The sequence below is a fragment of the Aerosakkonema sp. BLCC-F183 genome, from assembly GCF_041929145.1.
GTDB lineage: Bacteria > Cyanobacteriota > Cyanobacteriia > Cyanobacteriales > Aerosakkonemataceae > Aerosakkonema.
The window spans coordinates 57,672-173,014 of the sequence record NZ_JBHFNU010000048.1; the positions used below are offsets into that span (position 1 = coordinate 57,672).

Genomic DNA, 115,343 nt, shown 5'->3' on the forward strand with positions numbered 1-115,343 from the left:
GTGGCAGGGGTTAGCGCGGATTGACCCCAATACGGGTCGCATTTTGACGCGGGTCAACTTACCCGATGTTTTTATCGGTGCTTTAGCTGAAGATAAAGTAGGCAGAATTTGGGTGGGAACTTACCAGGGATTGCAGCGAGTAGACCCCCGCACCAACGAAATTACGGCGCAGAATTTTTTTATGCCTTCCAATCGAGTATTGTCTCTTTTAATTGACAAACGAGGCTATTTGTGGGTAGGAGGCGATCGCGGTTTATCTCTTATTAGTCCCGATCGAGGATTATTGATGACGACGCTGCGAAACTTACCCGGTGTCAGCGCCAACGCCCTCAGCTTAGATACAGAAGGTCAGCTGTGGGTAGGAACTCTCGACGGTTTGGTAAGAGTCGATACCGCCAGTGCTTATCCAATCGGACGAATTACCGACTTACCCGGCACCACTGTCCAAGCTTTAGCCTTAGATTCTAAAGGTAGTCTGTGGGTGGGAACGCCCAGCAATTTGATCGAACTCGATCCCCTCACCGGTAAAATCGTGCGAACTGTTGCCGAACTGGCAGAACGCAATATCACAACATTGCATTTTGACCAATTAGGTAGCCTTTGGGTCGGCACAGATGCTGGTGTTTTTCGTTACAATCCTTACACCGGAACTCTGGCGGGTCAAGTTTCCGGTCTGCCTGCGGCTAAAGTGCTTTCCCTTTCTCCGGATACCGGCAATAAGTTGTGGGTGGGCACTCGTGAGGGGTTAGCTTGGGTAAATTTGGATACAGGTGCTGCCATAACCCATCGCGCTTTCAGTCGCGCCACTCCTCAGTATTGAAGAGGGGCTAGGGAAAGAAAGAAGTAGTAGTAGGGTGGGCAATGCCCACCATCTGCGATCGATCGATATATACCCTACGTTTAATTATGCCTACCTACTCAGATAAAAGGAAAATACCGAAACTGAAAATATTTGCCAGCATAATTGCAGAAGTAGCGATCGCCTTTGCTGCTCCCTATACTATTAGCAAAAGCGTTTTTGCCCAAACTTCAGCTAATTCCGATGTGCGGATAAATTCTATTAAACTGGAAGAAACCCTCGTTGCAGAGGTAATGAATGGTTATCTCGAAGTACCCGATCGCAACACTAACGTTTCTGCTTACGGCGGTCGTATGCGTTTATACGATGTCCACATTGCCCGCGCGATCGCATTGAGCCATCATTTTTACTGCAATCCACCCTACATTGGCGGAATTGAAAAACTTGTACAGTGGGAATATCGGGCAAATAACGGCAGAATAAATATGGGAACTTTTAATCTGCGCTGCACCAGTGTCGAACAGGCAATAAAAACCTACGGTCTGGGTAAGTCAGTACCGATGGAAGTTCAGCTAACAGACAGAGCCAAAAAAATTGTCAACGTTCGCGTTCTCGATATCCAAGGAGATGTCGAAACTAACAACTTTCTAAATTTTGTCCAAACAATTAGACCGCAGCGATGAAATAATTGAGTGCGAACATAAAAAACTACAAGCAAAATTGATTAAATGGCAGTAACAACCCAACAATTAATCCAATGGAAACGGCAAGGTCGTTTAATTGTGACCCTAACAGCTTGGGATTATGCGATCGCACAGCTGTTGGATGCTGCTGGCGTTGATGTTATCCTGGTTGGCGATTCTTTGGCAATGGTGGCATTGGGTTACGAAACTACTCTGCCGCTGACGCTCGATGAAACAATCCATCACGCCAAAGCGGTGCGTCGAGGCGTACACAAAGCTTTAGTAGTTTGCGATCTGCCGTTTTTGAGTTATCAAGAAAGTCCTCAGCAAGCAATGCACTCGGCTGGTAGGATACTGAAAGAATCGGGCGCTCAAGCGGTAAAATTGGAGGGCGGATATCCCACGATCGCCCAAACAGTTTCTTTTTTGGTACAAGCGGGAATTCCGGTACTCGGTCATGTGGGTTTAACGCCGCAATCGGTGCATAAGTTGGGTTATCGTCAGCAAGGGAAGACACCGGAAGCTGGAGAGAGAATTTTACAAGAAGCGATCGCACTTGAAGAAGCAGGTGCATTTGCGGTAGTCTTGGAGCATATTCCAGCTGAGTTGGCATTGCAAATTACTCAAAAACTGACAATTCCTACAATTGGAATTGGCGCTGGCCCTCACTGTGACGGTCAGGTTTTAGTTACTGCCGATTTGTTAGGACTTTCCCAAAAACAGCCGCCTTTTGCTAAATCTTATGTTAATTTGCGGGAAACTATTACGCAAGCGGTGCAAAATTTCGGTACGGAAGTGAAAGAGGGGAAATTTCCTGATTTAACTAACTAAACGGAAAAAACATCACAAATATGTTTAGAAATAAAAATCTATTTCTTCTATGTTGGCGCTCATTTCTCGGTGAATTTCCTGTAACTGCATAAAGCAAAAAAACGCTTCTTCGTCGTTTTGCAACCAAACGTTACACAGCCATAGCTTTTGCAGGCAGAAGGCTATACCGGGACGATCGCCCATTTCGCGTTTAATTTCCAGTACCTGTCGATAGCACTCGATCGCTTGTTCGTATTTTCCCAAGCGACGGTAAGTATCACCTTGTTTGTCTAAAGCATTAGCTTGTTCTTGGCAAGCAGCCATTTCCTTAAATTTCCTGCGCCCTGAGATCGCACTTTGCTAAGTTGCTCGTTCTTTCCTTTTTGGCTAAAAAGTAGCAAAGGAAATGAGTGACCCGGAAAAACCGGAGCAGCAATCGTGCGATCGCTTTTCTTGGGGTTATAATAACCTAACCTGACTTGCCGGATAACCGAAAAAAACGTTTACGGGCGCAAATCGATAAAATTAAGAAAAATTACCGGATATGCAAACAGCATGATACCTACAGTTATTGAACAGTCTGGGCGCGGCGAACGCGCTTTTGATATCTACTCCCGACTTCTGCGGGAGCGGATTATCTTCTTAGGCAGACAAATTGACTCAGATCTGGCCAATCTGATCGTTGCTCAGCTGCTCTTTTTAGACTCGGAAGACCCGGAAAAAGATATCTATATATATATCAACTCACCGGGCGGTTCGGTAACGGCAGGTATGGGCATTTATGACACGATCAAACAAGTTCGCCCCGATGTCTGCACCATTTGTACCGGACTGGCAGCTAGTATGGGCGCATTTCTCCTCAGCGCCGGTACGAAAGGCAAACGGATGAGTCTACCCCATTCTCGGATTATGATTCACCAGCCACTGGGTGGCGCTCAGGGGCAAGCAACGGATATCGAAATTCAGGCGAAGGAAATTTTATACCACAAGCGACGCCTGAATGAAATGCTGGCAGAACACACAGGTCAACCCCTCAGTCGAATTGAGGAAGATACCGAGCGGGATTTCTTTATGTCAGCTAAAGAAGCGATGGAATACGGCTTGATAGACCAAGTGATCGATCGCACCGCAGCAGGTAGCAAACCTGTAGCTGTCGCCTAATTAGGGGCTGGGGGTTAGGGCGTCGGGGTTAGGGGAAGAGGGAGAGGGAAAAGGGAAGAAAATTTCACATTTTAGATTTAAAAGGGAAAATTTTGATAAATCTGAAATCTGAAATTTGAAATTTGAAATCCCCCGCTCCCCCACTCCCCCACTCCCCCGCCCCCCCTACCTACGAGGTCGCGTTGGGCAGAGATTTGAGATGGTTGTAGAATTGCATTACCTGTTCGGGGCTGAGTTGGGAACGCGATCGCTTTTTGAAAGTTCGCCACAAATAGTCGCGTCCCTCCTCGGTAGTCCAACCTGCACGGCTCATTTCAATAGGAATGCGAGCGATCGCTTCAGATAGATCGATCGGGTCTTCCAAATCCGTCTTTTCAGCAGCAAGATCGATCGGTTCGGAATCTACTCGATCGGATTGAACAGCACTTATTTCCCGATCTTGAAAGCGCGATCCGATCGGCGTCACTTTACTATAATTAACAGTCGGTTCAACCTCATTTATAGATGAAGTAATTTCGGGACTCTCAACATAACTATCTCGTTTCCAATCTAAATTGCTCGTAATTGGCGCATTTGAGCCTGTGGGAGCAGCACCGATCTTAGATGTTGCTGTGGGAGTTGTCCTCTGTGGAAAAGTTGGCTGTACTGTCTCGCTCAGCCAACTTGTATCAGTAGAAATACTGTCTGTATTGGCTTTTTCCGATCGCTCTTGTGAAAATACAGGATGCTTGGGAAATTCAGCAGTAACAGGTTGAGTACTCGTCGTAGCAGATGACTGTATGCCGATGATTTCCAGCGCCCTAATTCTAGCTTGATCTTCCGCCACCTCAATTGTGTCAGCAACTGCCATACCAGTAGCTCGGATAACGCCGTCGATCTGAACCGAGACCCTAACCACATATTTACCGTGGTAAATGGTCAATAATTCAGAAATTAGACAGCCAGTGGGATAGCGAGCTTGAAATTGTGCAAACATAACATTAATACCCAAGAGAGATCTTCAACCATAGCGGTTTTCTTGAAGACCGCTATAAACCTACAATAAGATTGGGAGACAGCTGTCAGCAGACAAAAGTCAGCAGCAGGGGAGACAGGAAAACTTTTTTGTTCTTCATTGGAACTTGTTACTGGATTTTAAATCCCAGAGTTGCCTGACTTTTTCATTATGGCTTCTGACTCCTGACTGCTGTTGCACGATCTTCGATCCGCATCGCAAAAAGGCGCAAGGCTTGAGTGTCCTACACCCCACCGCAACTAGCTCGCTGTTCAAAGGCGGTTTATCACCATAAAACATCCAGCGTGTAAAAGCGTGAGAGTGTCCCAAAGCAAAAGCCGTTCAGGCACGAGCGACCCTTGGTATGATTTCGCCTATGTTGGGCGGAACATCTCCCAAACATAGGCGATATAGCACGATTCTTGCTTTTGTCCTGTGGTGACATTGCTAATAAAACATCCGTAGGCCAAAAGTGGAAGTAGCCTCTGTGGTGTTTTCTGACATGGGATATAGTGGCAGCAATCGTTTGTTTCGTCTAAGTTTGGGCAAACAAAAGGCTCTCCTCAGTCAGCGTGTTCGGTCAGAGTGTGCTGAATCAACCCCTTCCGGATGTCCGGCAAGAAGATGGCCTAAGTTTAGCGCGATTAGCTTCTCAAGGACAAAAGTTGCCTGTAGCTGTTGGGGGAATCTACATACCTTAACTGTTGAGAGCCTAAAAGTGGGTGTGTAGCCCGTGCGCGATGCTGTTCGATCGGGTAGTACCTGTATTTGGCGAAACTTACGCCCAATATAGGCGAAAAGGATCTGGTTTCACCAGATCGCAGCAGTAAAAAGAATGCAATTGAGACGCTAAGGACTGATTCGCTACATGGAATTTTCAATCGCTACACTGCTTTCTAATTTTCCAGATGATAAATTGGTCGCTGTCAAAGCCTTAGAAAAAAAACTGGGTTGCCAGGATGAACCTTGTCTGCACCAATTAGAAATAGCTTTAGATGCTCTGGAAAAAATTGGCATTTTGGTAAAGGAGCGGGGCAAATATCGTCGGATATTTGAGCCTGGAGTTGTGGAAGCCAAACTGCGCTGTTCCAGTAAAGGATTTTGTTTTGCAATTCAAAATGTAGAAGGAGCAGCAGATATTTACGTGCGGGAAAGCCATCTGAGTACAGCTTGGAATGGCGATCGCGTTCTTGTCAAAATTACCAAAGAAGGGAATCGACGGCGCTCTCCGGAAGGAGAAGTACGCTTGATTTTAGAACGCGCCAACCCCAGCGTGCTAGCGCGAATCAAACAAAGCTTAGACCGAGCGGGACGTACAATATACAGGGCAGTTCCTTTAGACGATCGGCTATTATTTGAACTCGACCTGCTTGCTAATGGCAAAAATTTAGCCCAAGCAATCGATCACCTCGTCCACGTCGAAATCCTCCGCTATCCTTTGGCGACAAGTCCCCCCGTCGGTCGCGTAGCCCAAATCTTGGGCAGCGATGCGGAAGCTGCTGCCGATATCGATATAGTTTGTTGTAAGCACGATTTACCGCGCAGCTTTCCCGATGCTGTGCTGAAAGCTGTTGAAAAATTACCAAATGCACCAACTAGAACAGACCTGAAAAATAGATTCGATCTGCGACATTTGGTAACCATTGCCATTACTCCCGACGCAACGAATGAAAACGATGAAAGTACATCGGTGGTAGAACAGGCTTTTACCCTAGAGAAAATTGATGCCGAAAACTGGCGTGTGGGAGTACATATTGCCGATGTAGCCTACTATGTCCCGATCGACTCGCCGATCGATCGGGAAGCGCAGCGGCGAGGTAGGTGCGTGCATCTAGGCGAAACGATACTGCCACTGTTGCCAGAAGCGCTCTTAGAGCGTTGTTCTCTGATTGTGGGAGAAGACAAGCTCGCTATTTCGGTGCTGCTGACGCTCAACGGCGCTGGGGAATTGGTGGAATTTGAAATTCAACCCAGCGTCATTCAGGTAGACTATCAGCTCTCCCAGTCGCAAGCACGAGCAATTCTGTTGCGTCACGAGGTTCCTCTCAGTCGAGCGATGATGCACGATGTGGCACCGGTGATTCCTACCCTCGATCAACTGGTGGTGCTGAGTCAGGGGGTAAGGCAACAACGACGAAAGCGAGGTGGATTTGAAATTAAGAAATCGGAAAGCGAGAACCAATTTAACAGCCAGTTTAACGATGAAGGATCGAGTAATGTACTGGTGAGCTTGCCAGGACACCCAGACCGATCGACGATCGCAGAATGGATGATCTTAGTAAATCAGGTGGTGGGCAACCACATGAACGCTCTAGGAGTACCGACGATGTACCGAGTTCAGCCGGCACCCGATCCGGATGATGTCCAAGAATCGATCAAGTTAGCTGGCAATCTGGGAATAGATTTGCAACTAGAACAGGAAGATGCGGTTATTCCTTCTGATTTCCAAAGTTTTATCCAGCAATTTGCTGCTTCTAAGTCAGAAAAAGTCCTCAGTTCTTTGTTGCAAGCTACTTTAAAACCAGCCGTTTACAGCACAGCACCCGCTTCTCACTTTAGTTTGGCTTTGGAATCGGGTTATGTCCATTGCATCTCGCCAGCACAGCGCTACTCGGATTTATTGGTACAACGGTTGCTGCAAGCTGTGTTCGAGCAAGGGCGCGATCGTCGTACCACTCGCGCTAAAGAACAAGTCAATCTGCGTCACAGTTCCTGTCACGGCAATATCAATTGGAACGTTCTCCCACCTGCGTTACAGGAAGAACTGGAAGCGCATCTGACTGCTGTAGTTGTACCGCTTAACGAACGACAAAAAGAAGCGGAAGATGCAGAGGCAGATTTGGCAGGACTTAAAAAAGCCGAGTTGATGAAAGAACGCACCGGTGAAGTTTTTCCTGGTGTGATTACTGGCGTTCAATCCTACGGTTTCTTTGTCGAAATGGAAGTACCTCTGCCAGATGGAAAGTTCTTTTACCCAGAAGGATTGGTACACGTATCCTCGCTCAAAGATGATTGGTACGAATATCGCTCTCGACAAGAGGCGCTTGTAGGGCGCAAGAACCGCAAGCAATATCGCTTGGGCGATCGCGTCGAAGTTCAAGTTAAAAGCGTTGATTACTACCGTCAGCAAATAGATTTGGTGACCGTAGGTAGCGACGGCGAAACTTTGGACGATGACTTAGAAGATGACCCGTTTATCAATATGGATGATGATTAAATATGATTCATCGTTCGTGGCTCATGCCAAACATATAGGGAATTTCAGATTTGAGATTGCCGATTTGAAATTGAATTTAAATCTGCCATCTCAAATTTGCAATCTGAAATTACCCATTACTAATGACCGATAACTAATGACCAAAAAAAAGGGGTTCAAATCTTCCTATTTCAAAGGGAATCATCGACAAATTTTGCCGAGTATTGTAGAGACGTTTCATGAAACGTCTCTACAATATTCAAGGCCCAGCCAATCCAAAATCCTCTCATCCAAAATCTAAAATCGTGTGACCAAACCTTTGATTCTTGGGGTCTCAGGGGCATCGGGCCTCATCTACGCCGTTCGGGCATTAAAATTTCTGCTGGAGGCGGATATGACGATCGAGCTTGTGGCGTCAAAATCCACTTATATGGTCTGGCAGGCAGAACAAAATATTTCTATGCCTGCCAACCCTATCCAGCAAGAACAATTCTGGCGCGAACAAGCTGGGGTGGCAACACAAGGTAAACTGCGCTGTCACCCTTGGGGTGATGTAGGCGCTAACATTGCAAGTGGTTCCTTCCGCACTTTGGGGATGCTCGTGATGCCGTGCAGTATGAGTACGGTCGCTAAGCTGGCAGTAGGTCTGAGTTCCGACCTTTTGGAACGCGCTGCTGATGTGCAGCTTAAGGAAGGACGCCAACTCGTTATCGTACCCCGCGAGACGCCTTTGAGTTTGATTCATCTGCGAAATTTAACTACTTTGGCAGAAGCAGGTGTTGCAATTGTGCCAGCTATCCCAGCGTGGTATCACAATCCTCAGACTATTCAAGATCTGGTGGATTTTGTGGTTGCTCGCGCTTTAGATCGGCTGGATATTGACTGCGTTCCTATCCAGCGTTGGCAAGGACACCAGGAGGAATTTTAGATTTTGGATTTGGGATTTTAGATTGAAGTTAAATCTAAGATCGGCCATCTGAAATTTGAGATTACCAATTACCAATTACTAACTATGTCTCGGATTGTATTGCTGCTTGTAGTTCTCTTAGGGCTAATTCTATTTGCCCTGCAAAATTTATCGCCTGTTGTGCTAGCCTTTTTGGGGATGAAATCGCTGGGTTGGCCACTCGGAGTCTGGATTTTGGGTGCGATCGCAGCTGGTTTCTGCTCTTCCTTGCTGATTGGTGCTTTGTTCCAAGTGTCGAACTATTTATCTGAGGAACAGTTGCGATCGCGCATCCGCACGCTCGAAGCTGAAGTATCCCGTTCTCAAGGGCAATCTCCCCGCCAGAGTCCTTATGCTAACCAAACGGCCTCTTACTCTACTTCTACTCAAACTGCTCCTAACTGGCAGAAAAGTTCATCTAATGATGACTATTTAGAAGATGATGAAGATGATGAAGATGAGGCAATTTACGAAACTCCCAGTTATGGAGATAATGCCGGAAACCGCGCCAATTATGAAGTTAAGCAAGAACCGACGAGTGGCTATAAATCTGGTTCTGTCTATTCTTACAGTTATAAAGAGCCTCGAAATACAGGCGTCGGAAAAACCGAATCTGTTTACGATGCCGAGTACCGAGTCATTACACCGCCTTATCGTCAACCAGAACCTCAGCCAGAAGAAAGCTGGCAATCTGACAAAAAATCTGGCAGTGATGATGACTGGGGATTTGAGGATGATGATGATTTTGATGATGAAGACGATCGCTCCCGTTCTCGCTCCTAAAAATTTCAAATCAATATACGCGACAAAAACGGTTTCAAGCCAACCATTTAAAGGAGAATCATCAAAAGTTTTTGATGAATTTCAAGGCTTAAATAATCCAAAATTCTCTCATCCAAACTGGAAAATAGTATGACAACTCCCACAGCAACTCTGTTAGTTTCTTGCCCAGATAGTCGCGGATTGGTGGCAAAAATCGCTAACTTTATTTATGCGAATGGCGGTAATATTATTCATGCCGATCATCATACCGACTTCGCTGCCGGATTGTTTCTTACTCGCATTGAATGGCAGTTGGATGGGTTTAATTTGCCCCGCGATTTAATTGGCCCCGCTTTCAATGCGATCGCGCAACCTTTACAAGCTAATTGGCAATTGCACTTTTCCGATACTATACCGCGTATTTCCATCTGGGTAAGCCGTCAAGATCATTGTCTTTTTGACCTGATTTGGCGTCACAAAGCTAAAGAATTTTCTGCTGTAGTTCCATTGATTATCAGCAACCATCCCGATTTAAAAGATTTGGCTACTCAATTCGGGGCTGAATTTTACCATATCCCTATTACTAAAGAGAATAAACGAGAGCAGGAAGCGAAACAATTAGAACTGCTGCGTCAGTACAAAATAGACTTAGTTGTATTGGCGAAATATATGCAAATTCTGAGCCCGGAATTGATTGGCGAATTTTCTAAAAATATTATTAATATTCATCATTCTTTTTTACCTGCTTTCGTAGGAGCTAGTCCTTACCAGCAAGCCTACGAACGAGGCGTAAAAATTATCGGTGCAACCGCCCATTACGTAACATCTGAATTAGATGCAGGGCCGATTATTGAGCAAGATGTAGTGCGAGTCAGTCACCGAGATGATGTTGCCGATTTGATTCGGAAAGGCAAAGACTTGGAGCGAATGGTGTTAGCAAGAGCGGTGCGATCGCACTTACAAAACCGAGTATTAGTTTACGGGAATCGAACTGTTGTTTTTGAATAGTATTTTGAGTTTAGTGTAATGTAAAACTTAGAAAATAATAGGTTTTGTCATTGTTTTAATTTATAATTATCTATTATGTCGCTAGGTTTGGTTGGAACATTTAGCGATATTTATTCGATAAATTGAATTTTAAAATAAAATTATCTCCCCATCCTCAACTCCGACAGGATAGAAAGTCAGAAAAAAGTCATACTAAAGTCACGTATTAGATTTATCAAGCTCTGCCATTTGCTTTGAGCCCTTTAAACCCATGACCGTTGAGGAAGCGCTGGCGATTGTAGAGACCCTTAGAAGTCCCAGAGCTTATGAAGGCATGAAAATTTCTGGCGTCGCAGGTTTAACCGAGGCGACTGTGGCGACGCTCAAGATGTTGGTTGCCCAAGACTAGGACTCAGACTCTTGCTGCACTCAAGCAGCTTCAACTTCCCAGACAGGATGGTAGAGATTGTTACAGGAAAAATAGTTATTTTTGATTAACTCGCGAGATTCTTGTGTAATCCTACCGGCTACAGCGGCTTGCTGCAACATCATGAAAGCATCTAAATCTTCGATATCGTATCTTTTCTGCAAAAGCTGCCGCAGCTGTTCTTCTGCTGCAAGGGTCAGATAGCCAGTCGTTAGAGCCTGTTGGACAACTTCGCGGATTAAATACATCTTCATCACCTACAAAAACAGCGATATTGAAAGGACGAACCAGTAAAAACACTGAACTAAAGTCACGTCAGGCTCAGTAGCACCCTCATCAACCAGCTAGTAGGACGCCTTAAAAATATTGCTGCCCCAGAGCTAACTTTAATAGTAGTGTCTACAGAACCGGTAAACACAAGTAAAACACGATATGAATCAGAGCCATCAATGGCTTACCTTTATTTTTCGGCATTCTTCATAAGATCTTTATAAAGATTCTATAAAGAATCCATGAAGATTATGTTAGCTAATTTATTAGCTTTCCGTCACTTTACGGATGTTATTAATTATGTTAATATTTTATATTTATGTTAGTCAAATGCTAACGTATATTAAATTATAGTTAAAATCACGTTAGTGAATTTGTGACATGGCATCTACATTAAGTAAAGTGCAAGAGGAATTTACAGAAGCTGCTAATTACTGGAATCTGGAGAAATTATATATAGATCTTGCCTCCGCCAAAGGTAAAGGTCTTACACCTGTGGAAAAAAAAATTCTGAGAGGATTGCTTTGCGGCTATAGTCCGGCTGAAATAGCTAATGCCATGTATAAAACTCGCAGTAGCAGTTCCGTTAGGGTATATCTATCTAATGGGTTGTACAAGTACATTGAATCATTGTTGATTTATCAAACTGGAGCAACGATAAAAATTACTCACTGGAGTCGCGTCACTATTTTACTTGAAGAAGCCGGATACAAAATCGCTTCATTTAATCAATCAGATCTGAATAATTTATTACCAGAAGCACTTGCCAAACCGCTTTATTTAATTTCATCAAACGAACGGCACTGCGATTGGGGAGAAGCAATTGATGTTAGTATATTTTACGGACGAGAACAAGAATTAGCTCAATTAGAAGAGTGGATACTTACCGATCGCTGTCGCTTGGTGACCCTGCTGGGTATGGGTGGGATTGGTAAAACCTCTCTGTCAATACGCCTTGCACAGCTAATTCAGGATAAATTTGAGTATGCTATATGGCGATCGCTTCGCCACGCTCCACCCATCCAAGTTTTTCTAACTAACTTAATTCAATTTTTATCTAATGGTAGTATAAATATTTCTGAATCAGTAAGCTTACCTGACAAGATATCACAACTCATTGACTGCTTAAGAGCTTCTCGATGTCTGTTAATATTGGATAACGTAGATTTTCTTCTCCAAGTGAATACTTATACAGGTGATTTTCGAGAAGGATATGAAATTTACGGGGAATTATTCAAACGTATCGGAGAAGTATTGCATCAAAGTTGCTTGATCCTCACCAGTCGGGAAAAAATAAAAGTTATAGGCTCAAATGAAGGAGCTATATTACCAGTTCGCTCTTTACATATCAAAGGTTTACCAGAAATAGAATGTGAAAAAATTATTAAAGCCAAAGGATTAATTTTGAGCGACGCAGAAGCTAAATTAATCATTAGTAGATATGCGGGCAATCCTTTAGCTTTAAAAAATATTTTAACAACTATAAAAGATTTATTTGATGGCGATATTTCAGCATTTTTGCAAGAGAATGTTTTGGCTTGTGGAGAATTACGGGAATTGTTAGACGAGCAGTTAAATAGATTGTCAAATGCAGAAAAGCAAATCGTAAAATGGTTGGCAATTCAGCAAGAGTTAGTTTTAACACCAGAATTGCCTGGAAATAGGATACCATCTCTATCCAGGCGAGAACTAATAGAGGCGCTGGAATCTTTAGCGAGGCGATCGCTAATTTATAGAAACGCAGCCAGTTTTAGACTCCAGCCTATATTTCTGGAGTATTTGAAAGAGCAACAGCGCGACTGTCAGTGCCAAGAAATACATTCTCAAGCAGTTAAGCAAGAATAGCTTGGAAATTGCGAAATAACAGGTAAACTAAATACCAGTTCCGATGAAAAAGATACACAGAGCTTGACTGGTGAACAATATTTTAAGAGGAATCAATCTCTACCTGATTGGGATGATGGGAGCCGGTAAGACGACCGTTGGGCGGTTATTGGCACAGCAACTAGGCTACCGTTTTTTTGACACCGATGCTCTCATCGAGCAAGCAGCAGGCGGTCAATCTATTAACGAAATATTTGCAACCGCTGGTGAAGAAGCTTTTCGGGAGATCGAAAGTCAGGTGCTGGCCGAGCTGTCGGCATACACAAAACTAGCGATTTCCACTGGTGGCGGCATAGTGCTGCGACGAAAAAACTGGAGTTACCTGCACCACGGTTTGATCGTCTGGCTGGACGTACCCGTAGAATTACTGATGTCCCGCTTGGCAGAGGATAGTACGCGCCCTCTCTTAAAAGATGCCGAGCCTCAGAAAAAGCTGGAAATGCTTCTAGAACAAAGACGCAAGCTTTATGCTCAAGCAGACATTCGCATTACCGCAGACGCAAGCTTAACACCCGAACAAGTAGCAGCACGAATAATGGCGGAAATTCCCAAAGTTATCAAACCAGAAGTTACTGCTCCCGATAATTAATGATAAGGGCAGGGTCGCGGGGGAGCGGGGGGCAGGGGGGCTTTCGGAACGGAAGAATTAATATTTTCCCTTTTCCCTCTTCCCTCTCCCTCTTCCCTCTTCCCTCTTCCCTAGTCCCTAGCCCCTAGCCCCTAGCCCCTAGTCCCTAATCCCGACGTCCTATTCCCAAACTGTTGCCCTTGAGATAATTAACAATGGCAACTTCTTTTAAACTGCATCTAAACCTTATTGCATCCAAAAGCCGATCATGGTTAACGAAACCGATTACATTCAAAAAGCTGAGGCTACACGGGTACGAGTACTCAGCGAAGCGCTGCCCTACATCCAACAATTTGCCGGTCGCACCGTTGTTGTTAAGTACGGCGGCGCAGCGATGAAAGACAGCTCTCTCAAAGACAAAGTTATACGCGATATAGTTTTTTTATCCTGTGTAGGCTTGCGTCCGATCGTCGTACACGGCGGTGGCCCTGAAATTAACTCCTGGTTAGATAAACTGGGAATTGAGCCACAATTCAAAAATGGTCTGCGCGTGACCGACGCCGCCACGATGGATGTCGTGGAAATGGTTTTAGTAGGACGGGTAAATAAAGAAATTGTCGCGCTGATTAACCAAGCGGGCGGTTTAGCCGTGGGACTTTGCGGTAAAGATGGCAACTTGATCAAAGCGCGTCCGGAAGGTCAGGAAGGCATTGGTTTTGTTGGCGAAGTTAACGCTGTCAATACCAAACTTGTGGAGTCCCTAGTCAAGAGTGGATATATCCCGGTAATCTCCAGTGTGGCGGCGGACGAGACGGGACAAGCTTATAATATCAACGCCGATACTATCGCTGGAGAACTGGCAGCGGCTTTAGGTGCAGAAAAATTGATATTGCTTACCGATACGGCGGGTATTTTGACAAATTACAAAGACCCGTCTACCTTAATCGCTAAGCTGGATATTCAAGAAGCACGCAATCTGATTGCATCTGGTGTTGTGAGCGGCGGGATGATTCCCAAGGTCAGCTGTTGCGTTCGCAGTCTGGCTCAAGGTGTCCGCGCTACTCACATTATTGACGGTCGAATTCCTCACGCGCTGCTGTTGGAAATTTTTACTGACGCCGGTATTGGTTCGATGATTGTAGCTTCTGAGTTTATGAGTTCGTGAAAACGAAGGGTTAGGGGTTAGGGGTTAGGGGTTAGGGGCTAGGGGAAGAGGGAAGAGGGAAGAGGGAAGAGGAGGAATTTTTACTTTTGACTCCCCCGCTTCCCCACTCAACTTCTTTCAAAGATTAGCGCTAGCCTAGAATTTATGGGATATCTGCAAGACAATTTACTCGAAATCTCTCGTGAGTCCAGAAACTTTAGAAATTATCAAAACTGAGTACCAAGCTGGCAAGGCTGATTTTGAACGCGGACAGTATCGCCAGTCTGTGCAGCATTTGGAAAAGGCTTGTGCTTTGGTCGATCGCAATTCTCCTCTCGGTGGCGAGATCCAAATTTGGTTGGTGACTGCTTACGAAGCTGCCGATCGCAGAAAGGAGGGTATCGCTCTCTGCAAGCAGCTCGATCGCCATCCCCATCTCGATATCCGCAAACAAAGCCGTCGCTTGCTCTACATTTTAGAAGCTCCTCAACTCAATCGCCGTCCTGAATGGCTGACTCAAATTCCCGATCTCGCTGCGATCGGCGACAATCAAACTCAATCTCGTTTGGGTAATGCTGCTTCCACTGTTAAAAGTTCTCCTCGTCCTCGTCCTCAACCCGAACCTGTCGATCTCACTCAGGTCAATACTAAGGATAATCTGTTTATCTGGGTTGCTCTTGTCGCCGTTATTCTCACTCTCGGCGGTTTGCTTTGCTTCGGGTTTTGAAGCGTTAAAGAGTAGGAAAGGGGATTGCTTTTTCTGGGGAAAGCATGATATGCTTTCTTCATAATGGGATGTTTGCAAAAATAATATTTTTAGACATATTCCCATTATAAAATAAGCATACCAGCATATTTAGGAAAAGTAAACCCCTACAGCCTACTTTTATATCCAAAAAAATGTACAGAAACCAGGTTTCTTCAAGAAACCCGGTTTCATGGTGTGTAGGGCGCAATTGCGAAGTCTGGGAGTAAGATGGGGAGGGAAGAAGGAAGAAAAGAAGCTGATATCGTGAGCGATTCCACACTAGAGCAAATACTGAAGCTAGCATCCGGACGATCGGATGCAGCGGAAGTGTACTACCTATCGAGTCAAGACACACCGATCGAATTTGAAAACAATCGTTTAAAATCCCTCCAGACAAAAGCGCTTCAGGGAGTAGCGCTGCGAGTAGTTTGTCAGGGTAAACTGGGATTTGCCAGTTCCACAGACTTAACGCGGTTGGAAGACTTGGTAGATGCAGCAGTCCAAACATCGGAAATTGGCGATCGAGCAGAATTTGAGTTTGCCAGCAGTGTAAAATTCCAGCCAGCAGAAAACAGCTACACACCACCGCCAACACAAGAATTAGTGACAATAGGCGATCGACTCATATCGGAAGTTCGCGCATACAACTCAGATATCCTAGTCAACGTAGACTTTCACGTCCGCGCTAGAAAAATTAAAATTGCCACAAGCGGTGATGTTTACGGCGAACGCAGCAGTCAGACAGTCAGCGCCAGTTTATCGGGAAACTTGGTCAGAGGCGAAGATTTCCTCCAAGTTTACAGCTTCGATGTAGCCAGAGAAGGTGTTCCCGATTGCGATCGCATCTTAGAAAACCTCCTGCAAAAATATCGTTGGGCAGAACAACAAGCTAAAATTAGCAGCGGTTCCTACCCAGTGCTATTTACCCCCAGAGCAGCAGCTGGCACCTTGGGCAGATTATTCGATACAGTACTATCCGGGCAAGCAGTCGTCCAGAAAGCATCGCCCCTAGCGGACAAAGTGGGCCAAAACCTATTCGACGAACGCCTGACTTTGTTGGAAGACCCCAGCATCGGGCCATCCGCTTGTGCCTTCGACGATGAAGGAACGCCCACGAGTCAGAAAGTTTTGATTGACCGAGGCACCGTAATGGGATTTTATTGGGATAGGAGATGGGCATCCCGTGCAGGTCGCGAATCAACCGGCAACGGATTTCGCGGTGGGCTATCTCGACCTGGCCCAGATATGGTCAACCTGTGCTTTTCTCCCGGTAGCACAGCAGTGGAAGACTTGATTGCGGGAATCGACGAAGGATTGATTGTCGATCAAGTTTTAGGTGCGGGACAATCCAACCAGTTAGCCGGGGAATTTTCCGTCAACCTGGATTTAGGCTACAAAGTAGAAAAAGGCCAAATCGTGGGCAGGGTGAAAAATACGATGGTGGCTGGTAATATTTTTGAAGCGTTTCAGAATTTGGTAGATTTGAGCGATCGTCCCGAATGGGTAGGCGGCGGTGCTTATCTGCCCAGCATTTTGTTTGAGAAGTTAGGTGTAGCGGCGCGGCAAACTTAAATAGAAAAAAGGCAAAAGTGATATGGAAAAGGAAAAAATGACACCGGAAACAGCCAAAAGGAAAAAGCATTTTCTCTTTCTTTTGCCTTTTGCATTTTGCCTATTAACTTTTCTCACCGGTTGCGTGCAGTACGATTTGGGGTTGACATTTAAAAATACCAACAGCGGCGAACTGGTGCAGCATATCAACCTGAAAGAAAAGTTTGCTGAGTTTAGCAAAGCAACTGTTGACCAATGGTTGAACAGCATCGAGAGTCGCGCTACCCAGCTACGGGGGAAAACTGAACGGATTTCTGACAACGAATTGGTTGTGACTATTCCTTTCAACAATGGCGAGGAATTGGCGGAAAAGTTCAATCAATTTTTCAACCCGATCGACGAGAAAAAAGCTGAAGCTGTCAACAGCAATTATCCCGACTTACCAAAAATTAATTCCCATCTGACATTAAATCAAGGCAATTACTTATTGGTGGTGCGGAATAAGTTGAGTTACGATTTGGATTTGCGATCGCTTGCGGTTATTTCTCCTCAAGGTAATGTTGTTATCAATGCCGATTCCCTGTTTCAGTTAGATTTTCGCCTCAACACGCCTTGGGGTGTTAGTACTGCTGCGAATGGGGAGAATGCGATCGAACCTGCAAATTTGGCCAACGGACATCCACTCGTTTGGACGCTTAAACCAGGTGAAATCAACCATCTCGAAGCGGTGTTCTGGTTACCCAGTCCCTTGGGAATTGGCGCAGTTGCGATCGCTTTGTTTGTTGGCGCTGGCATATTAATAAAGTATGGAGTGGCAAAACCAAAAGTCAAAGCGGCTAGGGGTTAGGTAAAGTTCCTTAACATTTTGAGCCATGTCTGCTTCAAGCGTGGTGCGTATTTTGCCAAAGTGGATGCCAATGGAACCAGTCAAACCTGTCCAAGGTGTCAAACGCATACAGGCAAGAAACTCCTATCTGAGCGTGTCCACAAATGTCCTGAATGTGGCTATGAAACGAATCGAGATGTAGCAGCAGCGCAAGTCGTATTGCAACGTGGCTATACAGCGGTGGGGCACATCGCGGTGAATTTTGGGGAGAGCAAGTAGCATAAGCTATCTCGATGAACCAAGAATCCCCTCGCCTTCAGGCAGGGGAGTTGTCAAAAAACATTTCCGCCCAGAAACCAGAACCAAGCTTACCGACATTGGGATCGTACCAGTAAAGAGTTTCCCGCTTCTCATCCGGAAAACCTTTCCAGTGCGGTATCCCAGGTTCAAAAGCGTGAGTGAGATCGACAAATTGTTTGCTTTTGATTGTCTGGTAAGCTTCTGCAAGAGTAGGTTGTTTGAGTTGTTTGGGACTTACCGCCAAAACTATGCCAGCGCCCAAACCTGCCATCACCAGTCCACCGGCAACTAATGCGATCGTTCTCATCTACTTCTCCCCCAACCTTAAGAGCGATTGCAAAAAATCATAAGGCACTGGCTAGCTCGATCGAATCAATAAGCTCAGCAGCAAAGCGTAATAATTGTTACAAAAATCTGCGAATTTACCGCAATTATAAAAGATGACGCCAGATATGGTAGTCTCTAACGGTAGCTTGGAGAGAAAAGGAGCAATCACTAGATACGAGACACCCCAATTAATTCGGCTGTAGATCTCAAGTGCGATCGGATAAAGCCAATACCACAAATAGCAAGTGGAAGACTTAAAATACAGAATTATTTTCCAGAAACAAATAGAACTTAGCTGAGGAGTCAAGAAATTGAAAAAAGTTGAAGCAATTATTCGGCCCTTCAAACTCGATGAAGTTAAAATTGCCTTAGTCAATGCCGGCATAGTAGGGATGACGGTTTCCGAAGTCCGAGGTTTTGGACGCCAAAAAGGTCAAACCGAACGCTATCGCGGTTCCGAATATACAGTCGAGTTCCTGCAAAAACTCAAGGTTGAGGTTGTGGTTGAAGACGATCAAGTCGATCGCGTGGTTGATAAAATTATCGCCGCAGCTAGGACGGGAGAAATCGGTGATGGTAAGATTTTCGTCACCCCCGTCGATCAAGTAGTACGGATCAGAACCGGGGAAAAGAATACCGAAGCGATTTAAGCAGAGCGGGGGAGCGGGGGAGGTAAAAGTCAAAAGTCAAAAGTCAAAAGTCAAAATTCCTCTTCCCTCTCCCTATTACCTATCCCCTAACCCCCAGTCCCTTCAATAGTGCTTGGAAAGCTTTGCCCCGATGACTGATCGATCGCTTTAACTCCGGTGTCATCTCCGCAAAGGTTTGCTGTGCTTCGGGAACGTAAAAAATGGGGTCGTAGCCGAAACCGCCCTTACCGCGAGGCTGATGGAGAATTTCCCCTCGGCAAATTCCTTCTGTTTGCAGGAAAATAGAACCATCAGAGCTAGCGATCGCTACAGCACAGACAAATTGAGCTTGTCGGTTCGTTTCGCTACCCAATTCCCGCAGCAGCCGTTCGATACGTTCCGCGTCGGTTTTGCCGTAACGAGCAGAATATATACCCGGTGCGCCATTCAAAGCATCGACAGACAAACCGGAATCATCTGCGATCGCCCATTCACCAGTTGCCTTTGCTACCTCAGATGCTTTCAGACAAGCATTTGCCATAAAAGTATCGCCGATTTCTTCAATTTCCAACTCGTCTGGCTTCAGGCGCAATTCTAAGTTTAAATCTTGCAAATAAGCTTGCATTTCCTTCAACTTGCCTGGGTTTCCTGTAGCGACTACTAATAATTTCATCTTTCTTCCTTGTGCCGATATTTTATTTTATTGCGGTAAAAATTCATCATTCGTGACTTGTGTTACCTCATAAGGACATTGTGTGGGGAATATCTCCAATGGCAAATTAGTTTCAGCTTTTGCTTGTTTAACTGCTTGAGCGTAACACTCAGTTAAAATAGCTTCAAGATAAGGCTGAAGACTGGGAGATTCGCTCACAGCTTCCCTCACCCGTCTGCGGTGTTCGATAATGCTACCTTCCCAGCTACCACTCCTACGTTCTGGCTGAAATTGCCACTTAAGCAAATGAACTAAAACGACAATAAGATTACTCTTGAGGCTTTTGCGTTCGCTCCTCCCCATGTCCTCAATTTCCTCTATTAAGTTTTCCCAGTCCACGTTTGCATAATCCTGGCTTCGCAATTTTTCCAGAGTTTTTTCAATCCATTGCAGATAGTCAGTTTCGTACAGAGAAAGCTTTCGATCGTCTAACGCTTTCATAAATTCATACCCAATTTTATCACTATCGTATCAAAACGAGCTAGCCCAATCTTTCGCCCAATTTAATCTTTCATACACCGCTTCTAAATCACGCGCTTCGCAATACAACCTTAAAACTGGTTCCGTACCGCTGAAACGAATCATCAACCAACTATCATCAGCCAAACGAAATTTATAGCCATCAATTTTATTGCAATCGACGACATCCTGACCGACAATTTTTGTCAGCGGTTGGTTTTGCAATTGTTCTAACAGACGCGATCGCACATCCATACTAGCCAAGGGTAAATCGATGCGATCGTATGCCGAGAAAAAATTTGTTTGCGACTGCAAACCACGATAAATATCGCTCAAATCCATCCCAGATTGAACAACAGCTTCCAACAAATATAAAGCCGATAACAAAGCGTCTCTTTCTGGAATGTGTGTGCCGTAACCAATACCACCAGACTCTTCGCCACCGATCGAAACATGACTTTCCAACATTCGATCGGCAATATATTTGTAACCGACTGGTGTTTCAAATACAGGTAAATTATACAGCGATGCCACACGGGGAATTAAATCGGAAGCGCTGACAGTTTTGACAACTTCGCCAGTCAAACCGCGTCGCGTTGCTAGATGTTCGATCAAGATGGGAATCAATATTTGCGAACTGAGGAAATTACCTTCTCCATCCACAGCCGCGATGCGATCGCTATCTCCATCAAACACAAATCCGATCGACAAATTTGTGCTATCCTTACGACCGTGAGTTCGCATAACTCGAAACAATTGGGAAAGGTAACGCGGCAGAGGTTCTGGCGCACCGCCATCAAAGAGAGGATTGCGATCGCCGTTAATTTCGCGGATCGGCATTCCCAACAATTGCGTCAGTCCACCCGCCGCAGCACCGTGCATTACGTCAGCAAACACAGTAATTTTATTTTGGGCGATCGCATTTTTAATTCGATCGATATCCACCTTAGCTCTCAACCCTTCACAGTAACTCGGCCAAGGATTAAATATTTCTAAACTTCCCGGACTTTCCTGCCTTGATAATTCACCATCTAATAAACCTTCAATCTGTCGCGTTACTTCCGGAGGCACCGACCCACCAAAAGCACCCTTGACTTTTAACCCCAAATATGGAGCGGGATTGTGGCTGGCAGTAATCACTATAGCACCCAAAGCGTTAAGCTTTTTAGCAGCCCAGCTAAATGCGGGAGTAGGAGCGTAGCTTTCCGATAGCAGCACATCAAAACCAGCCGCTTGTATAGCGTCTGCCGCTTTGCGGGCAAAAGTTTCCGCTAAAAAGCGGCGATCGTAACCGACAATAATTTTACGATTTCCCGTCGTCTCGCCATAGACATTTGCCAACACTTGAGCGGCAATAGGTGCTACCATAGCCACGCGATCGAAAGTAAAATCTGCGGCAATAATGCCCCGCCAGCCATCAGTACCGAACTTGATAGGATTAACTGCAATTGGCAATGAAGTTGGGAGAACCATAAAAGTTGCCTCGTTAGTGACTGATAAAGGAACTGTTCGAGTGTAACTGAGTAAGGAACTATTATAGATAGGTTAAGCTATGGCTATTTTGTGCAGCTTCAGTAAAAAATAGTATTTTTAGTTCTTAGCGTTAATTTAGGATAGTTTGGGAGCCAAAGAAATTTTCATATGCCTCAAGAACGTCTGTTAACAGGGATATCTGGTCTAGATGAGCTGCTTGATGGCGGTTTCATTCCCGGTCGCGCTTATTTAGTACGGGGTGGCCCTGGTGCTGGCAAGACTACCTTGGGATTGCACTTTCTGGCCACAGGTGTTGCCAATGGAGAAAAGACGCTTTATATCACTTTAGGGGAACCGGCAGAGCAAATCCGCACCAACGCTAAAGCTCTCGGTTTTGATGAAAAAAATATTGAATTTTTAGACCTCAGCCCTACATCGGAATTTTTTACCGAGATTCAAACTTACGACATTTTCTCACCAGCTGAGGTGGAAAGAGAACCAACCACCCAAAAAATTATTGATGAGGTAACGACGCTCAAACCGCAGCGAGTATTTCTGGACGCCATGACCCAGTTTCGTTACCTATCGGCAGATGCTTTCCAGTTCCGCAAACAGGTGCTTTCTTTCGTGCGCTTTCTGGTAGAACAGAAAACCACCGTACTCTTCACATCGGAAGGAAGTGAAGCTGCTCCTGATGACGATCTCCAATTTATGAGTGATGGTATCCTTAACCTCAGTTACTCAGACCAAAAACGAACCATCTGCATCACCAAGTTTCGCGGCTCTGGTTTCCGGTCTGGGTATCACTCAATCAGATTGACAAGTGCGGGAATCGAGGTTTTCCCGCGTTTGCAGCCGGACGCATACAAACAGGTGTTTGTACCCGAACCGGTCTCGTCCGGCATCCCGGAACTAGACCAGCTGCTTCACGGGGGGATTGAGCGGGGTACGATTACGATTATGAGCGGCCCTAGCGGTGTGGGCAAAACGACGATCGGCCTCCAGTTTATGAAAGAAGCAGCCGGGAGAGGAGAGCGATCGGTAGTTTTTTCCTTTGAAGAAGATGTAGAACTGCTCGTGCGTCGCTGTCATAACATCAATATTCCTGCCCAAACGATGATCGAGCGCGGTACCCTGTCGTTGCTGAAAGTGGAACCGCTGAAATTTACACCCGATGAATTCGCCTACTTGGTGCGTCAGCAAGTCGAGCAGCAACAAACAAGCATCGTGATGATTGACAGTGTATCTGGTTATCGCCTTGCCGTGCGGGGTGAAGATTTAGTGAGTCATTTGCACACGGTATGCAAATATCTGGCAAATATGGGCGTGACCGTGATTTTAGTCAATCAGACAAAAGCTTTTGCCGGCGAATACCAAGGGACTGAATACGGCATCAGTTACCTGGCGGACAATGTAATTTTTCTACGCTATTTCGAGCGCTATGTCAACTCAAAACTAGAACTTCGTAAAGTGATTGGGGTGCTGAAAAAAAGATTGAGTGACTTTGAAAAAAGCTTGCGAGAGATTCAAATCACTCGCTACGGCATCAAAATCAGCGAAGCAACGCCGGAAATCAGGGGTATCTTGAGCGACCTCCCACAAGGAGGCAAGGCACCGGAGAGGGATAAACTATGAACGATAAGCCATTGATTCTGGCAGTAGACCGCAATCGGCGCAACTTGGAACTGCTGGCACAATTCTTGGATAAAGAAGGTTACCAAACTATTTGTGCTGCCAGCATAGAAGAGTTCGAGCAAGCGTTGAGCGGGGAAACTGAAATTGGGTTGGTTTTGGTAGATCTCTCTGGTTTCGATCGTCAAATTTGGGAGTGGTGCGAGCGAGTGCGAGAGAAACAAATTCCTTTTTTTGTGATTTCACCGAAACAAAGTGCCGCCATTCAACAAGAAAGCCTTGCTCACGGCGCACGCAATATGCTAGTAAAACCACTTGTGATTAGAGAGTTACTGGGCATTGTTCGAGGCTTGATGGGTACACCAACATGAGCCGTATCTTACTGGTTTTAGACCACAAAAATAACCGTCGCCTACTCTGGGATTGGTTGAGCAAGTATTACGAAGTTATTCTGCCAGATGAAAACAATCCCGAATGGCTATTCTTGAGCTCTGAGTCTGATGTTTGTGCGATCGCTAATTCAGCAGCAATCTCAAACATCCATTTTGACTTGTGTATTTTAGACGGTCTGGCTCTAGACCGGGTATGGCAATGGGTGCAAGCAACAAGAGAAGCACATCAGCCAGTTTTTCTACCCTTTCTCCTGCTCACTTCCCGCCAGGAGGTAAGGGTAGCTACCCGACACTTGTGGCAGAGGGTTGATGAGTTAATTATCAGTCCGATTGAGAAGGTGGAATTGCAGGCGCGAGTAGAAATTTTATTGCGAGCGCGAAACCTATCTTTGCACCTTCAAACTGCCAATAACGAGTTGCAAAAAAATAGCGAACTCAAAAGTCATTTGGTATCAATGGTTTCTCATGAGATTCGCAATCCTCTCTCCCTAATTTTAGGTTTTAGCAAAATACTTGAAGGCCACATATTTGAATTATCTACTGCGAAAATAGAAGAATATTTAAAGCAAATTATTCTAGCTGTAGAAAGAATGAACGAATTAGCAGAAGATTTATTGGTAGTAGGTCGGTTAGACCTCGGAAAACTAGAGTTCAATCCTGGGCCAATATATGTAGAAAATTTTTGCCGAGTTTTAGTGGAAGAGTTTGCATTTATCGACCATAATAAGCATAATATTATTTTTCAGTCTCTCTACACAACTGGCTCCGAACAAACTCCGAGTTTGGCGTTTAACAATTTAACAAAAGCTTGGATGGATGAAGAACTTCTACGGCATATTTTGTGCAATTTATTATCAAATGCGATTAAATATTCACCGCCAGGAAGTACTGTACATTTTGACTTTATCTGTTATGAAAATAGAGTAGTTTTCCAAATAAAGGATGAGGGTATTGGCATTCCCAAAGAAGAACAACACCGACTATTTGAGGCATTTCATCGAGCTTCTAATGTAGGCAAGATAGCCGGTAATGGTTTGGGGTTATGTATCGTCAAACAATGCGTAGACTTACACGACGGAAAGATAGAAGTTACCAGTGAAGTTGCAAAGGGTACAAAATTTACGGTGACACTGCCATTATTACAGTAGGGCGTCAGGGAAAGTCAAAAGTCAAAAGTCAAAAAGAAAAAGTCAAAAAGAAAAAGTCACAAGTCAAAAAGAAAAAGTCAAAAGTCAAAAAGAAAAAGTCAAAAGTCAAAAAGAAAAAGTCAAAAATAAAAAAGAAAAAGGAAAATATTAATTCTTTCGCTCCCCCACTCCCCCACTCCCCCACTCCCCTAGCCCTAGCTATCATAAAAAAAACCCCCATAGGGGGTTTGCTGAAAGTTATCGAGGAAACTTTAATAAGCATCCTGCAATTCGTAAAAATCAGGCGAAATATAATCTTTCCGCAGAGGCCAGCCGACCCAATCTTCCGGCATTAAAATTCGTTTCAGGTTGGGGTGTCCTTCATAGATAATGCCGTACATATCGTAGCTTTCCCGCTCTTGCCAGTCGGCGGTTTTCCAAATCCAGTAGACAGAAGGAACTCTGGGGTTATCGCGTGGCAGAAATACCTTAACGCGCACTTCCTCTGGGCGATCGGCATTATCGCTCACTTTGATCAAATGGTAAAAGCTAACTAATTCCTGTCCCGGCCCCAAATCGTAACCACCTTGACACTGGAGGTAGTTAAATCCGTAGGCATAAAGAGCTGTACAGATGGGGATAAGGAAATCTGGCTCAACTTTGATGATTTCTACACCTTCATGGTCAGCTTCCAAAGCTTGATGGTCAAAACCGTTTTCTGCCAACCACTGAGAAGCTTTACCAGCTTGGACTATTTGAGATTCTTCAGCCACGTTGAACCTCCTGCTTTTGAGATGCGATCAGAGCGGGGGGTACGGGGGTGCCGATCGCTTCGATCAATTCTTTGGGCGGTTCTTGACGAGTTGGTGACTGTAGATATTTTCCAGTCAAAATTTCGGGTACAGCTTTCATTTTGTGGGTGGTGCTGTAATAGCGATGAGTTTGCCGAGATTTTGCCCGATCTTGAATCGAATCGTTACCGATTTTCTTCCTCAACTTGACGATCGCATCCATAATTGCTTCTGGGCGAGGCGGACAACCGGGTAAATAGACATCTACCGGAATCAGTTTATCCACACCGCGAACTGCGGTTGGGGAATCAACACTAAACATCCCGCCGGTGATTGTGCAGGCTCCCATCGCAATCACATACTTAGGCTCTGGCATTTGTTCGTAGAGACGAACTAGAGCCGGTGCCATTTTCATTGTGATCGTGCCTGCGGTGATGATTAAATCTGCTTGTCTGGGACTGGAACGAGGAACCAAACCGAAGCGATCGAAGTCAAACCGGGAGCCGATCATTGCCGCTACTTCAATAAAGCAGCAAGCAGTCCCGAACAGCAGAGGCCATAAGCTAGAAAGACGCGCCCAGTCGTAGAGGTCATCAACTGTGGTGAGGATGACATTTTCCGATAAGTCTTGGGAGACAGAAGGGCGCTCAATGGGATTGAGGATGATATTTTTGTAATCATCCATTGCTTGGGTATTGGTTATCGAGTTTATGACCATTCCAGGGCTCCTTTGCGCCATGCGTAAACGAGAGCAACGACAAGAATCGCGATAAAGATGAGTGCTTCAATAAAGGCCAGGAGTCCCAGCCGATGGAAGGCGACAGCCCAGGGATAGAGGAAAACCGTCTCAACGTCAAAAACGACGAAGACCAGGGCAAACATATAGTAGCGAATGTTGAACTGAATCCAAGCTCCCCCAATGGGTTCCATACCCGATTCATAGGTAGTGCGCCGCTCTGGGCCGCGACGAGAAGGGCGAAGTAGCTTAGATGCTGTAAGAGCGAGGGCAGGAACTAGGCTGCAAACAATCAGGAAGCCTAGCAAATACTCATAGCCACTGAGGACAAACACAATTAATAGCTACCGCTTTGGCGAAAGGACATTTGTTACTTACTCTTTACATTTTGCCATTGTGCCGCTCTGTATGGTAGTTCTCTTGCTAAGGCTGGGGATGGGAAAACTATGACTGAGGAGAAATCGATCGCAGTATGTCATAATTTGTAACAGAGTTTTTAAGCTTTAACCGCAAACTCGATACCAAGCCGGAGCTATGAGCAATCAAGCTGTTGATGTCAAAGCGCTAGATCGCTATGAATGTAGCGCTTGTGGCTATGTTTACGAACCTGCAAAGGGTGACGATAAAAAAGAAATTCCCCCAGGAACTAGCTTTGAAGAGTTACCCGTTGATTGGCGCTGTCCCGTTTGTGGTGTGCGGAAGTCAGTCTTTCGCAATATTGGCCCCATAGGAGCCCCGTCGGGATTCAAGGAGAATCTCGGCTATGGTTTGGGGGTGAATAAGTTGACGCCAATGCAGAAGAATATACTGATTTTTGGCGGTTTGGCACTAGGGTTTTTATTCTTCCTCAGTCTTTACGGTTTGCAATGAGAGGTTTTACAGAAATTTCCAAAACAATGCGATCGCTCTTTAAATCTTGGCAACGAGTAGCAGCTTTATTGGCTGTTGTTTTCCTTTGTCTGGCTTGCAGTAAAGTTGCCACGCTCAGTCAAAACCCCTGGCACGTCGTTTCTACATCCACAGATGCTAACTTGATGGATATCGCTTTTACCGACAACCCGATGCACGGCTGGTTAGTCGGTAGCCGAGCTACTATGTTGGAAACAACAGACGGCGGCGAAACTTGGCAAGCGAGAGAACTGGATTTGGGTGACAAAAAATACCGCCTCAACTCGGTGAGTTTCAGTGGTGAGGAAGGGTGGATTGTGGGCGAACCTGCCCTGTTGCTGCATACCGACGATGAAGGAAAAACTTGGTCTCGCATCCCTCTGTCAGAAAAGCTTCCGGGCAATCCCAATAGTATAGTGGCACTAGGCCCTCAGTCGGCAGAGATGACGACTGATGTGGGAGCCATTTATAAAACGACGGATGGTGGCCAAAACTGGAAAGCGCTTGTGCAGCAAGCTTTTGGGGTACTTCGCAATATTTCTCGCTCTCCGGATGGGAAATATGTGGCAGTTTCCTCTAACGGCAGTTTCTACTCTACGTGGGAACCAGGACAGGATGCCTGGGTGCCATACAATCGCAACAGCTCCCGCCGCGTCCAAAATATGGGCTTTACTAAGGATGGTGGGCTGTGGATGCTAGCTCGTGGCGGTCAGGTTCAATTTACCGACCCTCAAGACCCCAAAAACTGGCTGGAAGCGGAATATCCAGAGATGTCTACTAGCTGGGGATTGCTGGATTTAGCTTATCGCACGCCGGAAGAAATTTGGGTGGCTGGTGGCAGCGGTAATTTGCTGTGCAGCTTTGATGGCGGCAAAACTTGGCAAAAAGACCGCGATGTTGAAGATGTGCCTTCTAATTTGTACAAGGTTGTCTTTTTATCGCCGGAAAAGGGCTTTATTATCGGTCAAAGAGGCACTTTGCTCAAATACCAAGGTGCAGTTGACGCTGCTTGAAACTTGCACGGAGCGATGCGATCGCCGATCGCAAAGAAAAGTTTCCCATTTACCTGGGTAGCTTGCTTGTGAGAGTTTGTAATGTTTCGTATCATATTCATTAAGCTTTGATCTTGTTGTCGGAGGAGAACAATGGCAGGCACTACAGGAGAGCGTCCGTTTTCGGACATTGTTACAAGCATCAGATATTGGGTGATTCACAGCATCACCATTCCCATGTTGTTTATTGCTGGCTGGCTGTTTGTGCAAACAGGTCTGGCCTATGATGCTTTTGGTACGCCTCGGCCTGATGAGTATTACACTCAAACTAGGCAAGAGGTGCCTATCCTGAGCGATCGCTATAACGCAGTAGACCAAATCGAGCAGTTTGTCGAAAAGTAGTTTCAATCCTTGGTTTTGAATTATGACTAGCCGTACCCCTGGTAATGAGCCCGTTACGTACCCGATTTTTACTGTGAGATGGCTCGCAGTTCATACGCTAGCTGTTCCTACCGTCTTCTTTTTAGGGGCGATCGCTGCAATGCAGTTTATTCACCGATAGGAGTAACAAATGCCAACTAGATCTCCGAATCCCAATAACCAGCCTGTTGAACTAAACCGGACTTCTCTTTTTTTGGGCTTACTCCTGATTTTTGTGCTCGGTATTCTATTCTCCAGTTATTTCTTTAACTAACTGAAGAGAATCGCATATCAATGTGAGAAAATTTAACGGCTATTCTGTTGCTTGAGGAGGTTTAAGCTATGTCTGGAAGTGGAAGAATTCCTTTGTGGATCGTGGCGACGATCGCCGGAATTGGTGTACTGACAGTTGTGGGACTTTTCTTTTACGGGGCTTATGCAGGTATAGGGTCTTCGATCTAAAGATTCCTCTAACTTGATATAAGCTAGCCTCTTTAAGTAGGCTAAATGTTCTCAAATTCGTTTATGATAAAAACCGCCTATCTAAATTAGAAAGGCGGTCTTTTAATTTTCGTCGATAGTCAGGCGCAAGTTTTGATTTGCATTTGTAGGATATGTGCGACCGGAAAAATTAAGTATTGGGGATCGGGGATTAAATTTTTACCGGAAATATAGATAAAAAAGCGATTTTTTGCCAGTTTCGATCAAATATCTAAATCATTTGTCGGGAAGGTGGGTAAATTGGGAGGAATGACTGTACGATCAACAGTCGCTTTGTGGCTTTGGCGTTCCGTATGAACTTCAACGCAGATCGCTTCGATCCGAACTTGCAAAACTCCCAAGGGAACTGTGATTTGAGCGATCGTTTCCAAGTTTCCCCACGGATCGGGATAAAAATCGCCTACCCAGCGCGGACTTTCCACGATCGATCGCGTCTGGAGGTCGGAAACCCAAAGTTTAACACCGAGTCGCGGTTGTCGCATCGGCATTTTGATGCGGAAACGAACAGGTTGTCCGGCGATCAATTCGCCTTCCGGTACTGTTAATTCCGGCATTGGGATGGGTTCGTCTTGGGAAGTGGCAGAGGTATCCCATAATACTTCTTCTGGAGTGGCGATCGCATCCGACTTCTTAAGGGCAGGGCTTTTTTGACGAGGAGGTTCTGGTATTTCATCGTCTACAACAATCTCGTAGGCTGTCAAATCCACCTCTGTGGGAGTGGATTTGTCAGTTAAAATTTTCGGTACTTCTGCTGGAGTCGTGTTTGGATCGAAAATGTCGTCGAGATTTAACTCAGCGGACAAGTCAGCGTCAGTAGCGATCGCATTTAACCGCGACCAAAAACGCTGTTGCAGATTGAGGGATTGGAAAGCTGTATCTTCAACAGAAGGCGAAATTTCTGTTTCAGCAACTGTTTGAGTATCTGTTTGAGTAACTTCAGTTTGCGCTTCCGTATCGCTGCTGAGTGCTTCTGCGATCGCTTCTGGACTGGAATCCTGTGCGATCGGGGATGGAGAGACTTCCTCGGTCGATTGTATTTCCGTTTCCGTGGATAACTCTTCCGATGTTGCGGCGATCGGATCTGCGGGTGCAGACTCAGCCTGAATTTCAGGATTTGTGGAAGCTGCAAATGCTGAAACTTGATGAAATTTAGGCAGTTTAATTCGTTTAGATGCTGCTTTTGGGGAATTCGATTTATGTAGCAGAGGCGGTAAAGGCCCAGCCGTAGATGGTTGTAAGGGTCGGAAAACGACAGATTTAGGAGTTTCTTCCTCGTCGAGGTCAGATGAATCTGAATCTGGTGTGGGTGTTTTTGCTGGTGTTTTTGCTGGTGTTTTTGCTGCTTGTACTGGCGGATCGACGACTTCTGCTTCGCTGAAGTTATCGGCGATCGCACTCAGCAAATCATCTAAATCGCTGGTGACAGTAAAAGATTTGCTTACCAGAACTAGCGGATCGTCTTCTGGCGTTTCTGTAGCGTTGTAGAGAGTGATTTCTCCTAAAATCAGACGAGTTTTGCTGTGAGGCGGAATTTGAATGTCGCAGGAAAAAGTGAAGGGTATTGCTTGTCCCGACAATTGCTGCTGGCGATCCCCCAAAATCTTGGCATTTTGCGGATCGCGCAAGCTAATTCGCAATTTACCGTTAAAAATGGGTTGTCTACCGGAAGCTCGATCGCGATCGGTTTCTGGAAGGGAAATTTCCCCTGATAGTGCAAAAGATTGGCCTTGACGAGCAACGTAGATTTCTTTACTTAGCGTTAGCCGCAGCGGATAAGAGTCAGTATTCTCAGCTTTTGGCGTAAAAACTGGTGCCCAAGGGTTAGATGGTTCGGATTCTGTATTTTTTGGTGGAGTATCTGCTTGTTTTTGGGCTGCTGTTGGTTGTACTGGTATAGCATTCTGTGACAGATCTTGGGATGCTACCGACAAGTTCTCGCCAGAATAGTTTGTCGCTTCGGGATTCGGGTCTGGGGATTCCGTCATCGCACCTAAATCTGCCAGGGAAACACCTGCGCTATCCTCAAGCTTCTGTTGGGAAGCCGTATTTGGAGGTTTTGGCAAGACTTGCAGACGGAGGGTATGTTTCCAAGAATTGCCCATCAAATCCGTAATTAAATCCGGACGACAGCGCATTTCCCAGATACCCGGTTTGAGATCGGTAAAGGGAATCACCACCATCAATCCTTCCAGACTGGTGCGGCGCGATCGCTTCTGCATCCGACGCTTTGGCGGGTCTTCGTCAGCGGAGTCGTGAGTAATCCGCACGTCCACTTCCGTATCTGCACGGCTAGAACGGGCAACGATGCGATATCGTCCTTCCTGGAGTTGGACATCTGGCGATTCTAGGGGTTGCCAGGAGCGATCGCCTTCTTTCTGGATCAGAAATTCCCAATATTCCATCTTGATATGAAGATAGCGCCGTTCGCACTTAATTCTAGACTAGGGACAAGGATTGAGCAATTGGTGGAGCCAAGTGACTGGGGATGTCAGATCGAATCTGTCGATCGTTCTTTCTTACCGCCAGCCTGAAAGTAGCTATTAAAACCTACATACAAACATACAAAGAAAACATAAGTAATCAGAGGGACTTTTTGTACGAGCGATGATGTTAAGGTAATTCGGGATAATTTTTGATTGCGGACAAAATCCAGCAGACAGCGATTAAGATCCAAATCAGATCTTTAAAGAGAACTAATGCCACTAAACAGGCGGTAAATTTTTTAGCTTTGATATCGATTCCGAAGGCAATCCTACCCGCTTGCTACAAATAGGCAATGCTTACGACCCGCGAGTGCGACCTTGGTATAAAAAAGCAGTCCAAAAAGGTAAAGAAACCTGGAGCGAAATTTACATTGATTTCAAAGAACCTCGTTTGAAAGTTACTCTTGCCGAACCTATTTATGGAAAAACAGGTGAATTACGGGGAGTTGTCGGTGTTGATTTTATACTTTCCCATATGCAAGAGTACAAGGCGAAATGAAAACCTATTGGCTCAAAGGCTGAGCGAGTTCACACTATCCCGCTCCCCCACTCCCCCACTCCCCCACTCCCTCTTGTTTTAACTCATCAGCACAAAAGCGCTCTAGGTGTGGCCATGAAGTAATAAGATAGAAAATAGCCTCGGTTACCGACTTTCACTATATATCTGGTATTTGACGCGGCCATAAATATTGCCGCGTCAAACGTCTCAGTATACAAGAGGCAAAGCTTTTGTAACAAGTTGTACAGAATTGGAACATGGAAAGTCTGTATCCAATTAGAGTTTTGCGTCTTATTCACTTGTCAAGATGAGTTTATGAGTTCTCCCATTCGCTTCCTCATGTGCCCGCCCGACCACTACGATGTGGATTATGTAATTAACCCGTGGATGGAAGGCAACGTTCACAAATCGTCACGCGATCGCGCCGTGGATCAGTGGCAGGGACTTTACCACATCCTCAAAGACCACGCGATCGTAGATTTGGTCACACCCCAAAAAGGTTGGCCGGACATGGTATTTACCGCTAACGCCGGTTTGGTCTTGGGTGAAAACGTAGTTCTCAGTCGTTTTTACCACAAAGAGCGACAAGGGGAAGAACCTCACTTCCAAGAGTGGTTCGAGTCCCAAGGCTACACGGTACATGAATTGCCCAAAGACCTACCTTTTGAAGGTGCTGGCGATGCTTTGCTCGATCGGGAAGGACGCTGGCTGTGGGCTGGATACGGTTTCCGCTCGGAACTCGACTCCCACCCCTATCTTGCCAAATGGCTGGATATCGAAGTGCTATCGTTGCGGCTGACAGATGAGCGATTCTACCATCTGGATACCTGCTTCTGTCCTCTCAGCGGTGGCTACTTACTCTACTATCCAGCCGCGTTTGATTCTTACTCGAATCGCTTAATTGAAATGCGGGTCGCACCAGAAAAGCGAATTGCCATTGAGGAAGCGGATGCGGTCAACTTCGCTTGCAATGCGGTCAACGTAGATAGCGTTGTCATCATGAACAAGGCGAGCGATAGCCTGAAACAGCGCTTGCATCATGTTGGATTTAGCGTGGTGGAAACGCCACTGACGGAATTTCTCAAAGCTGGTGGAGCTGCTAAGTGCTTGACTCTTAGGGTAACCGAGCCGGTGCAGACAGAAATACACGCAAATGTGTCGGTGGAAAGTCGCACGATTCGGATGGAAGGTCACTTGCTGGATGCCGGTCTGATCAGTCGCGCTTTAGACTTGGTTGTAGACACTGGCGGTAGTTTCCAAGTACTGAATTTCAATTTGGGAGAGCAACGCCAAAGTACTTCTTCGGCGGAAGTGAAGGTGTCGGCTCCTTCTCACGACATCATGGAAGAGATCATGACCCAGCTGATCGATCTGGGTGCTTTGCCTCGTCCGCAAGAAGTTTGCGATGTCAATACTGCATCTGTGACGCAAGCGGGTGTCGCTCCCGATGATTTTTACGTGACAACTATTTATCCGACGGAAGTGCGGGTGAATTGCCAGTGGGTGAGGGTACAAAATCAGCGTATGGATGGCGCGATCGCAGTTAACCACACTCCCGATGGCCCAGTGGCTCGCTGCAAGTTGCTGCGGGATCTGGAAGTGGGAGATTTGGTAATTGTGGGTGTGGAAGGTATCCGCACGATCCGCAAGACTGAATCCCGCGAACAGCGGAATACCCAGGAATTCAGCTTTATGGGTGCGGGTGTTTCTAGCGAACGCCGTGTGGAATTAGTTGTGGAACAAATTGCTTGGGAACTGCGCCAAATTCGCGATCGCGCTGGCAAGGTGGTAGTAACGGCTGGGCCTGTAGTAATTCATACTGGTGGCGGCGAACATCTGTCGCGTTTGATTCGGGATGGCTACGTGCAGGCTTTGTTGGGTGGAAATGCGATCGCTGTCCACGATATCGAGCAAGCAATGATGGGCACCTCGTTGGGTGTGGATATGAAACGCGGTGTCGCCGTGCGTGGCGGACACCGACATCATTTGAAGGTAATTAATACTGTTCGTCGTTGCGGTAGTATTGCCAATGCGGTGGAAATGGGAATTATCCGCAGTGGTGTGATGTACGAGTGCGTTCGCAGCAATGTGCCGTTCTGTTTGGCAGGTTCGATTCGGGATGATGGCCCCTTGCCGGATACGCAAATGGATTTGATTAAGGCGCAAGAAGAATATGCCCGCTTGTTGCAAGGTGCGGACATGATTTTGATGCTGTCTTCGATGTTGCACTCGATCGGTGTGGGCAATATGACGCCTGCTGGGGTGAAGATGGTGTGTGTGGATATCAACCCGGCGGTGGTAACGAAATTGAGCGATCGCGGTTCGATCGAATCAGTTGGTGTCGTTACCGATGTGGGATTATTCCTCAGTTTGCTGGTGCAACAGTTGGATAAGTTGACCAGTCCTTATAGCATCTCTCAGAAAGTCTAAGCAAGTGGGGGAGCGGGGGAGCGGGGGAGTGGGGGAGTCAAAATTCCTCTTTTTTCCTCTTCCCGACGCCCTAGCCCCTAGCCCCGACGCCCTAATCCCGACGCCCTAATCCCTAGCCCCTAGCCCCTAGCCCCGACGCCCTAATCCCGACGCCCTAATCCCGACGCCCTACTAAATTTTAATTTTGCAGGGCAGTTTAATGGTAAAAGTCGTGCCAATTCCCACTTCACTTTCGACAGAGATCGTGCCACCGTGTAATTCAACAGCTTTTTTGACAACTGTCAATCCCAAACCATTCCCTGCGATCGCACCCACATTACTGCACCGATGAAACGCTTCAAACAATTTTCCTAAATCTGTTTGTGGAATACCGATGCCTTCGTCTCGCACGCGGAAGATTACCACTTTTTTAGTTGTCAATATTCCTTGTTCATTTGTGATTCCTTCCCGATCGCTGACTCCCGATTCCTCACAAATGAGTTCTAAGTAGACCGTGCCTCCATTGGGAGAATATTTGATAGCGTTAGATAGTAAATTAGACAAAATATGCTGTAGTAGGCGTTGATCTATTATGGCAACGATAACACCATCAGAAACAAATTTCAGTCTGTGCTTACCCTCAGCACTTAATTGTATTCTTTCCACGAAATGATAGCAAAATTCTGATAAATTAAGTGGTGCTGGATTAAACTGTAATTGGTCAGTTTCTGCTCGACCGACCATGAGTATATCCTCGATCATTTGGTTCATATTTTGGATAGCTGAATGAATTAAACGCAGACATTTAGTTTTGCTTTCCTCATCCCAGTGCGTGCGGTTAAACTCCAGTAATTTGGTAGAAGCTACTAAGGCAGTTAATGGATTGCGTAACTCGTGAGCGGCTATTGCGACATATTTGCTTTGGCGAAGCACTTGTTGTTGCGCGATTTGCCGGAGTTCTTCTGAATTTTCCAAAGCTTGACGCATTTTTGTTTCCAATTCATGTCGGTGCAGAGCTATTTCTATAGTTGCGTGCATATCTTTCTGTTGGAAAGGTTTCAGAATATACCCAAACGGGTCTGTTAATTTAGCTCTGTTTAATGTTTCTTCATCAGCATAAGCTGTCAAGAATACTATCGGAATATGGCAGTTATTCCTAATCTTTTCAGCAGCAGTTATACCGTCCATATTTCCTTCTAACACAATGTCCATTAAAACTAGATCGGGTTGTGTTTCCTCTGCTTTTAGAATGGCTTCTTCGCCAGTGGTAGCAATTGCCGTTACTGTGTAACCGAGCTTTCTCAATCTTCCTGCTACATCTTCTGCTACAATAATTTCATCTTCTACTACCATAATTTTTTGATTAGCCATTTTCTTAAAACCTCCGGCGGTAATTTAATTTAGAAAAAGTAATTGTAAATTGTGTACCGTTATGGCGATCTACTTCCAGAATACCCTTAAGCTGACGGGTCAGTATACGGACTAATCGCAAACCCAGTGTTTCTGCGTTTTCTATATCGAAATCAGGTGGTAAACCAACGCCGTTATCGCCAATTTTTAAGTTAAATTGCTGAGAATTAGCTTGGCCAAATATAATACTAATTTGACCTTTATTCCCTTTGGGAAAAGCATATTTGAGTGAATTAGAAACGAGTTCATTTATAATTAAACCACAGGGTATGGCTGTTTCTATATTGAGAAAAATTTTGCTGACTTGAAGGTTGAGATGGATGCTATTACGGGTGCAACCGAAAGACTGAAACAAATTAGCAGCTAGATTTTCAATATATTCCGCGAAGTTAATGATATCTAAATGCTCGGATTGATATAATTGCTCGTGAATAAGTGCCATTGAATGGATGCGGTGCTGGCTTTCGCGAAATAGAGCGATCGTCTGGTCGTCATTGACAGATTGGGATTGCAGTTCTAGCAAACTGGAAATTACCTGCATATTGTTCTTGACGCGATGGTGAATTTCTTTGAGCAGAGTTTCTTTTTCCTGCAAAGAAGCTTTGATTTGGGCTTCTACTTGCTTGCGATCGCTGATATCTTCCACAACCAGAATAAAATACTTCGGCTCACCCGTATTACCGCGTAAAAGCGATACGGTCATATTTACCCAAACCGCTAAACCATCTTTACGAATGTAGCGTTTCTCCATCGAGTAATTGTGAATTTCACCTGTCGATATCTGGCGGTAGTATGCTAAGTTTGTTGTTAAGTCATCGGGGTGGGTTATCTGTGGGAAAGTCTTTTGTTGCAGCTCTGCTACTGTGTAATCTACGATATCGACAAACTTTTGATTGGCTAGAAAAAACTGACCGGATAGCAACACCTGTGCGATACCGACCGCCGCTCGATCGAAAATGCTCCGAAAGCGCTCCTCGCTCTCTCGTAAAGCCGCTTCTACCCGCAAACGCTCTGCAATTTCCTGGCGCAGTAGTACGTTGGCAATCTTTAATTCAGATGTGCGTTCCTCAACTCTAATTTCTAGCTCTTGTTTAGCTTGTTGCAGTACAGAAATAGCTTGTTTGCGTTCGGTGATATTTTGCGAAACAACCATGCCAGCGAAAATTTCTCCCTTTTCATTTCTAACTGGCAAAGCCGTCATCGAGTAGATTTGGTCAGCGTATGATAATTCAAAAGTGTTTTGCTCTCCAGCCAGCGCTGCCCGATATTTTGGCTCCAATATTTCCCGGTTTTTTGGCGAAACTACTTCCCATAAAGTCTTGCCTTCTAAATTTTCTTTAGACAAACCGGCAGCTAGCAATTCTTGACCGTCAGCAATGGTGTAGCGAAAATCGCGATCGAATAAAATTACGGCTCCGTTAGGGAAATTTTCCACTAAAGTGCGGTAAAGTTTTTCACTTCTTTTAAGCGCGTCTTCTGCCTGCTTGTTCTCCGTGATGTTGCGAACAATACTAATAACTTCTTGTTCTAAAAACGGTAACAGCCTAGTTTCATACCATTGTTCTCCATTTGCTACCAATAAAGAAAATTCTAAAATGACTAACTCGCCAGTTTGAAGAACTTGGTGAATGGCAGAGCAAATTCGAGCGCTGATATTTGCTGGCAGCACTTCTGATACTTTTTTGCCAAGGAATTGTGTCGGCGGAACATATAAATCTTGCTTTTGTCCCGCATGGTAATCGAGATAAGTTCCATCAGCGTCTACACGAAAGTACAAATCCGGTAAAACCTGAAAAATAGCTTCCATCTCGGAAGTTTTGCGTCGCAATTTCTCTTCTGCCAGTTTTTGTTCAGTAATATTGTGACTGACCGTAGCTAAGCCGATCGTTTCTTTTGTATGCGGATCTTCGATCGCAAATCCATGCACCCGCATCGGAATCAACTCGCCGGTTTGAAAATGCCCAAATCCCAATTCCCCTTCCCATCGACCTGCCTGCTGTATACTGGGCAACACTTCCTGCAACCAAAACTCTCGGTCTTGCGGATGAACAAAGTCCAGCAGGGATTTGCTGGAAACTGCATCTACCGCAGCGAGTCCGATCGGCTGACAACCGGCCTGATTTACGTAAAGCAATTGGCCATTTAGCGCTGCGATCGCAATAAAGTCGTAGCTCTTTTCTACCAAGGCGGCTAACTTTTCCCGTTCTTGGGCTGCTTGCTTGCGAGCGGTAATATCGATGCCAACAGCTATTATATATTCAACTTCTTTGCCCTTATTTAAAATCGGCGTATTCGACCAGGCAATCAGTCGGCGAGAACCATCTTTTGCCACCCAGTAATTCTCGCAATAATTCGGAGAACCATCAGCAGTAATTCTGCCACAGACAGCTTTAACTCGCTCTCTTTCTTCTGGTAGTAAGAACAGATTGTGAACTTGTTTACCTCGGACTTCCCGAAACGAGTAACCCGTAGTTCTCTCACAAGCGCGGTTAAAGCGGACAATGCGCTTGTGGCGATCGAGTACTACAATCAAAGCGGCAGAAGTCTTCAGCAAAGCCGACATGAATTTGCGCTCTTGTCTGAGCTCTGCTACAACCCGTTTTTGGCCATCGAGTTGCCTTTGCAAAGCTGCATTCGCTCTCCTTAGATCGAGTGTTTTTTCTGCTACTCGTCTTTCTAATTCTTCAGTCAGATGTCGCTGTTGAGCCTCTGCTTGGCGAGCAAGTTCTGTCTGCACCTGTAATTGCTCTTTTAGTTGTTGTAATTCAGATGTTTGCTCAACATCTGCTGCTGGCAATTTTTCCATAATTATTATTTTTTGTCGCTATAAATAGGTTGGGTTCATTACCGCGATCCTCAATTAAATAAATCATAGCTAACCGAGCGCAGTATTTGCGATCTCCATAGGGCTAGCCCACTCAAAACTATTGACATAAAAAGCAAAATATGTATTGGCTAGGAGTATTCGATCGGCGTGTCGTATATTTCGCAGCAACAATTAATTTTCCTGCCCGCACGCTTCGCTCTAGCGGGGCCGCTACAAGTATTCGCATTTAATTTATTTTACTAAAAACTTGTACGGGACTGGTGCTGTAATAAATTCTAACTAATTTCCCTTTTTTCTCTAAGCTTAGCAATATCAAACTTACCCTTCAGCCCGCAGGTGACCCAAAAAACGTAACCCCATAAAAAGGGCGGTAATTGTACCAGTAACATTTATTTCTCCCCTATAAACTTTTTTCATAACTTCAGAAATAGGAACCAATTCAACTTCAATATCTTCTGTAATATCCAGATTACGCTTACCAGAGTAAGTAACATCTTCAGTCAGAAACAGATGAATTTTATTCGTATCCTTAATCGGATTATCGTATAGCGTCGCCAGCTTAATCATTCGATCGGCAATATAACCCGTCTCTTCTTGGAGTTCGCGACGTGCGGCAGTTTCCGCGCTTTCTGTTTCCGGATCGAACCCCCCAGCGGGAAGTTCTAACATAATTTCATTAGTCGCGTGTCTGTATTGACGAACAAAAACAACTTCTCGGTTTGGGGTGACAGGAAATACTAAGGCTATATCCGGTCTAACGATGATAAAAAAATCATCAATAACTTTACCGTTAGGCAATTGTATTTCATCTTGCCTGATTGTTACCCATTCGTTGTTAAAAACAAATTGGGAATTAAGGGTTTTCCATTTTTCAATCATTGGTAATATGTCTTGTTGGTTGGAAATTGTCAGCAGTCATAATGACAAAAAATTAATCAATAGTTCATCAACGATAACTAATGACTGATAATTAATGACTAATACGTAACCATTCAGTAATACCATCAGCGATCGCATCTGCCATTTTCTGTTGTTCCTGCGGATTCATCACCGATTCAAATTCATCTGGATTGCTCATAAAACCCAGTTCTAACAATATTGAAGGTGCCGTTGTCGGACGAGTTAAGGCTAAATTATCCCAATACACACCGTAGTTAGGACGCCCCAACTTTTGCACTACATAATTTTGCATAAACATCGCCAAACTATGAGCTTGCGGATGATACCAAAAAGCAGCAAATCCCTTAGTATTTTCGGCATCGCCATTATCCGGTAAAGAATTGTGGTGAATCGAAATAGCGATCGCAGGTTGCAACTTATCGATAATCGCCACCCGGTCTTGCAGCGATAATTCGCGATCGTCCTCCCGCGTCATATACACCGTAGCACCCTGCGCCACCAGTCGGTCTTTTATCAGCTTTGAGATCGTGAGATTGACATTTTTTTCCAGATAACCGTCTGGCCCCGCTGCGCCAGATTCAGCACCGCCGTGTCCCGGATCGAGGACAATTTTAATCCCGGATAAACTCTTTTGAGATTCTTCTTTCGTCTCCCTCGTGGACGGGGGGGAAACAGGGGAGGTAGGCGAATGTCGCAAAGTTAGCACCAAGTTGCTACCTTCGTATCTCATCTGATAACCCCATTGCTGCTGGGATTTCAGATTAAAAGTATATTGCACTTGCGAAGGTGCTATTTGTTGCCAATCTAAGCGGGCCACAATTGGGTCATCATCAAAGCGAATAATATCGGTTTGAGCGGTAGTATTGTAGAGAGTGACGGTGAGAGTGCGATCGCCCTGCTGTACGCTAATCGGCACCGGCACTTGTAGGGGAAAGATAATTTCTGTCGCACCGACAACCTGACGGGTGCGAAGAGTGCGAATAATCGAAGTAGGCGGTGCAGCAGCTGGGATAATCCTAACTTCCTTATCTTCTATCCAACCACCATAATCCAGTCGCAACCATTTTCCTTCGCGACCGGTTACCGTTGCTTGCGTTCCTTTCGGCAAAGGCGTCAGACGAGAATAGTCAGTCCCTGCGCCAGTGCGAGTAATCGCAGAATCTACAATTACTTCTGCAATCTCTAACTGCGTTGGCGATAAAATTTCAATATTTCCCTGCGCCATCTGAGTGGTACTTTTGCCATTGATTGAAAGTTGAAATTGCGGACGCCCCAATTTTCCAGCCGCGTTAGCTTTAGCGCAACCTTGGTATTGACCGTTAAAAGAGCGAGAATTAGTTTGATATCTTCCGGTCAACGCCGCATAATTGGATGGCACCTCTGCCACTGGTGACTGAGGTAGGAGAGGAATGGTTTGATTTCCCAATTTTACAGAGACGGTGGCATTTGCAGGTGCGATCGCGCTCAAACAAATCAGTTCACCAGGCAATTTGGCAACATCCACCCCCGGCTTGAGGGAATCTTTCCCAAACGCCAGACCCACCGGACGACTCGGTTGACTTGACACTCGCGTTACCCTAATCTGGCGGACCTGACCTCCATAGCGTAATGTAAAAATATTATTTCCCAGTCGCAGCGGCAAACTGGGCGCAAAATGTCCCGCCGGACTTCTTTGAATTACTTTGCCATTCACCAGCACACTTCCACCTGCTGGTGCTGTTCCTAGAAAAAATATCCGGTCGGATGCAGTTTGGTAATTGGCCGGTGGAAAAGCCACATAAAGAGATTTTGCTGCCAAAGCTGGATACGATACCACAGTTGCTAATGCCACTAATCCTAATACGTTTCTCATTTTTTGTCAGTTGTCTGTTTTCAGCGGAGGAGTTTTTCTTTTGACTTTTGACTTTTGACTTTTGACTTTTGACTTTTGACTTTTGACTTTTGACTTTCTATCCCCCATATCAATCTCCAAAAATCTTTGTCGGGAGTCCGTCAATACTTTTTTGGTTTTTTTCTCGCCAATATTCAACAATGCCTTCTTTCCCCTTTTTTTGAGCCCAGTCTACAAGAGTTTTCCTTTCTGCTTTTAATTCGTAAATAGGTACGCCAAATCCGCAAGATGTTTGTACCGATTCAATATCCAGCAGGATAATTTGTCTTTCTCCCGGTGTCGGCTCAAATAGAGAGTAAAATTTATCCCATTCTCGATGTCTGGGGCTAATGACACGCCCGCGTCCGTAAAGACGCAAAATTAAAGGCTTATCGTCAAAGCTGCAAAACATAATTGTCATGCGGGCATTGTCCTCATTGCCAGAATCGGTATGGGAATTTAAATGTGCTGCCGTCTCGTTACCGCTGCCAGTTAAATCGAGATAAGCTGCTGTTTGATTATCTACACAGCGAAACGTATCCCTCCCCTTTGGGGATAGATTAATTCTGCCCGATTTTGGTGCAGTTGCCGTAAAGAATATTTTTTGTTGTTCAATAAATCTGCGTAACTCTTCATTCAACTCTGAGTAGAACTTAGCCATTTACAAAATCCTCATAATCGCTGTCGTTGCTGCTAGCATCTGGGTGAAGTTTGCTAGGCTATGGTACAATTTTGATTGTTGGTACTTCATACTGCCCAGCCACCGATCGCATTTTCAGCAATTGCCAATACTTAATCTTCTTAGCAAACAAAAAAACAGTCAAACTAATTAGCGCTTCATCCCGATTGAAAAATTCAGCAATCAACCCCGTCAAGCCGATAAAATTTGGCTAACATGGAATGCAAGTCGCTAAGAGTGTGGCACAATTAACGGGGTTGGTTGCGAGAACGCACTAATTTTAAACATATATGACTAAGTTTGTCTTTGTGACCGGCGGGGTCGTCTCCAGTATTGGCAAGGGAATTGTCGCCGCCAGCTTGGGGCGGTTATTGAAATCGCGGGATTATTCTGTCTCGATTCTGAAACTTGACCCCTATATCAACGTCGATCCCGGAACGATGAGTCCTTACCAACACGGAGAAGTATTTGTCACCGAAGATGGTGCCGAAACAGACCTGGACTTGGGACACTACGAGCGCTTCACGGATACGTCCATGTCTCGCCTCAACAGCGTCACGACGGGCTCGATTTACCAGGCAGTAATTAACAAAGAGCGCCGGGGCGATTATATGGGGGGTACAGTGCAGGTAATTCCCCACATCACCAACGAGATTAAAGAGCGGATACAAAGAGTAGCAAAAAATACAAATCCAGATGTAGTAATTACGGAAATAGGCGGCACGGTAGGGGATATTGAATCCTTACCTTTCATGGAAGCGATTCGGCAGCTGCGTAAGGATGTGGGGCGGCAGAACGTGCTATACGTACACGTAACGCTGGTACCTTGGATCGCTTCGGCAGGGGAGATGAAAACGAAGCCGACGCAGCATTCAGTGAAAGAATTGCGATCGATAGGCATTCAACCAGATATTTTAGTTTGTCGGTGCGATCGACCCCTGCCATCGGGAATCAAAGACAAACTCTCGGAATTCTGCGACGTGCCTGTGGAATGCGTTATCGCCGCTCAAGATGCCAACAGCATCTACGAAGTGCCCTTGATGATGGAACGGGAAGGACTGGCGCAGCAGGCACTAGAAATACTGCAACTGGAGCAACGCCAACCGGATCTCAGCCAGTGGCAAACCTTGGTAGAGCGCCTTTACAGCCCCACCAACCGCATCGAAATTGCGATCGTCGGTAAATACGTCAGATTGAGCGATGCTTACCTATCGATGATAGAAGCACTCCGCCACGGAGCGATCGCCCTGTCTCTCGACCTTAACCTCCGCTGGGTAAGCGCAGAAGACATCGAAGCCAACGGCGCAGAAAACTATTTAGAAGGCGTCAACGGTGTAGTCGTACCGGGAGGTTTTGGGAGTCGCGGCGTGGACGGTAAGATTGCCGCAGTCAAATACGCCCGCGAAAACCACATACCCTTCTTGGGCTTGTGCTTGGGGATGCAGTGTTCCGTCGTGGAATGGGCGCGTCACATTGCCGGTTTACAAGATGCCAACAGCGCCGAGTTTGCCCCCAATACTGCAAATCCAGTCATTAACCTGCTACCGGAACAGCAAGATGTAGTAGACTTAGGCGGCACCATGAGGCTCGGTTTGTATGCTTGCCGTTTGACACCCAATACCTTAGCTTATCGCCTTTATCAGCAGGAAGTAATTTACGAACGCCACCGTCACCGCTACGAATTTAACAATGCCTATCGCAATCTGTTTCTGGAAAGCGGCTATGCCATCAGCGGGACTTCCCCCGATGGGCGCTTAGTGGAAATTATCGAACTTCCCAACCATCCCTTCTTCATTGCCACCCAATTTCACCCAGAGTTTCAATCTCGGCCCAGTACGTCGCATCCCCTGTTTAAAGGATTTATCCAGGCGGCATTAGCCAACCTTTGGGATGGCAAAGAACCACCCTTAGCTGTAGCTTCTGCGCTAAAAGAGCAGGTTATCGCCAACCAAGAAGAGCCCACCCCATCTCTGAATGCTTCCGTAATATCCTAGTCTGAGGCGGCAATTGCTTCCCTGAAGTATCTGCACGCTCAGGATCGGCGTGCAGCTCCCTCCCTGTCTTATCGTGGGGGCTTCAGGGAAGCGGTATGACGCCCGGTATAGCGTCTGCTGCGATCGAAACTGCGGTGTAAGGAGAGCCTGTGGCCTATTGGATCAAAATTAGCTACGAGAGGAAAGAATATGTAATCGATCTGGATCGAGTTTGTGCTTTTTCATACGAGCCCAACAGTAGGATTACCTTTTGGTTACCAGAAAGCGCTTTTCCGATCGTCATCAATCCCCAGGGACACCCAGAAGCTCATCAAAAAGTCCTGAGCTACATTCAAGCAACTACAGGTCAGAGTTTTGAGTCTTATTGGGTCAAAATTCATTACGAGCGGAACGATTATTTAATCAACCTTAAGTGCATCAGTGCTTTTCAATGCGAACCGAACGGCAGAATAACTTTTTGGTTGCCAGATAATGCTATGCCAATAGTAATCCTCCCGCAAACTAATCGGGAAGCCTATCAAAAAATTTTGAATTATATCAAACAGGTAACGGGATATTTATTACCCTAAAGCGATTTTGGATTTGAGATTTTGGATTAAATCTCAAATCTATGGATCTGCCATTTTTGTGGCGATCGTCAAAAGACACGATATCAATCCAAAATCCAAAATCTAAAATCCAAAATGGAATTGCCAAGCCAATTTAGCTGCACCCACCATTCCCGCTTGGTTACCCAACTCTGCTGGTAAAAGCTGCAAACCGCTACGGGAAGTGGGGAGAACGCGGCGCTCAATTTCTGCCATAGCTGCTGGGAAGAAAAATTCCGCACTCGCGCTTATTCCCCCACCAATAACGATCGCTTCTGGCGTCAAAATGTAGATTAGACTGGACAAACCAATACCGAGATCTCGTCCGTAACTTTCCCAGAATTCTAAAGCAATGCGATCGCCTGCTTTGGCCCGCTGACCCAGTTCCTCCGGTTCCAATCCCGTCCGGCGTCGAATCGCTTGTATAGATACATATTGTTCCAAGGAACCGCGATTGCCGCTATTGCATTCTGGGCCATCCGGGTACAACGCGATCAACCCCAGTTCCCCAGCCGCACCTTGATGTCCGGTAAATAACTTGCCATCCAGGATAATCGCACCACCCACGCCAGTTCCCAAAGTGAGCAAAATCAGATTGGGAAAGCGACGACCCGCACCTAACCAAGCTTCCCCCAATCCCGCGCAATTGGCATCGTTGGCGATGATTGTCGGTAAACCGGTTTTTGCTTCTAACCAATCAGCTAGGGGTACATCCTTCCACCCAGCCAAATTAATTGCTACTTTGGCAATCCGACCGGCGGCATCTGCTGGGCCAGGAGTGCCCAAGCCGATCGCTTTTGCTTGACTGCCACCGCAGGCAAGTATAGCATCTGCGATCGCCTCCACAACCGCTTCTGGTGTTGCCGGCTGCGGTGTTGGTACGGTAATTGACTGCAAACAAGTTCCATCTTCTAGGAATCGTCCCAGCTTAATCGCTGTTCCGCCTAAATCGATTCCCATTACTTGAGGCATTGTTTCGATTTCCATTATCAAAGGAAGAGAGAGTATAGGGATTAGGGAATAGGGGAAGAGATTTAAAACATAGCATACTCAGCGGTGAATTAAAATAAGTCAATTGCGAGTAAATTTTCCGCATAGGCGAGCCAACCATGCTCGATCGCTAGTGTCGAATCCTCAGCAGTGAATAATTATAATTTCTCCCACTCTTCTCCTCTTCCCTAACCGATAGTTCTTCTCTCCTGAGTATTCTAGAAAAGAATCATTCTGCTAATTCTGCATTTTCTACGGCTTCACCAGAAGCTTTAAATATTGCCAATCTATAGTTTAGTTCGGTCTGACTTTAGCCAAAGCAAAAAAGCTGAGATTGCATTAGTTCGCTACAATCTAAGCTTACAAACGGTAATTTAGTAATCTTCTAGCCCACCCAGTTGCTTTTCCCGCACCACGCGCTGATAAAATGCCTCCAATGCTACTACGGAAGTTTTATCTTCAAAGACGCGAGAATTATTATCGATTACCTTTTGGACGATACTTTTTCTCCACTCCGGATCTAAACCCAAGCGGACTGCTATTTCAATATATTCATCTTCATTGCGAGCAATTGTTTCCGTCACTCCCAGCATTTTCAAGATGCCGTAGGAATGACGACCGCGCATAAATTCGCCAGGACAGGTAACGATGGGTAAATGACAGGCGATCGCTTGTAGCGTTGTGTTCCCCCCAGACCAACTAAAAGTATCTAGATAAACATCTGAAACTAAGTTTAAACTCATATAATCCTTGCCACTAAGTCTCGGCAATATAGCGCAATAATCTTCGCTATTCAAGCCCATGCTGGCAAAAGCTTTTTGAAGTCTTTGTCGAAACTTTTCTGTTATCCATTTACCTTTCTGAGAACTTATAAAGGCAAATTGAGCTTGGGGAACCCGCTTTGCAATGGCTGGAAATATATAGTCATACTGCGGCAAGTATTTGTACAGAGACTGACTAGATAAATAAACGATCGCAGTCTCTCTTATTCCTAATTCGGCGCGGGTTTTTCTTTTTTCTGGTAACAGAGGTTTTGAGTAGCAGAAGCCTATATTGGGCAGAGAAATTAAATTTTCCGAATAATGTTCTGTCGCATTTTCCGGTTCCATCAATTCGCAGGATAAAAAGTAGTCGATCGTCGGTATGCCCGAAGTAATTGGATGCGCCCAAGTGGTACACTGTATTGGTGCAAGTCGAAGTCCTGCCATCTGTGTAATCTGTGCCTGCATACCGATATCTAGAAATACCAGTACGTGCAAATTATCGGCAATAATTTGTTCGCAGATTGCTTGTGGAGCGTCTGGAAGCTGGTGAAAAACTTGGCTGTAAAGCCGGAATTGCTCGTTTATTGGGTCCCATTGCCGATTATTGTAATAAGAGTAAACTTCTATTTTGTTAGGATCGTGATTTTTCAGCCAGCCTAAAGCTAATAAACCCACTGAATGGCTGTAGAGATGAGGAGAAATATATCCCACCCGAATTTTGCCATCTTCACTCAGGGGTGGCATGGGCAGAGGTTTTACCCATTCAGGATATTTAGCGCCCATGACTTTATGTACGAATTCTCCATACTTGATTTGTAGTTCTAAATCATTTTTTCCTTGGTACTGTAAGTAAAAATTTGTCCGACATCCTATCCCTACTACTGCTTTGTTTATCGCTTCTTGAGTATCTAAATTGGTTTGCAGAACTAATTCTTCTAGGTGGTGGATAAACCGAGAACGGTAATAATCAATTTCTGCGGTTGTATCGTAAACAATCGGCAGCAAACGTTGCTTTTCAAGCTTCAAACTCAAATCGTTCGGCAACATTTGCGAAGCTTGGGTTGCCAGTTCGATCGCTTCCTCAAGCATCCCAAAATCTTGCATGGAAATTACCAGCAGAAAGTAAAGATAAGCTGAATTGGGATGTTGTTTGATGCCTTCTTGGTAAGTTTTTATAGTTTCTTCTGCTTGATTCAATTTTTTGTAACACTCAGCCAAAGCGTTATAAAAGTATATATCGCCCGTTCGGTAGGTCAATAATTTTTTATAATACTCGATCGCTTCTTCATATTTTCCCTCTCTATAAGCAGCATAACCGAAGTATTCGGCTGCTTCTGCTGGAGCTTGTTTAGCTTCAAAAGCCAACCCTAAGTTATAGAGGATAAACGGTTCTGCATTCTTTAATTGCAAAGCTTTTTCATAATATTCGATCGCTCGATCGAGTTGGTTTTTCGTTCTCAAAACATTTCCCAAATTAAGGTAGCTGCCATAAAGATCGGGATTGGCGGCGATCGCTTGGCGGTAAATTGACTCAGCCCGATCCAAGTCGCCCTCTGCTAACCATATATTTCCAATGTTATTATAAGCATCAATCATTTCGGGATTAAGCGCGATCGCTTGTTCGTAAGCCCTAATCGCTTCCGGCGCGTTATCCATTTTTTCCATTATCAAACCAAAACTATAATGGTATAGAGCTACTGAACTATCCATCTGCAAAGCTTTTATTAACATAAGTAGTGCATCTTGGTATTCCTCCTTCATGTAATAAAGCATCGCCAAATTATGCCACGCATTTGCTTGCTTTCCATCCCATGATATAATTTCTCTGTATTTTTTTTCTGCTTCGCTAAACTGATTAAAATGTTGCAGCGCTAATGCTTCTTTATAGAGATTCTTGATTGCTTGTTCTTTTTCTTTCTCAAATTGTAAATTTAATTTAGCAATTGCTTTTATTGCTTTCTCATTACGACATTCTTCCGCAAAAGTAGGCCAATTATATACGTTTTCTTGATTTATATACCAGCTTAAAATTTGAATCCCATTACCAAACTTAGCTAAATCTAACAGCAATTGACACTGAGGGTGAGCAGCTAAAAAGTCCCAATTTGCCTGTTGTGCTGCACTGCAATTACTGTGATTTAGAATTATTAAAGCTCGCTCTGCCAGGAAAGGCTTTACTAGAAGCAGTGCTACTAACTGAGATCTGTAGTCGTGTGGGCCATCATAAAAATACACGCCAATTTTTGCTTCTGGCATAATTTCTCTTAGATCGAAGAAAAATTCTTCAAACTCTTGTTCGCAGAAAAATACTTGTCTATCTAGAGCCAAACTCGATAATTTTTCAATAAGTTGCTCTTGGATATTATCCGCATCATCAATTTCGGAGAATTTGTCCACGGCATAAGCCATTTTTTCTGGGTTATCTAGCAGTGCGCCGAGCAAATTCTCTACGGGCAAGCAACCTATTTGGCAGTAAACTTCATCTGCTGCCATGCACTCCACGGCAAAATTTAGCAGCTGCATCACGTTAGCTGCGGACTTTGTTTGAGTTCGAGCGAGGATAGCTTGAAATCGATCTGATTTGGGAATTACCGATTTGTATCCCCAATTTTCATATAATGCTGGTAGTTCTTGGATAAATCTTCGCTCGTCCATTTTCAAATTCCTCGTTATTATCAAATTATATCATCGCTCTTAATAAGTAGTCATTGAGCTAACGTTTCTGCTTCAAATCCAAAATTTTCGTGAGCATTTAGCGATCGGCAGTCAGCCCAGCCATCAGCTAATGCTCCAGATAGCGTTTAAGTAGAAGCGGGGTTACCCCACTCCTACTGCTGACGGTGAATTCTTCCCAAAGCTCTAGGCTGATACCTGACGGCTGAATGCTTACAAATTTTCAGCCCAAATACTTTGTCTGTCAATCTACAATCCTAAAAGAATTCAAGAAATTTTGAAATTCCCGTTCCGCTTGCTGGTAAGCCGCCCTTTTTTGGTTTAATGCTGTTTGAGAAATTTGTTTGTCTTCAAATTGCTTTTTAGCCAACTCAAACTCCAGCTTTTTGATTTGATAATTTTGTTGCCTGACCGTACCTTCAACTGCTCCCACCCAATTGCTAAAACCGACATTTTGAGTATCCGGATCGGTGTTTCCCACGCTAGCGATCGCTGTTTGTCCCAGTTTCGGTTTACTTCTTTGTGTCAGCGTCCGAAAACTGGTCAGCGCTCCTTGAATCTGCTTGATTCTCGTCAGCGAATTTGCCAAAGAAAACCTTTCATTCAAAGTAACGTTATTCGGTTCGTCTTGATTTGTGCGCTGGGCAATAGCAGTCGATCCGGAAATAAATTGTTGTGCCTTTACAGACGAATCCGCAACACTCCCAAATAATCCTACGCCAATGGGAATCGTCAAACAACCAACTGCGGCAATTAAGAAAACTTTCATCTTCATTCCAGCATCCCCTGGAAAAAACTCACCAATTATTTGACTGATGAGAATATTTCTAGTTCCTCTTTTTTGTTCGAGTATAAAGATATACTGAAAAATAAATAAAAAGTAACTTTTACTTATTTTGACGTGTAAAGAGAGGATAGGAGATCGGAAAGAGGAAAAATTTTGACTTTTGACTTTTTTTACTTCTATAGGACTGACGCAGAACATCTAAATGTAGTGTCAATTTATGAATTGACACTACTAAATATAGTGTTTTTTCCAACTGGCTGCGTAAGTCCCGTCCTATTTTCTTTCCCGCAAACCAGGATTGACAAACTCGCTCAATCCTTCACCCAACAACGATAGCCCCACAACCATCAGAGTTAGAGCAAAACCTGGAAAAAAGGTTGTCCACCAAATACCTCTGGATAATGCGCTCAAAGCCATTTTGATATCTTGACCCCATTCTGGCACTTCCGTGGGGAGTCCCAAACCCAGAAAGCCCAAACCTCCGAGTGTCAGAATCGCGTCAGCAGCATTGAGGGTGAACAGCACCGGTACGCTCTGAATTACATTCAGAAATAGGTAGCGCGACAAAACAGTCCAGGTGTCAGCGCCCATTGCTTGCGCCGCTTCGATAAACAGTTCGGTTTTAACGCTAACGGTGTGGTTGCGAACCACGCGATAGTATTGAGGAATGTAGGAGATGCTGATGGCGATCGCTGCATTCAAAACTCCCCGCCCCACCACAAAAGCCAGCGTCATCGACAGCAGCAGCCCCGGTAGGGTATAAATTGTATCCATCACAAACAGCAATACGCGATCGAGTCTGCCTCCCAAATAACCGCTTACCAAGCCCAGCGGCACGCCGATTACCAAACTGAATGCTGTTGCTAAAATCACCACTTGCAGCGCTGCTTGACTGCCAAACAGAGTCCGCGAAAAAACATCGTACCCCTCACTACTCGTACCGAACCAATGATTCCACGAGGGCGCTTCCCCTTGCGGATTGGTTAGAGATACTGTTGGGTTTTGCAGCCATCCCCACCCCTGAAATGTGGGAGCCAAAACAGCTATTAACACGAAAAAGAGTGTTATCAGCAGTCCTACTGCCATTAGCTGCATCGAAAGGCTGGGACGATCGGCAAAACGCCAAAATTTCGGTAACTGTCGTTTAGAGATGGTCATCTATATAAAATGAAATTTATCATTTAAACGCTAAAATAAGTTTAATCTAAACTTTGGCTGTTTTGGCGGTACTCAAATCAAAAATAGCAGTTTTTTTTAAAGGAAAACTATAGTTATGACTGGCTTACGGCTTAATCTAGGTTGTGGTGAAAGACATTTTGATGGCTATATAAATGTGGATAAATACGGCAATCCCGATGTCAAACAAGACCTGGAAATTTTTCCTTGGCCTTGGGAGAATAATTCAGTCAGCGAAATTTTGCTCATACACGTTCTCGAACATTTAGGCCAAAATACTAACACCTACCTGAATATCTTCAAAGAAATGTATCGCATCTGCGAACGCGGGGCGAAAATCCAGATTATCGTTCCTCATCACCGCCACGATTTCTTTTTTGACGACCCCACTCATGTACGAGTCGTAACTCCGATGGGTTTGTCGCTTTTTTCCCAAAGGTTAAATCGCAAATGGATAGAAGAAAAAGCAGCTAATTCACCGCTAGGGTTATATTTAGGCGTTAACTTTGAGTTAATTGAAACTTACTACAAACCGAGTTCGCATTGGTTCGATCTCCACCCAGAACCAGAAGTAGATGTGCAATTTTTGCTCTCGGAAAGCACTTATTATAATAATTTAATCGAACAAATAGAAATGGTATTAGAAGTGGTGAAAGAAGATATTAATTAAGTATCCAAACTCCTGTTTATAATTGAATAGCTCGCTAGCCAAATCTTCTCAGTTAAAAGCTAACAGATTTTTGGCGGCGGCGGTATTAATTACTAAACACTCTTCTGCTTCTATTATCGCTCGTAAATAAATGCGAGGCAAAATAATTTGCCATTGTACCTTATTAACTTACTTAGTAAATTCTGTTAGAGTTTGCGCTACTCTTTCCAAAACCTCTTGCCAATCTCCAGAACGATTTTGCCGGAACAAACGCACGCTGGGATACCAAGGAGTATCTTCGCGATCGCTCATCCATCGCCAGTCGGGATTATAGCATAAAAGCACCCATACTGGCTTACCCATTGCTCCAGCTAAATGGGCAACAGCAGTATCGACAGTTATTACTAAATCGAGTTGGGCTATCACCGCAGCGGTATCGGCAAAATCATGAATTTTACTGTTTAAGTCTACTAGGTTTATTGGTAAGGATATTTCGCTTATTTCTGCCGCTTTTGGCCCTTTTTGCAAGCTGTAGAAAGTAATATGGGAAATGTTGAAAATAGGCAAAAACTGCTGGAGAGAAGTGGATCTTTTGCGATCGTCTAAATGTTTGGGATTACCCGCCCATACTATACCTACTTTTAAGTAAGATCCGTCAGAGACATCCAGTGGAAATCTAACCTCTTTTAGCGGTGCTATATAGGGAATTTTGGCTGGTATAGTTTCCAGAGTTGTTCCCAAAAGACGGGGTACGCTGAGGAGGGGGATGTAAACATCAAATTCAGGTAAAGTTTGGCCTATAGCTACTACCTTATCAATTCCTTCAACATTTCTCAGCAATCTCACCAACAGTTGGTGACATTCAACTATTACGCGAGCGCCAAGCTTTACCAATAAAGGGACGTAGCGGATAAATTGAATTATATCGCCGATCCCTTGTTCGGCTTGTAGTAGAATAGTTTTACCTTCAATATTTGAACCATCCCAAACAAGTTTAGGTAGAAATCGGGGTAGATTTTCTTTTCGTTGCCAGCGCCATTCGTATTCGATTAAGCCGCGTTCGTAGTCTCCTAATCTAAGTAAAATTAGCGCTCGATTCCAGTGAGCATCTGCATAATTTGGCTCGATTTCAATGGCTCGATCGCAACATTCTAATGCTTTTTCGTATTGTCTATGCTTTTGATAAAATACAGCTAAATTATTGTAAGATTCAACATTGTTTGGCTCTAAATTCAAACCTTGCTGGAAACAAGCAAGCGCTTCTTCCATTTTGCCTTGGCTGTTAAAAATACTGCCCAAGTTATTATATGTTAAAGCATTATAGGAATCTAGTTTTATGGAGCGTTGGTAGCAAGCGATCGCTTCTTCAAATTTACCCTGTCTCTGCAATGAATTACCCAAATTATTCAGAACTATAGGAGAGCTTGGAGAGATAGCAAGCGATTGTTGGTAATGGGCGATCGCTTCTTCCAGCCTATTCAATTGATGAAAAGCATTCCCCAAATGATAATAAGTTATGGCGTCGTTTGGCTCCAATTCAATACCTTGTTGGTAATAGGCGATCGCCTCTTCTAATTTACCTTGACTATAGAGAACGTTACCTAAATTTTTATACGCAATGGGGTTTGTCGGCTCTTGTTCTACCAACTGAAAATAAATTTTTTCTGCTTGTGCGTACTTCCCTGTTTCTAAGTATTTTAGTCCTTCTATTTGTAAGATGTCGAGTAATTCCTTAGTTAAACGTTCAATTTGTTGCGGTTCTCCTTCAAAAATTGCAGAAAACCAGCAAGCCTGTGCTTCTTCTTCTCGTCCTGCTAAAAGCAGAGCAAATCCTAATTGCCAATAATTAGATTTTATATTGGGCTCTTCCTCAATACATTGCTCGTAGAGAGCGATCGCCTCATTGTACTTGTCTTGGGTTAAATATTCTTCCGCTTGTTTTAGCAAATCAGTTATGTTCATAAATTGATTTTCTACAAAACTTAGATATTTGAATGTAAAATTACTTAAATTAAATATACAACAGAAACCCGGTTTCTTCAATAAACCCAGAAACCGGGTTTCTTCAATAAACCCAGAAACCCGGTTTCTTCAATAAACCGGGTTTCTCTGTACGCATCACTACAAGTAACTTGCAATTAACTGGCGATATTGACTCTTAGGTTTAATGCCTTTCAATTCAGTTAACAAATCTTTGTCTTTGAAAAACTGAATTGTTGGCGTGCCAGTAACACCAGCGTTTTCGGCAATTTCTGGGTCTTGTTCGATGTCAATTTCCACAAAATGAATTTTGCCGTCAAATTCATCCACCACTTTATTTAAAATGGGCTTGAGAGTATGGCAAGGGCCGCAGTGAGGTGACACATACTTAACTACCAGCAGACGATCGCTCTCGTGGAAAAGCTTCCGTAACGCATAACCACCATACTGGCGAGTCGCGCCTAAATCAAACTCCGATGCTTGCTCAATTTCCGTTTTCTTCGCTGTTGCAGGACTATCTGGCTTCTCCGAACTAGGCCCTTGATGAAATTCTTGAATCAAACCATGAGCCGAAAGCCACCTTTCTGCTAGCATTGCCGCCATACAGCCACTACCAGCAGCAGTAATACCTTGGCGAAACTCATGGTCTTGCACGTCTCCAGCCGCAAACACGCCTTCTACGCTGGTTTCCACAGAACCGGGCTTGGTGACAATGTAACCTACTTCATCGAGTTCTAACTTTCCTTTAAACAAAGAAGTATTGGGAGTATGACCGATCGCGTAGAATAAGCCCTTCACCGTCAGCACGCTTTCTTCACCAGTCTTAGTATTGCGGATTTTGATGCCATTCATGCGATCGCCTTCCCCAACTACATCCACCGCCTGCGTATTCCAGTGAACCGCGATTTTGGGATTATTCAACACCCGATCCTGCATCGCTTTGGAAGCACGCATCCGATCGCTTCTTACCAACAAATGCACGCGAGAACCATACTTAGTCAGGTAAATCGACTCTTCCGCCGCCGAATCACCTGCGCCTACTACCGCCAGTTCAGCGCCGTGGAAAATCGGGGTAGCGCCATCGCAAATCGCACAAGCTGAAATCCCCCGACTCCAAAATTGATGTTCGCTAGGCAAACCCAACCGTTTTGCCGTCGCACCCGTAGCAATAACAATGCTGTTAGTTTTAATTTCCCGTTCTTCCGATCGCACTATAAAAGGACGCTGGCTAAGATCCACAAATGTAACATCCTCTGTCACCAACTCCGCGCCCCATCTTTCTGCTTGGGCCTTCATCCGATCCATTAATTCCGGCCCCATTATTCCTTCCGGAAAGCCGGGAAAATTCTCGACTTCCGTGGTCGTCATCAGCTGTCCACCCGGCAACCCCCCAGCTTGAAAGCCCTCAAATACAAACGGTTTCAGGTTAGCCCGCCCTGCGTAGATCGCCGCCGTATAACCTGCTGGCCCAGAGCCAATAATCACCAGATTTTCTACTGTCGGATTTGCCATAGCCATAAAGTAAACTCATAACGACTATGGATAATATAGCATAAAGTTTTGTAACTGTCCGCATAGATGGCAAGAAGCTCAGCTGTTAAGTCAGACCGTCTGGAGAAGGCAGGGAAAAGCTGAACGAAGATGGAAATTTTGAGCTAAAAAAGGGAATAATTAAGAGATAGCGCTGATTAACCTTATATTTTAGATCGAAACTAAGACATAAAATATAAGATTAAAAGTTAATAGTTGTTAGTTAAAGTTTTTGCTTAACTAATAACTAATGGCAAACAAATAATGGCAATAAATCGATCAAAGCAATGGAAAATAAAATTTCCGACCTAGAAAAAATTCGGCAACAATTTGATTCTGCGCCCTATCCAAGGATTCCACTAGATCATTATCCAGCCAAGATAAAATTTATTTTTCTCTATAACATGGTAACGGCTTATTACCTGAGATACCAAAAAGTTGTAGAGACTGAGGGCAAACTAATTCTGGATGCTGGGTGCGGCAGTGGATTTAAATCGCTAGCATTAGCAATAGCAAATCCAGGGGCTAGAATCGTGGGCGTTGACCTATCAGAAGAATCTACTAACCTGGCAAGAGAACGTTTAAAATATCACCATTTTACCAATGTAGAATTTCATGCGATTTCCATCTACGATTTACCAAAGCTGGAATTAGAATTTGACTATATTGACTGCGACGAGACTTTGTACGTGCTGCCAGATATAGTGGCCGGACTGAAAGCAATGAAAGCAGTCCTAAAACCAGAGGGAATTATCCGCACTAATTTACATAACTCGTCACAGCGCCGCAACTACTTCACCGCCCAGAAATTGTTTAAAATGCTGGGATTTATGGATGAGAATCCAGGGCAATTAGAAATAGAACAAGCTAAAGAAATTATGAATGCCTTAAAAAATCAGGTGTTGCTCAAGGCCAGTACAACGGTAGTGGATGATGAAATGGATGATGAATGGTATTTGATGAATTATTTATTTCAGGGAGATAAAGGCTACACGATCCCTGAAACTTTTGAAGCATTGAGAGCTGCTGACTTAGAGTTTATCAGCATGGTGAATTGGCCAGCCTGGAACGTACTGGATTTGTTCCAAGATGCAGGTAACTTGCCTGCTGCTCTGGGAATGACCTTACCAGAACTTTCAGTGGAAGAACAACTACATCTATATGAAATGTTGCATCCCATCCACAGACTAATCGATTTTTGGTGCGGTCATCCCAACGCCGCCGCTCCCAAAGTGCCTGTGGTAGAGTGGACTGATTCGGAGTGGCAGGGAGCCACAGTCCATTTACACCCAAGCCTGAGAGTACCAGAAGTCAAACAAGAAATGCTGTCCGCCGTTACCAACATTAAAATGTTGGAAATCGCCAAATATCTGCCGTTTGTGAAAGAAACCAGCCTTTTAATGGATAGCATGGTAGTTGGCTGCCTGATACCGCTGTTAGAGAAGCCGATGTCTATGCGATCGCTAGTAGAACGCTGGCGTTATATTAGACCCGTAAATCCGGTAAACTTAGAGCCGATCGCGACAGAAACAGCTTTCGATCTGGTCAAAAAGATATTAACCACTCTAGAGCCGATCGGTTTTGTACTTTTGGAACGCCCACCTGCAAAGGCTTGAGCCTGTTTTCAGCAGTAGTTAAGCGCCCGCAAATTCCCACATCCACCTTGCGAAAATATAACTGTCCTGTACTCTTTCCCAGGTTCAACCAGTAAATAAAAATCTAGAGGCTCAGATCCGATTACTAGGAGCGATACCAACCTGTAATTCAAAGTAAATTATTCACTCTTAAACATCAAAATGGATAGCCAATCATCTGAAATATTAGAAAAAATTCGTCAGCAATTTGAAACTGCTCCTTATCCCAGAACACCCTTAGAAAAATCTCCCTTGGGAGATGCTAAATTTCTCAACATCCATAACATAGTCAATCCTTACTATTTAAGGAATCAAAAAGTTATCGGCACGCAAGGGAAAGTGATTTTAGATGCGGGTTGTGGCAGCGGATACAAAGCTTTGGCATTAGCAGCAGCCAACCCAGGCGCAAAAATTATCGGGATCGATATATCAGAAGAATCTGTTAAATTAGCCCACCATCGCTTGCAATATCACGGATTTGAGAATGCCGAGTTCTATACTTTAACCATTGAAAACTTGCCCAGTTTAGGGATACAGTTTGACTACATCAACAATGACGAAGTATTGTACCTTCTGCCAGACCCAGTGGCCGGATTGCAGGCGATGAAATCCGCTCTCAAACCAGATGGAATTATCCGTACCAATCTCCATAGTGCATTGCAGCGATCTAATTACTACAGAGCGCAGAAATTTTTTCAAATTATGGGGTTTATGGATGATAATCCCCAGCAATTAGAAATCGAATTAGTTCGAGAAACCATGCACTCCTTAAAAGATAGCACTCATCTCAAAGTACAAGCTTGGCATCCAGAATTTGAACGAAACGATGAGCGACTTTTAGCCAACCTTCTACTTCAAGGCGATAAAGGATACACCATACCGGAAGTATTCTCAGCCTTGAGAGCGGCTGATTTAGAGTTCATCAGCATGGTGAACTGGCGATACTGGGACTTGATGGATTTATTTAAAGAGCCAGATAATCTGCCTGCTTTTTTAGCAATCAGCTTGCCAGGACTTTCCGTGGAAGAACAGCTCCATCTGTTTGAACTATTGCACCCCGTCCACAGACTGATCGACTTTTGGTGCGGTCATCCCAACTCAGCCGACCCTTTTGTGCCAGTTAACCAGTGGACGCTGGCAGATTGGCAAACAGCTAAGGTTTCCTTGCATCCCCAGCTAAGAACGCCAAGATTTACAGAGGATATGCTTTTCAGCATCATCAACCAAAGACCCTTAGAAATCAGCCAGCATCTACCCATAACTAAAGATCCCATTTTTTTAATCGACAGCGCGATCGCAACGTCCCTTCTCCCGCTTTTAGATGGCCCACAAATGATGATGTCGCTGGTAGAGCGCTGCAAACAACTTCGGCCCATACATCCTGTTACCCTAAACCCAGTAGATGAAGCAACAGCCTGGTCAACACTGATCGAACCGCTCACCAGCTTGGAGGAAATCGGCTATATACTCCTAGAACGCAGTCCGGACAAGGCTTGAACCGCCAGTAAAAAAATTTTTTGAGACAGATGATATGAAATTGAAGTGATGTGGGTAAGTTCTATATATAAGGGAGAAGACACCCACCTAGAGCTGAAGGAGAAAATTCTCATGAATACTACTTTTAAAACCAAACTCCTGCTTCACATAAACCAAAAGAAACAAGAAAGCGGAGAACAAGGTTTTACTCTAATTGAACTGTTGGTAGTTATCATCATCATTGGTATTCTGGCTGCTATTGCTCTACCTTCCTTCCTCAACCAAGCTAACAAAGGTAAGCAAGCAGAAGGCAAGCAGTATATCTCTGCAATTAACAAGTCTCAGCAAGCTTGGTATACCGAAAACGGCAACTTTATCACGGGCACCACAGCTAACGATTGGTCTAGCTTAGGCGTTGGTATTAAGACTCAAACTGCTAACTACACATATGCATTGGGCGGCGATACTAACGTAGCAACCGCTAAAGCGAAGCCTATCTCCGCAGCTTTGAAAGGATATTCGGGCGGTGTAGGTCTAGTAGGCGCTCAAGGTGCTGACAGAACTTCCCAAGCGGTAGTATGTGAAGTTACTACTGCTGGAACAGCAGATCCACCAGCAGTTACTGTTGCGGCGGGCGCGACCGAAGTTGCTTGCCCGAGCGGTACAACAGCAATCAAGTAGGATAAGCATCCTAATTAGTTTAAAATAAATATAAAAGTGGGGAGTTAAATTTTACGCTACCCACTTTATTTTTTTGTTCATTTTTTTCAATTTCAGAATGCTTATGGCCTCCACTGACGCGGTAAATTGGCAGCAGCAAGCGCATCAATTCTTGCTGGTAGGGGACTATAGTCAGGCTGCAAATCTTTACGAACAAGGAATCGCATCTGAACCAAACAACCAATCTCACTATTGGCATTTGGGATTGATGTTGCTTTTGCAAGAAAAAGAAGCAGAAGCTCAAATGACTTGGTTCTCTGCAATAGCGGCAGCAGATGCTAACCAAATTGACCTGTGGACAGAGGAATTGATCCAAGTTCTACAAACAGAAGCCGAACGGCGAGAAACTATCTCAGACTACTCAGTTGCTTGGATAATCCGACAGCATATTCGAGAAATTAAGCCAACAGATATTAATAATTTGTTTCGCTTAATTCAGCTTGGTATTCAATTGGAAAGTTTTACAGGTGATGAATTAAACTCTTTTGACGTAATCGAGATTCTCCAATCTGGAGAAGCAGAAAATTTGGATTCCCAGTTATTAATGGAAGTATTACAGAGCGTTTTGGATACACAGCCTTTGCATCCATCATCTCTGGAATTGGCAGAAGCCTGTATACCATACATCCAAGAACCTTATAATTTTATAGATATCTTAATTTTAAATTCAGTTAAAATAGCATATTCCGCACATAAACCAGGCTTAGCAGCACGCCTTTTAGAACTGGCTTTACGTCTGGAGGCAATAAATCCAGAAGTTTTAATTCAGTTAACAAGCTTCTATCAAGATGCAGGAGAATATTCTCAAGGTATAGAAACAGCAAAGTTATGCTATTCAATATTACCGGGATTGGCAGAAAAAGTTTTCGCCAACCATCTGATTATTCGAGGTCTGATGGTGGCAGCTGGTGAATATTGGTCTGGAGTTGGCGAACTGTTCGAGAGACACGAATTGCTTTTAAATTCGCTATTTGAAGGAGAGAATACAAACCTCGACCCAACTACGGTTGTCAGGTTGTTTTCTTCAACTTACTTTTTACCATACTTTCAGGATGAGATCGGAAAAAACAGAAAACTCCAAAATCAAGTAGCTCAAATTTGTCAAGCAAATATTCAAAAGTATGCTAGCGATCGCTCATTTAAATACAGTTCGAGGAGAAATAAGGAAAATAAACGTTTAAAGATTGGGTATTTATCTCATTGCTTGAGAAGACATTCGGTAGGATGGCTAGCCAGATGGCTATTTAAGTATCACGAGCGCGATCGCTTTCAAATTCACGCTTATTTAATTAATGCCCAAAAAAGAAACGATCCGTTGCAGGAATGGTATGTGAGTCAGGTAGATAAAGCTTATAAATCTGGATTAGAAGCTGCCGAAATTACAGAACAAATTTATCGAGATGAAATAGATATTTTGATAGATCTCGATAGCATCACTTTAGATATTATCTGCGAAATTACATCCTTAAAACCAGCCCCAATTCAAATTACCTGGTTGGGATGGGATGCTTCGGGGATACCCAATGTAGACTACTTTATCGCTGACCCTTATGTTTTATCAGAATCGGCGCAAAATTACTACAGCGAAACTATTTGGCGGCTACCGCAAACTTATGTAGCTGTAGATGGTTTTGAAGTTGGCGTACCAACTTTACGGCGCGAACAGTTAAATATCGGCAACGATGCGGTGATATATTTCAGTTCGCAAATGGGATTCAAGCGAAATCCAGATATAGTTCGACTGCAAATGAAAATAATTAAGGAGGTAGAAAACAGCTACTTTTTAATTAAAGGAACGGCGGATGAAGAAGCGATCGAAAGTTTCTTTATTCAAATCGCCGAATCAGAGGGAGTTAGTGCAGAACGCCTGCGATTTCTACCAGATGTTGCTTTTGAGGAAATTCACCGAGCTAATCTATGTATTGCTGATGTTGTATTAGATACCTATCCTTATAATGGAGCTACAACTACTTTAGAAACCCTTTGGATGGGTATCCCTTTAGTGACGCGAGTGGGCGAACAATTTGCCAGCCGCAATAGCTACGCCATGATGATGAATGTGGGAGTAACTGAAGGCATTGCTTGGACAGATGAAGAATATGTAGAGTGGGGTATACGTTTAGGTAAAGATAGCGCTTTGCGGCAACAAATCGCTTGGAAGCTGCGAACATCCAGACAAACTTCTCCATTATGGAATGGTAAGCAATTTACCTGGGAAATGGAGAAAGCTTACGAACAAATGTGGCTGAGATATTTAAAATAATTGGGTGGAATGGGAGACAATTACTCGGCGAGGACAACAAAAAGCGATGTCTCAATTCAGTCAAGTGAAAACGGTAGAACAACTTGAATCTGTTTTTTGGCAAATGTTATCCGATCGCTAATTAATCCGAAGCAAGTTAGTTACCTGCTGCCATTTGCTGTATACTCGCGACGATCTCCCTAACATTTTCCACATCAGGAGATTTAAACTGCTGCAATATTTCTAGGGATTGCTGCAAGTAATCCAGCGCAGTAGCGAATTCTTCTTGCCCATCTGCTAACACCTGTCCCAGCATCGCTTCTGATGCCAATAGTTGTCCTAGTATGGATAATGTTGTGGCTTTACCGAGAACATCGCCGATGCGTTCTTTAAGTTCTAAGGACTTTTGAAAAAAAGCGATCGCTTTCTCCATCTCTCCTTGTTCGGCATAAGTACAAGCCATATCGTGGAAAACACCTGCTCTAATTTTGGCGTCTCGACAATCCCGCCATGAAGTAGCTGATAAATCTACAAAGTTCATTTCGCTGCCACAGCCAGCAAAGTGCAAAAAAAAGCTATTAATAAAAGCAGTCGTGGCACATATTTTCTTCTGGATCTGATTGGATAACAAACCTAAATCTATCTCGATTTTAGGTTGTGCTAGTAAACTATAATCTGCTGGGAAATCATCTAGTAAAAACGGGTAATGCAGTATGACGTAGGGATAAAAACACAAATTAAAGCGGTGATCGATCCAGTGAACGCAGTCTGCTTTTAGCAGTTCATAAGATAACGGTCGCATTTCGTAATGCCATTCCGATCGACCTTTTTCTTCATATCCAAAATAGGCTGTTTCTAGTATTTTACGATGGTAATGAGGGGATAATACCATAACTCCCGTTTGCACGATTTTGTCAAAGTGGGAGGGAAGGCCATAATTAATATAGTAATCTTTGGCGGTATAATCTTTGGTGAATGGTATTCCCAGCGATTCCCAGTAATTGTATTCTCTTTTTAACGTTTGAGCTAACAATTCTGGTGTAGGAGAAGACCAATAATCGACAGATCCAACTTTTTCAAGAGGAACGCCTTCTACAATACAGGGAGCGTTCGATGTATTAATCAGAATATCTGAGTCAATCCACACAATTCGCTCATAGTGTTGGGAAAATTCCTGGCTGAGGATGAGACATTTTTGCCATGCGGGAGATCTCGCCTGCGCCCTTTCTGAAGTATCCAGGGGCGTATCAATACAAATTAAATCGTATCCATACTTATCTGCATATTTTTGCCAATTGTCTTGAGCAAAACTTTGCCAAAGTTGCAAATATTTTTCGCCGATCGCTAATGTGACAATGGCTTTAGATTGTTTCATTTTACACCCTTCGTGTTGCCATGTTGTGAAACTCGGAGCCAGGTTGTTTAAGTTTACGAAAGAAACCGCGTATCCGCAAGGCTATCTAGCTCAATTAACGATATATTATCTACGCTTGCTTGTGCGATCGCTTCTTCATTTTCATTTTTCAATCTAATCCGAGAGTGAATGCGAGGTAGCAAAAATTCCCATTGCAATAAATCTAGTTTGCCAATAGGTGCAATTTCTAATCCATCAGTAACATCTATATCTTCTTCCATCAGAAGATTCATCACCACACTAGATAAAAATAAATTTACATCTATTTGTGAATCTTCAGACATACTGCTAGTATCTATAAGTAAAGTTATCTGATTTCTATCTGGATGAGTTCCCAATACCCTAATTACTGCGGCTAATTCGCTATATAAAGATTCTTCTGGTTGTAACCAATCTGGTAAAATGATAATATTAATTTCTCTTAAGTTTAGCCATCCAAGAATAGTCTGGAGCAAAACAGAACGGACTTTACTCGCCATATTTCTCCAGGAAAACTTTTTCGCTTGTGCAAAACCAGCCGTAATTAATAAATCGCGAACAGCAGGCTTTTGCACATCGCAAAGGGCATTTATCATTCCGTCAACATCTGTATATTCTACATATATTGCGGCTTCTCCTGCTACTTCTGGGAGCGAGGCATTGGGGGAAGTAATCACAGGACATCCGCAAGCCAACGCTTCCAAAACAGGTAATCCAAATCCTTCATATACTGATGGGAAAACTAAAGCTATAGCACCTGAATAAGCTGCTTTCAATTCTTCATCATTCAGGGTCAGCGTATATACTGTGCTGCCTGAAGTATAAGTTCTAAACTCATCTTCAAACTCTAAATCGAAACCAGTGCAAACAATATCAAAAGCTTGCTTGCTATATAGCTTGCCAAATGCCTGGAAAAATAAAGTACCATTTTTATATCCGCTGCGGGAACCAACTAAAATAAAGTAGGGTTTGGCAATTCCGTACTTTTTCTTAAAGTTATCAATTTCTGCTTGCGTGGCTGGCGATAAAATGCTATTAACACCGCAATGAGCTACGGTAACGCGATCGGCAGAAACATCCGGAAAAAACTTCACCAAATCTCGCGCTGTATTTTCTGATATTGTGATATAAGTAGAAGCGTGGCGAATAGCAAAATGCTTTTCCCGCCACATCGGTTCGTTAAGATTTCCTTGTAAAACTTCTGGAATCATATCGTATCCCATAAATACAGAAGGTGTAGATATAGGTGTCGTATAGTAAGTAGAAATAAATAGATCCCCATTTTCTTCATCGCATATTTGTTGCAACAATTCTCGCTCTAGCGATGTCCTACTATAACTGTAAGGTTGAATCAGTCGATACTTAATCCCAGTAACCTTTGGCGCAGTTCCGCCTCTATCAAGGACGAGAATATGTTCTGCAAATCCATCTTTTGACCATTCTTCCAGCAAAGATTGCCAAACTCGTGCAATCCCCGTTTTGTAAAGCTGGAAAAATACCCCATCAATGATTATTTTTACTCCTATTTTATCCTGTTTCGATGGTTTAATATCTATGATGTTATTCTCATCATTCTCATAACCTAATGCTTGAAAATAATCTGTTTGAGTTAAGGATTTCCTTGTTAATTGGGGGGGGTCGCAAAAAGCTAAATTTTCAAATAAAATGGGGGGGATGTTTTTCTTCGTTAACAAGTGTATGGATGCGCCATTGGAGTAAATTTGAAGACCTAGCTTTGCTGCTACTATCGATAATGCTTGATGTGTGTAAATTGAAATATGTTGCCCTTCTAGCAAGGAATAGTATAACCACTCTTGCGGTTTTGGATTGTTAGCTGGTAGTAATTCTGTACTGAACAAAATGTTTGTTGAATATTTGAGGAGTTGTTCAATTTCTTCGACGGGATTTACCAAATGCTCAAATAATTCAAAAGCTGTTAATAATTCATAAATAGTATCATTTTTTTTTATTTCAAAACCTTGAGCAAAAATATTTGGACAAAATTTGTCTTCCCAGTAGAAATCAAACCCTAAATCTCTCATCAGCCTCACAAATAAGCCATAGCCACCACCATAATCTAAAAATTTACCTTCATCGTTAAATATGGTATTAATTATATTTGTGGAGATTTTTGAAAGCATGATATTTCTAGATACCAAGCCCACATCACTCTTAGCAATAGGATTAGAGTATGCCTCTGACAACCAATATGGTTCTTCAGTTTGAACAAATCTACAATTCGGACATTGCAAATAATCAACATCGTATTTATTTAATAGTTTCGCCTTGGCAAAAAAGACTGATTCAGATTGACAAATTTTGCATTTCATAGTTGCTTAAAATTTTTAACTCGCTTGGGAGTGATTTTGTGAGCAAAACTGCCTGAAACTATTGTTAGCGGAGAGGGTACAATTTCTAAAATACCCAATTTTTACAAAATATTGCTCATTCGTAACAAAAATATATTAGTATAAATGTACTATATTAGGGATTCATATGGCCATATAGAGGGTTGAACTATGCCATATTATAAAGGTAGTGCGTAAAGTTAGTAAGCTGATATCCATGTTTTTACCATCTTGGCGAAAACTAAATTCATCGCTGGTTCTCTCCGGAGTTACCTTGTTGTGCTTGTTGGCGATCTCTCTTTTGCAAGTGCCCCATTTAAACCAACTCCTGTCTAAATCAAAAAATGCCTCAGACGCAGATTTAAAAAAGGAAATGGAGGCAGAAAGAGTCCGTTTGAATTTAATTAAAAATATTCCTTCCTTGGGCTTTAATAATTTAATTGCCGATTGGGTAATGCTTAATTTCTTACAGTACTTTGGTGACGATCCTGCACGCGATCGAACGGGATACGAACTCAGCCCAGAATACTTTGATATTATAGTGCAGCGAGATCCAAAGTTTTTAGACTCATATATTTTTATATCTAGCAGCGTTACGATGTATGCCGGTAAACCAGAAAAATCTGTGGCTTTAATGGAAAAAGGATTAAAGTCACTCTCTCCCCAACTGCCAGGAAGATATTATTATGTTTGGCGCTATAAAGGAATAGATGAATTACTCTTTTTAGGGAAACCAAAAGCAGCCCAACGCTCCTTTGAAATGGCGGCGCAGTGGGCTCGCCTTCGTTCCGATCCGGAAAGCCAAAATGTAGCCACCCTTTCTGAAAGAACGGCTACTTTCCTATCTAAAAACCCCAATAGCAAGTTAGCGCAAGCTGGTGCGTGGTCTATGGTATTGGGGAATGCTGTAGACGATCGCGTCCGCAAGCTTGCCATTACCCGTATTGAAGCGCTAGGTGGTAAGGTAAATATCACGCCTGAAGGAAGATTTGAAGTTACCCTGCCAAAAAAAGACTAATCTCGTTCCTGATTAATTGTTTGCGATCGATTACTAACACAATAACTAATCACTAACAACTAATCACTACTCCCGCACTTTCATTACCCATCCTGTCCACCGCGCACAAAGCATAAGTTCCCGGTTCAACAGCAGCAATATTTGTCGCCGCCGAAAAAACTTTCAGCAGCGTCCACGTACTGCCATTTTGCTTATAAAGAGTCCAAGAACGAATATCTGCATTGTTGGTAGCATTCCAATTTAGCTTACCATCTTTAACGATCGCTCCCGTTGGTACAGTCGGCGGTACAGCATCTATCCACTGCATTATCGGTACTAATGCAGGTTGGCCATAAGTCGAGTTTTTGAGAGCATCAGCAATGCCCAAACGATTTTGTAATAAATCCTTCATACTATAAAAAACATTACCCAAAGAAAGACGATCGCTCAAACTGCGACTAATCTCAACTTGTCTGGTAATTTCCGCAACCGTCCAGCTTTTTCCATCCAGCAGTCCCAGCTTATTACCAGTATAAATATGTTTGCCCTTGGGGTTATTTTCAGTCCACCATTTCAGCAAAACAGGATAACTTTGTGCTGGCGGATCGATCCGCCAGTAAAGTTGTGGCGATAAATAATCAACCCAACCTTGTTCCAACCATTTCTTCGAGTCTGAATAAAGCTCGTTATAAGCATCCAATCCGCGAATTTGAGCAGGTTGTCCCGGACGGTAAATTCCAAATGGCGCAATCCCAAACTTAACATAACGCTTTTCGGCGTGAATTCCATCAGCTAGACGACGCACCATTTGATTAGTATTTTCTCGTCGCCAGTCACCTAAAGAAAGTTGCCCTCCGGTTTTTTGATAAGCAGCGTAAGAGTTGCCATCCGGGAAACTTTGACCCGCAATCGGATAGGGATACCAATAGTCATCGATTTGAATGCCATCTACATCATAGCGACGCACAACATCGAGAATTACGTTGTAAGTCCAGTCCCGCACAATTGCAATTCCTGGGTCTACCCAAAGTTCGTTGCCATATTTGCAAACAACTTCAGGATGAGTAACTGTAATGTGAGGGGCGACATTCGGTGATGGTGATGTGGATGTTCTGACGCGGTAGGGGTTGAACCAAGCATGAAGTTCGATATTGCGCTTGTGGCTTTCTGCGATCGCAAACTCTAGAGGGTCATAAAATGGTTCTGGAGCTTTGCCTTGAGTTCCTGTTAGCCCAGCACTCCAAGGTTCCAATTTAGAGTAATAAAAAGCATCCCCTTCTACGCGCACTTGTAAAATTAAAGCGTTGAAGTTTAGCGCTTGTATAAGATCGAGTATCGCGATCAGTTCGGCTTTCTGTTGGGCAACTGAAAGAGTCTGTTTTGAAGGCCAATCAATGTTCCAAGCCGTTGTCACCCATACACCCCGAAATTCGCGTTTGTGGCTAACGCTGACTGTTTTTTGCAGCGTAACTATATATTCTGATGGAATGGGAGTTACCTGTTTGAGATAAACTAAAGCTTGATAAATAAAAGTCGCCACCTCGCCACGGCTGGCAAACTCAAGCGGTCTGAGCATTTGCAAATTGGGATAGTTAACCACCATTTCTGCGCTGGTAGCGATCGCGATCTTATCCCTGGCATAACTGGGAATAAAATTGGCATCTTGATAAATTTTTGGCAGTTCTGCATTGAGATTAACGGTAGTGCTAATTCCCAAACCGCTAACCAACGAAATGAGAGCTTGTACCCTAGTAATCTTGTCTTCCGGACGGAAGCGCCCATCCGGATAACCTGATAAAAACTCAGTTTCGTAAGCTTTTTTTATAGCAGCCGCAGCCCAGTAATTAGAACCGACATCCACAAAAGGTACATACTTTCGCTGCCCGGGTCTCGGAAAAGCTTTTACTACAATTGCCGCAAACTCAGCGCGGGTCATAGCTTGGTTGGGTCGAAAAGTTTTGTCGGGAAAACCGCTCACAATACCGCGCTGCGTTAAGCCTTCTATAAATAAACGTGCCCAATGATTTTGAACATCAGAGAAACCAGTCAGGGAAGTTACCATATGCAGCTAAATTTAGAGTCGTGCATCTGCTCGATCGATCGCAGGATACGTAATGTATACCGACTCTAAATACAGGTAACCGGATATTTGCCAATTAAAGATGAGAATTCGGCATAGGGCATTGACGATCGAAAATTATGAATTTTCAGCAACGAGTTTTTTATGCAAAATTTTAGTACTAACGCATAATAGATAAATGTAGGGTTAATTCATGAATTGACCCTACATTTTATACTCTGCTGAGAACCTATCGAATCGGTTCGCCCTGACGGAACTGTCCTGAAAATTGCTCACCGTTGGGATATTTAATTGTGCCTCTGCCATGAGGTCGCCCACCGCGAATTTCTCCCCGGTAGTTGCCACCCTTTGGGTCTGTGCAACTTCCTCTACCATCGAGATCGTTATTGAAGAACTCTCCTTGACAGCGCGTACCATCTTTAGATACGTACAATCCCAGTCCATTAGGTTGGCCTAAAATGAACTGTCCCTGATAGCGATCGCCACTCGTATATGTGATTGTCCCTCTACCGTGAAACTGACCGTCGCGAAACTGTCCATCGTAGCGAGTGCCATCAGAGAATACAAATGCCCCACTGCCATTAGGCTTTCCGTTGCGGAACTGTCCCTGGTAGCGGTTATCGTTACTGTAGATGAATTCTCCTCTTCCATTCGGCTGGCCGTTGAGGAACTGTCCCTGGTAGCGGTCTCCATTACCGAAAACAAACACCCCTATGCCATTCGGCATACCATTGCGAAACTCTCCTCTGTAGGTATCTTTGTCACTTCCAGTCCCACCGTATACGCATACGCCTCTACCGTTGAGAGTCAGAGAATTAGGTTGAAACGAGCCTTGACAGTAGGTGCCATCTGCAAATGTTACTACCTGTCCCTGTGATGGGAGCGGATGAATAATGTTAGCGCCGATTTCCAAACAAGATGCGGTTAATACTATAATTCCTACTTTCTGAATTGAGCCAAACATGGGTCAACTGTCTCCTATTTATGCCTGCATCTCACTGTTTGAACAGGCCACTTACTCATTTGCTTATGTCTCAATTATTAGCTAAAAGTTTTTTCTTACCCTTACTTAGCATAAAAAATCTTTTTTGGAGCTTTGGCCCAAAAATAAGAGCCACTCAGTCAAACTTAACAAAAATAAATTTATCTTAAAATAAATTAATTCAAACAGAGTTTCCTTAAGCTCAAGACTTATGCAGCAAGCATCTTAGGTCGATCGCCAAACACAGTCTGAGGCTGCAAGCTTTGTCAGGAGCCCTCTCCGAGCCGCCCAGAGCGTTACATCTGCGTTCCCAGAGGAAATGCCTAAGTCCTCAAGCCGTAGGATGAAGCGCATTTTTCTGTAAAATGCTCTATGAGATTTAGCCGAGCCAATATAAAGATCTATGAATTCAGCCTAAACTAGGCAGCAGTTCAACAGGTTGATATTTACGAATCGTGCTTCTCCCCACTCGCGGTATTGAAGCCACCGCTTTGCAAGACCGGAGTCAATGCGCCCGATTCTTTATGGCAGTGGCAGTGATTTTGGCATTCGAGATTAAGTAGAGACTGAGGTTAGGTATTGAGGTTGACCATGAGATTTCGCGGTTTAATCGTTGCATTCCTGGCATTGTGCTTGTGCGTGCTAACTGCTTGCAGTGAAGGTTCGGCAACTGCTACCAGCACCGAGCAATTGACTTACGACGATATCAGGGGTACAGGTCTGGCAAATAACTGTCCGCAGTTACAAGAAACGACTCGCGGTGCCATTCCCCTTAATGCCGGTGAGTCTTATGTAATTAAAAATCTGTGCTTACAACCGACAACTTTCTTCGTGAAGGAAGAGCCCGCCAACAAACGGCAAGAAGCTGAATTTGTTCCTGGCAAGTTGTTGACGCGGTACACATCCAGCATTGACCAAGTACAGGGGCCACTGAAAGTAAATGAGGATGGTAGCCTGACTTTTTATGAAAAGGACGGTTTAGACTTCCAAGCCATCACGGTGCAACTGCCAGGAGGCGAAAGAGTACCTTTCCTGTTTACGATCAAAAGCTTAGTAGCCACAACCCAGCCGGGTGCGGAAAGTATTAATACCTCCACGGATTTTGAAGGTGAATTTAGAGTTCCCTCCTATCGCGGTGCGACCTTCCTAGACCCGAAAGGTCGCGGCACGGCGACTGGGTATGACAACGCAGTCGCTCTCCCAGCTTCAAGCGATGCTGAAGAGCTGACTCGTACCAACGTTAAGCGTACTGAAGTCAAAAAGGGTAGAATTTCGCTGCAAGTGGCGAAGGTAGATAGCACTACGGGTGAAATTGCTGGCACTTTTGAGAGCGAACAGCCCTCGGACACCGATCTGGGAGCCGCCGAAGCCAAGGAAGTGAAAATTCGCGGTCTGTTTTACGCTCGTCTGGAACAGTCGCAGGCGTAAATTGGCGCATCAAGCCCCAATATTTTAAAGGGTCTTGACGATCCGATCGCAAAAAAAGGGCGCATTGCGCCCTTTTTTTCTCTACTCCAGTTTGTTGTCAGTCAACACAGCCAAAAATTTCAGTAGAAATGAGGTTGTATGCTTGGTTAAATATCATTAATCTGTAAAGAGTGACTTCAGCATCGCGGCAAAACAGGTAGTCGCTTAAAGCTATCAGTAACTCCAAAACAAAATATATTTGGGGCTTTATTTGGTTAAGCTTTATGTTCGGGTTGCCTGTGGCTAGTTCTAGGCCATGCAAGAGGCGATCTCACCGCTTAGCCGATCGCAGATCACAGCTTCTTAACTGCCAAGTAAGTAAGACTGAGTTGGGCGTATCCTGGCTTCTTGTATCTACCCCACGAACTCCACCATGTCTACGACTCTATCTCATAGTTTGAAAAATGATAGCTTGCAGCTGTTGCGAGAGTACCAAAAATCGCGATCGGCTGCTGTCCGCAACGAGTTGGTCAAACTCAATTTCGGATTGGTCAGAAAAGAAGCGCATTACTGGAGCAATCAATGCTCGGAAAACTACGAAGACTTACTCCAAGTGGGCTGCTTGGGTTTAATCCGAGCTATTGAACGGTTTGAAATCTGTAAAGGTCATGCCTTTAGCTCTTTCGCCCTTCCCTATATTCGAGGTGAGATTCAACACTATTTACGCGATAGAGGCTCGTCTGTTCGCATTCCGCGACGCTGGCTGACGCTGCAACGGCAGGCTCAAACAGTAACGCGGGAACTGCAAGAGGATCTCCATCGGCAGCCAACCGATGCCGAAGTGGCAGCAGCACTGGGAATTTCGGCACCAGAATGGCAGGAAATTAAATTGGCTTGTCAAAATCGTGCGCCTCTGAGTCTGGATACACCGATAGGAGATGAGGAAGAGGGTTCCACTTGTCTGGGAGAACTCGTTCCCGATCCTCGCTATCGCAGTTTTCAGTTAGCGCAAGAAGACCAGATTCGCCTGCAACAAGCTCTGGTTCAACTGGAAAAACGCACGCGAGAAATATTAGAATTTGTTTTTCTACAGGATTTAACTCAAAAAGAAGTTGCAGAACGCTTGGATATCAGCGTGGTAACAGTGTCCCGTCGTGTCAAAAAGGGGTTGGACTCCCTCAAGCAGTTGATGGGAGGAAGCAACGACTGAAGTCAGGCTCTTTCTATCGAGTCGATCGCACTTACTTCATGCCAGCGACATTTTCTAGGAGTCAAAGTTAAGAGCAGTAGGTATTTTCCCATAACGGAAATAACCTACCAGTCGGCAACACTTGCAAGTTTTTGATAACAAAACTCTTAACTCCAGCTGTACTTTTGAGATATAAATGTACCAAGCACGCGCTTTGTGTCCGGCAATCGGATGAGCCGGCCTTTGTGGCAGATGCAGGTAAAGCTTTTGGGAGACTGGCAATGCGTCAAGTTTCGTTCCTTACCTTTGTAGCGACGCTGGCTCTTTTTACGGGCGGATGTAATTTTTTTGGTGGAGGTGGTGGTGAAAGTAGTACTTCTCCTACGCCTACTACTAGCTCACCAGCCGCTCAGTCACCGACTCCGGAGTCTTTTCAAAGTCCGTTGGTAGAGCAGCAAAATAAACGAACGCCAGCTGCGGTACAACAATCCACTATTGCAGCAGCAACTACTCCAGAATTGATTCCACCCACCGACCCGGATAAGCGCAGGGCAGAGGTGGAAAAGGAAAAGGCTCAAGCAGCAAAAGACCCGTTTGGTTTGCTTCCCATTCCGCCATCTCCCACTCCAGAGGTAGGTACAAACGCTCCCAGCGCTCGCACAACACCGCCTCAAGCAAGTGTGCCTCAAGTACCGCAAGTGCCAATCGCACAAGCGCCGAAGTTGAACGTAAGTGACCAGGCTACCAGCAGAGGAGTTCCTCAACTACCCGATGTGTCAGTAGCACAACCGCCTGCACTGACTGTTCCTCCCACGGTTAACACAAATGTCAATCGTAATGTTAATGGTGTATCTGGAGTATCAGGTGGCGGAGCGCCAACAAAACGAACTACGCTACAACCACAACGCCGCAAGCCAGAGTATACAGACGGACTGGGCAAACTGCCGAAACCCCCTGCATCCACGGTCAGCACGATCGCAAGACAAGGGCAACGCACTCCAGTAACGGCGACCGGAGTCGCTAAAGCCCCAAAACCCACTCAACAGGTGGCAAGAGCAGTAGCGCAACAACCGCAGCGACAACCACCTAAAGAGATCGCCAAAGTACCACAACCTCGTCCCGCTGCTAGCAATGCGATCGCCAGAGCGCCAGAGCGCCCGCAACAAGGAAGCAGAACGCTAGCGAAAGCGCCACAACGTCGTCCCGCTGCTAGCACTGCGATCGCCAGAGCGCCAGAGCGCCCGCAACAAGCAAGCAGAACGCTAGCGAAAGCGCCACAACGTCGTCCCGCTGCTAGCAATGCGATCGCCAGAGCGCCAGAGCGCCCGCAACAAGCAAGCAGAACGCTAGCGAAAGCGCCACAACGTCGTCCCGCTGCTAGCAATGCGATCGCCAGAGCGCCAGAGCGCCCGCAACAAGGAAGCAGAACGCTAGCGAAAGCGCCACAACGTCGTCCCGCTGCTAGCAATGCGATCGCCAGAGCGCCAGAGCGCCCGCAACAGCGACCAAACGCAGTAGCGCGACAACCGCAACGCAGGGCACAAGCAACCAGAACGCTCGCCAAAGCACCGCAACGTAGCCAACAGCCAACCATCAGAGTGGCGCAGCAACCGCAACGCACGCAACAAGGAAGCAGAACGCTAGCGAAAGCGCCACAACGTCGGCCCGCTGCCAGCAATGCGATCGCCAGAGTGCCACAGCGCCCGCAACAGCGACCAAACACAGTAGCGCGACAACCGCAACGCAGTCCGCAACTAGCTAGCAGTGTAGTAGCAGCAGCACCCGCAACAGGGAATCGACAAAATACAGCTCAGGCTACTCCATCTCCGGTTGTTCCCAATACTCCTAATGCCACGCCTAGTACTCCGGCGATAATTGCGCCGCCTCAACCCCCCGAAATTCCCGTACTGCCGACTCCTCCAGACCCAGTTCTGGCCAAAGGAGTTGAAGTTTCGGGAGTGATAGTCATCGGTAATGAGCCGACAGCGATCGTGAAAGCACCGAATGAAGCGACAAGCCGATACGTCAAGGCTGGGCAGCGGTTATCAAACGGGCAGGTGTTGGTCAAACGAATTGACATGGGAGAAGGATCTGAGCCGATCGTGATTCTGGAGCAAAATGGAGTGGAAATCTCCAAAGCTGTTGGGGAAAGACCGCCGACTGCTGCACCATCGGGGGGACAACCGGGGGCACAACCGGCTGCTCCGGCTTCACAACCGCAGGCTACCCCTCCAGGGACTACGGTCTAAGTACTGCTAGAGTGCGATCGACATCAAAAAAACCTCACCCCTTTCGCCCTCTTCCCTCGTGGGGAAGGGGGTGCTATTTATCACCTCTGCGTTTCTCTTAGGGATGTTTTGCTGCAATATATATTAGGAGAACAAAGGATGAAAATGGCTGGAGAAAATCAGAGATATCAAGTTGAATTTCCTAGAATGCCGCTAGCGGTGTATCGGGAACTAGCAACTCATCTGCGTCAAGTGGAAGGGGTGCAAACAAGTCTGATACCGCAGCAGTCTCAGGAATTCGATTACGATCGCTCTCAGGTAGGGAGTCTGTGGATTGAGTATTCAGAAACTGTTGACGATCTATCTCGCCAACGGGTAGAGCAGATTTTACAGTATTATCGGGAACGGTACGGCACAAGGTAAGGAAGAATTTTGGATTTTAGATTTGAATTCAATTTGAAATCTAAAATTTGAAATTTCTCAATTACCGATTACCAATTACTAATTACTAATTACTAAATCATGGGTACAATTCAAGCTTTACGGGGAACGCGGGATATTTTGCCAGAAGAGATCGTTTACTGGCAATGGGTAGAATCTGTGGCGCGGGATATCCTGGGTAAAGCAAGTTATCAAGAAATTCGCACGCCGATTTTTGAGGCAACTTCTCTGTTTGAACGCGGTATCGGGGAAGCTACCGATATCGTTGGTAAAGAAATGTACACCTTTATGAGTCGGGGCGATGAAAAGTATTCGATGACTTTGCGCCCGGAAGGTACGGCTGGTGCTGTGCGATCGTACATTCAAAATAATCTCTACGCTCAGGGTGGGGTGCAACGTCTTTGGTATACTGGGCCGATGTTTCGCTACGAACGCCCGCAAGCTGGGCGTCAGCGCCAGTTTCACCAGATTGGGGTGGAGGTTTTGGGGAGTTCGGATGCGCGAGCGGATGCAGAGGTAATTGCGATCGCTACCGATATCTTACAAACTCTCGGACTGCAAAACCTGCGCCTTGATATTAATTCAGTGGGTAATCCTACTGATAGACAGCAGTATAGACAAGCACTCGTTGATTTCTTCACTCCTTACAGTTCCGAGTTAGATGCAGATTCGCAAACTCGCCTAACCCGCAATCCTCTAAGGATTTTGGATAGTAAGGATAAGCGAACTCAGGAAATCGCCCAGAATGCTCCTAGTATATTAGATTACTTGGGTGTAGATTCCAAACGGCATTTCGATCGAGTATTGCAGCTATTAACAGATTTGGGTATTTCCTATCAGTTGAATCCTCGATTGGTGCGAGGATTGGATTACTATACTCACACCGCTTTTGAGATAATTTCTGATGATTTGGGAGCGCAAGCAACGGTTTGCGGCGGTGGTAGATATGATGGTTTGGTAGCAGAATTGGGTGGGCCAGATACGCCTGCGGTTGGTTGGGCGATCGGTTTGGAAAGATTGACTATTCTGTTACAAAAAATGCGAGAAGCACCGCAACAAGTGCTGGATTTTTATGTAGTTTCTAGAGGAGAAAAAGCAGAGTCACAAGCCTTGATTTTGGCACAAAAATTGCGACAATTTGGGTTTAGTTTGGAGTTAGATTTAAGCGGAAGTGCGTTTAAGAAACAATTTGCTCGCGCTGATAAAAGTGGCGCGGTTGCTTGTTTGATTTTGGGAGATGCAGAAGCAGAAAATCAAACCGTAAAATTGAAGTGGATGACGACTAAGGAACAGCAGGAAATTTCGCAGTTTGATTTGTTCGAGAAGGTGGAGGAATTGCGAAAGGAGATTGATAAAATTAAGGAAAAGCAGTAATTTTCTATGAAACTTCCCAATCCTGAGCGTGCTATTATTGATATAAATAAACTCTCAGGATACAGTCTGAATCCACAACATCCAGATGGGCAACACAAAGCCCGTGTTTTTGAAGCTGCTTTAGGGCTAACTGTAAATGATCTTGAAGAGTTAAGGTTAGCCTTGCTACAAGCTATCCAAGTTTATGAAGCAATTCCCGATCGAAGTAATCCATACGGTCAAAAATATATCGTGGATTTTCATCTGCGTAGACTGGGAAAAGAAGCAATCATTCATAGTGTATGGATAGTTAGAAATAATGAAGATTTTGCTCGGTTGGTAACTTGCTATGTTCTTTGAAAGGAATCACGTTTTATGATAAATGAAAATATTAAATTACTGGATGTAGTTGCCTTACTGGAAGATATGCCAGAATTAAACTTATACCGGGGTCAGGTTGGAACTGTAGTTGAAGAGTACGAACCGGGAGTATTTGAGGTAGAATTTAGCGATTTTAATGGTCGTGCTTATGCTTTGGAAACATTACAAGCTAAGTATTTGATGATTTTACATCATTCTCCCCTTAAAGATGAAATGTTAGTAAACAATTAAAAGGCGATAAGATAGCGGCAAAAAGGGAAATATTAACTCAAGTTGGTAGTTATAAATATTGATGTTTAGATCCCCCTAAATCCCCCTTAATAAGGGGGACTTTGAAGGCAGTTCCCCCCTTATTAAGGGGGGTTAGGGGGGATCAAAAGGGCTTAAAGTCATAACTAGCAACTTGCGTTATTAAGCAATTTTGCAGATTCCTAGCCGCGTAGCCTCCAAAACGCATATTTCCTCAGAAGTAGATACAATATTTAGATATCCGCTTCTGGTATAATCTTTTTCACCGTGACTCCACCTACCAAAGTTACCCCAGGGCAGCCTCTCACTTCTTTACAAAAATCAGGTCTGGAATGGGTCGTTCGCCTGCATGGGGGGAGAGATGTTGTATTAGCGATCGATCTAACGGAAAGTGTAGGCTTAAATGACGAAGGACGCAATCGCCTGCGTCAGATTGTCCAAGATAGCCTGCACCCCGGCGATTCCGTTTACGTCGTTCCTTTCGCCACTACCACAAATCCCCTACCGCCACCTATTCAATTTGGTGGGAAAAAAGAAGATATTGATAAAATTTTGCAAGTTGTACCGCTCGAACGCGATCCCAATGTTCGCAATACAGATATTCAACAAGCTGAATTAACTATATATCAAAATTTTGCTCAAGTCAATCAAAATCGACTGCAAGAAAATCAACCAATTAAACCGCAATCAGTTGTTTGGATTACAGATGCACCGCTTTTCACTTATTCAGGAAATGAGTGGATTGAAACACCTGCTGAAAGTCCTTTTCGGCAAGAAAATTCTCCAGAAAGTCAACAACGGCGCGAGTGGATTAAAGCTTTGCCAATGCACGGTCGCAAATTGGCAATTAGCACTAATGATAATAAAGAATACAACCTGACAGTTGTCGATATTCCTCCCACCGTTCAGGAGTTATGTACTCCCGCGCCGGGAGGGAAAGAAACTTGTTTAGTTACGCCTTATTTGATTAAGCAATTGTGGCTACCTGCGTTAATTTCAGCCATAGTATTTGTTGCTTTAGTGATGGCGGGAATCAAATTTTATCGCTTGCAACGGAAGTGGGAATTAGTTGTAGATTTTACGGCTACGGAAAAAGAAGAAGACCAAAAGTGTTATTTAGCGCACAACAAACGAATTGCTATTGGTGAGTATGATTCTACTTGTGTTGATTCGATTGACACTCCAGGGCCAGAAGTGAGAGGATATTTAGAACGGAAAGGTGAAAAACTTTATTTAGTGCCAACTGGTGACGCACCAATTTATTATAACGGTCGGGAAATTACAGTGCGAACTCTGATTACTGGATATCGGATGAGGTTGAATTGTCCAGATCCTAGAAAGCGTCGCGATTACGAGGTAGTTATTAAAGTGATAAAATAGGAGGAAAATGAATGAGATGAACACACCGATAGCGGATTATGATAATAGTTGGAAACAAGCGAGCGCCAAAACGAAAGAAACCGGGTTTCTGTCTGCTACTAAATTGTCAGTTCCAAGTATTTATGCTAAAGAAACCCGGTTTCTGTGTAAAATAGATTGGGGTCGCGGTTTCCAAGTTTTGGAACAAGAATTGCAACAAATAGTAGGGGAAACTGAATCAGGAAAACGAGTAGCAGATAAACTGTTTCAAGTTTGGCTTTTGGATGGATCGGAAACTTGGGTTTTGATTCATATCGAAATTCAAAGTCAAACGGAATCGGACTTTGCCAAACGGATGTATCAATATAATTATCGAGCTTTTGAAAAGTACGATCGACCTGTGATTAGTTTAGCAATTTTAGGGGATGAAACAAATTCTTGGCGACCATCTGTTTATGAGTATAGTTTGGATGGTTTCCAGTTGCGAATGCAGTTCCCGATCGTAAAAGTGTTGGATTACGAAAGTCAATGGGAGGTTTTGTCACAAAGCGATAATCCTTTTGCGATTATGATTATGGCGCATTTAAAGACAAAAGCGACGATTGGAAATCTCGAAAACCGAAAGCTTTGGAAATGGACTTTGGTACGAGGACTTTTTGAGAAAGGTTACAATAGAAACGATATCGTACAGCTATTCCGGGTGATCGATCGAATGATGGCTTTATCGACGGAACTTCAACAACAATTTAAACAAGAAGTAAATCGCTATCAGGAGGAAAGAAGAATGCCTTTTTTAAGCAGGATTGAAGAAGAAGCAATGGAAGCGGGAATTCAGCAGGAACGCCAACAGACTTTGCAAGTTGTTCGAGAAAATGTAATTGAAATTTTGCAGATGCGCTTTCAAGAAGTACCGCATGAATTTAGTGATGTGCTGAATAAAATCAATGATGTCCCGATTTTGAAACAGCTACATCGACAGGCGCTTACTGTTAGTTCAATTTCGGAATTTCAGCAACTAATTTTTTGAGGTATAAAGAAACCCGGTTTCTCTAAGAAACCGGGTTTCTGAGAAAATAATAATCAGAAAAAGGAGATAAAAAATGACTCAATCAAATGAACGGAATTTTCGAGGAATCAACCGCACAATTTGTATCGGATTAGGCGGTACTGGTAGAGATGTTTTGATGCGAATTCGACGGTTAATTGTCGATCGATATGGCGATTTAAGCAAATTGCCAATTGTGAGTTTTGTACATATTGATACAGACAAAGCGGCGACACAAGTATCTGGTTTGCGATCGGGAAGTACCTATCACGGTGTTGATTTAAGTTTCCGAGAATCAGAGAAAGTTAGCGCCACCATGACATCGGCGGAAGTGACTAATTTCGTGCAAGGAATGGAACGGCGATCGAATTACGATCGCCAAGGGCCATACGATCATATTGCCAGATGGTTTCCGCCGCAATTATTGCGAAATATCAAAGCAGTAGAAGAAGGCGCAAAAGGAATTCGACCTGTAGGGAGATTGGCATTTTTTCACAATTATCGCCGCATTCAAAGCGCCATTCAAACCGCAGAAAATCGCACGCGGGGACACGAAGCAACTTTACTGAAATTGGGGTTAACAGTTGAAGAGGGATTGAATATTTTTGTGGTTGGTTCCCTCTGCGGTGGTACGGGTAGTGGGATGTTTTTGGATATCGCTTATAGCTTGAGGCGTGCTTATAAGGATAGCGAAGCAAAAATAGTTGGTTATTTGATAATTAGTCCTGAGTTGTATGGCAATACTCCTAACATGATTGCCAACACTTATGCTGCTCTCAAAGAACTCAATCATTATACCACACCCAGCAGCAACTTTGAAGCTTGTTATGATATGCAAACTCTAGATATTGTGCGGGAAACAAGACCGCCTTTTGACTACGCTTATTTAGTTTCCAATCAAACCAGCAGCGATTATAAAATTCTCAAACAAGCGAAATTATGCAACGTAATCGCACATAAAATTGCCTTGGATTTTTCTGGTGAGTTAGCACCCGTTGTTAAAGGAATGCGGGATAATTTCACATCACACATGATTCAGTGGGACGATCATCCCCGTCCAAATGTGCAGCGATATTTAACATTTGGATTGGCAGCAATTTATTTTCCTCGCGATATCATCGTACAAATCGCTTTAACTAAAATTAGCGTGAAATTAGTGACATTCTGGTTAAATGGATCGGGACAAAGCCCCGATCCACAAAAGTTATTTGAACAATTTATAGTTCAATATAATTGGCATAGCGATTTGGCGCAAAGGGATGGTTTTACGAGCAAATTAGCAGAAGCAGTGCAAGAAGGAAATAAAACTTTTGTTAATGTGCTTAACGCTTGGAGAAATACTAAGTTAGAGAAGGCAATTAATGAGTGCAAAAATAGGGACGATCGCCAAGGTTTAAGACAGACATTACCTCGTGAATTTCGAGAACAATTTAGAAAAAGCCAACCTGGTGAAAATGAAAGCGTAAGAGGAATTTGGCTGACGAGATTGCTACAGGTAAGCCCAGATATTTTCAAGCAACTTAAGGAAAATATCGATGAATTTTTGGCTAATTTAATGACACCGGGAACTGCGAATTTCTCGATCAAGAGCGGTCGGGATTGGCTAGATGCTTTGCAAAGAGATTTGGAGACTTATCAGCGACAGCTAGAGGAAGAAATTGCTAATTTTGGTGGTATACGCAAATTGGAAGATTTAGAGAAGAAATGGCGGGATGCAGAACAGATAATTGAAGATATCGAGCAAAAATTTGATTTACCTTTGGTAGGTGGAAAAAATCGAGAAGTGCAAGCAGAAGCCAAAAGGGTAGTGAGGGAAGTTTGCGATTTAATCAAACACAATTTTGATTTGGCAGTTACTCAAGAAGCATTGCAAATTATCAATAATTTGCAAAAGCACATTCGAGAGAGATCGACTCAATTAGCTGCTTTCAGCCGATTAGTCGATAACTTGAAAACCGATTACGAAAAAGAGGAAAGCGATCTCAAACAGATGAATTTTGATGAAATGAGCGGCGAGGCAATTTTTGAGGATGAAGATATTGAAAGTTGCGATAAAACTTTGTTACCCAGCAATGATTTTCGCTCCCAGTTAGTGCTACTTAGTAAACAAGTAACAGAAGCAGCGGGAGTCGAAGAATCGATCGCGTATTTAATGGAGCGCACCAATCAAGAGCAACTGCAAAAACAAATTGACCTGAAAGTAGACAGTATGTTTGGCTCTCGCAGCAATCAAATTGTCAAATCAGTCATTAAGCGTTTTATCCAAAAATACACAGGTTCCACACCGCGTACTCGTTTAGCACAAGTTAAAAAGGAAGCCGAACCTTTGCTGCGTTTAAATTTGAGCGATCCTTACTTCCATCAAACACCAGCAAAAAGAAGTGATTTAGTCGGATTTAAAGATACTGACGACTCAGAAGTTCAGCAGTTTAAAACCATTCTAACCAGCGATTCAGGTATTTCGGAAAATGCGCTCAAACCAACTCAAGCGGAAGATGAAATCTTAATCGTAACTGAATATGCTGGGTTTCCGCTGCGATTGATTAGCGGTTTAGAAGGGATGCGAAATCCTTATATGCGCGAGCAAAATTTGGGTGGTTTTCTGCACAACGATAGTCGGATTTTGTTTACTGATATTATTCCTCCAGATGACAGAATCATGGAAGAATTGGAAGATATTTTCTATCCTTGTTTGGCGTTTGAGTTAATGAAAGAGAACGGAGAGAATCAGCAATTAGAGTTTCAATATTATGATGAATTGCGCGATCATTATAATCAAGCTTCTCTCAGTCAAGTTTGGAGTCAAGCTTTGGAGGAATTGGCGAATCGACGCGATATGACTGAAGCTTTGAAGAGTTTGCTTGATAATGCGATCGCTAATATAGAAAGACAGCCAAACCTATGGGAAAAACACTACTTACCCAAACTGCGGCAATTTGTCGATCGCATTGATGAATTACCAGAAGATGACCCCAATTATCCCTACCGAGCAACCGTTGTCGGAGTTCCCGGAACTACTGATACTCCACCTAAAGAGGGAATTATCAATCGCTTCCGCAAAAAAATGGATGCGCGATTTAAATCTTCACAACAAAATTCTCAACAACGCACCAACACGAGCAATCGAGAAATAGTTCCTGTCGATGTAGTTTTTGAGTCAGCCGAAGATTCTCAAGATCCCAGACTACAAAGGGAACTCGAACTCTTAGAACAAGAGTTGAGAGATGATTTGATTACCCGAAAAGGTTACGAAATCAAACGTCAACAAATTCTGAAAAAATACTCTCAATAATTTCGGTATAAGTTGGGTTTTGTTACCTCAACCCAACCTACCAACTTACCACCAAAACTCAGGGATGTATGTACGACAATGTTTGCAAATTTATAACTGAAGAATTCACTGCCGATATTGCCACTTGGCTGTTAGGTTCACCAGTCCAATTAACGGAACTGAGTCTTTCTGAATTATCCTTAGAACCAATTAGAGCAGATTCTCTAATTCTTCAAGATGTTGATAGTAATTTGGTACTCCATTTAGAATTCCAAACCGATCCCGATCCTGATATACCTTTTCGGATGGCTGACTATCGCCTGCGAGTATATCGCCGTTTCCCCGAAAAACGGATGCGCCAAATAGTCATATATTTGAGGAAGACAGGTTCCCAATTAGTACACCAAACTTCTTTCGTTTTAGAAAGAACAACTCACTCATTCGATGTGATTCGTATCTGGGAAAGACAGCCAATAGAATTTCTCAATCCTAATTGTGTGGGATTATTACCATTTGCGGTGTTAAGCAATACGGAAAATCCTCAAGAAATCCTCAATCAAGCTGCACAATTGATTGAGGAAATACCAGAAAGAAAGGTGCAACTTAACTTAGTGGGTACTACCGCAATCTTAGCTGGGTTAGTATTGAAGGAAGAGGTCATTAAAACAATCCTACGGGAGGACGTTATGAGGGAATCAGTGATTTATCAAGAAATTTTGCAAACTGGATTACAACGGGGTATTCAGCAAGGTATTCAGCAAGGTATTCAGCAAGGTATTCAGCAAGGTATTCAGCAAGCTACAGAACAATTTGCGCGTACTTTGTTGCAAAGAAATATGCCTGTAGAGGAAGTAGCTAGTTTGACGGGACTAACAATTGAACAGGTACAAAGTCTACAGGATGCTGTGGATAATCAATAAATTATAACGTGACCGGGTTTAACCCGGTCACACCAAATAACCAACTAACTAAAACTATATCCTACGGGAGGACGTTATGAAGGAATCAGTGATTTATCAAGAAATTTTGCAAACTGGTTTACAACGGGGTATTCAGCAAGGTATTCAGCAAGGTATTCAGCAAGCTACAGAGCAATTTGCGCGTAATTTGCTACAAATAAATATGCCTGTAAAGGAAGTAGCTAGTTTGACGGGAATGACAATTGAACAGGTGCAAAGTCTACAGGATGCTGTGGATAATAACTGAATTGTCAGGCGCATCTCAATCCTCGCTCCCAAGCTCCCGCTGGGAGCGAGAAAAAGAAAACAGTTTATTCTCGGAATCTTAAGGTTTTCTTATGCCACCAATACCGCCTTATTTAGTTTTTCTGACTGTCGTCCTCGTTGTTTTGCCATCAGTAATTGCTATTTTATTGCGTTTAGCGTTGCATCAACATTTGGTGCAGCAAGTGGCTAAGGTGAAAATGCTCGTCAACGGTAACACGAGTATCAAAGAACCTCGGATTGTGGAAAACCTTAAATCGAGATTTAAAGAAGCGAGTAGTAATTTAGAACAAGTCAATACAGCAGCATTAATAGATCAAGTTTACAGCCAAGAGAAAGTGGCGGGGATTTCCAGCGAACAAATCGACTACTTTTGCCGTATTCTCCCAAATTTATTGCTAGCATTTGGATTGCTGGGGACTTTTCTAGGCATTACAATTAATTTAACTGCATTGAGTCAGACGATCGCACAACCTGACGCCAGTAATGTTAGCACTTTAGTGCAGAAATTGCAAGAACCTTTACAAGGTATGGGAATTGCCTTCACCACTAGCTTAACTGGAATATTTTTTAGCGCTTTATTAACAGTAATTAACTTCCTCTTCAATACTAATTTAGCCAAGTATCAGCTTATTACTTCTCTAGAAGATTATCTCGATAACGTTTATCATCCCACACTACAGGGTCAAACTCGCCTAGATAAAATAGTAAAAGGTATGGCAGATTCGTTTGACCACTTCTTAACTAGATTTGGACAAACTGTGCGAGAAGCAGTCGAAAGTTCTCTCAAAGCTAAACTGCAAGAAATTTTTGATGCTAATATTGAAGCTACCAAGTTAGCCAAAGAAGTATACACCAGATTAGCCGAATCTTCTGGTACGATATCCAGCGGTGCAAATCAATTTAAAATATCGGCTAATGAGTTGGGGAATGCTGTGGCGGCGATGATGACAACAGCCGATCGATTTAACCAGGTAGCCGAAACCTTTGAGCATAGTCAATTTCCGCACAGATTAGCAGACGCGACAGCAGATTTGGCTAGCACGCAAGCCGACTTTTCCCAGTCTGCTTCTATTTTAGCAGAATCGGTTCAGTCAATTAAAAAAGCGCTGAAGGATCTGCGACTTTCCAGTCAGCAGTTATTGAATTTGCAAGAAGAAGTCAGCAATATTAATCAAAATTCCGGGCAATTTTTAGAGTTGCATCAAAACCATCAAAAAGCTCTCGATGAGATTGTTGTGCAACTCCAGCAACGATTACCGAATTTTCAGTCTGTTGCTGAACTACAGCAGCAAATTATCTCTAAATCAGATAATTTGGATAAAGTACAAGTTGAATTGACAAACTTAGTGGTGACGCTGAGGGAATATACAGATGGTGTTACTTTGGGAATTCAATCGGTGAGCGATCGCATTTCCGAAAGCATCAATAACCAATCCGAAAATACCAATTCCCAAATTAAAATTGTCATCGAAAATATTCAGCAAGGTATCAGCCATCTCAACGACACCAAATACGAACTTTACAGATTGAGACAAACCTTGGAAAAGCGCTCGCCTAAAGATATAGATGAAGCTAAATTAGATGAAATAGTTGATAAATTAAACAAGATATAAAATTTTTGATTGGGAGTTGCGATCGTGCGTCGTCGGTCACGCCATCTTGATGATAACGAAGACCTCAACATCTGGCCAGCTTTCACAGATTTGATGTCTAACGCCTTTATGATTTTGAGTTTATTTTTGTTACTAGCAATAGTAAAAGCATCCATATTACAGTCTACCTCAGAAGAGATAATTGACAAGCTGCGTCAAAGTGAAGATAGAGTGGGAGACTTAGAAAAACAGCTAGCTAATTTGCAGCAGCAATTGCAGCAAAAAAAGAATCAAGTTACTAACCTTGAAGGACAAGTTGAAAGACTGAAATCGCCGCCTATTATCGTGATTAAAGATTCCGGAGAATATAAATTTGAAGTGGGTAAAGCCGACTTACCAACAGGACTGCGTAGCAAAATAGAAAATGATTTCGTCAATCAAATCGAACGCTACGCAACAGAATACCAAGGCTATATCGTAGAAGTAATCGGTCATACAGACGGGCAAAAAAATAGTAATAGATATAGCAGTTTAGATGATAAAATAGAAGGAATAGCCAACGGCGAAAATGCCAGTGCAATTCAACTAGGATCGAACGCAGATTTGGGTTTGATGCGAGCATTAGCAGTCGTTCAGGTACTGCGGGATATGCAAAAAAAAGGTCGCTTAAAAGGATTAGAGTTTCGCGCCTACTCCGCCGCACAATTGGTTTTGCCAAAAGGTTACATTCCTCAAAACGATGGCAATACTGATGAACCTGCGCGGCGGCGAATTGAAATTCGTTTTACTCCTCCTGGTGTGGAGAGATAAAACAGGTATTTCAAGGTACGTTGTTGCGCTGAGAGCGCCAGAAATAATCCCTGAACGGTTACACAAACTCATCCCACAAATGGTAATATTAGCGGAGTATTGGTTGGCAACAAATATGGATAACGATTTACTGGCTTTTCTGGCAGGTGTTGGCTTTCTAATTGTCTATCTCATCTTCTCAGCCATGACTGAAATGGGCACGAAATTGCCTTGGAAGAAATAGAAGCTTATCCGGACAGTACGAGCGGGAGATTTTCTTACCGCAGATGAACGCAGATGAACGCAGATGTATTTGCGAAAATTATCGCTTTGTCATGGCTTTTCGGATAGTTTGTTAGGGATGGAAATTAGTTTAAAATTTCATAATGATATCTAAATAGAGATGTGAATAAACAGAATATGGAAAAAAACCAAAACCTCGTTCTTCCCATTATGGGCTGCGGTACTTGGGCATGGGGAAACCGCCTGCTTTGGGGATATGACGAAAGTATGGATGACCAACTGCAAACCGTCTTCAATCTTTGTGTGAGCAACGGTGTCACCTTATTTGATACGGGCGATTCTTATGGAACTGGCAAATTAAATGGGCGAAGCGAACAACTTTTAGGACGCTTCTCTAGGGAATATCAAGGTGCTGGCAAAGAAGATATTTGTATTGCTACAAAGCTGGCTGTTTATCCGTGGAGATTTACCCGCAAATCAATTATATCGGCTTGTCAGGCGTCTGCCAAACGGCTGGGAAAAAATGTAGATTTGGTGCAAATGCACTGGTCTACAGCTAACTACGCTCCTTGGCAGGAATGGCGGCTTTTGGATGGTCTTGCCGACCTTTACGAGCAAGGACTGGTAAAGGGAGTGGGGTTATCAAATTACGGATCGAAACGGCTCAAACAAGTGCATCAAAAATTTGTCGATCGAGGCGTTCCCATTGCTACTCTGCAAGTTCAATATTCACTCTTATCTACCTATCCCGTCACCGTATTGGCAATAAAAGAAGTATGCGATGAATTGGGAATAAAACTGATTGCTTACAGTCCTCTAGCACTGGGTCTGCTAACAGGCAAATACTCGGAAAAAGGGCCGTTCCCTAAAGGCATCCGAGGTCTGCTGTTTCGGCAATTATTGCCAGGAATTCGATCGCTTTCCAGCTGTTTGGCAGAGGTAGCGCGATCGAGAAACAAAACAATGTCCCAGGTGGCAATCAACTGGTGTATCTGTAAAGGAACTATTCCCATCCCAGGCGCGAAGACTGTGGAACAGGCGAAGGAGAATATTGGCGCTTTGGGTTGGCAACTAGACTCTGGGGAGATTGCAGAACTGGATAAAGCTGCTGCAAATACAGATAAAAAAATGGTGCAAAACATTTTTCAAACTAAGTAAATGCTGTGGTTAGTGGCGTAATCTAGTTAAAAGCGCTATTCCTGATTGGACTAGCTTTTCCGATCGAAAAATTGCCAATCCTTATAACATAATGACTCTCACACTTTCAATTAACAACGATCGACGGCTGCAACTCGCTCCCTTAGAGATACCTACTCGCCTGTTGCTAGGCCCTGGCCCCTCTAATGCCCATCCCGCCGTCCTCCAAGCGATGAATACGCCGCCTGTAGGACACCTCGACCCAGCATTTCTGGCGTTGATGGATGAAATACAAACCTTGCTGCGCTATGTTTGGCAAACGGAAAATTCCCAGACCATCGCTGTCAGCGGTACGGGGACGGCGGCGATGGAAGCAACGATCGCCAATTCTGTCGAACCCGGCGATGTAGTTCTAGTTGGTGTAATGGGCTACTTCGGTAATCGCTTGGTTGACATGGCCGGACGCTACGGTGCGGACGTGCGAACCATTAGCAAACCTTGGGGAGAAGTGTTTTCCCTCGAAGAACTCCGCACTGCGATGGCAACCCACCGTCCGACAATCCTCGCTTTAGTCCATGCCGAAACATCCACAGGAGCGCGTCAACCTTTGGAAGGTGTCGGCGACTTATGTCGCGAATTTAACTGTCTGCTACTCGTAGATACCGTAACCAGTCTGGGTGGCGTTCCCATATTTTTGGATGAGTGGGGAGTTGACTTAGCTTATAGTTGCAGTCAGAAAGGGTTGGGTTGTTCTCCCGGCGCTTCCCCGTTTACCATGAGTCCGCGTGCAGTAGAAAAATTGCAGCAACGTCGCCAAAAAGTAGCTAATTGGTATTTGGATATGACGTTGTTAAGCAAGTATTGGGGAAGCGATCGCATCTATCACCATACAGCCCCCATAAACTTGTATTATGCTCTGAGGGAAGCACTGCGTTTAATAGCAGAAGAAGGATTGGAAAACTGTTGGCAACGCCATCAAAAAAATGCCGAATACCTTTGGCAGGGACTAGAAGATTTGGGATTAACTCTCCACGTTCCGCGAGAATTTCGTTTGCCAACGCTGACAACAGTTCGCATTCCCGAAGGTGTGGATGGCAAAGCAGTATCGCGCCAATTACTCACCGAATACAACATTGAAATTGGCGGCGGACTTGGCGAACTGGCGGGTAAAGTTTGGCGTGTTGGTCTAATGGGTTTCAACAGTCGTCCCGAAAGTGTCGATCGACTCTTAGAAGTATTGCGTCAGGTATTACCCAAGTAGTGGGGGAGTGGGGAAGTCAAAAGTCAAAAGTCAAAAGTCAAAAGTCAAAAGTCAAAAGTCAAAAGTCTAGGACTTACGCATCAAGTATGAAATGTAGGGGCAATTCATGAATTTCCCCTACGGTAAATCAAGGGTTTCAGGTCATTTTTGCCTAAGTCCTGAAGTCAAAATTCCTCCCTCTTCCCTCTTCCCTAACCCCGACGCCCTTTTTTGACTTTTGAATGAGTGACTTTTGACTTTCCCGACGCCCTCATTTGTGTCGGATATAATCGTAAATTCCAACATACTGAGCGCCGGGATGGTTCCAGGAGTAGTCGTATTCCATACCCTGAATCACCAGTTTGCGGAATTCTTTAGGTTTTTTGTACCACAAATTAATTGCACGATCGAGCGCCGATTCTAAAGCTTGATTATCTGTTTGGTAGAACACATAACCATTGCGTTTCTCTAGCGGTTTGTTTTGGTCGTAGTCGCGATCAAACACGGTATTGACAAGACCGCCAACTCCGCGCACGATCGGCACAGTACCGTATTTCAACCCAATCATCTGCGTTAATCCGCAGGGTTCGTAATTGCTGGGGACGACAATCATATCCGCACCTGCATAGATTAAGTGGGCTAACTCTTCGTTGAAGCCAATTTCTATGTGACAATCTGGGCTATTATTCAGGTGCTGTTTTTCATGCCAGAAATGGTCGTTAATCCCAGGTTCTGTAGCGGAACCCAACAACACAAATTGCGCCCCTCGATTTTGAGCGTAATAAATGGCGTGATGCACGAGATGAACGCCTTTTTGATCGTCTAAACGACCGATGTAGCAAACGATCGGCTTCTGGGAATGACCCAGCCAAAGTCGCTCTCGTAGGGCTTTTTTGTTCTTGAGTTTTTCTTCCAGATTATTTTGAGAGTAGTGATAGGGAATATAGCCATCGACTTCCGGATTCCAAACATTATAGTCAATCCCATTGAGAATCCCGCCAAATTTGTGCTGGTGTTTGTGCAAGGTGTGACCCAACCCACAACCAACTTCCGTGAAACGCGCTTCCCAGGCATGATGGGGCGAAACCGTGTTGATATAGTTGGAGTAGACTATACCCCCTTTCATCAAGTTGATCGCCGTTGCATTTTCGTCATCCCCCAGGCGATCGATATCGTAGTAGTATTCTTGTCGATACAGACCAGTCACCTCAAGTAAGTTAGCACCCGCAATCCCTTGGTGTTTGAAGTTGTGAATTGTGTAGCATACCCGCTGATTCTCCAGTCCGTGATATTGATATATCTCGTACAGCATGACAGGAACTAAGCCTGTTTGCCAGTCATGGCAATGGATGATATCGGGACGCTTATCAGTTTTCAGTAGAAACTCTAAAGCTGCTTTGCTGAAGAACGCAAAGCGCATATGATCGTCCAGACAACCGTAGTAACAGCCCCGATTAAAAAAGTCATCGCTGGAGTGGGGTTCAATAAAGAAACACAGCTGTCCGTGTACCCAGCCGCAATCCACAGAACAGTTAATCGCACCGCCATCCCAGGGCACTTCCAAGTCGCTATATGCGTTGTGCATTCCCCAAATATGGTCATAGCGCATACAATCGTACTTTGGCAGAATAATTTCTACCCCATGACCCCGAATTCCTAACTCTCTGCTAAGCCCGTAAACAACATCGCCCAAACCTCCGGCTTTGATGACGGGAGCGCATTCAGAGGCAATTTGTACGATGTACATCTTTCGTCCTCACCTATACGAATCTTCACCTTTACAAAAGATAATATTTTCTGGCAAGCAAGTAACCTAGCCAGAGATACCAAATTTACTGCCTAAACTATCTTGACAAAATGACCTTTATAGACTCTCGTTCGGGGCTTAAATTGCAAATTTTAAATTTTCGAGATGGAATTAGCACTGTAGTGAACGATCGCTTTAGCAATCTTGTCTTGAGAATCCAACACCATCACTTCTGCTGCGAGCATTTCTTTAACGCTGCGATAGTAAATAGTTAAGCTTTCCACACCCGTCAATATTTGCAATAACTCAAACTTAAGCTCTGGATAAGTATCAAGCCCTTTTGCAAAATAAGACCTTAGCGCTTCTTTACCTTTAATAGTGCCAGAAGCATCACCCAACAATTTAATGATGAATGGGGATATAAATTCTATTTCTTCGGCATAGTGGGACATAATAGCATCCAAATCGTGGCGGTTCCAACTTTCGATCCACTCTTGCCCTATTGTTTTGGCTTTATCTTCAGAAATCATGTCTAACTTACTGCCTCTTCCGTACTTAGAGCGCCATACCTAAGAGAATTGACAATCACCAGCCTAGCAACCACATGGCGCGATCGGCTACCAAAAGCCATGCGTAAGTAATATCGCGTAAATAAAGGCGATCGCATCAGTAGAGATCGGTAGCCGAACAGGGATAAGGCAACGGTAAACACTTAGGTTAATGAGTAAATTTTTGTAAAAAGCTCCGGATTTTTATTTGGCTAGTGCGTAGAAAGGAATAAAAGCTTAGTATTTTCAAGGTAGTGTATGGATTCCAGGCAGTGTTCGGCAGTAGACCAAATTCCCGATCTAGTTCCTAACCTCAAAAATATCACCGGCGCGATTACTCGCCAAGAGATTTTTGGTGCTCCCCTGGAAATAGACTCGGAAGATACACTTCTCTTAATCGATGAAGATGGTTCTTTCTATTTCATGAACTTACCATAAGGCGATCGTCTTAAATATTCCGTTAAGCGATGCAAGTATGTGCAGGTCTCTCAACCGTAAATGCTTATCTTGTCATCTAGAAAAAGCCATATGGTTCTGGCAGGACGCTCGATCGCTTCTCGATTTAAAACACAATCTTTCTCCACATATTTCAACATTCACGACTGACGAGTAACTCGAATCAACTGACCGCTTAATGTTTCGACTGAGGATATTGCTTCATCAATCCGGTTAGCCAGCCTTTGCCAATTATCATCTTTTGTACAGACAATGATACCTTCGTGCATTGGTTGTAACTTATGAAGCCTGATAAAATCATGTCGATTAAGCGTCAAAACTGCTCGATTGTTCGCGATCGCGAAACCTAACACCTCTTCATCCGGAATCCGCTGATTAGCATTTCCTGCCTCCTGTACCGTCAAGACATCATGACCCAAAGCGCGTAGAAATTCCACGACTGGGAATGGGAATTGTTCATCTGTATAGAAACGTGCCAAAGTTCAGGCTTCCTCTTGTTCTCGAATTGCTTTTTCAATTTCATCAGAATTTGCATCAGCATAAGCGAAAGCATTCACTAAGTCTGTAGCCGTAACATCGGGATGTCCCTCAAGGATTTTTGCATCGCTTGCACCATCACGACGATAACTTACCAGCAACCAAACTGGAATTCGAGTGTGTCTGATACAGGCTTCGCCACCCATTACCCCGGCAGTTTTCTCTATTCCAGGCCATTTCTCGGCTAAACTTTGGGTTAATATTTGTATTGCCTGAACTTTCTCATCAGGAGTCAAAGAAATTAACTGTGCTTCTAATTCTTTTAGTGTCATAGTTTATCTAAACGATTCTCTATTTTAATTTAATTGATTAGATCTCTCTTCTGCCTTCCAAAGCACGCGCCAAAGTCACTTCATCTGCGTATTCTAATTCGCCGCCAACTGGCAAACCAAAAGCAATGCGAGTTACTTTTGTCAAAGGTTTCAATAACCCGCCTATATAAAGCGTTGTTGTTTCTCCTTCTATACTGGGAGTGATTGCCAAAATTACTTCTTTAGTTTTTTCTCGATCGACTCTTCGTAGCAAAGGCGAAACATTCAATTGTTCCGGGCCAATTCCATCCATCGGCGAAATTACTCCGCCGAGAACGTGATATTTACCTTTGTATTCCCGCGTTTTTTCCAAAGCAATCACATCCCGCGAATCAGCTACTACACAAATGGTAGTGCGATCGCGATTTTGGTTGCGACAAATTTCGCAAATCGGCTCAGCAGATAAGTGAAAACACTCTTGACACAAACCAACTTGTTTTTTTGCCTCAATCAAAGCTTGGGCAAGTGCTTGCACTTCATCTTCCGATCGCTTCAGAATATGTAAAGCCAAGCGCTGAGCCGTCTTAGGGCCAACTCCAGGCAAACGTTGCAATTGCTCGATCAAACGAGCCAAAGGGCGTGTATAAACCATATAGTTAGGGTCTAGGGGATAGGGACTAGGGCGTCGGGCAGAGGGACAGAGGTCTTATTGTAGCGAACAACGAGCGATCGATCTCCCATCGCCCCACAAGTCCAACAAGAGCTAGAAATCGAAGTAGATATAAGGCAAACCTTCTTTGGGAGCCAGCTGCCAAACGGCGTAGAGGCTTAATGGCACCAAGAAAATTTTGATCGGCCAATTCAGTTGTAGCTTCATATTGCGATGCAAGGCAAATCCGATCGCCATAAATGCAACTATTCCCCAAAGCAGCACCGCCAGTTGGAACGGTTGCAATCCCAGTGCTTCCACGTAAACTTTCTGTGCAAATTGAACATCGGCTTTATGTCCCCACAGATGCTGAATTACCCAAGCCGCATCTTTCAAGTTGGGCAGACGGAAAAATATCCAGGACGCGAACACCATCAACTGAGTCAGCAGCCATGCCACAAGCGTACCCGGTATACTTTGCCACCAATTCTTCAATGGGGAGAAACGATGGGATAGAGCTTCTGCGAGTCGGTGAACCACCAAAGCCAAACCGTGCAATCCCCCCCAGACAATAAATCCCCAAGCAGCACCGTGCCAAATCCCGGCGACTAGCATCACGATCGACAAGTTCAGGCAGGTGCGTACCAAACCTTGCCGCGAGCCGCCCAAGGGAAAGTATAAATAATTACGCAGCCAATCTCCCAAAGTCATATGCCAGCGCCGCCAAAAATCGGCAATGCTGGTAGAGAAATAGGGGAAATCAAAGTTTTGGGGTAGATTCAATCCCAGCAGGATGGCGCTACCGATCGCAATATCAACGTAGCCGCTAAAATCCAGATATAGCTGAAGTCCGTAGGCGAGGATCGCTAACCACAAGTCACCGCTACCTGTACGCTGCAAGTTGTCAAAACAAAGTTTGACGAAAATGCCCAGATTATCGGCAATGAGAGCTTTTTTAAACGCACCGCAGGCAATCAGCCACAATCCTTCGACAATGCGATCGCTACTGGGAAATCGCACTGCATTCAGTTGTGCCGCCAAGTGATGATAGCGAGTAATCGGCCCTGATATAAGTTTGGCAAAGAAAAACTTGTAAGCCGCAAACTTGAGAAACTCCTTAGTAGCGGGCGCACCGCGATAAACATCTATTAAATAGGCGATGCACTCAAAGCAGAAAAACGAGATTCCCAACGGTGCAATTAAATGAAGCGTCACCAAGCTAGCCTGTTCTTGAATAACTGGCAAATTCAGCAGCGCCCCAACAGTATTCAAGAAAAAGGGCACATACTTAAAACCCAAAAGTAACAAAACATTCAGGACGATCCCGAATCGCAAGATTTTCAGGCGTCGTTTATCCCAGTCCTGTTCTATATATTTCCACTCTTCATTAGACAGATGCCAATCCGAAGGATTTCGTCTCGGTACGGCACGTTCTCCTAAAGCAATGCCCAGACGAAAGTTAATCAGAATAACGACAAAAAGCAAAGGAATGTACTGGATTTGCAAAGTGGCATAAAAAGCCAAACTCGCAATCAAAAGTACCCACAATCGCAATCCCTGGTTTTGAACGAGCCAGTAAATTGCCAGGACACTCAGCAAGAATATTCCGTATAAGGCTGAAACAAAAGTCATTGCAGGGTTATAAAAGTCAAAAGTTAAAAGTCAAAAGTCAAAAGTTAAAAGTCAAAAGTCAAAAGCAATTAAATCGCCGGAAGTTGTAATTAAGAGTTGAGGCTATGTACTCTTAACTGGTCAAGGCAAAAGTAAAAATCAAACTCTTCTTTTTACTTTATACTTTATACTTTTTGCTTTTTGACTTTTGACTTTTGACTTTTGACTTTCACCCTTCCCCTATTTTTTGGGCCAGGGAATCAGCGGGTCTTGAGCCAGTCGTTCGGACACGGCGGTGGCACCGTAGCGGTTGAGGTGACTGGGATCGGAGAAGTAGTCATGGCGTGAGGGCCATAACTGACTCCAGTTGCGGAAGATAAATCCCCGACTGAGGGAGAGGCGCAACATAGACATTTGAAATTCTTGCTCGTACTTAGTCCGCAATGGGTCTAAGTATTCTTTTGTCAAGGGTAAGTTTATAACAACTACAGGAATTTGGTTTGCTTGGGTGAACTGGAGGAAAGATTCTAAAGCGCTGGTTTGGTTACCTGCCAGCTGGAAGCTTTTATAGTCGTTGTCGTGTTCCCCCGTAACTTTGGTGTGCTTTTCGTAATAGGTAGTGGGATTGAAGCGCAGAGTCAAAGGCAAGAATCCATCCCAAGCGATCGCATTCTGGAACAGTATCGGCGACGCTTGTTGGTGACGGTCATTAGCACCAAAACTCAATGTATCGGCAAATTGCTCGCGCAGCATTCCTTGCAGACGATCGCGCTGTTGGTAGGTAGAGGATATAATACCCAAAGACTGATTCAACCACTCATCGATCGCTTGCGAGTTAATAAACATTTGACCGCTTGCCCCCGGCAAACTTGATGTAGCGGTGAAAGGTTCTAAATTTTGAGCAGCTTGGCCATCCAGAAAATTTTGTCTGGGCAATGTACCGGATACCAACTGTTTGTAGGCAGGTGATGCGGCGAGAGCATTGTAGGTAGCATCTACTCTACCGCTGTTAAACGCACGGGCACCATCTGCCCAAATAATCATTTTCGGCAATTGTTCTGGCGTCAAACAGCGGCGCAGCAGCATATCTACCACTTGGGCAGTTGCACCGTTGACACCGAAGTTAAACACTTCCAGTTTTCCATAACCCTCTGCGGCTAAGGCTTTCTGCAACGCTTGCGGATCGACGCCCCGTAATGCCCTGGAACTGCCGACAATCAGAATATCTGGCGGGCCTTTCTGGGCCACGCGCTGCTGGTAAAGGGTCAGCTTTTCGTCTAACTGACGGTTGTTGAAGCTGGGGTTTGGCGATGGCAGGTTAGTAAAAGAAGTTGTACTCTCTACCGTATCTACACTGGCTGCGGTTGAATCCAGTTTGGTAAATCCTGAAGAATTGAATACTTTGGTATTTTGAGTAGGCGTTTGCTTGAGGGAAACTTGGGGTAATTTTAAGGAATTAGCTGCCGTGTTTGTTGCCTTTTGTGCTTCCTCATCGCTAGTTTCTTCAGTGTCTTTGACTAATGACTTTTGACTGAGGACTAAAGACTCTTTGAGCTGAATCTCTCTGTTTTTGAGCATCTGACCCAGAACTAAATCCACACTCCAAGTCAGCATAATTCCGACCGCGCCCCAAACCAAAGCCACCTTAACTCCTTGGTAGCTTGCTTGACCGGGTAAAGAGATAAGATTTTGAGTTTGGACGCCAGGAGTAAAGATTTGCGATCGCACCAGCGCGTCGAACAGGGCCTGCTTTTTCGACTGCCAACTGCGCCCCAGTTTATTTTCTGCCGATTTGCTTACCGACTGCGAAACCGCCTTTGCCTCTGTCGCTACCGTGACATCGCTTAACCTTGCTCCCAGAGAATTTCCCAAGTTGAGGTTATCGGTGGTCACCTCTTCCACGTACTCATCGCTAGTGGCAAACTCTGGCGCAATTTCTTCTGCTTGGCGATGTCTGGAGGTAAAATCGACTCCATAGTTCCACAAAGGCTGTTTTTGACCGGCGCGACGGCCATAAACTCTGACACCGGAAATGCCGGGTATTTCCAGCTCGCGCACAAAGTTAGCCGTCGGCCCAGCTACCTGCCGCTGCACCGGACAAACCGCCCCATCCGTCATGATGTGGAGCAAGTCTTCTTTGCGTCGCGCTTGTACGCGAATGCCGCCATCTGCCAAACGCCAATCCAGGTCTGGGTTGAGCATTCGTCCCAACAAAAATTCGATCGCTTCTTCGTCTCCCGCAGCTGCGAGATCCTGTGCCGAGGTTGCTAATTCCGGTTGACTTGCTGCCGGTAAATTCAGCCAATCTACCCAAGCTGGGGATGCGGAATCCGATGGGTTGCCGTAAATAATAGCCGCTTGAATACCTCTGGGTGCAAGCGAGTGCAAAAGTGATGCGATCGCATTAATCGCGGACTGCTTATTGGGTAGGGGAATATTATCGGTAGTAACACTGGCAGATTTATTCTTACCCGTACAGGAAATATGCAGTGTAGATTCCTTTAACACCGCCGATACTTCCATATGCAGATGCTCTGTCGCCCCATCGAGCCATCTGGCGATCGCTTCCTCGTCACCCCAAGCCGCCCACTCCCGGAGCATTTGCTCCGGCGGGGTCAGATCCACGCGCAGCATCCAATCGGGAGTTTCTTCACCGCTCACCTGACTGATAATTACAGCATCCCGGAATCCCTCCAGGTGCAAATCTCGTAACTTCTGGGCAATTGGGGAAGCCAGCAATGACCGATCTGGACTGTAGGCAGATTCGCAAAATACCCAAAGGCGACGCTCTTTTACACTTGAGTTTGCAGTTCCAGGTGATAAATTGCCATGATTTTTTCGCAGGCTTCTGGAGACAACCTTTACCCGCACTCCTAATGACTGGAGATTTTCGCCCAGTACGCGGGCGATCGCTTCCGGATGTCCCCTGCGAGCCAGACTCTGAGAAGATGCAGCGGCTTCCACGACCTCTGCCATCCTTTCAGAGAGAATTTCCTGACTGGTTAAAGAATCTTCTATTGATATATCTGTCATTTTGCGGACGCTGCTGGTTAAACCTGCTTCTGGAACCGAAGCTTTCCTTGAATGCGCTTCCAGATATCGGTTGAGATGATTTAGATCGATCGGCTCTGTCCAATCTGGGCGCTTTTCACCCAACTTGCGACCGTAGAGAAACGCTTGGGCGAGCTTTGGTCTTTCGCCAGCAAGCAGGTCATCAATATTTGCGGCACTCATCGCCAAGACCAATTGCGTCACCGTTGTTTGCCTGTCGGGACACTCTCGACCCTCGCAGAGAATATGCAGCTTGTTTCCTCGTATCCGGACTCTGACTTGCATTCCGGCAATTCTGATTGCCCGGTTGACCCATTGCTCTAGGGTTGAGGCGTTGTTCGCCAGTTTGCGTTCGTTGACTTTTACCATCAGGGCGATATTACCTGAGTTTTTTTGTAATTGTCATTTGACCTTTCGATCGCCGATCGGCCAGAGCGGCTGAGTTGAAGACGACTGGAATTATAGCCTGTTCTGATGAGTTTACCAAGGGTATTGGCGATCGATACCAATTTGGATTCATCAAGCTTTCCTTCTCTGCTGTTATGCCCTGCTCTTCTTGTCTTCTTCCTTTGATATATGATATTTATAATCAGATGAATGTAATTATCCCGTGAGATTTTACTACATCTGCTACATCTGTTACATCTGTTACATCTGGTGCCAAGCCCGCTCCAACTGGCCCAAGATCTCCCAATCCCCTCATCCCCTTCAAATGCCCAAACGCTGTTTCAGCGTTATATCCAGATTTAGCAACAGTTTTTAACACTCAAAATTTAACATTTATGAGATTCTGGAGTTGTTAAATCGCCAAGATTTCCAGCTTTACAGCTAAGCTGGCAATAGTTTAACCGATACTTTCAGCACCGAGTGCGATCGCAACTAGCCCCGACACCCTATTTCTCTTTTGACTTTTAACTTTTAACTTTCCAGCCCCGACGCCTATTTTTCTTTTGACTTTTAACTTTTGACTTTCCAGCCCCTAGCCCGCTTAAACACCATGCCATCAAACAGCACAAATCGGCTCCAAACAGAAACTTTCAACGTTCCTCAAGCTATAATTCCCACAGAAATATTGCTGACTCTGGCTACAGGGCCATTGCTTTTGGGGATGTTATGTGGTAAAGCAACACTAGACTTGATCAAATCGCTGGGTGAAGCAAGCGAAGAAGTATTTAGGGGAGATCGCTTACCAGCGATCCCGTTTCCCGATAGTCCCCAAGAGCAAACCGAATAAAAAAGATCCGCCTTGGCGGTCAGTTGGTCTTATACGAGACTAATTGATTTAACTTAACCGCATAAGATTGTTGATTGTCCCACAACAGCTAAACCAGATCCTATGAGCTCCTTACTCCAGTCCGACCATCAGGCAGTTCATCTTACTGCGCCATCAGATCTGTATCTGCGCCATCGCCTCAAAGTGGTGGAAGACTTGTGGGAGTCGGTTTTGCGATCGGAGTGCGGTCAGGAACTGGTAGATTTACTAATGCAGCTGCGATCGCTTTGTTCCCCAGAAGGACAAGCAACGAACGAAAATGAAGCGGAAGTCTCCAAAGTTATTGAAAGTCTCGATATCAACGCCGCCATCAGAGCAGCCAGAGCATTTGCGCTATACTTCCAGCTGATTAACATCGTCGAACAGCACTACGAACAACGAGCGCAACAGCTATCCTTAAGGATGGCACCCGCACCAGAACCTGCCGACCCGGCACTGCAAGCATTTGCCAAACTGGATGCAGAAGCGAAAACCGCCGTACCAGGAGGCGACTCCCTCGAAAGAACTTGGCAAGAAACAAACGGACAGAAGCGTGAGAAAGGCACTTTCCAGTGGTTATTTCCCAAATTGCGTCAGCTGAATATGCCACCCCAAGTTATTCAGCGCCTCATAGACAATCTCGATATCCGCTTGGTGTTCACAGCTCACCCCACAGAAATTGTCCGCCACACAATCAGAGACAAGCAACGACGCATAGCCAGAATTTTGCAGCAGCTAGATGAGGTGGAACAAAACTGGCAAACAACTCACTGTAACCTCAGCTACTCTAACTTGGGAGAACAGCTGCTAGTTACCGGAAATCCACCCAACTACGCAGAAGCTTCGCTGCTTAACGCCTCCGAAGTTTCCTGGGAAGCAACAGCACTGCAACAGGAATTAACGGAAGAGATTCGTCTGTGGTGGCGTACCGACGAACTGCACCAGTTTAAGCCTTCAGTACTCGATGAAGTTGACTATACCCTTCACTACTTCCAAGAAGTTTTGTTTGAAGCGATTCCCCAACTTTATCAGCGCGTCGAACGGAGTTTAAGCAACGCCTTTGGAAATCTGCGTCCTCCCAAACACAACTTTTGTAAATTCGGTTCTTGGGTAGGAGCGGATCGAGATGGCAATCCTTCGGTGACACCGGCAATCACCTGGCAAACAGCGTGCTACCAGCGCCATATAGTATTAGAAAAATACATGAAATCGGTAGAAAAGTTGATCGCTCGCTTGAGCTTATCTTTGCACTGGAGCGATGTATTACCGGAACTGCTCGAATCTCTGGAGCAAAACCGATTGCAAATGCCAGAAGTGTACGACCAGCTATCAATAAAATATCGGCAAGAGCCATATCGGTTGAAGTTATCTTTTGTGAAAAAGAAACTGGAAAATACGCGCGATCGCAACTGGCGGCTCTACAATAGCGAAGATGGTCAACTGGAAAAGCTCAGACAAACTCAACCAGGCACATACTACCAATCAGCCGCAGACTTTTTAGCGCAATTGCGACTAATTCAGCGCAACCTCAAGGAAACCGGTTTAGTTTGCCGCGACTTGGAAAATCTGATCTGTCAAGTAGAAATCTACGGCTTCAATCTCGCCCATCTGGATATCCGGCAAGAAAGTACCCGTCACTCGGATACGATTAATGAAATCGCCGAATATATGCAAGTTTTACCTCGACCCTACAACCAATTATCAGAACAAGAAAAAACTGAATGGTTGGTGTCGGAACTGCAAACGAGACGGCCTTTAATTCCCAGAGAATTGCCATTTAACGCCCAAACTTGCGAGACGATCGAAACCTTCCGCATCTTGCGCCAACTTCAGCAAGAGTTTGGCTTGGAAATCTGCCAAACTTATATTATCAGCATGAGCCACGATGTCAGCGACTTGCTGGCGGTATTGCTGCTGGCGAAGGAAGCGGGACTCTACGACCCCTCCACAGGTGTCGGTACGCTGCAAGTAGTACCCCTGTTTGAAACTGTGGAAGACTTGAAGCGGGCACCCCGCGTCATGCAAACTTTGTTTGAATTGCCGTGCTATCGCATATTGCTAGCTGGCGGTAAGTCCGCAATGGCAAAGAAAACTCAGGTCGGAGAAGGAACTCAGGACTTACAAGAGGTGATGTTGGGATATTCCGACTCTAACAAAGATTCCGGTTTCTTGAGCAGCAATTGGGAAATTCACAAAGCGCAGAAAGCACTGCAAGCGATCGCAGAAAGTTACGGCATCAATCTTCGCATCTTCCACGGACGCGGCGGTTCTGTGGGACGCGGCGGTGGCCCTTCCTACGAAGCTATTTTGGCACAACCCGGTCACAGTATCAATGGGCGAATTAAAATTACGGAACAGGGAGAAGTGCTAGCGTCGAAATATTCCTGGCCGGAATTAGCGATCTACAATTTAGAAAATGTCGCTACGGCGGTAATACAAGCTAGCTTGTTGCGAACGGGGTTTGATGATATTCAACCCTGGAATGAAATAATGGAAGAATTGTCAGCTAAGTCACGCGCTCATTATCGCGCTTTGATTTACGAACAACCCGATTTTATCGATTTCTTCCACAGCGTTACGCCAATAGATGAAATCAGCCAATTGCAAATCAGTTCTCGTCCGGCGCGTCGCCGATCTGGTAAAAAAGATTTAAGTACTCTCCGCGCTATTCCTTGGGTATTTAGTTGGACGCAAAGCCGCTTTTTATTACCAGCTTGGTACGGTGTCGGTACGGCACTTCAGGAATTTTTGAATGAAGACCCGCAGGAAAATTTGAAGTTAATGCGCTACTTCTATTACAAGTGGCCTTTCTTTAGGATGGTAATCTCTAAAGTGGAGATGACTTTATCAAAAGTTGACCTGCAAATCGGTCAGCATTATGTGAAGGAATTGTCTTCACCGGAAGATTTGCCGCGCTTTGAAAAGCTGTTTGAGCAAATCAAGAGTGAATATTATCTGACTCGCGATTTGGTGCTGACGATTACCGATCACAAACGCCTTTTGGATGGCGATCCGGACTTGCAGCGATCGGTTCAATTACGCAATGGTAATATTGTACCGTTAGGCTTTTTGCAAGTGTCTCTGCTCAAACGTTTGCGCCAAAGCAAGTCTCAAGCTGCTTCGGGAGTAATTGACTCTCGTCACAGTCGCGGTGAATTGCTGCGCGGCGCATTGTTGACTATCAACGGTATTGCTGCTGGGATGCGGAATACAGGTTGATGGTAATTGGTATCTTGTTGCGCTTTAGCGCTAAGGCGCAACAACGTACCAATTTAATTGTTTTGTCCGAATTGCGATCGCAACTCTTCCAATTCCTTATCGATTTGGCTTTTGGCTGTGGTAGAATGGGGTGACGGCGTTTGCGGCGATGGCGATGGCTGATTTTTTTTAGGTGCGCCCGGATTGAGAAACTCCGTTTTTAATTCCGCTAATTCATCATCAACTTTACTTTTAACTGGAATCGCTGGCGTAACGGGTGATGGTTTGACAGCAGCAGGTTTTGCAGGTGTTTGCGGTTTTGGCGTTGCAGCGGGTGGCGTTTGCACATTCAAATCTTTAAGAACTTCTGCAACGGATTGATAGCGACGGTTAATCGCATTATCCAACATTTTATCTAAGATGCGAGATAAGCGATCGCTTACCGGATTCTTCACAAACTGTCGCCATACCCAAGCATCTTGATTCATATCGTATAAATCGAAAGGCGACATCCCAGTTAACAGATGAATACAGGTAACTGCTAAACTATAAATATCGCTAGAAAAAACAGCCCTACCCCTGCTTTGTTCCGGTGCGACATATTCCGGACTGCCGATACTGGTGCCAGTTTTCTGTAAAGCAGCGCCAGTGGCGATTTTGGAAGCACCGAAATCGACGAGGAAAAGTTTTCGATCGCTTTTTCTCCTGATAATATTATCGGGTTTGATATCGCGGTGAATCACCTGATGGCTGTGGACGAATTGCAAGACTGGCAATAAATCATTGAGTAATTGCAGAATCTGAGTTTCGTTGAAAGCACCTTTCTCTGCTAGTTCTTGCGATAATGTTTGTCCGTCGATGAATTCTTGGATGAGATACTGGTGATTATCTATGGTAAAATAAGCTAGTAAATCGGGAATTTGGGGATGTCGTCCCAATTCATCCAGTTGTACCGCTTCCTGAGTAAATAACTCAGATGCTTTCTGAAGATTACTCGCACCTTGCACTAAAGGAAAAAATTGTTTAATTACGCAAGGGGGTTTCGATGGTTTATCTTCATCTACCGCTAGATATGTGATGCCAAAACCGCCTTGTCCGATCGGTTTGATGGCGCGGTAACGGTCTTTGAGAATTAATTTTGTGCCACAATTGACGCAGAAGACGGCGATTTCTGGGTTTTGGGGGTTTGGGCAATAAGGATTGAGGCAATAACTCATAATAATGTTATTTTAGATTTTAGGTTTTAGATGAGGACTTACGCAAAGAAACCGGGTTTATTAGAAAAATCGTGGTTTTTTCAACTAGATATCGACGAAGAAACCCGGTTTCTGGCTTCGGGGTGCGTAAGTCCTGTAGATTTAGGAAAGTCTTGCACACTAAGAGTTTAACGTGATTTTGTGGGGAGTGCGATCGGAACCCCACCCCCAACCCCTCCCCGTCTACGGGGAGGGGGGAAAGAATTGCAGTCACAGATGTAGCATGGAATTTGGAAAACGCCAGCGGGATCGATCGCGGGACATATTTGTAGGGGCGAAGCATTCGGGCGACAATTTATGGCACATAACCCTAGATTTTAGATCCGAATGCTTCGCCCGTCCCTCACGCAACCGATACAAACGGACACGATATCACCTATAGTCCAACATTTTATACCGGAATGCGAAACTGCTGAGTGGGCGATCGTCCTTGCTTCGCCCGTCCCTCACGCAACCGATACAAACGGACACGATATCACCTATAACCCAAGATTTTATACCGGAATGCGATCGCCCACGGAGCAGGGCGATCGTCAACTCTGTCATTACAGAGATTAAGTTGGCAGAGGTTATCTGCGGGGGGAGGGCGAAGCATTCGGATATGAAAACCTCGGTTTTGATACCAGTATTGTCGCCCGAATGCTTCGCCCCTACATTTACGGACGGATTCTACCGCGCATCCCCAATCAAAATAAAAGGCGACCAATAATAAGGATGGCGTCCAATTTGAGTTAACTTCGCTTTTTGCAGCGCTTCCCCTTTGCTCATCCCATTTTTGATATTCTGATAAAACTGAATCATAATATCCTTTGTTGTATTATCTTCAGCATTCCAGAGACTCGCCATCACCGCTTTTGCACCTGCACGTTCAAATATATAGGCAAGTCCGGCAATTTCTTCGCCGTTCGAGTTAGCTTGCAGGGCGGTTTGACAAGCGCTGAGGGTGAGGAGTTCGGTGTTTTGCAATCCTAATAATGCAGCATCGGCAATATTTAATTGTTGATCTGCAAATAGCAAAGTATTCGCTTTCATACCTAATTTTTGACAGCCTTCGGGTTGAAAACAGCCGTGTGTTGCTAGGTGCAGGAAGGGAAAGCGGGGTGCAAAAGTTTTGAATTTGTCGAGGGTGGCGTTGTCGTGGAAAAATGATTCGCTACCGGGGAAGAGTTGGGCGATATTTCTCACTTCTTCTTCGGTTCCGGGTAGGTTTTGCGGGTCGCGGGGGATGGGATTTGCTAATGCAAAAACGCCTTTTTGTAGAGAGTTTCGAGCAACTGTTTCTCGATTTGAATTGAGGAAACGACTGGAAAGACGGGTGAGATAGTTGATGGGATATTTCTGGATTAGGTATTGGTTGGTTTGTTCGTCAAAGAGAGTTTCAAAGGGGATATATCGCAGTTTTCCTGTGGCGATGATGCTCAATTGTTTGGGGGAGAATGCTTTGATTTTGTCTTCTACTGGGCGAATTAGAATGTTGTAAATTTTGGCGCTAGTTTCGATGTAGGTAGCATCGCCAGGATTTTGCAGTTGTTCGCGGTATTCGGTGACGAGTTTATCGAATTCTGTCGGGTCGATGGGGTTTTTAATTACGCTCAGTTGGTCTTTGGTTACGATAAATATGGCTACGGTATTGGGGACATTTTTGACATTGGTTAGCAAGACGGGTTGAATTACAACCGTTCCGGCGGGGATAGAGGATCTCAGTTTTTCAATATCTGTGAGTGTGGTTTCAAAGAGTTCGGCAATTTCGGGAAATTGGCGGGAGATGTCTTCTGCTAGTTTGTTGTTTTCTTCTTGAAAAGCATTAATTTGCTGGGATAATTGGTTTGAAGGATTAGACTGAAACTGGCGATATAGAAATTGAATTTGTTCGTTTTTTTGATTCCATTGGTCTATTAATTGCTGTGCTTGTGGGTTACTAACTTTGACGTTAATTAGGCGGGTGTAGTCGGCGAGGTCGGCTGTGGTGAAGCGGTTGGCGTATTGGAAGGCTTTTTCTGGTTGGTTTTGGTCGATGAGGAGGGAGATGAGTGCGATGTTTCTTCCTGAGTTATCCTCCAAAAATTTGCGTCGATTTTCCTTCTGTAAACCTGCTCGCATTTCTAAAGTAATTGCAACTGATTGTTCCCAATTAGAGATAGCCTGTGTTGATTGTCCGATGTTTCGATAAACTGCACCAATATTACTCAGAGTAGTAGCTTCACCAGCACGGTCATTCACTTCCCGCCTGATTGGTAAAGCCTGATTATAGTATTTCAAAGCTTCTTGTGGTTGTCCAATGCTGTCGTAGACTCCACCAATACTATTCAGAGTAGTACCTTCCCCAGCACGGTCATTCACTTCCCGCATGATTGGTAAAGCCTGATTATAGTATTTCAAAGCTTCTTGTGGTTGTCCAATGCTGTTGTAAACTAAACCAATATTATTCAGAGTAGTAGCTTCCACAGCACGGTTATTCACTTCCCGCATGATTGGTAAAGCCTGATTATAGTATTTCAAAGCTTCTTGTGGTTGTCCAATGCTGTCGTAAACTGCACCAATATTAGTCAGAGTAGCAGCTTCACCAGCACGGTCATTTACTTCCCGCAATATTGGTAAAGCCTGATTATAGTATTTCAAAGCTTCTTGTGGTTGTCCAATGCTGTTGTAAACTGCACCAATATTATTCAGAGTAGCAGCTTCACCAGCACGGTCATTTACTTCCCGCATGATTGGTAAAGCCTGATGAGAGTATTTCAAAGCTTCTTGTGGTTGTCCAATGCTGTTGTAAACTGCACCAATATTATTCAAAGTAGTAGCTTCACCAGCACGGTCATTCACTTCCCGCAATATTGGTAAAGCCTGATTATAGTATTTCAAAGCTTCTTGTGGTTGTCCAATGCTGTCGTAAACTAAACCAATATTATTCAGAGTAGTAGCTTCACTGGCACGGTCATTCACTTCCCGCAATATTGGTAAAGCCTGATGATAGTATTTCAAAGCTTCTTGTGGTTGTCCAATGTCTAGGTAAACAGCACCGATATTATTCAGAGTCCTAGCTTGACCAGTGCGGTTATTCGCTTCCCGCACGATTGGTAAAGCCTGGTTAAAATATTTCAATGCCTCTTGGGGTTGTCCAATGCCTTTGTAAACTGCACCGATATTATTTAGAGCCATAGCTTCCCCAGCACGGTCATTAACTTCCTTATAGATAGCGAGAGCCTGATTGAAGAAGTCTAATGCTTCTTGTTTTCGCTCAAGTTTGTTATAGTTAAAACCTATTCGTAGAAGTGCAAATGCTTCAGCTTCTCTAACGTTGTATTGCCGCGCAAGGGCTAGAAAATGCTGAAGTGTTGCTATAGCTTGTAAAGGTTGTCCTTGTTCCTCCTGTTGATCTGCTTGCTCTAAAATTTGCTTTATTTCTTCAACTTCAGGGTTTTCACTTTGCCCCCAACTAGGTCGAACCATCAGCGGAACAGTCAGAGGAGTCAAACAAACACCCAAAGCCAAAACACCACTAATAATGCGTTTCATCGCCGCTCTTCCCTGGAATTAGCAACCCTAATAAGCAACTGCAATCAAATTAAAATAACTTTAGCTTTTCTCTCTTTCAGCTAGTGCGATTTATCCCGCAATCCCTCAAGAAAATCGTCATCAATACCGAATTCTTCCACATTGTTCTCTTGCCGAAACTGTTCTAAACGTTCCCAGAATGACACCTTAGCTGAAACAGCTACTTCCTCAACAGGAATTATTTTACCATCTCTACTACTAGCAAGTCCCGCTTCCACTGTTTGCCTAACGTAAATTGCATACATCAAGTCATCCCAGGTAGAGTTTTCAGGTAAGCTATCGATTAATTGCTTGGCTGCTTGTTTGATATTCACCGTTTCCATAATTTACCTCGTAGTAAACTTTACTTAAAATTGTACTATCATTTAACTAAAACACTTGCGGCCAAATTTCCGAAATCGGCAATTCCCAACCAGGAAATAACTCTGGGATAGTCATCGTATTATTTTCACTTAACACAATTGCCTCACCAGTAGAGCGATAAACCGTCACAGTTAGTTTGTCCGGGTCAATTAATATCCCCACCTGCGTACCCAGTTCTAAAAACATTTGAATCTTCTTTTGTAGAGGCGGAATGCTATCGGAAGCCGATTTTACTTCTACCATCAAATCGGGGACAATTTCAGCAAAAGAACGGGGTAATGGATTGAGTCGTGCAGCAGAAACAAAAGATACATCTGGCCCTCGTAAATTGCCATTTGGCAATCTAAATCCCGCACTTGACCCAGTAACATAACCGAGTTGGCGCGGTAGCACCCAGCTTTGCAGCAAAAATACCAATCGAGCGATAATCACTTCAGATATATAATCTGATAAACCCATAACTTGAATTTTTCCATCTACGAGTTCGAGTTTATAATCAAGTTGTTTTTCTTGTAAGATTAGTTGTAAATTTTCTAAGTCTTCGACGGAGAGATTCATAGTTTTTTATTCCTCTGTTAACCAATCTTCCAATTGCAACTCTGGAATATTGATGAAGTCCTTAGTATTGTGAGTTACCAGGATATCTCCACGCGATCGAGCTATAGCAGCAATTAGCGCGTCTAATTGCCCTGTAGGTCTGCCGATTCGTTTTAACTCACCCTGAATTATGCCGAATTCCTCTGCTGCTCTTTTATCAAAGCTAACAATTTGTAAAGAGCTAAGAAATTGATTCAGAGTGTTTAGGTTCCGTTCAATTCTTCCAGAACAATATACACCCTTATAAAGCTCTGCTACAACAATTGTCGAGGTACAGCAAAGCCTCAATTTGGCATCGAATTCGGCAATTGCTTTCGGAAATTTGTTGATTATAGCAATACAAATATTGCTATCTAATAAATACACAATTACACCACCTTCATTTCGTTAATTTTCTGTTGTTGTAATTGGCGATCGAGTTCGCGTTCCCTTTCCAAGAATTCTGCTATCTTTGTCCATTCCTCTCTATCTTCATCAGTTAGAGTGTCTAAAAATTCTTTCATTTTTTCCACCTTTTCTTCATCACTCATTTGCTGAATTACCTCAATCTCGATATTCACCTCTTGACCATCAGGAATATTAATTTCCTCTGACAGTTCAATGGTTTTCCCCCGTTTGATGCCTTTGATTTTCATCATTTTTTCCTCTTTTTACTCCAAGTATTATTCTCATTTATCTCATTTATTATCTGCGGTTGAATTTGGCGATCGAGTATTAATTATCCCTCCATCATTTTTCCAAATATTTTTCTTCCTATTCCTGAATTTGTGCGGCTTTTCGTCTGGCATTACCTCTTTGCCGCGCTTCTTCAAAACTGCGATTATTCTCAGCTTCTAGCCTGCTATTCAATTCATCCAAGTTCGCGATCGAAATATCCCATTGTTTGATTGTTTCGCGCATTCTAGCAACGGAACGCGCCCTAGTTTCTGCGTCAGGAATTCTGGGTTGATGAGTCATAGTAAATTCCAATTACTCTTAATTTCCCGAACATTAGCTGCGGTGGCTGCTAATGCACTCGTCGCTTCATTAATAGAGCGAGCAAGTAATTCTAGCATATCACGACTTGCCACAGGTTGCGCGTCATAAATACGCCGCAAAGTTACCGAGAATCGCGAATAATATAAATCTGCACGTTCTCGAATATTTTGTAGTTCTTCTAACTCTGGAATTGTTTCGTCTGTCTCACCGAACTGCTCTAGTAATGTAAATTCTACAGATCTTGCTTCATCGATTTGCTCTAATAATTGCTGCTGTAAACTTAGAACAGTTCTCAATGTTTCTGCTGGTAATCGTGCCATTTATACCTTCTGTTTGTATAACAATTGGCATTATACCATTCAATGAAAAAAATTCCAGATAAGGCTTTATCGTTTTCATTTTCATGTTATCCTCCCTGCTAATATCTAACAGCTTACACGATTAATCTAATACGGCGTTGCCATAATAGTCATCGTCCTTTTTTGCAAATCAAATTGAATTTCATCTACTACATAAGTTCTATCTTTTGCCACCGAAACAATCCCCTGCAATCGCAATCTATTAACTACAGGTGGCCCCAATCTGACTTCGGCTTGACCTATCATGGGGTCTTGCACGCGAAAAGCATTCAGGGGGACACCACTCCAGACCGCTTGCTTGGCTGCGGGTGTAGTTCCATCACCTCGGATAACTGGCTGCCCACTAGCTTTGTAAACTAAAGCACTGTCCCTAAAAACCACTTTCTTAACTTCGCTGAGGGGTATCGAGGTAGAATTGCTATCTCGCTGAAGCGATAACTTTTGGGAATCGATCGCCGTTACGCGCCCACTCCACGACTCACCACTCTTGAGAAAAACGTCTGCTAAATTAGGCAATGCGACAGGTACAGGTGCCTCATCTGCGTTAACTTGTGCAGTAAGTAAGTTTCCCGTCGGTACATTCTGACTGGTAGCGGCGTGGGTATCTCCCGTCAACTGGGGCGCTGTCGCTACAAGTGCCACAGCTAATATCTTTAAAAAAGTTTTCATAGCGTCGGCAATTTTTTTACTGAGCTACACTTATTTATTATATTTCATCTATCTTTTGCGTGATTTTGTGTCCCCAACTCCCGAATCTACCAAGGAACTAAATATTTTAGGCAAAGTTGCCAGCGTTGTTGGTTTATTAGGTGCTGCCCTTTTCTTTACAGGTTGGATTTATCGCTGGTCATATTTCTACTTTTTTCAGTTGGAAATAACGACGCTAGATTTACCGCCACAATCATTTCTGGTCGTTCCATTACAAGTATTTTTCGGAAGTTTCGCATCTGTGGATAGCTTCTGGCAATTAGGTAAAACAGTATTGGTTGCTATTGTCACGTTTATCTTAATTCAACTAACACTCTGGTTGCTGCAATTTCTCAGCATTTTGATTGCCAAAATACTCAGATGGTTGCAATTTTTAATTGCTTTGGTGTTAGCGGGATTGATTTGGTTGACTATCAAGTTAATTGAGTATTTAAACAAACAATTAGGCAAGTACCAAAAGAAGTCTAGTTCTAAACTTGTTTCTCCCACTCAAAAACCGAGGCTATCTAAAATTATTATTTGGTTACAATTACTAGCGGATTTTATCATTAATAAGTTGAGTGCGATTAAATTTAACCCGATTAATTTTCGTCAATCTTTTTTGGATGAAATTATCATAGTTATAGGAATTCTGATTGCCCTATTTTTGCTAGCGCGGGATCGAGGTACGATCGATGCAATACGAGATGCTGGCCCAAATTCTACTTTACCTGTGGTCACTTTGGTAACGCCTGAAAACCGTTTACCATTAGGACGAAAACTGGAGAATGAGTTTAGCAATCCTCCTTTGAAAGGCTATCGTATTATTGGCGATCGAGGTTTATTTAGAAATATACTAGGACAAGAACAAACAGATACTACTAACCCCAAAAAGCCGATCGTTTGGCGTTTACTAATGGAACGTGGCGGTTGGATTTATCTATTTCCCGCCTTACCTCCAAATGCAACTCCTAACGATCGTCCTCCTGTTATCGCGATTCAAGAAAGTACATTAGGCGAACAATTGATGATACTTAGTCCCGATGTCTCGAAAATGCGATCGCCCTAATAATTCATTGCATCTAGATCCCCGACTTCTTCAAGAAGTCGGGGATCTAAGCCTAAGCAGCAAATCACCATAATCTCTGAATCGGATAACTATCAAAAATAGCATCAGCGCTTAAAATCGGTATATTCTCCACCATAGCTTGTGCAATTATTAAGCGATCGAACGGATCGCGATGATGTAAAGGTAGAGAAGCGATAATATCAATATGCGCCAAATTTATATTCAGCAATTCTATGCTGTTAGAGCTAAGTTGCTGCTCTATGAACATCCTAAATGGTAAGCCAAAATTCAGCTTACCTATGCTTTGTTTAACTGCCATTTCCCATATACTGGCTATACTCAGCAAAGGTTCGTTATTGCCATCATCAATCATAACCCTTACTGTAGCACTAAGTTTAGGGTTGTCCATAACATACCAAATAAAGGTATGAGTATCTAGCAGTAATCTCATTGGAGATAGTCCTCAAAATCTGCGATCGCTTCATCGAAATCATCTGATATTGTTACCAAACCTTTGGCACTCCCAGCTTGACGGCGAGGCTTACTTGGCGATATTGGACTTAATTTTACCACAGGCTTATCGTCTTTGGTAATGACAATTTCTTCACCTTTTATCGCTGCTTCAATTAAAGCTAACAAATCTTTGGTTGCTTCATCTAAAGTTATTTGCTGCATAGCTGTTACCTCAGAAACAATTATTTCTCCATCATAGCTGTATTATATACTAAGCTGCTAATTGCGTGGCGATCGGTCAAGTTCATTAGGTACGTAGTTGCGCTTTAGCGCTAAAGCGCAACTACGTACTAATACCATCTTATTCTTCTACTATCTCAAAATTAACTCCTTCATAAATATCGCTTAATGGGATTTGGAAATCTACCGAATCTAATGCTAAAACTCCATCAGCGGATTCGTAATAAGTTAACAACCATTTTCCCTCAGAAGTTTTCACTAATTGCTCGATATGAAATTTGTATTGATCGATTAAAATATATTCGCGGAATTCAGGAATCGATCGATAATAATCAAACTTATCTCCTTTATCATAACTTCTGGTTGAATTCGATAAAACTTCCACAATTAGTGATGGATTAGTAACAGTAGTAGTTCCAGCACCCTCATAAACTGGTTCCGCCTGAATTATCATCAGATCTGGATAAAAATATTTGCGATAACGCGGCACCCACAAACGTACATCAGCTATAAATAACTCGTAATTTCGCCCTCGCAAAGCAAATTTTAAGTGGGCAAATAAATTACCTGCAATTTTGTTATGATTAGTTGTTCCACCTGTCATCGGTACAATTTCTCCATCATGGTATTCACTTTTGTACTCAGCAGTTTCTTCTAGCGCCAAATATTCTTCGCGGGTGTAGTAGCGTTTTTCTGTTTGCGTTTGCATATTATTCTCCCTATATTTACTAACGAACAATTATCATTGCCAACTACTCAAATTCAGGTGGCCACAATTCCGAAACAGGCAGTTCCCAACCAGGAAATAATTCGGGAATAGTTAAAACATCGCTATTGCTTAATTCAGTTTCCTCACTTCCGCGACGAATAATAATTACTTTTTGCTTATCTGGGTCGATTAGTATCCCAACTAAACTTCCCAGTTCTAGGAAAACTTGTATCTTTTCTTTAAGTGGTTTAATTCTGTCTGTCTTAGACTTAATTTCAACTGTCAAATCTGGAACTACTCGAACAAAATCGCGAGGACTGGTTCTGAGTCTTTCTGCACGAACAAAAGAAACATCGAGAGCGCGTAAATCGGCCTTTTCGTTAGGTAAAATAAATCCAGCACTTGAGCCTGTTACCCGCCCCAATTTGCGCGGCATTACCCAGTTGTTTAAAAAAGTAATTAGCCTACCTGCGACTTCCTCAGAAATGTAATCAGATGGCCCCATGACAATAATTCTCCCATCTACCAATTCCAATTGGTAGTCTAAATGTGCTTCTTGTAGTTCTGTTTGCAGCCTCTCTAAGTCTTTAACAGTCAAATTCATAAAAGCTTCCTCAATTACAAGCTGCTTTAAATTCCGATTATATCATAAATTATTGTTTTTAATTTCCATCTCCGCGCCAGAAATAACGCAACCACCACTGACCTTTAGCACGGATAAAACTGACTCGATAATCCCTCGGTTCGTAATAAACAAATCGATTTTGTACCCATCCTTTTTGGCCGTTTTTTAATACAACTGGCGTCCAGCCATCAGGAGAGTTTATTGCCTGTTGCAACCGTTGGGGCAAATTATCAAAAGTTTCTTTATCAAATTGGACGATATCTCTAGAAAGTTCGTCTACTACAGGAGAACCGGAACCTGGTTCTGACCTGACATTGACATTTTGACCTAAAATTGCTACTTGTTGTTGCCAACCGAATTTATAAATTTGTTTGCCGAAGGTGATTGGACAAAACCATATATCGGAACCGAGTTCTTGTTCGGGTTCTGTTGTGTCTGGGTCTATAGTACAGCCGGCAGTAATTGCCTTTTCTAGGTACTGCCAAAAAGGTGATTGTCTGTTATCAATATTATAAGTATTGAGATCGATCGCACCACCAAAACCCCACTGAGTTTTGGCATTGACAATATTACGAATAAATTTAGCATCGCGTCGCTTTACTGCATCCAAAAGACGCAACCGAAATTGGGAAAACTCGCTTGCTTTTGGTGGCGGCGATGAATTTTGTTGCGTGGGTGCGGTTTCTGCAATATCGGGGCTTGGATTTGATGTAGAATCATCTGTAGATTCAGGAAATATCTCACCTATGGTAGGTGCAGTTTGTCTGTTGTTGAGGTAAGAAATGGCTGCCAAAGTCGAGCCGGTTATTGCGCCTATGGCTATCAATATAATTATCAAAAATTGTTGAGATTTCATGGTTGTGTCTCTGGGAGTTAAATTGATAGGGATTGTTTGTTAACAGCAAATCACATTTTGGTGCGTTATGCTGATAGCTAACGCACCAAAATGTATTTCACAAGTTATCAAAAATGTCATAAACCCGCTTTGTCTGGGAAAACGGGTTTTTGGGGGATAATATGCGATAATATCTAGGATGGTTCGTTACCGGGCTTCCATTTAATATTGCAGCCAATGCTCGGTTTTTGGTCTTGGGTAACCGGTTTATCCGATAATACCGCATCTATGGCGCTTCGCAAATCCTTCCCCGTCACCGGAATGCCGTTACTCGGACGACTCTCATCCAACTGACCTCGGTAAACTAACTTGCGATCGCGATCGAACAAAAAAAAGTCTGGTGTGCAAGCAGCCGTGTAAGCCTTAGCAGTTTCCTGGCTCTCATCGTAGCAGAAGGGAAACGTAAATCCCAACTCAAGCGCCATCTCCTTGAGTTTATCGGGTGCATCGTTTGGATAATTGGCAACATCGTTAGCGCTAATAGCAACTATCCCGATGCTTTCTGCTTGGTAATCTTTTCCCAGTTGCGCCAATTCTGTCTTAATATGCTTGACAAACGGACAATGTTGGCAGATAAACATTACTAACAGAGCTTTTTTGTCAGCAAAAGTAGCAAGCGATATCGTTTCACCAGATACCACATCCGGTAAATGAAAATCGGGTGCTTTAGTACCCAATGCCAACATAGTGGAAGCGGTTAACGCCATTGCAACAACTCTTCTATTCGAGTAATTTTTTATCAAGATATCAGATTAACTGAGCTTTTTTGTTGCTGTTTTGGGTAGTTAATTCAACAAAGAATTAGCGCACAAAATACCGGAGGCGGCGACGGCGGGAACGCCAATTCCAGGCATGGTGCTGTCGCCAACGCGGTACAATCCCGGAATAGGGGTTTGTGGGCCTGGAAATGTGCCTTTTCTGGCGGCAATTCCTGGGCCATAGGTTCCTTTATATCGACGTAAGTAATAGGCGTGAGTTAGGGGTGTACCGATGAGTTCCAGCACAATGCGATCGCGAATATCGGGAATTACTTTTTCTAAGGCGCGAAATAAAGATTGCGATCGCGCTTTTTTTCTCTCTTCATATTTATCGTCTCGCTGCCAATTTTCGTAAGGTTCTAAAGTATAAGCATGAACCACATGATGTCCGGGTGGCGCGAGATTTTTATCCCAAAAAGAGGGAATGGAAATCATACAAGTATTACCCGGTTCGCTAATATCTAAATTAGCATCATGTACGACAACGTGATGTCCGGTAATATTTTCCAAACCTTCTGCACGAATACCCAAATGCAAGTGCATGAAACTATCAACAGCAGGAGTAGTGAGAGACTTTTGGCGATACGATGTTGGCAAATCTTCTGGTTTCAGCAGGTTAGTGTAAGTATCCCAGATAGTTGCATTGGAAATAACGATCGCTGCTTTGATAATTTCCCCATTCTGCAAGCGAACACCGACAACTTTGCCAGATTCTAATAGGATTTGTTCAACATGGGCATTCAATCTTATCTTTCCGCCCCAGCGTTCCAAACCTCTCACCAAAGCATCAACAATTGCGCCACTTCCTCCCACCGGATAATCGACGCCGATGTTGCTGCGTTCGCCTAGCATAAAAGCGACTTCTGGCGCAATAGTTCCCTCTGCTTTCAAACCGGATAAGAGAAAACATTCTAAATCGATTAATCTTCGCACCCAAGGATCTTTTACCTCTTTATCCATCACCTCACCAACAGAACCTTGTACGATTCCGATTTGAGGTAATAATTTTAATAGTGATGGCAGATATCTTGTCAGCAAGATAGGAATTATCTGCCAATCTGCGCGTAAAGCTATAGTGGGGATACCTTTTAATGCTTCGTACAATTGCAGCAAGGGTTTTTCAAAGCGTTCGAGTTCG

111 protein-coding genes and 1 pseudogene (2 of these 112 cut by a window edge) are annotated in these 115,343 nt (G+C 44.1%); 58 read left to right on the forward strand and 54 right to left on the reverse strand.

The window, feature by feature from the left end; genetic code table 11:
• The 3 genes in view from ACE1CD_RS13290 to panB are tightly spaced (at most 45 nt apart) and all read left to right on the forward strand, a layout consistent with a single transcriptional unit that may run on beyond the window.
• Positions 1-820, forward strand: partial view of a two-component regulator propeller domain-containing protein gene (locus ACE1CD_RS13290; RefSeq protein ID WP_374824658.1) — the 3' portion only. It extends 254 nt beyond the left edge of the window; 820 of the gene's 1,074 nt are visible here — the last part of the coding sequence; the start codon falls outside the window, past its left edge; it ends in the stop codon at positions 818-820.
• Between the two features lie 41 nt (positions 821-861).
• Positions 862-1,482, forward strand: coding sequence for a hypothetical protein (locus ACE1CD_RS13295; protein ID WP_374824661.1), 621 nt, complete (start codon positions 862-864; stop codon positions 1,480-1,482).
• Positions 1,483-1,527: 45 nt separating this feature from the next.
• A complete protein-coding gene (gene panB / locus ACE1CD_RS13300) occupies positions 1,528-2,313 on the forward strand; it encodes a 3-methyl-2-oxobutanoate hydroxymethyltransferase (RefSeq protein WP_374797234.1) in 786 nt (261 codons plus the stop codon).
• A gap of 24 nt (positions 2,314-2,337) precedes the next feature.
• On the opposite strand, the gene ACE1CD_RS13305 is transcribed toward panB, so the two are convergent.
• Positions 2,338-2,616: a tetratricopeptide repeat protein gene (locus ACE1CD_RS13305; protein ID WP_374797236.1), complete on the reverse strand. Its 279-nt coding sequence runs from the start codon at positions 2,614-2,616 to the stop codon at positions 2,338-2,340.
• Positions 2,617-2,847: 231 nt separating this feature from the next.
• Here ACE1CD_RS13305 and clpP point away from each other — a divergent pair, with 231 nt between their 5' ends.
• The gene (clpP, locus tag ACE1CD_RS13310) at positions 2,848-3,453 is read left to right on the forward strand and encodes an ATP-dependent Clp endopeptidase proteolytic subunit ClpP (protein WP_190461444.1); all 606 of its coding nucleotides are present in this window, start codon (positions 2,848-2,850) and stop codon (positions 3,451-3,453) included.
• Positions 3,454-3,622: 169 nt separating this feature from the next.
• On the opposite strand, the gene ACE1CD_RS13315 is transcribed toward clpP, so the two are convergent.
• On the reverse strand, positions 3,623-4,429 hold the full coding sequence (locus tag ACE1CD_RS13315) for a hypothetical protein (protein ID WP_374824664.1): 807 nt from the start codon (positions 4,427-4,429) through the stop codon (positions 3,623-3,625).
• Positions 4,430-5,315: 886 nt separating this feature from the next.
• On the opposite strand from ACE1CD_RS13315, the gene ACE1CD_RS13320 reads away from it, so the two are divergent.
• The 5 genes from ACE1CD_RS13320 (at position 5,316) to ACE1CD_RS13340 (ending at position 10,747) form a co-directional block, all read left to right on the forward strand.
• Positions 5,316-7,664 (forward strand): ribonuclease R family protein, encoded by a 2,349-nt coding sequence (locus ACE1CD_RS13320; protein ID WP_374797240.1) that lies wholly within the window; start codon positions 5,316-5,318, stop codon positions 7,662-7,664.
• Between the two features lie 286 nt (positions 7,665-7,950).
• Positions 7,951-8,571: a flavin prenyltransferase UbiX gene (locus ACE1CD_RS13325; RefSeq protein ID WP_374797242.1), complete on the forward strand. Its 621-nt coding sequence runs from the start codon at positions 7,951-7,953 to the stop codon at positions 8,569-8,571.
• Between the two features lie 84 nt (positions 8,572-8,655).
• Positions 8,656-9,372, forward strand: a complete 717-nt coding sequence (locus tag ACE1CD_RS13330; protein WP_374824667.1) for a lipopolysaccharide assembly LapA domain-containing protein — start codon at positions 8,656-8,658, stop codon at positions 9,370-9,372.
• 129 nt (positions 9,373-9,501) lie between these two features.
• On the forward strand, positions 9,502-10,359 hold the full coding sequence (purU, locus tag ACE1CD_RS13335; protein WP_374797246.1) for a formyltetrahydrofolate deformylase: 858 nt from the start codon (positions 9,502-9,504) through the stop codon (positions 10,357-10,359).
• 250 nt (positions 10,360-10,609) lie between these two features.
• Entirely contained in the window at positions 10,610-10,747 is a 138-nt protein-coding gene (locus ACE1CD_RS13340) for a hypothetical protein (protein ID WP_374797248.1), read from the forward strand.
• 20 nt (positions 10,748-10,767) lie between these two features.
• On the opposite strand, the gene ACE1CD_RS13345 is transcribed toward ACE1CD_RS13340, so the two are convergent.
• The gene (locus ACE1CD_RS13345; RefSeq protein ID WP_374797250.1) at positions 10,768-11,013 is read right to left on the reverse strand and encodes a hypothetical protein; all 246 of its coding nucleotides are present in this window, start codon (positions 11,011-11,013) and stop codon (positions 10,768-10,770) included.
• Positions 11,014-11,416: 403 nt separating this feature from the next.
• On the opposite strand from ACE1CD_RS13345, the gene ACE1CD_RS13350 reads away from it, so the two are divergent.
• The 7 genes and pseudogenes from ACE1CD_RS13350 to ACE1CD_RS13380 all read left to right on the forward strand — a co-directional run.
• Positions 11,417-12,880, forward strand: a complete 1,464-nt coding sequence (locus ACE1CD_RS13350) for an NB-ARC domain-containing protein (RefSeq protein ID WP_374797252.1) — start codon at positions 11,417-11,419, stop codon at positions 12,878-12,880.
• A 70-nt stretch (positions 12,881-12,950) separates the two neighbouring features.
• Complete coding sequence (locus tag ACE1CD_RS13355) at positions 12,951-13,508, forward strand: shikimate kinase (RefSeq protein WP_374797254.1); 558 nt, start codon at positions 12,951-12,953, stop codon at positions 13,506-13,508.
• 247 nt (positions 13,509-13,755) lie between these two features.
• Positions 13,756-14,652, forward strand: a complete 897-nt coding sequence (argB, locus tag ACE1CD_RS13360; RefSeq protein WP_374797256.1) for an acetylglutamate kinase — start codon at positions 13,756-13,758, stop codon at positions 14,650-14,652.
• A gap of 181 nt (positions 14,653-14,833) precedes the next feature.
• Entirely contained in the window at positions 14,834-15,358 is a 525-nt protein-coding gene (locus ACE1CD_RS13365; RefSeq protein ID WP_374824670.1) for a hypothetical protein, read from the forward strand.
• A gap of 285 nt (positions 15,359-15,643) precedes the next feature.
• The gene (locus tag ACE1CD_RS13370) at positions 15,644-16,951 is read left to right on the forward strand and encodes a TldD/PmbA family protein (protein WP_374824672.1); all 1,308 of its coding nucleotides are present in this window, start codon (positions 15,644-15,646) and stop codon (positions 16,949-16,951) included.
• Between the two features lie 22 nt (positions 16,952-16,973).
• A complete protein-coding gene (locus ACE1CD_RS13375) occupies positions 16,974-17,777 on the forward strand; it encodes a DUF3153 domain-containing protein (protein ID WP_374797262.1) in 804 nt (267 codons plus the stop codon).
• Between the two features lie 3 nt (positions 17,778-17,780).
• Positions 17,781-18,035 (forward strand): annotated as a pseudogene (locus tag ACE1CD_RS13380) (zinc ribbon domain-containing protein); the annotation flags it as partial.
• A 37-nt stretch (positions 18,036-18,072) separates the two neighbouring features.
• On the opposite strand, the gene ACE1CD_RS13385 reads toward ACE1CD_RS13380, so the two are convergent.
• Complete coding sequence (locus ACE1CD_RS13385; RefSeq protein ID WP_374797264.1) at positions 18,073-18,363, reverse strand: hypothetical protein; 291 nt, start codon at positions 18,361-18,363, stop codon at positions 18,073-18,075.
• 331 nt (positions 18,364-18,694) lie between these two features.
• Here ACE1CD_RS13385 and ACE1CD_RS13390 point away from each other — a divergent pair, with 331 nt between their 5' ends.
• On the forward strand, positions 18,695-19,033 hold the full coding sequence (locus tag ACE1CD_RS13390; RefSeq protein WP_190461474.1) for a P-II family nitrogen regulator: 339 nt from the start codon (positions 18,695-18,697) through the stop codon (positions 19,031-19,033).
• 79 nt (positions 19,034-19,112) lie between these two features.
• On the opposite strand, the gene rdgB is transcribed toward ACE1CD_RS13390, so the two are convergent.
• Genes rdgB through ACE1CD_RS13405 form a run of 3 tightly spaced genes read right to left on the reverse strand, consistent with a single transcriptional unit; the run spans position 19,113 to position 21,656 of the window.
• The gene (gene rdgB / locus ACE1CD_RS13395; protein ID WP_374797267.1) at positions 19,113-19,685 is read right to left on the reverse strand and encodes an RdgB/HAM1 family non-canonical purine NTP pyrophosphatase; all 573 of its coding nucleotides are present in this window, start codon (positions 19,683-19,685) and stop codon (positions 19,113-19,115) included.
• 27 nt (positions 19,686-19,712) lie between these two features.
• Positions 19,713-20,165: a DUF29 domain-containing protein gene (locus ACE1CD_RS13400; RefSeq protein WP_374797269.1), complete on the reverse strand. Its 453-nt coding sequence runs from the start codon at positions 20,163-20,165 to the stop codon at positions 19,713-19,715.
• Between the two features lie 30 nt (positions 20,166-20,195).
• Positions 20,196-21,656 (reverse strand): phosphoglucomutase/phosphomannomutase family protein, encoded by a 1,461-nt coding sequence (locus tag ACE1CD_RS13405; protein ID WP_374824675.1) that lies wholly within the window; start codon positions 21,654-21,656, stop codon positions 20,196-20,198.
• 168 nt (positions 21,657-21,824) lie between these two features.
• Here ACE1CD_RS13405 and ACE1CD_RS13410 point away from each other — a divergent pair, with 168 nt between their 5' ends.
• From ACE1CD_RS13410 to ACE1CD_RS13420, 3 genes are read left to right on the forward strand one after another with little or no spacing between them, the layout of a single operon-like run.
• Positions 21,825-23,291, forward strand: coding sequence for an ATPase domain-containing protein (locus ACE1CD_RS13410; protein ID WP_374797273.1), 1,467 nt, complete (start codon positions 21,825-21,827; stop codon positions 23,289-23,291).
• Positions 23,288-23,659 (forward strand): PleD family two-component system response regulator, encoded by a 372-nt coding sequence (locus tag ACE1CD_RS13415; RefSeq protein ID WP_190461484.1) that lies wholly within the window; start codon positions 23,288-23,290, stop codon positions 23,657-23,659. The genes ACE1CD_RS13410 and ACE1CD_RS13415 overlap by 4 nt, the downstream gene beginning before the upstream one ends.
• Entirely contained in the window at positions 23,656-24,828 is a 1,173-nt protein-coding gene (locus ACE1CD_RS13420; RefSeq protein ID WP_374797275.1) for an ATP-binding protein, read from the forward strand. The genes ACE1CD_RS13415 and ACE1CD_RS13420 overlap by 4 nt, the downstream gene beginning before the upstream one ends.
• 251 nt (positions 24,829-25,079) lie before the next feature.
• On the opposite strand, the gene ACE1CD_RS13425 is transcribed toward ACE1CD_RS13420, so the two are convergent.
• The 3 genes from ACE1CD_RS13425 to ndhC are packed head-to-tail and all read right to left on the reverse strand — an operon-like array spanning position 25,080 to position 26,669.
• On the reverse strand, positions 25,080-25,580 hold the full coding sequence (locus ACE1CD_RS13425; RefSeq protein ID WP_374797277.1) for an NAD(P)H-quinone oxidoreductase subunit J: 501 nt from the start codon (positions 25,578-25,580) through the stop codon (positions 25,080-25,082).
• Positions 25,573-26,316 (reverse strand): photosynthetic/respiratory NAD(P)H-quinone oxidoreductase subunit K, encoded by a 744-nt coding sequence (gene ndhK, locus ACE1CD_RS13430; protein ID WP_374797279.1) that lies wholly within the window; start codon positions 26,314-26,316, stop codon positions 25,573-25,575. The genes ACE1CD_RS13425 and ndhK overlap by 8 nt, the downstream gene beginning before the upstream one ends.
• On the reverse strand, positions 26,307-26,669 hold the full coding sequence (gene ndhC / locus ACE1CD_RS13435) for a photosynthetic/respiratory NAD(P)H-quinone oxidoreductase subunit C (RefSeq protein ID WP_190461491.1): 363 nt from the start codon (positions 26,667-26,669) through the stop codon (positions 26,307-26,309). The genes ndhK and ndhC overlap by 10 nt, the downstream gene beginning before the upstream one ends.
• 199 nt (positions 26,670-26,868) lie before the next feature.
• Between ndhC and ACE1CD_RS13440 the strand changes: the two genes are divergently transcribed.
• The 6 genes from ACE1CD_RS13440 (at position 26,869) to ACE1CD_RS13465 (ending at position 29,096) form a co-directional block, all read left to right on the forward strand.
• Positions 26,869-27,204 carry a rubredoxin gene (locus ACE1CD_RS13440; RefSeq protein ID WP_374797281.1) on the forward strand — a complete coding sequence of 112 codons (336 nt, stop codon included), beginning with the start codon at positions 26,869-26,871 and terminating at the stop codon, positions 27,202-27,204.
• Positions 27,205-27,230: 26 nt separating this feature from the next.
• Positions 27,231-28,235 carry a photosynthesis system II assembly factor Ycf48 gene (locus ACE1CD_RS13445; RefSeq protein WP_374797884.1) on the forward strand — a complete coding sequence of 335 codons (1,005 nt, stop codon included), beginning with the start codon at positions 27,231-27,233 and terminating at the stop codon, positions 28,233-28,235.
• Between the two features lie 132 nt (positions 28,236-28,367).
• The gene (gene psbE / locus ACE1CD_RS13450; RefSeq protein ID WP_190461495.1) at positions 28,368-28,616 is read left to right on the forward strand and encodes a cytochrome b559 subunit alpha; all 249 of its coding nucleotides are present in this window, start codon (positions 28,368-28,370) and stop codon (positions 28,614-28,616) included.
• A gap of 22 nt (positions 28,617-28,638) precedes the next feature.
• Entirely contained in the window at positions 28,639-28,776 is a 138-nt protein-coding gene (gene psbF, locus ACE1CD_RS13455; protein ID WP_190461497.1) for a cytochrome b559 subunit beta, read from the forward strand.
• Positions 28,777-28,785: 9 nt separating this feature from the next.
• Entirely contained in the window at positions 28,786-28,908 is a 123-nt protein-coding gene (locus ACE1CD_RS13460) for a photosystem II reaction center protein L (RefSeq protein WP_190461499.1), read from the forward strand.
• A 68-nt stretch (positions 28,909-28,976) separates the two neighbouring features.
• Positions 28,977-29,096 carry a photosystem II reaction center protein J gene (locus ACE1CD_RS13465; protein WP_190461501.1) on the forward strand — a complete coding sequence of 40 codons (120 nt, stop codon included), beginning with the start codon at positions 28,977-28,979 and terminating at the stop codon, positions 29,094-29,096.
• Between the two features lie 242 nt (positions 29,097-29,338).
• On the opposite strand, the gene ACE1CD_RS13470 is transcribed toward ACE1CD_RS13465, so the two are convergent.
• The gene (locus tag ACE1CD_RS13470) at positions 29,339-31,537 is read right to left on the reverse strand and encodes a hypothetical protein (RefSeq protein ID WP_374824678.1); all 2,199 of its coding nucleotides are present in this window, start codon (positions 31,535-31,537) and stop codon (positions 29,339-29,341) included.
• Positions 31,538-31,623: 86 nt separating this feature from the next.
• Positions 31,624-31,809, reverse strand: a complete 186-nt coding sequence (locus ACE1CD_RS13475) for a hypothetical protein (RefSeq protein ID WP_374824681.1) — start codon at positions 31,807-31,809, stop codon at positions 31,624-31,626.
• A 59-nt stretch (positions 31,810-31,868) separates the two neighbouring features.
• Between ACE1CD_RS13475 and ACE1CD_RS13480 the strand changes: the two genes are divergently transcribed.
• Together ACE1CD_RS13480 and ACE1CD_RS13485 are read left to right on the forward strand one after the other, a co-directional pair.
• Entirely contained in the window at positions 31,869-32,117 is a 249-nt protein-coding gene (locus ACE1CD_RS13480) for a cache domain-containing protein (RefSeq protein ID WP_374797886.1), read from the forward strand.
• Positions 32,118-32,432: 315 nt separating this feature from the next.
• Positions 32,433-34,547: a TIGR00300 family protein gene (locus ACE1CD_RS13485; RefSeq protein WP_374797286.1), complete on the forward strand. Its 2,115-nt coding sequence runs from the start codon at positions 32,433-32,435 to the stop codon at positions 34,545-34,547.
• A gap of 171 nt (positions 34,548-34,718) precedes the next feature.
• On the opposite strand, the gene ACE1CD_RS13490 is transcribed toward ACE1CD_RS13485, so the two are convergent.
• The 6 genes from ACE1CD_RS13490 to ACE1CD_RS13515 form a co-directional block, all read right to left on the reverse strand.
• The gene (locus tag ACE1CD_RS13490; protein WP_374797288.1) at positions 34,719-35,897 is read right to left on the reverse strand and encodes an ATP-binding protein; all 1,179 of its coding nucleotides are present in this window, start codon (positions 35,895-35,897) and stop codon (positions 34,719-34,721) included.
• A 4-nt stretch (positions 35,898-35,901) separates the two neighbouring features.
• The gene (locus tag ACE1CD_RS13495) at positions 35,902-38,742 is read right to left on the reverse strand and encodes a PAS domain S-box protein (RefSeq protein WP_374824684.1); all 2,841 of its coding nucleotides are present in this window, start codon (positions 38,740-38,742) and stop codon (positions 35,902-35,904) included.
• 339 nt (positions 38,743-39,081) lie between these two features.
• A complete protein-coding gene (locus ACE1CD_RS13500; RefSeq protein ID WP_374797292.1) occupies positions 39,082-39,642 on the reverse strand; it encodes an NUDIX hydrolase in 561 nt (186 codons plus the stop codon).
• Positions 39,643-39,733: 91 nt separating this feature from the next.
• Positions 39,734-41,515: an N-acetylmuramoyl-L-alanine amidase gene (locus ACE1CD_RS13505; RefSeq protein ID WP_374824687.1), complete on the reverse strand. Its 1,782-nt coding sequence runs from the start codon at positions 41,513-41,515 to the stop codon at positions 39,734-39,736.
• A 109-nt stretch (positions 41,516-41,624) separates the two neighbouring features.
• On the reverse strand, positions 41,625-42,194 hold the full coding sequence (locus ACE1CD_RS13510; RefSeq protein WP_374824690.1) for a pyridoxamine 5'-phosphate oxidase family protein: 570 nt from the start codon (positions 42,192-42,194) through the stop codon (positions 41,625-41,627).
• A gap of 58 nt (positions 42,195-42,252) precedes the next feature.
• A complete protein-coding gene (locus ACE1CD_RS13515; protein WP_374824693.1) occupies positions 42,253-42,399 on the reverse strand; it encodes a hypothetical protein in 147 nt (48 codons plus the stop codon).
• Positions 42,400-42,502: 103 nt separating this feature from the next.
• On the opposite strand from ACE1CD_RS13515, the gene ACE1CD_RS13520 reads away from it, so the two are divergent.
• The gene (locus ACE1CD_RS13520; RefSeq protein WP_374824696.1) at positions 42,503-44,206 is read left to right on the forward strand and encodes a CTP synthase; all 1,704 of its coding nucleotides are present in this window, start codon (positions 42,503-42,505) and stop codon (positions 44,204-44,206) included.
• A gap of 149 nt (positions 44,207-44,355) precedes the next feature.
• The gene (locus tag ACE1CD_RS13525) at positions 44,356-44,775 is read left to right on the forward strand and encodes a hypothetical protein (RefSeq protein WP_374824699.1); all 420 of its coding nucleotides are present in this window, start codon (positions 44,356-44,358) and stop codon (positions 44,773-44,775) included.
• 102 nt (positions 44,776-44,877) lie between these two features.
• Here ACE1CD_RS13525 and ACE1CD_RS13530 read toward each other — a convergent pair whose 3' ends face one another.
• The 4 genes from ACE1CD_RS13530 to ACE1CD_RS13545 all read right to left on the reverse strand — a co-directional run bounded on the left by ACE1CD_RS13530 (position 44,878) and on the right by ACE1CD_RS13545 (position 51,165).
• A complete protein-coding gene (locus tag ACE1CD_RS13530; RefSeq protein WP_374824702.1) occupies positions 44,878-45,765 on the reverse strand; it encodes an ROK family protein in 888 nt (295 codons plus the stop codon).
• 392 nt (positions 45,766-46,157) lie between these two features.
• A complete protein-coding gene (locus ACE1CD_RS13535; protein ID WP_374824705.1) occupies positions 46,158-49,202 on the reverse strand; it encodes a tetratricopeptide repeat protein in 3,045 nt (1,014 codons plus the stop codon).
• A gap of 262 nt (positions 49,203-49,464) precedes the next feature.
• Positions 49,465-49,995, reverse strand: a complete 531-nt coding sequence (locus ACE1CD_RS13540) for a hypothetical protein (protein WP_374797306.1) — start codon at positions 49,993-49,995, stop codon at positions 49,465-49,467.
• 285 nt (positions 49,996-50,280) lie between these two features.
• The gene (locus ACE1CD_RS13545; RefSeq protein WP_374797308.1) at positions 50,281-51,165 is read right to left on the reverse strand and encodes an ABC transporter permease; all 885 of its coding nucleotides are present in this window, start codon (positions 51,163-51,165) and stop codon (positions 50,281-50,283) included.
• A gap of 115 nt (positions 51,166-51,280) precedes the next feature.
• Here ACE1CD_RS13545 and ACE1CD_RS13550 point away from each other — a divergent pair, with 115 nt between their 5' ends.
• Complete coding sequence (locus tag ACE1CD_RS13550) at positions 51,281-51,853, forward strand: hypothetical protein (RefSeq protein WP_374797310.1); 573 nt, start codon at positions 51,281-51,283, stop codon at positions 51,851-51,853.
• A 168-nt stretch (positions 51,854-52,021) separates the two neighbouring features.
• On the opposite strand, the gene ACE1CD_RS13555 is transcribed toward ACE1CD_RS13550, so the two are convergent.
• Both ACE1CD_RS13555 and trxB read right to left on the reverse strand, forming a co-directional pair.
• Complete coding sequence (locus ACE1CD_RS13555; protein WP_374824708.1) at positions 52,022-53,794, reverse strand: tetratricopeptide repeat protein; 1,773 nt, start codon at positions 53,792-53,794, stop codon at positions 52,022-52,024.
• Between the two features lie 159 nt (positions 53,795-53,953).
• Entirely contained in the window at positions 53,954-55,324 is a 1,371-nt protein-coding gene (gene trxB, locus ACE1CD_RS13560; RefSeq protein ID WP_374797314.1) for a thioredoxin-disulfide reductase, read from the reverse strand.
• Between the two features lie 305 nt (positions 55,325-55,629).
• Here trxB and ACE1CD_RS13565 point away from each other — a divergent pair, with 305 nt between their 5' ends.
• The 4 genes from ACE1CD_RS13565 to ACE1CD_RS13580 all read left to right on the forward strand — a co-directional run bounded on the left by ACE1CD_RS13565 (position 55,630) and on the right by ACE1CD_RS13580 (position 61,435).
• Positions 55,630-56,958 (forward strand): class I SAM-dependent methyltransferase, encoded by a 1,329-nt coding sequence (locus tag ACE1CD_RS13565; RefSeq protein WP_374824711.1) that lies wholly within the window; start codon positions 55,630-55,632, stop codon positions 56,956-56,958.
• 180 nt (positions 56,959-57,138) lie between these two features.
• Positions 57,139-58,473: a class I SAM-dependent methyltransferase gene (locus tag ACE1CD_RS13570; protein ID WP_374824714.1), complete on the forward strand. Its 1,335-nt coding sequence runs from the start codon at positions 57,139-57,141 to the stop codon at positions 58,471-58,473.
• Positions 58,474-58,584: 111 nt separating this feature from the next.
• Positions 58,585-59,133, forward strand: coding sequence for a type IV pilin-like G/H family protein (locus tag ACE1CD_RS13575; protein WP_374824717.1), 549 nt, complete (start codon positions 58,585-58,587; stop codon positions 59,131-59,133).
• A gap of 103 nt (positions 59,134-59,236) precedes the next feature.
• Positions 59,237-61,435, forward strand: a complete 2,199-nt coding sequence (locus tag ACE1CD_RS13580; protein ID WP_374824720.1) for an O-linked N-acetylglucosamine transferase, SPINDLY family protein — start codon at positions 59,237-59,239, stop codon at positions 61,433-61,435.
• A gap of 136 nt (positions 61,436-61,571) precedes the next feature.
• On the opposite strand, the gene ACE1CD_RS13585 is transcribed toward ACE1CD_RS13580, so the two are convergent.
• Together ACE1CD_RS13585 and ACE1CD_RS13590 are read right to left on the reverse strand one after the other, a co-directional pair.
• Entirely contained in the window at positions 61,572-62,789 is a 1,218-nt protein-coding gene (locus ACE1CD_RS13585; RefSeq protein WP_374824723.1) for a tetratricopeptide repeat protein, read from the reverse strand.
• 53 nt (positions 62,790-62,842) lie between these two features.
• Positions 62,843-65,137 (reverse strand): glycosyltransferase, encoded by a 2,295-nt coding sequence (locus tag ACE1CD_RS13590; RefSeq protein ID WP_374824726.1) that lies wholly within the window; start codon positions 65,135-65,137, stop codon positions 62,843-62,845.
• Positions 65,138-65,372: 235 nt separating this feature from the next.
• On the opposite strand from ACE1CD_RS13590, the gene ACE1CD_RS13595 reads away from it, so the two are divergent.
• Positions 65,373-66,173, forward strand: a complete 801-nt coding sequence (locus ACE1CD_RS13595) for a hypothetical protein (RefSeq protein ID WP_374824729.1) — start codon at positions 65,373-65,375, stop codon at positions 66,171-66,173.
• A 52-nt stretch (positions 66,174-66,225) separates the two neighbouring features.
• Here the strand turns inward: ACE1CD_RS13595 and ACE1CD_RS13600 are convergent, their stop codons facing one another.
• The gene (locus ACE1CD_RS13600) at positions 66,226-68,214 is read right to left on the reverse strand and encodes a family 10 glycosylhydrolase (protein WP_374824732.1); all 1,989 of its coding nucleotides are present in this window, start codon (positions 68,212-68,214) and stop codon (positions 66,226-66,228) included.
• A 247-nt stretch (positions 68,215-68,461) separates the two neighbouring features.
• Positions 68,462-69,196: an MORN repeat-containing protein gene (locus tag ACE1CD_RS13605; RefSeq protein WP_374797332.1), complete on the reverse strand. Its 735-nt coding sequence runs from the start codon at positions 69,194-69,196 to the stop codon at positions 68,462-68,464.
• A 609-nt stretch (positions 69,197-69,805) separates the two neighbouring features.
• Here ACE1CD_RS13605 and ACE1CD_RS13610 point away from each other — a divergent pair.
• The 17 genes from ACE1CD_RS13610 to ACE1CD_RS13690 all read left to right on the forward strand — a co-directional run bounded on the left by ACE1CD_RS13610 (position 69,806) and on the right by ACE1CD_RS13690 (position 88,385).
• Entirely contained in the window at positions 69,806-70,642 is an 837-nt protein-coding gene (locus ACE1CD_RS13610) for a photosystem II manganese-stabilizing polypeptide (RefSeq protein WP_374797334.1), read from the forward strand.
• Positions 70,643-71,054: 412 nt separating this feature from the next.
• A complete protein-coding gene (locus tag ACE1CD_RS13615) occupies positions 71,055-71,831 on the forward strand; it encodes an RNA polymerase sigma factor SigF (RefSeq protein WP_374797336.1) in 777 nt (258 codons plus the stop codon).
• A gap of 260 nt (positions 71,832-72,091) precedes the next feature.
• Positions 72,092-74,059, forward strand: a complete 1,968-nt coding sequence (locus ACE1CD_RS13620) for a hypothetical protein (RefSeq protein WP_374824735.1) — start codon at positions 72,092-72,094, stop codon at positions 74,057-74,059.
• 138 nt (positions 74,060-74,197) lie between these two features.
• Complete coding sequence (locus ACE1CD_RS13625; RefSeq protein ID WP_374797340.1) at positions 74,198-74,461, forward strand: hypothetical protein; 264 nt, start codon at positions 74,198-74,200, stop codon at positions 74,459-74,461.
• A gap of 99 nt (positions 74,462-74,560) precedes the next feature.
• Complete coding sequence (hisS, locus tag ACE1CD_RS13630; protein ID WP_374824738.1) at positions 74,561-75,853, forward strand: histidine--tRNA ligase; 1,293 nt, start codon at positions 74,561-74,563, stop codon at positions 75,851-75,853.
• A 6-nt stretch (positions 75,854-75,859) separates the two neighbouring features.
• On the forward strand, positions 75,860-76,192 hold the full coding sequence (locus ACE1CD_RS13635) for a DUF6883 domain-containing protein (protein ID WP_374797344.1): 333 nt from the start codon (positions 75,860-75,862) through the stop codon (positions 76,190-76,192).
• 15 nt (positions 76,193-76,207) lie between these two features.
• The gene (locus ACE1CD_RS13640) at positions 76,208-76,444 is read left to right on the forward strand and encodes a DUF4926 domain-containing protein (protein ID WP_374824741.1); all 237 of its coding nucleotides are present in this window, start codon (positions 76,208-76,210) and stop codon (positions 76,442-76,444) included.
• Between the two features lie 285 nt (positions 76,445-76,729).
• On the forward strand, positions 76,730-77,842 hold the full coding sequence (locus tag ACE1CD_RS13645) for a vWA domain-containing protein (RefSeq protein WP_374824744.1): 1,113 nt from the start codon (positions 76,730-76,732) through the stop codon (positions 77,840-77,842).
• A 16-nt stretch (positions 77,843-77,858) separates the two neighbouring features.
• Positions 77,859-78,848 carry a transposase gene (locus tag ACE1CD_RS13650; RefSeq protein ID WP_374824747.1) on the forward strand — a complete coding sequence of 330 codons (990 nt, stop codon included), beginning with the start codon at positions 77,859-77,861 and terminating at the stop codon, positions 78,846-78,848.
• A gap of 73 nt (positions 78,849-78,921) precedes the next feature.
• Positions 78,922-82,158, forward strand: a complete 3,237-nt coding sequence (locus ACE1CD_RS13655; protein ID WP_374824750.1) for a tubulin-like doman-containing protein — start codon at positions 78,922-78,924, stop codon at positions 82,156-82,158.
• A gap of 68 nt (positions 82,159-82,226) precedes the next feature.
• The gene (locus ACE1CD_RS13660) at positions 82,227-83,057 is read left to right on the forward strand and encodes an Rpn family recombination-promoting nuclease/putative transposase (RefSeq protein WP_374824753.1); all 831 of its coding nucleotides are present in this window, start codon (positions 82,227-82,229) and stop codon (positions 83,055-83,057) included.
• 76 nt (positions 83,058-83,133) lie between these two features.
• Entirely contained in the window at positions 83,134-83,343 is a 210-nt protein-coding gene (locus ACE1CD_RS13665; RefSeq protein ID WP_374824755.1) for a hypothetical protein, read from the forward strand.
• A gap of 91 nt (positions 83,344-83,434) precedes the next feature.
• Positions 83,435-84,976: a hypothetical protein gene (locus tag ACE1CD_RS13670; RefSeq protein WP_374824758.1), complete on the forward strand. Its 1,542-nt coding sequence runs from the start codon at positions 83,435-83,437 to the stop codon at positions 84,974-84,976.
• 24 nt (positions 84,977-85,000) lie between these two features.
• Complete coding sequence (locus ACE1CD_RS13675; protein WP_374797360.1) at positions 85,001-85,765, forward strand: hypothetical protein; 765 nt, start codon at positions 85,001-85,003, stop codon at positions 85,763-85,765.
• Between the two features lie 79 nt (positions 85,766-85,844).
• Positions 85,845-85,988 carry a hypothetical protein gene (locus ACE1CD_RS13680; RefSeq protein WP_374797362.1) on the forward strand — a complete coding sequence of 48 codons (144 nt, stop codon included), beginning with the start codon at positions 85,845-85,847 and terminating at the stop codon, positions 85,986-85,988.
• Between the two features lie 176 nt (positions 85,989-86,164).
• Positions 86,165-87,145, forward strand: a complete 981-nt coding sequence (locus ACE1CD_RS13685) for an aldo/keto reductase (RefSeq protein ID WP_374797364.1) — start codon at positions 86,165-86,167, stop codon at positions 87,143-87,145.
• A gap of 91 nt (positions 87,146-87,236) precedes the next feature.
• Positions 87,237-88,385, forward strand: a complete 1,149-nt coding sequence (locus ACE1CD_RS13690) for an alanine--glyoxylate aminotransferase family protein (protein WP_374824761.1) — start codon at positions 87,237-87,239, stop codon at positions 88,383-88,385.
• A gap of 250 nt (positions 88,386-88,635) precedes the next feature.
• Here the strand turns inward: ACE1CD_RS13690 and glgA are convergent, their stop codons facing one another.
• From glgA to ACE1CD_RS13705, 3 genes are all read right to left on the reverse strand, one after another.
• Entirely contained in the window at positions 88,636-90,111 is a 1,476-nt protein-coding gene (gene glgA / locus ACE1CD_RS13695; RefSeq protein WP_374824764.1) for a glycogen synthase GlgA, read from the reverse strand.
• Positions 90,112-90,263: 152 nt separating this feature from the next.
• The gene (locus ACE1CD_RS13700) at positions 90,264-90,641 is read right to left on the reverse strand and encodes a nuclear transport factor 2 family protein (RefSeq protein WP_374824767.1); all 378 of its coding nucleotides are present in this window, start codon (positions 90,639-90,641) and stop codon (positions 90,264-90,266) included.
• Positions 90,642-90,643: 2 nt separating this feature from the next.
• Positions 90,644-90,823 (reverse strand): hypothetical protein, encoded by a 180-nt coding sequence (locus tag ACE1CD_RS13705; protein ID WP_374824769.1) that lies wholly within the window; start codon positions 90,821-90,823, stop codon positions 90,644-90,646.
• A gap of 94 nt (positions 90,824-90,917) precedes the next feature.
• Between ACE1CD_RS13705 and ACE1CD_RS13710 the strand changes: the two genes are divergently transcribed.
• Positions 90,918-91,097, forward strand: coding sequence for a hypothetical protein (locus ACE1CD_RS13710; RefSeq protein WP_374797372.1), 180 nt, complete (start codon positions 90,918-90,920; stop codon positions 91,095-91,097).
• Between the two features lie 158 nt (positions 91,098-91,255).
• On the opposite strand, the gene ACE1CD_RS13715 is transcribed toward ACE1CD_RS13710, so the two are convergent.
• The 7 genes from ACE1CD_RS13715 to ACE1CD_RS13745 form a co-directional block, all read right to left on the reverse strand.
• Positions 91,256-91,594, reverse strand: a complete 339-nt coding sequence (locus ACE1CD_RS13715) for a DUF5615 family PIN-like protein (RefSeq protein ID WP_374797374.1) — start codon at positions 91,592-91,594, stop codon at positions 91,256-91,258.
• Between the two features lie 3 nt (positions 91,595-91,597).
• Positions 91,598-91,924, reverse strand: a complete 327-nt coding sequence (locus tag ACE1CD_RS13720; protein ID WP_374797376.1) for a DUF433 domain-containing protein — start codon at positions 91,922-91,924, stop codon at positions 91,598-91,600.
• 37 nt (positions 91,925-91,961) lie between these two features.
• A complete protein-coding gene (gene recR / locus ACE1CD_RS13725; RefSeq protein WP_190461594.1) occupies positions 91,962-92,555 on the reverse strand; it encodes a recombination mediator RecR in 594 nt (197 codons plus the stop codon).
• A 111-nt stretch (positions 92,556-92,666) separates the two neighbouring features.
• A complete protein-coding gene (locus ACE1CD_RS13730) occupies positions 92,667-94,184 on the reverse strand; it encodes an MBOAT family O-acyltransferase (RefSeq protein WP_374824771.1) in 1,518 nt (505 codons plus the stop codon).
• 219 nt (positions 94,185-94,403) lie between these two features.
• On the reverse strand, positions 94,404-97,583 hold the full coding sequence (locus tag ACE1CD_RS13735) for a DUF1574 domain-containing protein (protein ID WP_374824773.1): 3,180 nt from the start codon (positions 97,581-97,583) through the stop codon (positions 94,404-94,406).
• 10 nt (positions 97,584-97,593) lie between these two features.
• Positions 97,594-97,734 carry a hypothetical protein gene (locus ACE1CD_RS13740; protein ID WP_374797383.1) on the reverse strand — a complete coding sequence of 47 codons (141 nt, stop codon included), beginning with the start codon at positions 97,732-97,734 and terminating at the stop codon, positions 97,594-97,596.
• A gap of 69 nt (positions 97,735-97,803) precedes the next feature.
• A complete protein-coding gene (locus tag ACE1CD_RS13745; RefSeq protein WP_374824776.1) occupies positions 97,804-97,980 on the reverse strand; it encodes a hypothetical protein in 177 nt (58 codons plus the stop codon).
• Positions 97,981-98,211: 231 nt separating this feature from the next.
• Between ACE1CD_RS13745 and ACE1CD_RS13750 the strand changes: the two genes are divergently transcribed.
• Both ACE1CD_RS13750 and ppc read left to right on the forward strand, forming a co-directional pair.
• Positions 98,212-98,448, forward strand: a complete 237-nt coding sequence (locus tag ACE1CD_RS13750) for a hypothetical protein (RefSeq protein WP_374797387.1) — start codon at positions 98,212-98,214, stop codon at positions 98,446-98,448.
• A 102-nt stretch (positions 98,449-98,550) separates the two neighbouring features.
• Positions 98,551-101,685, forward strand: coding sequence for a phosphoenolpyruvate carboxylase (gene ppc / locus ACE1CD_RS13755; protein WP_374797389.1), 3,135 nt, complete (start codon positions 98,551-98,553; stop codon positions 101,683-101,685).
• Between the two features lie 53 nt (positions 101,686-101,738).
• Here ppc and ACE1CD_RS13760 read toward each other — a convergent pair whose 3' ends face one another.
• Positions 101,739-102,881, reverse strand: coding sequence for a protein kinase (locus ACE1CD_RS13760; protein WP_374824779.1), 1,143 nt, complete (start codon positions 102,879-102,881; stop codon positions 101,739-101,741).
• Positions 102,882-103,247: 366 nt separating this feature from the next.
• On the opposite strand from ACE1CD_RS13760, the gene ACE1CD_RS13765 reads away from it, so the two are divergent.
• On the forward strand, positions 103,248-103,478 hold the full coding sequence (locus tag ACE1CD_RS13765; protein WP_374797393.1) for a hypothetical protein: 231 nt from the start codon (positions 103,248-103,250) through the stop codon (positions 103,476-103,478).
• A 111-nt stretch (positions 103,479-103,589) separates the two neighbouring features.
• Here the strand turns inward: ACE1CD_RS13765 and ACE1CD_RS13770 are convergent, their stop codons facing one another.
• The 8 genes from ACE1CD_RS13770 to ACE1CD_RS13805 form a co-directional block, all read right to left on the reverse strand.
• Positions 103,590-106,433 (reverse strand): tetratricopeptide repeat protein, encoded by a 2,844-nt coding sequence (locus tag ACE1CD_RS13770; RefSeq protein ID WP_374824782.1) that lies wholly within the window; start codon positions 106,431-106,433, stop codon positions 103,590-103,592.
• 80 nt (positions 106,434-106,513) lie between these two features.
• Positions 106,514-106,795 carry a hypothetical protein gene (locus tag ACE1CD_RS13775; protein ID WP_374824785.1) on the reverse strand — a complete coding sequence of 94 codons (282 nt, stop codon included), beginning with the start codon at positions 106,793-106,795 and terminating at the stop codon, positions 106,514-106,516.
• A 46-nt stretch (positions 106,796-106,841) separates the two neighbouring features.
• The gene (locus ACE1CD_RS13780) at positions 106,842-107,393 is read right to left on the reverse strand and encodes a Uma2 family endonuclease (RefSeq protein WP_374824788.1); all 552 of its coding nucleotides are present in this window, start codon (positions 107,391-107,393) and stop codon (positions 106,842-106,844) included.
• A gap of 6 nt (positions 107,394-107,399) precedes the next feature.
• Complete coding sequence (locus tag ACE1CD_RS13785) at positions 107,400-107,798, reverse strand: type II toxin-antitoxin system VapC family toxin (protein WP_374824791.1); 399 nt, start codon at positions 107,796-107,798, stop codon at positions 107,400-107,402.
• A gap of 2 nt (positions 107,799-107,800) precedes the next feature.
• Complete coding sequence (locus ACE1CD_RS13790; RefSeq protein ID WP_374824794.1) at positions 107,801-108,070, reverse strand: hypothetical protein; 270 nt, start codon at positions 108,068-108,070, stop codon at positions 107,801-107,803.
• A 115-nt stretch (positions 108,071-108,185) separates the two neighbouring features.
• Positions 108,186-108,389, reverse strand: coding sequence for a hypothetical protein (locus ACE1CD_RS13795; protein ID WP_374797405.1), 204 nt, complete (start codon positions 108,387-108,389; stop codon positions 108,186-108,188).
• Positions 108,386-108,730, reverse strand: coding sequence for a hypothetical protein (locus tag ACE1CD_RS13800; protein WP_374797407.1), 345 nt, complete (start codon positions 108,728-108,730; stop codon positions 108,386-108,388). Before ACE1CD_RS13800 ends, ACE1CD_RS13795 begins: the two co-directional genes overlap by 4 nt.
• A 126-nt stretch (positions 108,731-108,856) precedes the next feature.
• Complete coding sequence (locus ACE1CD_RS13805) at positions 108,857-109,438, reverse strand: hypothetical protein (protein WP_374824797.1); 582 nt, start codon at positions 109,436-109,438, stop codon at positions 108,857-108,859.
• A gap of 67 nt (positions 109,439-109,505) precedes the next feature.
• On the opposite strand from ACE1CD_RS13805, the gene ACE1CD_RS13810 reads away from it, so the two are divergent.
• Entirely contained in the window at positions 109,506-110,525 is a 1,020-nt protein-coding gene (locus tag ACE1CD_RS13810) for a hypothetical protein (protein WP_374824800.1), read from the forward strand.
• A gap of 64 nt (positions 110,526-110,589) precedes the next feature.
• Here the strand turns inward: ACE1CD_RS13810 and ACE1CD_RS13815 are convergent, their stop codons facing one another.
• The 7 genes from ACE1CD_RS13815 to ACE1CD_RS13845 all read right to left on the reverse strand — a co-directional run.
• Entirely contained in the window at positions 110,590-110,976 is a 387-nt protein-coding gene (locus tag ACE1CD_RS13815) for a type II toxin-antitoxin system VapC family toxin (protein WP_374824803.1), read from the reverse strand.
• Positions 110,973-111,200: a type II toxin-antitoxin system Phd/YefM family antitoxin gene (locus ACE1CD_RS13820; protein ID WP_374797413.1), complete on the reverse strand. Its 228-nt coding sequence runs from the start codon at positions 111,198-111,200 to the stop codon at positions 110,973-110,975. The genes ACE1CD_RS13815 and ACE1CD_RS13820 overlap by 4 nt, the downstream gene beginning before the upstream one ends.
• 139 nt (positions 111,201-111,339) lie before the next feature.
• Positions 111,340-111,927 carry a Uma2 family endonuclease gene (locus ACE1CD_RS13825; protein WP_374824806.1) on the reverse strand — a complete coding sequence of 196 codons (588 nt, stop codon included), beginning with the start codon at positions 111,925-111,927 and terminating at the stop codon, positions 111,340-111,342.
• A 43-nt stretch (positions 111,928-111,970) separates the two neighbouring features.
• Positions 111,971-112,531: a Uma2 family endonuclease gene (locus tag ACE1CD_RS13830; protein ID WP_374824808.1), complete on the reverse strand. Its 561-nt coding sequence runs from the start codon at positions 112,529-112,531 to the stop codon at positions 111,971-111,973.
• 58 nt (positions 112,532-112,589) lie between these two features.
• Positions 112,590-113,408, reverse strand: coding sequence for a hypothetical protein (locus ACE1CD_RS13835; RefSeq protein WP_374824811.1), 819 nt, complete (start codon positions 113,406-113,408; stop codon positions 112,590-112,592).
• A gap of 173 nt (positions 113,409-113,581) precedes the next feature.
• Complete coding sequence (locus ACE1CD_RS13840) at positions 113,582-114,154, reverse strand: thioredoxin family protein (protein ID WP_374824814.1); 573 nt, start codon at positions 114,152-114,154, stop codon at positions 113,582-113,584.
• 78 nt (positions 114,155-114,232) lie between these two features.
• A protein-coding gene (locus tag ACE1CD_RS13845; RefSeq protein WP_374824816.1) for a phytoene desaturase family protein crosses the window boundary here: on the reverse strand, positions 114,233-115,343 show its 3' portion. 365 nt of this gene lie beyond the right edge of the window; the window shows 1,111 of its 1,476 coding nt (coding positions 366-1,476); its start codon lies beyond the right edge, outside the window; the stop codon is at positions 114,233-114,235.

What these genes read in the sequence shown, in the direction of transcription:
- ACE1CD_RS13295 (WP_374824661.1), top strand. Translation starts at nt 862, where the DNA reads ATGCCCACCATCTGCGATCGATCGATATATACCCTACGTTTAATTATG.
- panB (WP_374797234.1), top strand. Translation starts at nt 1,528, where the DNA reads ATGGCAGTAACAACCCAACAATTAATCCAATGGAAACGGCAAGGTCGT.
- ACE1CD_RS13305 (WP_374797236.1), bottom strand. Translation starts at nt 2,616, where the DNA reads ATGGCTGCTTGCCAAGAACAAGCTAATGCTTTAGACAAACAAGGTGAT.
- clpP (WP_190461444.1), top strand. Translation starts at nt 2,848, where the DNA reads ATGATACCTACAGTTATTGAACAGTCTGGGCGCGGCGAACGCGCTTTT.
- ACE1CD_RS13315 (WP_374824664.1), bottom strand. Translation starts at nt 4,429, where the DNA reads ATGTTTGCACAATTTCAAGCTCGCTATCCCACTGGCTGTCTAATTTCT.
- ACE1CD_RS13320 (WP_374797240.1), top strand. Translation starts at nt 5,316, where the DNA reads ATGGAATTTTCAATCGCTACACTGCTTTCTAATTTTCCAGATGATAAA.
- ACE1CD_RS13330 (WP_374824667.1), top strand. Translation starts at nt 8,656, where the DNA reads ATGTCTCGGATTGTATTGCTGCTTGTAGTTCTCTTAGGGCTAATTCTA.
- purU (WP_374797246.1), top strand. Translation starts at nt 9,502, where the DNA reads ATGACAACTCCCACAGCAACTCTGTTAGTTTCTTGCCCAGATAGTCGC.
- ACE1CD_RS13340 (WP_374797248.1), top strand. Translation starts at nt 10,610, where the DNA reads ATGACCGTTGAGGAAGCGCTGGCGATTGTAGAGACCCTTAGAAGTCCC.
- ACE1CD_RS13345 (WP_374797250.1), bottom strand. Translation starts at nt 11,013, where the DNA reads ATGTATTTAATCCGCGAAGTTGTCCAACAGGCTCTAACGACTGGCTAT.
- ACE1CD_RS13350 (WP_374797252.1), top strand. Translation starts at nt 11,417, where the DNA reads ATGGCATCTACATTAAGTAAAGTGCAAGAGGAATTTACAGAAGCTGCT.
- argB (WP_374797256.1), top strand. Translation starts at nt 13,756, where the DNA reads ATGGTTAACGAAACCGATTACATTCAAAAAGCTGAGGCTACACGGGTA.
- ACE1CD_RS13375 (WP_374797262.1), top strand. Translation starts at nt 16,974, where the DNA reads ATGGAAAAGGAAAAAATGACACCGGAAACAGCCAAAAGGAAAAAGCAT.
- ACE1CD_RS13385 (WP_374797264.1), bottom strand. Translation starts at nt 18,363, where the DNA reads ATGAGAACGATCGCATTAGTTGCCGGTGGACTGGTGATGGCAGGTTTG.
- rdgB (WP_374797267.1), bottom strand. Translation starts at nt 19,685, where the DNA reads ATGAAATTATTAGTAGTCGCTACAGGAAACCCAGGCAAGTTGAAGGAA.
- ACE1CD_RS13400 (WP_374797269.1), bottom strand. Translation starts at nt 20,165, where the DNA reads ATGAAAGCGTTAGACGATCGAAAGCTTTCTCTGTACGAAACTGACTAT.
- ACE1CD_RS13405 (WP_374824675.1), bottom strand. Translation starts at nt 21,656, where the DNA reads ATGGTTCTCCCAACTTCATTGCCAATTGCAGTTAATCCTATCAAGTTC.
- ACE1CD_RS13410 (WP_374797273.1), top strand. Translation starts at nt 21,825, where the DNA reads ATGCCTCAAGAACGTCTGTTAACAGGGATATCTGGTCTAGATGAGCTG.
- ACE1CD_RS13415 (WP_190461484.1), top strand. Translation starts at nt 23,288, where the DNA reads ATGAACGATAAGCCATTGATTCTGGCAGTAGACCGCAATCGGCGCAAC.
- ACE1CD_RS13420 (WP_374797275.1), top strand. Translation starts at nt 23,656, where the DNA reads ATGAGCCGTATCTTACTGGTTTTAGACCACAAAAATAACCGTCGCCTA.
- ndhK (WP_374797279.1), bottom strand. Translation starts at nt 26,316, where the DNA reads ATGGTCATAAACTCGATAACCAATACCCAAGCAATGGATGATTACAAA.
- ACE1CD_RS13440 (WP_374797281.1), top strand. Translation starts at nt 26,869, where the DNA reads ATGAGCAATCAAGCTGTTGATGTCAAAGCGCTAGATCGCTATGAATGT.
- ACE1CD_RS13445 (WP_374797884.1), top strand. Translation starts at nt 27,231, where the DNA reads ATGCGATCGCTCTTTAAATCTTGGCAACGAGTAGCAGCTTTATTGGCT.
- psbE (WP_190461495.1), top strand. Translation starts at nt 28,368, where the DNA reads ATGGCAGGCACTACAGGAGAGCGTCCGTTTTCGGACATTGTTACAAGC.
- psbF (WP_190461497.1), top strand. Translation starts at nt 28,639, where the DNA reads ATGACTAGCCGTACCCCTGGTAATGAGCCCGTTACGTACCCGATTTTT.
- ACE1CD_RS13460 (WP_190461499.1), top strand. Translation starts at nt 28,786, where the DNA reads ATGCCAACTAGATCTCCGAATCCCAATAACCAGCCTGTTGAACTAAAC.
- ACE1CD_RS13465 (WP_190461501.1), top strand. Translation starts at nt 28,977, where the DNA reads ATGTCTGGAAGTGGAAGAATTCCTTTGTGGATCGTGGCGACGATCGCC.
- ACE1CD_RS13470 (WP_374824678.1), bottom strand. Translation starts at nt 31,537, where the DNA reads ATGGAATATTGGGAATTTCTGATCCAGAAAGAAGGCGATCGCTCCTGG.
- ACE1CD_RS13485 (WP_374797286.1), top strand. Translation starts at nt 32,433, where the DNA reads ATGAGTTCTCCCATTCGCTTCCTCATGTGCCCGCCCGACCACTACGAT.
- ACE1CD_RS13490 (WP_374797288.1), bottom strand. Translation starts at nt 35,897, where the DNA reads ATGGCTAATCAAAAAATTATGGTAGTAGAAGATGAAATTATTGTAGCA.
- ACE1CD_RS13495 (WP_374824684.1), bottom strand. Translation starts at nt 38,742, where the DNA reads ATGGAAAAATTGCCAGCAGCAGATGTTGAGCAAACATCTGAATTACAA.
- ACE1CD_RS13500 (WP_374797292.1), bottom strand. Translation starts at nt 39,642, where the DNA reads ATGATTGAAAAATGGAAAACCCTTAATTCCCAATTTGTTTTTAACAAC.
- ACE1CD_RS13505 (WP_374824687.1), bottom strand. Translation starts at nt 41,515, where the DNA reads ATGAGAAACGTATTAGGATTAGTGGCATTAGCAACTGTGGTATCGTAT.
- ACE1CD_RS13510 (WP_374824690.1), bottom strand. Translation starts at nt 42,194, where the DNA reads ATGGCTAAGTTCTACTCAGAGTTGAATGAAGAGTTACGCAGATTTATT.
- ACE1CD_RS13520 (WP_374824696.1), top strand. Translation starts at nt 42,503, where the DNA reads ATGACTAAGTTTGTCTTTGTGACCGGCGGGGTCGTCTCCAGTATTGGC.
- ACE1CD_RS13530 (WP_374824702.1), bottom strand. Translation starts at nt 45,765, where the DNA reads ATGCCTCAAGTAATGGGAATCGATTTAGGCGGAACAGCGATTAAGCTG.
- ACE1CD_RS13535 (WP_374824705.1), bottom strand. Translation starts at nt 49,202, where the DNA reads ATGGACGAGCGAAGATTTATCCAAGAACTACCAGCATTATATGAAAAT.
- ACE1CD_RS13540 (WP_374797306.1), bottom strand. Translation starts at nt 49,995, where the DNA reads ATGAAGATGAAAGTTTTCTTAATTGCCGCAGTTGGTTGTTTGACGATT.
- ACE1CD_RS13545 (WP_374797308.1), bottom strand. Translation starts at nt 51,165, where the DNA reads ATGACCATCTCTAAACGACAGTTACCGAAATTTTGGCGTTTTGCCGAT.
- ACE1CD_RS13550 (WP_374797310.1), top strand. Translation starts at nt 51,281, where the DNA reads ATGACTGGCTTACGGCTTAATCTAGGTTGTGGTGAAAGACATTTTGAT.
- ACE1CD_RS13555 (WP_374824708.1), bottom strand. Translation starts at nt 53,794, where the DNA reads ATGAACATAACTGATTTGCTAAAACAAGCGGAAGAATATTTAACCCAA.
- trxB (WP_374797314.1), bottom strand. Translation starts at nt 55,324, where the DNA reads ATGGCAAATCCGACAGTAGAAAATCTGGTGATTATTGGCTCTGGGCCA.
- ACE1CD_RS13565 (WP_374824711.1), top strand. Translation starts at nt 55,630, where the DNA reads ATGGAAAATAAAATTTCCGACCTAGAAAAAATTCGGCAACAATTTGAT.
- ACE1CD_RS13570 (WP_374824714.1), top strand. Translation starts at nt 57,139, where the DNA reads ATGGATAGCCAATCATCTGAAATATTAGAAAAAATTCGTCAGCAATTT.
- ACE1CD_RS13575 (WP_374824717.1), top strand. Translation starts at nt 58,585, where the DNA reads ATGAATACTACTTTTAAAACCAAACTCCTGCTTCACATAAACCAAAAG.
- ACE1CD_RS13580 (WP_374824720.1), top strand. Translation starts at nt 59,237, where the DNA reads ATGGCCTCCACTGACGCGGTAAATTGGCAGCAGCAAGCGCATCAATTC.
- ACE1CD_RS13585 (WP_374824723.1), bottom strand. Translation starts at nt 62,789, where the DNA reads ATGAAACAATCTAAAGCCATTGTCACATTAGCGATCGGCGAAAAATAT.
- ACE1CD_RS13590 (WP_374824726.1), bottom strand. Translation starts at nt 65,137, where the DNA reads ATGAAATGCAAAATTTGTCAATCTGAATCAGTCTTTTTTGCCAAGGCG.
- ACE1CD_RS13595 (WP_374824729.1), top strand. Translation starts at nt 65,373, where the DNA reads ATGTTTTTACCATCTTGGCGAAAACTAAATTCATCGCTGGTTCTCTCC.
- ACE1CD_RS13600 (WP_374824732.1), bottom strand. Translation starts at nt 68,214, where the DNA reads ATGGTAACTTCCCTGACTGGTTTCTCTGATGTTCAAAATCATTGGGCA.
- ACE1CD_RS13605 (WP_374797332.1), bottom strand. Translation starts at nt 69,196, where the DNA reads ATGTTTGGCTCAATTCAGAAAGTAGGAATTATAGTATTAACCGCATCT.
- ACE1CD_RS13610 (WP_374797334.1), top strand. Translation starts at nt 69,806, where the DNA reads ATGAGATTTCGCGGTTTAATCGTTGCATTCCTGGCATTGTGCTTGTGC.
- ACE1CD_RS13615 (WP_374797336.1), top strand. Translation starts at nt 71,055, where the DNA reads ATGTCTACGACTCTATCTCATAGTTTGAAAAATGATAGCTTGCAGCTG.
- ACE1CD_RS13620 (WP_374824735.1), top strand. Translation starts at nt 72,092, where the DNA reads ATGCGTCAAGTTTCGTTCCTTACCTTTGTAGCGACGCTGGCTCTTTTT.
- ACE1CD_RS13625 (WP_374797340.1), top strand. Translation starts at nt 74,198, where the DNA reads ATGAAAATGGCTGGAGAAAATCAGAGATATCAAGTTGAATTTCCTAGA.
- hisS (WP_374824738.1), top strand. Translation starts at nt 74,561, where the DNA reads ATGGGTACAATTCAAGCTTTACGGGGAACGCGGGATATTTTGCCAGAA.
- ACE1CD_RS13635 (WP_374797344.1), top strand. Translation starts at nt 75,860, where the DNA reads ATGAAACTTCCCAATCCTGAGCGTGCTATTATTGATATAAATAAACTC.
- ACE1CD_RS13640 (WP_374824741.1), top strand. Translation starts at nt 76,208, where the DNA reads ATGATAAATGAAAATATTAAATTACTGGATGTAGTTGCCTTACTGGAA.
- ACE1CD_RS13650 (WP_374824747.1), top strand. Translation starts at nt 77,859, where the DNA reads ATGAACACACCGATAGCGGATTATGATAATAGTTGGAAACAAGCGAGC.
- ACE1CD_RS13655 (WP_374824750.1), top strand. Translation starts at nt 78,922, where the DNA reads ATGACTCAATCAAATGAACGGAATTTTCGAGGAATCAACCGCACAATT.
- ACE1CD_RS13660 (WP_374824753.1), top strand. Translation starts at nt 82,227, where the DNA reads ATGTACGACAATGTTTGCAAATTTATAACTGAAGAATTCACTGCCGAT.
- ACE1CD_RS13665 (WP_374824755.1), top strand. Translation starts at nt 83,134, where the DNA reads ATGAAGGAATCAGTGATTTATCAAGAAATTTTGCAAACTGGTTTACAA.
- ACE1CD_RS13670 (WP_374824758.1), top strand. Translation starts at nt 83,435, where the DNA reads ATGCCACCAATACCGCCTTATTTAGTTTTTCTGACTGTCGTCCTCGTT.
- ACE1CD_RS13680 (WP_374797362.1), top strand. Translation starts at nt 85,845, where the DNA reads ATGGTAATATTAGCGGAGTATTGGTTGGCAACAAATATGGATAACGAT.
- ACE1CD_RS13685 (WP_374797364.1), top strand. Translation starts at nt 86,165, where the DNA reads ATGGAAAAAAACCAAAACCTCGTTCTTCCCATTATGGGCTGCGGTACT.
- ACE1CD_RS13690 (WP_374824761.1), top strand. Translation starts at nt 87,237, where the DNA reads ATGACTCTCACACTTTCAATTAACAACGATCGACGGCTGCAACTCGCT.
- glgA (WP_374824764.1), bottom strand. Translation starts at nt 90,111, where the DNA reads ATGTACATCGTACAAATTGCCTCTGAATGCGCTCCCGTCATCAAAGCC.
- ACE1CD_RS13700 (WP_374824767.1), bottom strand. Translation starts at nt 90,641, where the DNA reads ATGATTTCTGAAGATAAAGCCAAAACAATAGGGCAAGAGTGGATCGAA.
- ACE1CD_RS13710 (WP_374797372.1), top strand. Translation starts at nt 90,918, where the DNA reads ATGGATTCCAGGCAGTGTTCGGCAGTAGACCAAATTCCCGATCTAGTT.
- ACE1CD_RS13720 (WP_374797376.1), bottom strand. Translation starts at nt 91,924, where the DNA reads ATGACACTAAAAGAATTAGAAGCACAGTTAATTTCTTTGACTCCTGAT.
- recR (WP_190461594.1), bottom strand. Translation starts at nt 92,555, where the DNA reads ATGGTTTATACACGCCCTTTGGCTCGTTTGATCGAGCAATTGCAACGT.
- ACE1CD_RS13730 (WP_374824771.1), bottom strand. Translation starts at nt 94,184, where the DNA reads ATGACTTTTGTTTCAGCCTTATACGGAATATTCTTGCTGAGTGTCCTG.
- ACE1CD_RS13735 (WP_374824773.1), bottom strand. Translation starts at nt 97,583, where the DNA reads ATGGTAAAAGTCAACGAACGCAAACTGGCGAACAACGCCTCAACCCTA.
- ACE1CD_RS13740 (WP_374797383.1), bottom strand. Translation starts at nt 97,734, where the DNA reads ATGAATCCAAATTGGTATCGATCGCCAATACCCTTGGTAAACTCATCA.
- ACE1CD_RS13750 (WP_374797387.1), top strand. Translation starts at nt 98,212, where the DNA reads ATGCCATCAAACAGCACAAATCGGCTCCAAACAGAAACTTTCAACGTT.
- ppc (WP_374797389.1), top strand. Translation starts at nt 98,551, where the DNA reads ATGAGCTCCTTACTCCAGTCCGACCATCAGGCAGTTCATCTTACTGCG.
- ACE1CD_RS13760 (WP_374824779.1), bottom strand. Translation starts at nt 102,881, where the DNA reads ATGAGTTATTGCCTCAATCCTTATTGCCCAAACCCCCAAAACCCAGAA.
- ACE1CD_RS13765 (WP_374797393.1), top strand. Translation starts at nt 103,248, where the DNA reads ATGCTTCGCCCGTCCCTCACGCAACCGATACAAACGGACACGATATCA.
- ACE1CD_RS13770 (WP_374824782.1), bottom strand. Translation starts at nt 106,433, where the DNA reads ATGAAACGCATTATTAGTGGTGTTTTGGCTTTGGGTGTTTGTTTGACT.
- ACE1CD_RS13775 (WP_374824785.1), bottom strand. Translation starts at nt 106,795, where the DNA reads ATGGAAACGGTGAATATCAAACAAGCAGCCAAGCAATTAATCGATAGC.
- ACE1CD_RS13780 (WP_374824788.1), bottom strand. Translation starts at nt 107,393, where the DNA reads ATGAATCTCTCCGTCGAAGACTTAGAAAATTTACAACTAATCTTACAA.
- ACE1CD_RS13790 (WP_374824794.1), bottom strand. Translation starts at nt 108,070, where the DNA reads ATGATGAAAATCAAAGGCATCAAACGGGGGAAAACCATTGAACTGTCA.
- ACE1CD_RS13795 (WP_374797405.1), bottom strand. Translation starts at nt 108,389, where the DNA reads ATGACTCATCAACCCAGAATTCCTGACGCAGAAACTAGGGCGCGTTCC.
- ACE1CD_RS13800 (WP_374797407.1), bottom strand. Translation starts at nt 108,730, where the DNA reads ATGGCACGATTACCAGCAGAAACATTGAGAACTGTTCTAAGTTTACAG.
- ACE1CD_RS13805 (WP_374824797.1), bottom strand. Translation starts at nt 109,438, where the DNA reads ATGAAAACTTTTTTAAAGATATTAGCTGTGGCACTTGTAGCGACAGCG.
- ACE1CD_RS13815 (WP_374824803.1), bottom strand. Translation starts at nt 110,976, where the DNA reads ATGAGATTACTGCTAGATACTCATACCTTTATTTGGTATGTTATGGAC.
- ACE1CD_RS13820 (WP_374797413.1), bottom strand. Translation starts at nt 111,200, where the DNA reads ATGCAGCAAATAACTTTAGATGAAGCAACCAAAGATTTGTTAGCTTTA.
- ACE1CD_RS13825 (WP_374824806.1), bottom strand. Translation starts at nt 111,927, where the DNA reads ATGCAAACGCAAACAGAAAAACGCTACTACACCCGCGAAGAATATTTG.
- ACE1CD_RS13830 (WP_374824808.1), bottom strand. Translation starts at nt 112,531, where the DNA reads ATGAATTTGACTGTTAAAGACTTAGAGAGGCTGCAAACAGAACTACAA.
- ACE1CD_RS13835 (WP_374824811.1), bottom strand. Translation starts at nt 113,408, where the DNA reads ATGAAATCTCAACAATTTTTGATAATTATATTGATAGCCATAGGCGCA.
- ACE1CD_RS13840 (WP_374824814.1), bottom strand. Translation starts at nt 114,154, where the DNA reads ATGGCGTTAACCGCTTCCACTATGTTGGCATTGGGTACTAAAGCACCC.